At 70.3% G+C, this 115,343-nt stretch carries 76 protein-coding genes, 2 tRNA genes, 3 rRNA genes and 2 pseudogenes (2 of these 83 only partly in view); 43 read left to right on the top strand and 40 right to left on the bottom strand.

All coding sequences use genetic code 11. The annotated features are described in order from the left end of the window. Positions 1-434, bottom strand: the 5' portion of a protein-coding gene (locus H6726_21020) for a TlpA family protein disulfide reductase (GenBank protein MCB9660139.1). It extends 115 nt beyond the left edge of the window; 434 of the gene's 549 nt are visible here — the first part of the coding sequence; its start codon is at positions 432-434; the stop codon falls past the left edge of the window. 82 nt (positions 435-516) lie between these two features. Between H6726_21020 and gshB the strand changes: the two genes are divergently transcribed. The 3 genes from gshB (at position 517) to H6726_21005 (ending at position 4,193) form a co-directional block, all read left to right on the top strand. Further along, positions 517-1,458: a glutathione synthase gene (gshB, locus tag H6726_21015; GenBank protein ID MCB9660138.1), complete on the top strand. Its 942-nt coding sequence runs from the start codon at positions 517-519 to the stop codon at positions 1,456-1,458. Positions 1,459-1,580: 122 nt separating this feature from the next. Beyond that, a complete protein-coding gene (locus H6726_21010; GenBank protein MCB9660137.1) occupies positions 1,581-3,653 on the top strand; it encodes a hypothetical protein in 2,073 nt (690 codons plus the stop codon). Between the two features lie 69 nt (positions 3,654-3,722). Beyond that, entirely contained in the window at positions 3,723-4,193 is a 471-nt protein-coding gene (locus tag H6726_21005) for a Csp1 family four helix bundle copper storage protein (GenBank protein ID MCB9660136.1), read from the top strand. Positions 4,194-4,213: 20 nt separating this feature from the next. On the opposite strand, the gene H6726_21000 is transcribed toward H6726_21005, so the two are convergent. Together H6726_21000 and H6726_20995 are read right to left on the bottom strand one after the other, a co-directional pair. After that, a complete protein-coding gene (locus H6726_21000) occupies positions 4,214-4,693 on the bottom strand; it encodes a hypothetical protein (protein MCB9660135.1) in 480 nt (159 codons plus the stop codon). Positions 4,694-4,811: 118 nt separating this feature from the next. Beyond that, on the bottom strand, positions 4,812-5,420 hold the full coding sequence (locus H6726_20995) for a bifunctional (p)ppGpp synthetase/guanosine-3',5'-bis(diphosphate) 3'-pyrophosphohydrolase (protein MCB9660134.1): 609 nt from the start codon (positions 5,418-5,420) through the stop codon (positions 4,812-4,814). Between the two features lie 48 nt (positions 5,421-5,468). Between H6726_20995 and H6726_20990 the strand changes: the two genes are divergently transcribed. After that, positions 5,469-5,906, top strand: coding sequence for an SRPBCC domain-containing protein (locus H6726_20990; protein ID MCB9660133.1), 438 nt, complete (start codon positions 5,469-5,471; stop codon positions 5,904-5,906). A gap of 112 nt (positions 5,907-6,018) precedes the next feature. Here H6726_20990 and H6726_20985 read toward each other — a convergent pair whose 3' ends face one another. The 4 genes from H6726_20985 to H6726_20970 form a co-directional block, all read right to left on the bottom strand. Further along, a complete protein-coding gene (locus H6726_20985) occupies positions 6,019-6,483 on the bottom strand; it encodes a hypothetical protein (GenBank protein ID MCB9660132.1) in 465 nt (154 codons plus the stop codon). 35 nt (positions 6,484-6,518) lie between these two features. Beyond that, positions 6,519-7,511 (bottom strand): PEGA domain-containing protein, encoded by a 993-nt coding sequence (locus H6726_20980; GenBank protein ID MCB9660131.1) that lies wholly within the window; start codon positions 7,509-7,511, stop codon positions 6,519-6,521. Positions 7,512-7,672: 161 nt separating this feature from the next. Continuing rightward, on the bottom strand, positions 7,673-8,590 hold the full coding sequence (locus H6726_20975; GenBank protein ID MCB9660130.1) for a hypothetical protein: 918 nt from the start codon (positions 8,588-8,590) through the stop codon (positions 7,673-7,675). Between the two features lie 62 nt (positions 8,591-8,652). Further along, positions 8,653-10,929, bottom strand: coding sequence for a YgiQ family radical SAM protein (locus H6726_20970; protein MCB9660129.1), 2,277 nt, complete (start codon positions 10,927-10,929; stop codon positions 8,653-8,655). Between the two features lie 15 nt (positions 10,930-10,944). On the opposite strand from H6726_20970, the gene H6726_20965 reads away from it, so the two are divergent. Next, a complete protein-coding gene (locus H6726_20965; protein MCB9660128.1) occupies positions 10,945-12,282 on the top strand; it encodes a class I SAM-dependent RNA methyltransferase in 1,338 nt (445 codons plus the stop codon). Beyond that, on the top strand, positions 12,279-12,809 hold the full coding sequence (locus H6726_20960; protein MCB9660127.1) for a DUF4258 domain-containing protein: 531 nt from the start codon (positions 12,279-12,281) through the stop codon (positions 12,807-12,809). The genes H6726_20965 and H6726_20960 overlap by 4 nt, the downstream gene beginning before the upstream one ends. Positions 12,810-12,851: 42 nt before the next feature. Here the strand turns inward: H6726_20960 and H6726_20955 are convergent, their stop codons facing one another. Together H6726_20955 and H6726_20950 are read right to left on the bottom strand one after the other, a co-directional pair. After that, the gene (locus H6726_20955; protein MCB9660126.1) at positions 12,852-13,940 is read right to left on the bottom strand and encodes a TIGR04552 family protein; all 1,089 of its coding nucleotides are present in this window, start codon (positions 13,938-13,940) and stop codon (positions 12,852-12,854) included. 126 nt (positions 13,941-14,066) lie between these two features. Next, a complete protein-coding gene (locus H6726_20950; GenBank protein MCB9660125.1) occupies positions 14,067-14,297 on the bottom strand; it encodes a hypothetical protein in 231 nt (76 codons plus the stop codon). Between the two features lie 276 nt (positions 14,298-14,573). Between H6726_20950 and lon the strand changes: the two genes are divergently transcribed. Together lon and H6726_20940 are read left to right on the top strand one after the other, a co-directional pair. Beyond that, a complete protein-coding gene (gene lon, locus H6726_20945) occupies positions 14,574-16,943 on the top strand; it encodes an endopeptidase La (GenBank protein ID MCB9660124.1) in 2,370 nt (789 codons plus the stop codon). Then, positions 16,940-19,255, top strand: a complete 2,316-nt coding sequence (locus tag H6726_20940) for a hypothetical protein (protein ID MCB9660123.1) — start codon at positions 16,940-16,942, stop codon at positions 19,253-19,255. Before lon ends, H6726_20940 begins: the two co-directional genes overlap by 4 nt. On the opposite strand, the gene H6726_20935 is transcribed toward H6726_20940, so the two are convergent. Next, the gene (locus tag H6726_20935) at positions 19,237-19,827 is read right to left on the bottom strand and encodes a hypothetical protein (protein MCB9660122.1); all 591 of its coding nucleotides are present in this window, start codon (positions 19,825-19,827) and stop codon (positions 19,237-19,239) included. The two genes, H6726_20940 and H6726_20935, sit on opposite strands and share 19 nt — an antisense overlap. A 212-nt stretch (positions 19,828-20,039) precedes the next feature. On the opposite strand from H6726_20935, the gene H6726_20930 reads away from it, so the two are divergent. After that, the gene (locus tag H6726_20930; protein ID MCB9660121.1) at positions 20,040-20,807 is read left to right on the top strand and encodes a hypothetical protein; all 768 of its coding nucleotides are present in this window, start codon (positions 20,040-20,042) and stop codon (positions 20,805-20,807) included. A gap of 45 nt (positions 20,808-20,852) precedes the next feature. Here H6726_20930 and H6726_20925 read toward each other — a convergent pair whose 3' ends face one another. Together H6726_20925 and H6726_20920 are read right to left on the bottom strand one after the other, a co-directional pair. After that, complete coding sequence (locus H6726_20925) at positions 20,853-24,095, bottom strand: cyclic nucleotide-binding domain-containing protein (GenBank protein MCB9660120.1); 3,243 nt, start codon at positions 24,093-24,095, stop codon at positions 20,853-20,855. Between the two features lies 1 nt (position 24,096). Next, complete coding sequence (locus H6726_20920) at positions 24,097-25,695, bottom strand: c-type cytochrome (GenBank protein ID MCB9660119.1); 1,599 nt, start codon at positions 25,693-25,695, stop codon at positions 24,097-24,099. A gap of 179 nt (positions 25,696-25,874) precedes the next feature. On the opposite strand from H6726_20920, the gene H6726_20915 reads away from it, so the two are divergent. Beyond that, positions 25,875-26,933 (top strand): 3-deoxy-7-phosphoheptulonate synthase, encoded by a 1,059-nt coding sequence (locus H6726_20915; GenBank protein MCB9660118.1) that lies wholly within the window; start codon positions 25,875-25,877, stop codon positions 26,931-26,933. Positions 26,934-27,016: 83 nt separating this feature from the next. Here H6726_20915 and H6726_20910 read toward each other — a convergent pair whose 3' ends face one another. Then, positions 27,017-28,030, bottom strand: a complete 1,014-nt coding sequence (locus tag H6726_20910) for a hypothetical protein (protein ID MCB9660117.1) — start codon at positions 28,028-28,030, stop codon at positions 27,017-27,019. 195 nt (positions 28,031-28,225) lie between these two features. Between H6726_20910 and H6726_20905 the strand changes: the two genes are divergently transcribed. Genes H6726_20905 through H6726_20890 form a run of 4 tightly spaced genes read left to right on the top strand, consistent with a single transcriptional unit; the run spans position 28,226 to position 33,134 of the window. Next, positions 28,226-29,389 (top strand): hypothetical protein, encoded by a 1,164-nt coding sequence (locus H6726_20905; protein ID MCB9660116.1) that lies wholly within the window; start codon positions 28,226-28,228, stop codon positions 29,387-29,389. A gap of 47 nt (positions 29,390-29,436) precedes the next feature. Then, positions 29,437-30,441 (top strand): LLM class flavin-dependent oxidoreductase, encoded by a 1,005-nt coding sequence (locus tag H6726_20900; protein MCB9660115.1) that lies wholly within the window; start codon positions 29,437-29,439, stop codon positions 30,439-30,441. Positions 30,442-30,444: 3 nt separating this feature from the next. Then, positions 30,445-31,407, top strand: coding sequence for an alpha/beta hydrolase (locus tag H6726_20895; protein MCB9660114.1), 963 nt, complete (start codon positions 30,445-30,447; stop codon positions 31,405-31,407). Beyond that, positions 31,404-33,134 (top strand): alkaline phosphatase family protein, encoded by a 1,731-nt coding sequence (locus H6726_20890; GenBank protein MCB9660113.1) that lies wholly within the window; start codon positions 31,404-31,406, stop codon positions 33,132-33,134. Before H6726_20895 ends, H6726_20890 begins: the two co-directional genes overlap by 4 nt. 73 nt (positions 33,135-33,207) lie before the next feature. Here the strand turns inward: H6726_20890 and H6726_20885 are convergent, their stop codons facing one another. After that, positions 33,208-34,569, bottom strand: a complete 1,362-nt coding sequence (locus H6726_20885) for a sigma-54-dependent Fis family transcriptional regulator (protein ID MCB9660112.1) — start codon at positions 34,567-34,569, stop codon at positions 33,208-33,210. 28 nt (positions 34,570-34,597) lie between these two features. Between H6726_20885 and H6726_20880 the strand changes: the two genes are divergently transcribed. From H6726_20880 to trpS, 5 genes are all read left to right on the top strand, one after another. Continuing rightward, on the top strand, positions 34,598-35,386 hold the full coding sequence (locus H6726_20880) for a hypothetical protein (protein ID MCB9660111.1): 789 nt from the start codon (positions 34,598-34,600) through the stop codon (positions 35,384-35,386). A 93-nt stretch (positions 35,387-35,479) separates the two neighbouring features. Continuing rightward, positions 35,480-35,947, top strand: coding sequence for a hypothetical protein (locus H6726_20875; protein MCB9660110.1), 468 nt, complete (start codon positions 35,480-35,482; stop codon positions 35,945-35,947). Between the two features lies 1 nt (position 35,948). Further along, positions 35,949-36,812 carry a methyltransferase domain-containing protein gene (locus tag H6726_20870; GenBank protein MCB9660109.1) on the top strand — a complete coding sequence of 288 codons (864 nt, stop codon included), beginning with the start codon at positions 35,949-35,951 and terminating at the stop codon, positions 36,810-36,812. Between the two features lie 69 nt (positions 36,813-36,881). Then, positions 36,882-37,391 (top strand): hypothetical protein, encoded by a 510-nt coding sequence (locus H6726_20865; GenBank protein ID MCB9660108.1) that lies wholly within the window; start codon positions 36,882-36,884, stop codon positions 37,389-37,391. 71 nt (positions 37,392-37,462) lie between these two features. Further along, on the top strand, positions 37,463-38,464 hold the full coding sequence (gene trpS, locus H6726_20860; GenBank protein ID MCB9660107.1) for a tryptophan--tRNA ligase: 1,002 nt from the start codon (positions 37,463-37,465) through the stop codon (positions 38,462-38,464). Between the two features lie 143 nt (positions 38,465-38,607). Here trpS and H6726_20855 read toward each other — a convergent pair whose 3' ends face one another. Together H6726_20855 and H6726_20850 are read right to left on the bottom strand one after the other, a co-directional pair. Continuing rightward, the gene (locus H6726_20855; protein ID MCB9660106.1) at positions 38,608-41,436 is read right to left on the bottom strand and encodes a protein kinase; all 2,829 of its coding nucleotides are present in this window, start codon (positions 41,434-41,436) and stop codon (positions 38,608-38,610) included. Positions 41,437-41,511: 75 nt separating this feature from the next. Continuing rightward, entirely contained in the window at positions 41,512-43,047 is a 1,536-nt protein-coding gene (locus tag H6726_20850) for a hypothetical protein (GenBank protein ID MCB9660105.1), read from the bottom strand. A 155-nt stretch (positions 43,048-43,202) separates the two neighbouring features. On the opposite strand from H6726_20850, the gene H6726_20845 reads away from it, so the two are divergent. Genes H6726_20845 through H6726_20835 form a run of 3 tightly spaced genes read left to right on the top strand, consistent with a single transcriptional unit; the run spans position 43,203 to position 46,494 of the window. Next, a complete protein-coding gene (locus H6726_20845) occupies positions 43,203-44,738 on the top strand; it encodes a purine-nucleoside phosphorylase (GenBank protein MCB9660104.1) in 1,536 nt (511 codons plus the stop codon). Further along, the gene (cdd, locus tag H6726_20840; GenBank protein ID MCB9660103.1) at positions 44,735-45,148 is read left to right on the top strand and encodes a cytidine deaminase; all 414 of its coding nucleotides are present in this window, start codon (positions 44,735-44,737) and stop codon (positions 45,146-45,148) included. Before H6726_20845 ends, cdd begins: the two co-directional genes overlap by 4 nt. 5 nt (positions 45,149-45,153) lie before the next feature. Continuing rightward, the gene (locus H6726_20835) at positions 45,154-46,494 is read left to right on the top strand and encodes an amidohydrolase family protein (protein MCB9660102.1); all 1,341 of its coding nucleotides are present in this window, start codon (positions 45,154-45,156) and stop codon (positions 46,492-46,494) included. A gap of 71 nt (positions 46,495-46,565) precedes the next feature. On the opposite strand, the gene H6726_20830 is transcribed toward H6726_20835, so the two are convergent. Together H6726_20830 and H6726_20825 are read right to left on the bottom strand one after the other, a co-directional pair. Then, positions 46,566-49,844, bottom strand: a complete 3,279-nt coding sequence (locus H6726_20830; protein MCB9660101.1) for a tetratricopeptide repeat protein — start codon at positions 49,842-49,844, stop codon at positions 46,566-46,568. Positions 49,845-50,274: 430 nt separating this feature from the next. Next, complete coding sequence (locus H6726_20825; GenBank protein ID MCB9660100.1) at positions 50,275-50,676, bottom strand: zinc-ribbon domain-containing protein; 402 nt, start codon at positions 50,674-50,676, stop codon at positions 50,275-50,277. Between the two features lie 229 nt (positions 50,677-50,905). On the opposite strand from H6726_20825, the gene H6726_20820 reads away from it, so the two are divergent. From H6726_20820 to uvrC, 3 genes and pseudogenes are all read left to right on the top strand, one after another. Further along, the gene (locus H6726_20820; GenBank protein MCB9660099.1) at positions 50,906-51,277 is read left to right on the top strand and encodes a cell division protein ZapA; all 372 of its coding nucleotides are present in this window, start codon (positions 50,906-50,908) and stop codon (positions 51,275-51,277) included. Further along, positions 51,267-51,902 carry a 5-formyltetrahydrofolate cyclo-ligase gene (locus H6726_20815; GenBank protein MCB9660098.1) on the top strand — a complete coding sequence of 212 codons (636 nt, stop codon included), beginning with the start codon at positions 51,267-51,269 and terminating at the stop codon, positions 51,900-51,902. Before H6726_20820 ends, H6726_20815 begins: the two co-directional genes overlap by 11 nt. Next, positions 51,899-53,566, top strand: a pseudogene (gene uvrC / locus H6726_20810) (excinuclease ABC subunit UvrC). The gene H6726_20815 and the pseudogene uvrC overlap by 4 nt, the downstream one beginning before the upstream one ends. A gap of 365 nt (positions 53,567-53,931) precedes the next feature. Here uvrC and H6726_20805 read toward each other — a convergent pair. Then, a pseudogene (locus H6726_20805) lies at positions 53,932-54,609 on the bottom strand (single-stranded DNA-binding protein). Between the two features lie 360 nt (positions 54,610-54,969). On the opposite strand from H6726_20805, the gene H6726_20800 reads away from it, so the two are divergent. From H6726_20800 to H6726_20790, 3 genes are read left to right on the top strand one after another with little or no spacing between them, the layout of a single operon-like run. Then, a complete protein-coding gene (locus H6726_20800; GenBank protein MCB9660097.1) occupies positions 54,970-55,314 on the top strand; it encodes a glutathione S-transferase family protein in 345 nt (114 codons plus the stop codon). Next, a complete protein-coding gene (locus H6726_20795) occupies positions 55,311-56,006 on the top strand; it encodes a TetR/AcrR family transcriptional regulator (GenBank protein ID MCB9660096.1) in 696 nt (231 codons plus the stop codon). Before H6726_20800 ends, H6726_20795 begins: the two co-directional genes overlap by 4 nt. 1 nt (position 56,007) lies before the next feature. Next, positions 56,008-56,430 carry an HIT family protein gene (locus H6726_20790; GenBank protein ID MCB9660095.1) on the top strand — a complete coding sequence of 141 codons (423 nt, stop codon included), beginning with the start codon at positions 56,008-56,010 and terminating at the stop codon, positions 56,428-56,430. A 44-nt stretch (positions 56,431-56,474) separates the two neighbouring features. On the opposite strand, the gene H6726_20785 is transcribed toward H6726_20790, so the two are convergent. Further along, positions 56,475-57,440: an NAD-dependent epimerase/dehydratase family protein gene (locus H6726_20785; GenBank protein ID MCB9660094.1), complete on the bottom strand. Its 966-nt coding sequence runs from the start codon at positions 57,438-57,440 to the stop codon at positions 56,475-56,477. 7 nt (positions 57,441-57,447) lie between these two features. Next, positions 57,448-58,020 carry a hypothetical protein gene (locus tag H6726_20780; protein ID MCB9660093.1) on the bottom strand — a complete coding sequence of 191 codons (573 nt, stop codon included), beginning with the start codon at positions 58,018-58,020 and terminating at the stop codon, positions 57,448-57,450. A gap of 113 nt (positions 58,021-58,133) precedes the next feature. Between H6726_20780 and H6726_20775 the strand changes: the two genes are divergently transcribed. From H6726_20775 to H6726_20745, 7 genes are all read left to right on the top strand, one after another. Next, a complete protein-coding gene (locus tag H6726_20775) occupies positions 58,134-58,877 on the top strand; it encodes an HAD family hydrolase (GenBank protein MCB9660092.1) in 744 nt (247 codons plus the stop codon). Between the two features lie 73 nt (positions 58,878-58,950). Then, positions 58,951-59,406, top strand: coding sequence for a response regulator (locus H6726_20770; GenBank protein ID MCB9660091.1), 456 nt, complete (start codon positions 58,951-58,953; stop codon positions 59,404-59,406). 181 nt (positions 59,407-59,587) lie between these two features. After that, positions 59,588-61,528: a hypothetical protein gene (locus H6726_20765; protein ID MCB9660090.1), complete on the top strand. Its 1,941-nt coding sequence runs from the start codon at positions 59,588-59,590 to the stop codon at positions 61,526-61,528. Positions 61,529-61,635: 107 nt separating this feature from the next. Further along, positions 61,636-63,552, top strand: a complete 1,917-nt coding sequence (locus tag H6726_20760; GenBank protein MCB9660089.1) for a hypothetical protein — start codon at positions 61,636-61,638, stop codon at positions 63,550-63,552. Between the two features lie 221 nt (positions 63,553-63,773). After that, a complete protein-coding gene (locus tag H6726_20755; GenBank protein ID MCB9660088.1) occupies positions 63,774-64,631 on the top strand; it encodes a hypothetical protein in 858 nt (285 codons plus the stop codon). 206 nt (positions 64,632-64,837) lie between these two features. Continuing rightward, entirely contained in the window at positions 64,838-65,731 is an 894-nt protein-coding gene (locus tag H6726_20750) for a hypothetical protein (GenBank protein ID MCB9660087.1), read from the top strand. Positions 65,732-65,836: 105 nt separating this feature from the next. Continuing rightward, on the top strand, positions 65,837-67,684 hold the full coding sequence (locus H6726_20745; GenBank protein ID MCB9660086.1) for a protein kinase: 1,848 nt from the start codon (positions 65,837-65,839) through the stop codon (positions 67,682-67,684). 198 nt (positions 67,685-67,882) lie between these two features. Here the strand turns inward: H6726_20745 and rrf are convergent. The 8 genes from rrf to H6726_20705 form a co-directional block, all read right to left on the bottom strand. After that, a 5S ribosomal RNA gene (gene rrf, locus H6726_20740) occupies positions 67,883-67,999 on the bottom strand. A gap of 125 nt (positions 68,000-68,124) precedes the next feature. After that, positions 68,125-71,135: ribosomal RNA gene (locus H6726_20735) — 23S ribosomal RNA — on the bottom strand. Positions 71,136-71,399: 264 nt separating this feature from the next. Then, a tRNA-Ala gene (locus H6726_20730) sits at positions 71,400-71,475 on the bottom strand. Between the two features lie 51 nt (positions 71,476-71,526). Then, positions 71,527-71,600: transfer RNA gene (locus H6726_20725), tRNA-Ile, on the bottom strand. A 331-nt stretch (positions 71,601-71,931) separates the two neighbouring features. Next, positions 71,932-73,493 (bottom strand): 16S ribosomal RNA (locus H6726_20720). The 16S, 23S and 5S rRNA genes sit together here with 2 tRNA genes alongside, the layout of an rRNA operon. 377 nt (positions 73,494-73,870) lie before the next feature. Beyond that, a complete protein-coding gene (locus tag H6726_20715; GenBank protein MCB9660085.1) occupies positions 73,871-81,586 on the bottom strand; it encodes a 1-acyl-sn-glycerol-3-phosphate acyltransferase in 7,716 nt (2,571 codons plus the stop codon). A 41-nt stretch (positions 81,587-81,627) separates the two neighbouring features. Further along, positions 81,628-88,410, bottom strand: coding sequence for an SDR family oxidoreductase (locus H6726_20710; protein MCB9660084.1), 6,783 nt, complete (start codon positions 88,408-88,410; stop codon positions 81,628-81,630). A 5-nt stretch (positions 88,411-88,415) separates the two neighbouring features. After that, positions 88,416-90,035 carry a PfaD family polyunsaturated fatty acid/polyketide biosynthesis protein gene (locus tag H6726_20705; GenBank protein ID MCB9660083.1) on the bottom strand — a complete coding sequence of 540 codons (1,620 nt, stop codon included), beginning with the start codon at positions 90,033-90,035 and terminating at the stop codon, positions 88,416-88,418. Between the two features lie 255 nt (positions 90,036-90,290). Here H6726_20705 and H6726_20700 point away from each other — a divergent pair, with 255 nt between their 5' ends. Further along, positions 90,291-90,956, top strand: a complete 666-nt coding sequence (locus H6726_20700; GenBank protein MCB9660082.1) for a TetR/AcrR family transcriptional regulator — start codon at positions 90,291-90,293, stop codon at positions 90,954-90,956. Continuing rightward, entirely contained in the window at positions 90,956-91,903 is a 948-nt protein-coding gene (locus H6726_20695; GenBank protein ID MCB9660081.1) for a sterol desaturase family protein, read from the top strand. Before H6726_20700 ends, H6726_20695 begins: the two co-directional genes overlap by 1 nt. A gap of 85 nt (positions 91,904-91,988) precedes the next feature. On the opposite strand, the gene H6726_20690 is transcribed toward H6726_20695, so the two are convergent. The 3 genes from H6726_20690 to H6726_20680 all read right to left on the bottom strand — a co-directional run bounded on the left by H6726_20690 (position 91,989) and on the right by H6726_20680 (position 94,884). Then, positions 91,989-92,465 carry a flavin reductase family protein gene (locus tag H6726_20690; protein MCB9660080.1) on the bottom strand — a complete coding sequence of 159 codons (477 nt, stop codon included), beginning with the start codon at positions 92,463-92,465 and terminating at the stop codon, positions 91,989-91,991. Between the two features lie 59 nt (positions 92,466-92,524). Beyond that, on the bottom strand, positions 92,525-93,418 hold the full coding sequence (locus H6726_20685; GenBank protein MCB9660079.1) for an alpha/beta hydrolase: 894 nt from the start codon (positions 93,416-93,418) through the stop codon (positions 92,525-92,527). 98 nt (positions 93,419-93,516) lie between these two features. Then, entirely contained in the window at positions 93,517-94,884 is a 1,368-nt protein-coding gene (locus tag H6726_20680) for a TonB family protein (GenBank protein ID MCB9660078.1), read from the bottom strand. 96 nt (positions 94,885-94,980) lie between these two features. Here H6726_20680 and H6726_20675 point away from each other — a divergent pair, with 96 nt between their 5' ends. Together H6726_20675 and H6726_20670 are read left to right on the top strand one after the other, a co-directional pair. Continuing rightward, a complete protein-coding gene (locus H6726_20675; protein MCB9660077.1) occupies positions 94,981-96,201 on the top strand; it encodes a response regulator transcription factor in 1,221 nt (406 codons plus the stop codon). Positions 96,202-96,219: 18 nt separating this feature from the next. Further along, on the top strand, positions 96,220-97,584 hold the full coding sequence (locus tag H6726_20670) for a hypothetical protein (protein ID MCB9660076.1): 1,365 nt from the start codon (positions 96,220-96,222) through the stop codon (positions 97,582-97,584). 37 nt (positions 97,585-97,621) lie between these two features. On the opposite strand, the gene H6726_20665 is transcribed toward H6726_20670, so the two are convergent. Continuing rightward, complete coding sequence (locus tag H6726_20665; protein MCB9660075.1) at positions 97,622-100,096, bottom strand: hypothetical protein; 2,475 nt, start codon at positions 100,094-100,096, stop codon at positions 97,622-97,624. Positions 100,097-100,179: 83 nt separating this feature from the next. Further along, complete coding sequence (locus tag H6726_20660; protein MCB9660074.1) at positions 100,180-101,535, bottom strand: hypothetical protein; 1,356 nt, start codon at positions 101,533-101,535, stop codon at positions 100,180-100,182. Positions 101,536-101,791: 256 nt separating this feature from the next. Here H6726_20660 and H6726_20655 point away from each other — a divergent pair, with 256 nt between their 5' ends. Further along, on the top strand, positions 101,792-103,378 hold the full coding sequence (locus H6726_20655; protein MCB9660073.1) for a hypothetical protein: 1,587 nt from the start codon (positions 101,792-101,794) through the stop codon (positions 103,376-103,378). A 138-nt stretch (positions 103,379-103,516) separates the two neighbouring features. Further along, entirely contained in the window at positions 103,517-103,753 is a 237-nt protein-coding gene (locus H6726_20650; protein MCB9660072.1) for a YheU family protein, read from the top strand. Positions 103,754-103,973: 220 nt separating this feature from the next. Here the strand turns inward: H6726_20650 and H6726_20645 are convergent, their stop codons facing one another. The 4 genes from H6726_20645 to H6726_20630 all read right to left on the bottom strand — a co-directional run bounded on the left by H6726_20645 (position 103,974) and on the right by H6726_20630 (position 110,660). Beyond that, positions 103,974-104,558, bottom strand: a complete 585-nt coding sequence (locus H6726_20645; protein MCB9660071.1) for a RecX family transcriptional regulator — start codon at positions 104,556-104,558, stop codon at positions 103,974-103,976. After that, on the bottom strand, positions 104,555-108,322 hold the full coding sequence (locus tag H6726_20640) for a DEAD/DEAH box helicase (protein ID MCB9660070.1): 3,768 nt from the start codon (positions 108,320-108,322) through the stop codon (positions 104,555-104,557). Before H6726_20640 ends, H6726_20645 begins: the two co-directional genes overlap by 4 nt. A 129-nt stretch (positions 108,323-108,451) precedes the next feature. Next, positions 108,452-109,480 (bottom strand): LLM class F420-dependent oxidoreductase, encoded by a 1,029-nt coding sequence (locus H6726_20635; GenBank protein ID MCB9660069.1) that lies wholly within the window; start codon positions 109,478-109,480, stop codon positions 108,452-108,454. An 898-nt stretch (positions 109,481-110,378) separates the two neighbouring features. Continuing rightward, positions 110,379-110,660: a hypothetical protein gene (locus tag H6726_20630; GenBank protein ID MCB9660068.1), complete on the bottom strand. Its 282-nt coding sequence runs from the start codon at positions 110,658-110,660 to the stop codon at positions 110,379-110,381. Positions 110,661-110,754: 94 nt separating this feature from the next. On the opposite strand from H6726_20630, the gene H6726_20625 reads away from it, so the two are divergent. After that, positions 110,755-112,554, top strand: coding sequence for an ATP-binding cassette domain-containing protein (locus tag H6726_20625; GenBank protein ID MCB9660067.1), 1,800 nt, complete (start codon positions 110,755-110,757; stop codon positions 112,552-112,554). 47 nt (positions 112,555-112,601) lie between these two features. On the opposite strand, the gene H6726_20620 is transcribed toward H6726_20625, so the two are convergent. Next, on the bottom strand, positions 112,602-112,961 hold the full coding sequence (locus H6726_20620) for a hypothetical protein (protein MCB9660066.1): 360 nt from the start codon (positions 112,959-112,961) through the stop codon (positions 112,602-112,604). Between the two features lie 274 nt (positions 112,962-113,235). Here H6726_20620 and H6726_20615 point away from each other — a divergent pair, with 274 nt between their 5' ends. Next, the gene (locus H6726_20615; protein ID MCB9660065.1) at positions 113,236-114,024 is read left to right on the top strand and encodes a 5,10-methylenetetrahydrofolate reductase; all 789 of its coding nucleotides are present in this window, start codon (positions 113,236-113,238) and stop codon (positions 114,022-114,024) included. A gap of 82 nt (positions 114,025-114,106) precedes the next feature. Here H6726_20615 and H6726_20610 read toward each other — a convergent pair whose 3' ends face one another. Then, positions 114,107-115,343, bottom strand: the 3' portion of a protein-coding gene (locus H6726_20610) for a hypothetical protein (protein MCB9660064.1). The gene runs 290 nt beyond the window's last position; only the last 1,237 of its 1,527 coding nucleotides appear in the window; the start codon falls outside the window, past its right edge; the stop codon is at positions 114,107-114,109.

Raw genomic sequence — 115,343 nt, 5'->3', positions numbered from 1 at the left:
ACGCGGAAGTCGCGTGTGGCGGCGCGGTTGGCCAGCCCCACGGGGAAGAGCATGCCCAACGACTGGGCCGCGCGTGAGAGCGAGGCGCGTCCGCCCGGCGTGTCCGGCTGCTCGTCGACCGACAGCCCGACGACCTTGCCGCCGCGCGAGACGAGGCGCTGGTGGGCGCGGCTGAGCACGGGCGCCTCCTGACGACATGGGCCGCACCACGTGGCCCAGAAGTTGAGCACCACGACATGGCCGCGCTCCTGGCTCAGGTCGAAGGCGCGACCGTCCGCCAGCGTGGCCTGTACGTTCGGCGCAGGCGTACCCGCCGCCAAGGCCGACGGTCCGAAGGCGCCGCTGCCCAGCGCCACCAGGATTCCGAGCGCGAGCCCCCAGGGAGCGAACATGCGGAACACGCGGCGCGGGGTACTACGGCTGGGACGGGACATCTGTCGCAGGATACGTCATGTCGGCCCGGGTGTTACCCCATCGCTGCTTTTCAAAGCGTGCGGGAGGGGTTACCACGCAGCCATGCGCTGCGTCATCGTCATGGACCCCGTCTCCACCGTACTCGTCAACGAGGACACCACCTTCGCGCTGATGCTGGAGCTCGAGGCGCGCGGACACCGAGTGGACCACTGCCTCGTGCAAGACGTCCACATGCGCGACGGTCGGGTCCACGCCGCCGTGCGCAGGGCGCGCTCGTCACGCGAGGCGCAGCCCCCCGTGCAGCTCGGAGCGGCCGAGCTGGTGTGCCTCGACGACGTGGACCTGGTCTTCATCCGCAAGGACCCGCCCTTTGACGAGCACTACCTCTGGCTCACGCTGCTGCTCGAGCACCTGCGCGGCAAGACCGCCGTGGTGAACGACCCGCGAGGATTGCGCGACGCCAACGAGAAGCTGTACGCCCTGCACTTCTCGGAGGTCATGCCCACCACCACCGTCGACAGCGACAAGGCGCGCATCAAGGCGTTCGTGGAGAGCGTCGGCGGCCAGGCGGTGATCAAGCCCGTGGATGGCCACGGCGGGGAGGGGGTGTTCGCGATCGCCCTGGACGACAAGAACATCAACGGGCTGATCGAGCTCGTGACGCGCGGAGGCACGCGCGTGGCGATGGTGCAGGCGTTCATTCCCCAGGTGCGCGAGGGAGACAAGCGCATCCTATTGGTGGACGGCGAGCCCCTCGGAGCCATCCTGCGAGTCCCGCGCGGGGACGACGTGCGCAGCAACATCCACGTCGGTGGCTCCGTGGTGCAGGCGTCGCTCACGGAGGCGGACCAGCGCATCGTGCAAGCGGTCGCGCCGAAGCTGCGCGCTGACGGGCTCGTGTTCGTGGGCCTGGACGTCATCGGTGGGAAGCTCACCGAGGTGAACGTGACGAGCCCCACCGGCATCCAGCAAATGATGCGACTGGACGGCGTGAACTACGCCGCCCGCGTCATCGACGCGTTCGAAGCCCGAGTGGTGCGTTGAACGCGTCACGCCGGGTGGGGTCGTCCGACCTCCGACGTGACGGCGGGGCCCGCGCTTACAGCGCATCCGTCGACGCCCGCGGCGGACGCGGTCGGACGTGGCTTCCGAAGACGCTGCTGACGTTGTTGACCCCGCTGGCGCTCGGCGCGGTTGGCTGCGGCAGGGCCGACGTGCGTGAACCGCGCCGCGCGACCCTGGGCGCCCAGGAGGTCCACGTCACAGTGCTCGACGATCTGTCGCGAGCGCGGGACGTCTTCCGCGATGCGCGCGAGGTGTACAGCAGCACGGACCGGGGACTCTACGTGTACCCCGTCAGCGGCCCACCGCGGCCCACCCGACTGGGGGTCTCCGCAGGCCTGCCCAGCGACGACGTGCTGGCGGCGCGGCGGCTGCCCGACGGCACGTTGGCCGTCCTGAGCGCACGGGGACTGGTGGGCATCGACACGGACGCCGTGAACGGGGCGCCCACGCGCGAGATCCCGGCCCCCCCCTTGGGCGAGCTGACGGATATCGAAGTCCACGACGACTCGCTCTACGCCTGCGGTGCACACGGCGTGGCTCGCCTCGCGACACCCTCTTGGGAGTGGGACGCGCTCAGCGACGTGCCGCCCGCTGACACGCCCTGCGCAGCCCTGGTGCCCGGGCGTGACGACACGCTGTGGGTCTTGGGCGAGACGACCATCACGCAGTGGGTGGGCGACGAGCTGCGCGAGCACCGCCCGCCGGCCTTCCCCCGGGGACGCCCACGCGCGCTCGGTGAGGACGAGGCTGGCCACGTCTATGTGCTGCTCGAGCGCGACGACCGGGCGCTCCTCGCGCGCTACGATGGCGCAGCGTGGTGGACCTACGCGCTGCGCGACCTCCTGACGGGCGACGACGAGCGCGTGGTCGGGCTGGTGGCGCAGGCGGGTGTGCCGTTGTTGCTGACGGACGGCGCGGCGTACGCGGTGAGTGCGCGGGCGCGCGGCGCGACGGAGCTGCCCGCCGTGGAGGAGCACCGCGGGCGGCCCCTGCGCTATCGCGCGACCCCCCGCGCCCCCCGCGGCACCGCCCCCCCGAGCGTCAGCGCGCGCCACCCGCGGTCCACCGCGCTCGAGCCCGCCACGAGCGGCTCGGAGCCCATCGAGGCCGCGCCGCGCCTCTTCGCCCGCCGTCTGCCGAGCCCCGGGGGCGTCGTCGAAGCGGGATTCGTGACGCACGGCGTGGTGTACCTCGCGTTGCGCGGGCAGGGGTTGTTGGAGGTCAGCGAGACACGCCGGCCGCTGAGCGCGGGAGACTTCCGCGAGCTACGCCCGCTGGCGCTGGCCATCGACGCCCGTGGCGGTACGTGGCTGCGGGCCGACGACGGTTCGCTCGTTCGCCTCGAAGGGGACGTCGCGCGCACGTTCCCGCACGGGCGCGTTTCGGCTTTGCTCGAGAGCCAGGACGCTTCTGGCGCCGCCTGGGCCGCGGAGCCGTGGGCGGCGCTGATGGACGCTCGTGGTGAAGCGCTGTTGGTTTCACCTACGCCAGCCGGATGGGTGGAGCGCGCGCGACTGTCGGCAGACGCAGCGTTGAGCGACGTGCGCTTGGGCGTGAGGACGCAGGGCGACCACCTCTGGCTCTTTGCGCACGGCACGAGGGCCGAGTGGTCGCGCGGTTCCGGGCTGGTCTACCGTGGGCCCACGGGCGCATGGGTGTTCGTGGACGTCCCTCTCGAGCCGCGGGGCGCGCTCGAGGCCGTCACCCACTTGGTGATCGCTGACGCGGTGGCCTACGTCGCGGGGCCCGCGGGGCTCGCGCGCGTGGAGGCGAGCGGGGCGGCCGAGGTCCTGTATGCGGAGCCAGTCACCGACCTCGAGCGGCGCGGGGGGCGGGTTCTGTTCGTATCACACGGCAACCTCTACGGGCTCGATGCGGGCGACCCCTCCGGAACGCGCCCCCGCGTCTTGCGCTTCGAGGAGCAGGGGGCCGAAGCCTTGCACCGCGTGAGCGCCACTGGGCTCGCGCTCGGCGAGATGGCCGCGTGCGTCGTGGGTGAGGGAGGGCTCGCCTGTGTCCGCCTCGGGGACGACGAGGCGCAACCTCCTCCCATGCGACCGTGGGATCTCCTCAGCGGCGCGGTGACCCTGCACGCGCACGACGTCGAACCCATGCAGCCGGGCGCGTGGCTGGCGCGCCGCGAGGGAGCGCTGTTCCTGGTGACACCACGCTGACGAGCGACGTGCCCCTCACGCGGGAGAGGCCATGGACGTCCCCATGGAAACGGAGGTAGGTTCCCCGCCATGAATCGACGCGAGATGTTGAAGGTCGGAGCCGCCACGGCGGTGGCACATGGGGTCGTCACAGTGCTCGGCTGCGCCGCCCAGGCAGGAGAGCAGGGACACGAAGGCCACTCGGGAGGAGAGAGTGCTGCGCCCTCGGACGCACGGCAGGCGTTCGCGCGGGCTGCCGGGGAGTGCGTCACGGCAGGCGAAGCCTGCCTGAGCCACTGCCTGCGCTCTCTACAGGCGGGAGACACCTCGATGGCAGAGTGCTCGCGCAAGGTGCACGCCATGCTGGCCATCTGCCGCGCCGTCCCCGCGCTGGCGACGTCTGGCTCTGGGCACCTCGGCCGGTTGGCCGCGCTGTGCCGCGACGTGTGCCAGGAGTGCCACGACGCGTGCGCTCCCCACGCGGCACATCACGCCGAGTGCCGCGCGTGCATGGAGGCTTGCGCAGCGACCTTGCGCCACGCCGCAGCGTTCGCGGCGTAGCGCAGGGCCCTCCGGACGGGTCACTCTGCGGGTTCGTCGTAGCGTACCTGCAGCGCGATCCGCATGCAGGGCTGGAGGGCGACGCATGCCTCGGACCCGAGCGGTGCGGTGCGCACCTCGAGCGGCTCCGAACACACGTCGACCGCGTCGAGGGCCGCAGCACACCGCGAGTAGTCGGCGCCCACGGCGGCACACTCGTCTTGGCCCGCGACACCACGCAGCATGCCGAGACACCCGTGCATCGAGTGCGTGCGGACCATGCCGTCCTCGCCGCAGTCCGTCTCGCCCGGCGGGCGAAGCCCCTCGAGGTGCTCACACGCGGCCTCCCACTCGCTCTCGGGGATCGCGTTGAGCGCGGCGCCGTCGTAGCCCGTTGCGTTTGCGCTCTCGGTCTCCTGGCCCGACGTCTGCTCGAGCTCTGCTGCGGACTCGCCGCTGCCTCCGCCGCCACACGCCGTCATCACCGCACACACCAAGGCCACCATCACGAATCGCTTCATCGGACTCTCCTTCGCGGCCGTGCTGCCGACCGCTGGCGGAGGAGAGCACGTCGCAGCCACGGGGTCAGCCGCAAAAATTACGAGTCGGTGCCGGCGCCCCGAGTGCGCGCTTGGCGGGTCAGCGTGGCTCGCGTGCCACCTGAGCGAGCTGATGCATGCGGTCCACCTGGACGTCCAGCTCGTCGAGCAGGGCGTGCCGCCACCCATCCCCCAAGGCGTCTACTACCGCGCGGTAGTACCAGAGGGTCTGCTCCTTGTCGGCGCTGAAGCGCTCGAACACCTGATCCCCCATGAGGCGCTGGTCGCGAACGATGCTCGTGGCGTTGTGCAGCTTGTCCGCAGCGCTGATGAGCTTCAGCTCTGCGGGCTCCTCCCGGAGCTGCGCCACGTAGCGCTGCTTGCGCTCCTGCCACGGAGGCTTGGGGTGCGTGGTGGAGTCGCTGAGTGCCGCGACCAGCCGGGACACGCGCTTGCCGAAGCGGGTCTCGAGGTCTTCGACACGCGCGCCGCGAACGTCCTCGAGGTAGTCGTGCAGCACCGCCGCGACCATCTGCTCTTCGTCGCCGCCGTGCTCGCCGACGGTGCAGCACACCTGCAGCAGGTGAGTCACATACGGCACGCCAGACCCCTTGCGCACACGGAAGCGAAACTGCTCGGCCGCGAAGCGCAGCGCCTCGTCCAAGCGCTCGCTGTACAGAGGACCCGGAGCTTCAGAGCGGCGCGCCATGGCGGCGACCATAGCAGGTCGGCGGGCGACTGCTATAGTCCGGCCACCATGCCGCAGATCGTTCATGCCATCGACATCGACGCTCCCGTGGAGCGCGTCTGGGGAGTCCTCACGGACAGCGACCAGTACCCGGAGTGGAACCCGCTCATCAAGGGCATCAAGGGGCGCCTCGCGCGCGGCGAGCGCGTGACGTGCGCGTTCTCGGCCGAGGGCAAGACCTTCAAGGTCCAGGTCGAGATCAGCCAGTGCGACGGGCACAAGCTGGTGTGGGTCGGGCCACCGCAGCGCTTCCTGCACAAGGTGGCGCGTGGAGAGCACTACTTCGAGCTCGTCGCGCTCGAGGGCGGCCGTACCCGGATCTTCCATGGCGAGCGCTTCACGGGGCTGGCCTTCGAGATCCCTTGGTCCAAGCTGGAGCCCATCGTGAACCCTGCCTACAAGGCGTTCAACGACGCGCTGAAGAAGCGCGTCGAGTCGATGAACTGACGCGCTGAAGAAGCGCGTCGAGTCGATGAACTGACGCGCTGAAGAAGCGCGTCGAGTCGATGAACTGACGCGCGCGCGGCCGCTTCCACCACGGGGAGCAACCGCGCGGCGGTCAGGGCAGGATGACCCCGCCGACCGTGACCTGCTCGATGTACCAGTACTCGCCTTGCTTGGAGCACTGGAACACGATCTGTTGGGCGCCCTGAGGCGTGGTCAGCGTGCCGCTCACGGTGCCGGTCGCGTTGTTGATCTGGATGTTGTTCATCGTGCGGTCGGTGAACTGCGTCAGCGCTGGCATGGTCGCCACGGCAGCCGAGAAGGTGCTCACGTCGTGTGTGGCTTGGTACTGGCCGCCCATCCGCTGGAAGGCCTGGGCGTGGTTGCCCGCGCGCAGCTCGTCGAGGAACGCATCCGTGGAACCCTTGGGACCACCGGCGAGCGCCGCACCGATGCCAGCGCCACCGAGCGCGAAGAACCCGCCCGTGCAGCAGCACGACAGCAACAGGAGCACCCCACAAGTGATCCCAACGATCTTCAGCGTGTTGTTGCCGCCTGGTTGTGACATTCCCTGGTTCATGCTTGCTCCATCCTGCTCGAGTCGGCGCGAGCGTATCAGAACGTCAGGCGAACGGATGCATTCGTCGGCGCGACGCTGACGGAGACCTCCCGGCCACCCCGCCGACGGGAGCCCAGGGCGAGGGCAACGCCCGTGGACACGGCGACGGCCCCGAGCACGCCCACGACGACGGCGGGCCCACGCTGCAGCTCGCTGCGCTCCACGCACTCCCCTCCAGCATTGCGAGCGCTGCAGCCACTCTGCGCGGCCTGCACGGCCACCCACGCCACGGTCCCTGCGCCCACGACGCTCAGGCCGACCCCGGTGGCGAGCCATGCCGGGTTGGTGGTCCTCTCGCCGTCCTCGACGTCGTCCTCGGCCTCGACGGCCCCTGCAGCGCCCACCTCCTCGGCCCCCACGCGCAGCAGGATGGGCTGACCGCCCTGCTCCACGGTGACCTCACGGGTCAGGACGACGCGGCCGTTGGACACGACGCGGATGCGATGCGTGCCAGACACCAGCGTGCCGCGGTAGGGCAGCGCGCCAGCAGGGCGCCCGTCGACGAGCACGGCTGCGCCGTCGATGCCCGTGATCTCGAGCGCGACGCGTGCGCGCGCGCCGAAGCGCTCGAAGGCTCCCCGCGCGGCCTGCACAGCCGCGAGCACCTCGTCGGCGGCGAAGTCTTCCTCCGCGCCAACGGTGTCCCCTGCCACGTCGGTCAGCGCCACCTCTACGCGCCCCTCCGCGCGGAACGACGTGGGTTGCCACACCAGCACCGTGACCGCCATGAGCGAGCCCGCCTGCGTCGCCGCAGCAGCACGGCACTGCGGCGTCTCGCACGCGAGGCTCAGGCCGCGTGGAGGCGTGACGAACACGACGCCTTGGTGCTCCAGCGTGGCGCGCACCTCCGCCACGGCGTTGGCGCGCATGTCGTCGGGGGCGTCACCGAGCGGAGCCATCATCAGAGCGCGCGGCGCGTCCGCGTGCGCCACGGACGGCAGACAGACCCCGAGCACGACCCCCAAGAACCACATGCTGCGCAGCTGCATCGACGTCGGGTAGCATGGCCGATGTGCGTGCGCACGCACCCGTACGCACACACGGGCGCCGCGAGGGGCGGGCATGGGTGTCGCTTGCGTCGCGCCGCCGCTGCTCCGCCTCGTGCCACGCCGGTCGGCCTCGCGGGCCTCCGACTGAGCGAGGCGAGCGCTCAAGGCGCCGCCAGGTGCAACAGATCGTAGACCGGCGCGCCGGCGTGACGCTTGACGCTGGCGCTCGCCATGAGCGAGCGCGCGTCCCCGAGTCGCAGCAGGACCACGTCGCGTGCAGCGAGCTGGGCCGGCGCGAAGGCGACGTCACGCAAGGGCTCCGCCTGCGGCTCCGCGGGCACCGGGTCGCCCACGCCCGTGGCCTGCGAGGTGAGCCAGGCGGCGCGCTCGGCGGCGTCGAGGAGCAGTCCGCGCCCAGGCACCAGCATCGTGGCGTCGGGCGCCAAGCAAGCCTCGAGTCCCCGCGGGTCCACCGTGTGCAGCGCGCGCAGGAGACGCCCCCGCAGGACGAGCACGTCGTCCAGGTCGATGCTCTCTGGGCGCGGCGATGGATCGCGATGGAGACGCGGCGCGAGCTCCGCGATGTTGCAGGGGCGATAGCGGATGTCGAGCTGGTGGACGAGCACCTCGTCCCAGGCATCGCGGCAGGCACCGTTGCTGCCCGGGAGGGCGAAGATGGGCATCCCCCGGCACACGCCGGCGGTCGCGCGCGACTGCAGCGTGGAGAGGCCGATCGAGCGCATGGAGATGGCGCGGAACACCTCGCCGAAGCCGGGGATGAGCTTGTCGCACACCGCGTGGACGGCGTCGGGTGTGATGTCTCGCTCGGTCAGGCCCGTGCCGCCCGTCGTGAGCGTGACGTCGATGTCGCCTTGCTCTGCCCACGCGAGCAGCTGGCGCTCCACGAGGTCGCGCAGGTCGGGCACCACTCGTCGTAGCACCACCTCGTGCCCCGCGGCCCGGGCACGCTCCTCGAGGATGGCCCCCGACGTGTCGGTCGCAAGCGTGCGCGTGTCCGAAACCGTGAGAATGGCGATCCGCAGAGGGACGAAGGGGCGGGAGCTGTCGACGCCGGGCATGCGGGGAGTACAGCCGTCGGCGCGCGTCGCGTCAACGCGCTTCCGCGCGTCGACGACGTTCGTCAGTGCTCGCGTCGCTTGCTCGGACCCTTGCGCCCACCGGGAGCTGCGTGCTTCCCCCCCGCGCGCCGGCCGCTCGTGTGGCTCGCGCCCTCCGTCGGTCGCCCGCTCGACGCCTTGGCGGTGCCTCCTGCGTCAGCGCGCCCACGGGGCGCGTCACCGCTGGCGCGTCCAATCGATGCACTGCCCGCCCCTGCCTTCGCCCCTCCGGCGCCCCCGCCTGCCGGCCGTGTCCCGTTTCCACGCTTGCCCAGGCGCCCCTGCGCCGCCTCTCGCCCCGCCTCGCGCTTGCGCCGCTCGTGGATGCTGAGCGCACCGCGCCCCGTGGCGGGAGGCACCAGGTGGTGCTCACGGCTGCCGATCAGGTCGCCGCGCTTCGCCAAGATGAGCGCCTCGCGCGCGAGGTCGTGCTGGCTCACGTCCCAATACTGCAGCAGCGCCTTCTGCATGCGCTTCTCGCGAAGGCTCTTGGCCGTGTAGACGGGCTGCTGCGTCTGCGGGTCGAGCCCGGTCAGGTACATGCTGGTCGCCATCGACATGGGCGTCGGGATGAAGTCCTGCACCTGCCGCGGCCGCAGCCCGCGCTGCTTCAGGTAGAGCGCCAGCTGGATCATGCTGGCCAACGTCGACCCCGGGTGCCCCGAGATGTAGTAGGGCACCAGGTGCTGGTCCTTGCCGGCGTCCTCCGTGGCGCACGCGAACATCTCCGCGAAGCGCTCGTAGCTCTCGGCCCCGGGCTTCTTCATCTTGTCCAGCACGTCGTCGTCCACGTGCTCGGGCGCCACGGACAGCTGCCCACCCGTGTGGTGCTCGGCCAGCTCGCGCACGAACTCGGGCGAGCGCTCGGCCAGGTCGTAGCGCACCCCCGACGCGATGAAGACCTTCTTCACTCCGTCTTCCTCGCGCACCTTGCGCAGCAGCTGCACCAGCGGCTCGTGGTCGGTCACGAGGTTCTCGCACACCTTGGGGTGCACGCAGCTCAGGCGCCGGCACGCGCGCTCGATGGTCTCGGCGCGGCACTTCATCTGGTACATGTTGGCGGTGGGGCCGCCCACGTCGCTGATCACGCCGCGGTAGTCACCCATGCGGCGCAGCGCCCGCACCTCGCGCAGCACGCTCTCGGCGCTGCGGCTCTGGATCACGCGCCCCTCGTGCTCCGTGATGCTGCAGAACGAGCAGCCCCCGAAGCAGCCACGCATCGTCACGATGGAGTGCTTGACCGTCTCGAACGCCGGGATCTTCTCCGTGTAGCCGAAGTGCGGTGCCCGCTGGAACGGCATGTCGTAGAGCTCGTCCATGAGCGCCGTGTCGAGCGGCTCGGCGGGCGGGTTGAAGTACAGCGCCTGGTCGCCGTGCGGCTGCAGCAGCACGCGGCCGTTGCCCGGGTTGGTCTCCTTCTGGAAGTGCCCGCTCATCTCGGAGAAGGCGCGCATGTCCACGCTCACCTCTTCGTAGCTGGGCAGCCAGAGGGGCTTCCCGTCGCGCACGCGAGCGCTCTTCGGGAGCTGCTCCCACTCCCCCTTGGGCAGCACGAAGGCCGTGCCGCGCACGTCGCGGATGGCGCCGATGGGCTCGCCCGCGCGCAGCCGCTCGGCCACCTCCCACACAGGGCGCTCGGCCATGCCGAAGATGAGCATGTCGGCCTTGGCGTCCAGCAGGATGCCGCGCCGCACCTGGTCGCTCCAGTAGTCGTAGTGCGCGATGCGCCGCAGCGAAGCCTCGATGCCACCGAGCACGATGGGCACGCCGTGCTTCCCGAACGCGGCCCGCGCCAGGTTGCCGTACACGATGCTGGCGCGGTTGGGGCGCGACCCGGTGCGGCCGCCGGGCGAGTATTGATCGTCCGAGCGCACCTTCTTCTGGGCGGTCAGCTTGTTCAGCATGCTGTCCAGGTTGCCGGCCGTGATGCCGACCATCACGCGCGGCACGCCCAGGCGCAGCAGCGCGCTGGGGTCGTTCCAGTCGGGCTGCGCGATCATCCCGACGCGGAAGCCGCGCGCCTCGAGGAAGCGGCCGATCAGCGCGCCGCCGAACGCTGGGTGATCGACGTACGCGTCCCCGTTGATGATGAGGACGTCGATGGCGTCCCAGCCGCGCGCGTCGAGCTCTTCCTGCGTCGTGGGCAGGAAGTCGGTCAGGGGGCTGCGCGCGGGCGCGCCCCGGTCAGCGCCACCGTTCCGTCGACGCGACTTGCCACTCAGCTGGACCAACTCGTTCACGCGGCCAACGTACTCCGCTTTCGGCGCGCACGCTTCCCGACTTGCGGTTGGCAGCGACATGGCGACAATGCCGTCATGCGCAAGGGCGACATCCTACGGCTAGACGTGGTCGCTCTCGACGACGCGGGGGATGGCGTCGCGTTGCTCGGCGACCACACCGTACACATCGCCGCGGCGTTCCCCGGCGAGCGTGTCTCGGCGCGCGTGGACTACGTCTCGAAGCGCGCGCCCATGTCGCACGCGCACCTGGTCGAGCTGCTCGCGCCGCACGAGCGCCGTCGGAGCGCGCCGTGTCCGCAGCACCCTTCGCGCGGTGGTCGCTGCACGGGCTGCGCGCTGATGCCACTGCAGGTGGACGCGCAGCGCAGCGCCCTCACTCAGCACCTACGCGACGACCTGAACCTGCCCGTGGCCTACGCGCCCGACGCGCAGTCCGAGTCCGAACGCACCCGCGGCTACCGCTACGCCAGCAAGCGCGTGGCCTTCGGAGGTCCCGGCCGCGTGCGCCTCGGCAGCTACATCCGGGGCACACACCGCGTGGCGCACATGGACGGCTGTGTGGTGGAGCACGACACCATCCAGCAGGCGGTCCGGGCGGTCGAGCAGGCGGTGCAGGCCGCCAACGTCGGGGCATACGACGAGCGCACTGGGGTCGGGCTGCTGCGCTACGTGTGGTTCAAGACCGATGGAGAACGCGTGCTCCTGACGCTCATCATGAGCAGCGAAGACCTCGAGGCGGCGCGGCGCATCGCCGAACACCTCGACCCGCACGTCATCGCCGGCGTCGCGTTGAGCGTCCAGGACGGGCAGGGCAACGGCATGCGTGGCACGGCGGCGCTCCCGGTGCGCGGGCGGAGCGAGCTCACGCTGCGCGTCGCAGGCGTGCCGGTCGCGGTGGGGCCGCTCGGCTTCCTGCAACCCAACCCAGAGGTCGCGGGCGCGTGCTATCGCTCCTTGGTCCACGACACGGCCGGCGCCCTCGCGTTCGACCTGTACGCGGGGGCGGGCATCACCACGACGCTCCTGCGCGAGCGCTTCGCGCAGGTGGTGCCGGTGGAGGCCTATCCGGAGAGCGCGGCGTCGCTCGGGGTAGCTCCCGTGAGCGTGGAGCGCTTCCTGGCCGAGTACGCTGGCGACACACCGGACCTGGTGGTCGCGAACCCTCCCCGCAAGGGGCTGCGCACGGAGGTGTGCGCTGCGCTGCGACGCCTCGGACCGCCCGAGCTGCGCATCATGAGCTGCGGACCCAAGGGGCTGCGACGCGACCTCGACCAGCTCTGCGCGTCCGAGGGCGAAGGCGCGCGCTACGAGCTCGCGCGACTCGACGGCTTCGACACACTGCCGAACACCCCGCACATCGAGCTGGTCGCCGTGTTGCGCCGCACGGACGCGCACAGCACGCCTCACGCATGAGCCCCGCGGTCCGCGCGCTCCTGGCCTCCCTCGCGCTCTCGTCAGCCGTCGCGGTGCTGCCGTCGGGGGGCTGCCTCGAGCCGAGCGCTGCCACCGAAGCAGAGGGCGGGCCAGACCCGTCCGTGGCGGTCGCCCCCTTCGTTCCTCCGAGCGCCCCGCCTGCCAGGACGCCACCCATCGCGACACCCGGAGACGCACGAGCCAACAACACACCACACGACGCGCCCACCGGAAGCGCGGATCCGTTGCTGCGACGACTGGCGCAGAAGCCGCTCCGCTACACGCGTCACGGGCGCTGCCGCATGACCTGCAGGCATATCAGCGAAGCGGAGGTGCGGGCCCTCCTCGACGAAGGCCACGTGGTCCCGGAGCGCACCCGCAGCGATGGTCAGTGCACCTCATACGCCGTGGAGGGCCAGACCGCGGACGCGCAGGACGTCCGCATCGTGTACGCCGACTGCGCGCGCGAGACACGCGTCGTCACCACCATCGACCTCGGGCGCGACTGGCCCTGCCACTGCGACTGACACCAGGCGGCGTGCATCCAGCGCATCCACGGACGGATCGCGTCAGTCGTCGCGCTTGGGTTCGCTCGGCACCACGAGGCCCGGCTTGCCCAGCTTGAGGCGGCGCATCACCGCCGTGCGCTGCCGCACCTTGTAGGCCGAGTGGCTGGCGTCGCCAATCTCGTTGTGCGCGTCGGTCTCGGTGTCGATCACCTGGAACTCCGCCATCACGAAGATGATGCGCCCCAGCGTCCACGCGGCCGGCGGGGCCGCGGCCAACCGGGCGTCCGACAAGCGTATGGGCATGTCCGCCACGAAGTGCACCACGCGGTAGGTGGGCGCGGTGAACTCGTTGTCCACCAGGCTCTCGCGCTCGCGCTCCACGTCGGGCTCCTCGAAGGACTGCATCCGCGCGCGCAGGGCCCGCAGCTCGGGTTGCGACGCGCAGTGCGTGTCGAAAGGCAAGAGGGTGTTGGTGCTCTGCTCGGGGATGACGTAGTTGAACGGCAGGATCTCGCGTTGAAGCATGCGCAGCACGCCGAAGATCTCGTCGGTGGAGCGGGTCACCACACGGAAGCGGAGCTTGTCGTAGATCTGCGCGGCGGTGGCCTCGGACTTGCTCAGCAGCTTCGTGTACAGCGAGTCCTTGTTCTTGCGCCCGCCGATGAACTCGACGATCGGCGCGCCATCCGCCAGCGCACGCCCTATGACGCGGTAGACCTTCTGCTCCACCAGGTGGAAGACCTCCTCGTTCGAGACGGGCAGCTGGAACAGCAGCTCGCGCGCCTCGAGGTGGTGGATGGTGTGCATGACCTTGAGCACCGTGCAGGCACACAGCTGCCGGTGTCCCTTGCCGCTCGCCATCATCAGCAGCGTCACCAGGTCCGCGTTCGCGACGGGCGCGGGCACCGGGAAGTCGAAGTGCCGCCGAAGATACTTCACCGCCTCGTTGCGCACGGAGTCGATGCGCGTGACGTCCGCGGGGTCCGACAGGTCCAGCTCGTTCGCGGCGACGAAAGCGACCGCCTCGGCCTCGGACTCGAACATCAGCTTGCGCCAGTCGATGACCGAGCCGCCAGACAGGAGGTTTCGGATGGCCTCGAGGTCGGCGACCGTGAAGGCTTGATCGAGGCTAGGAGGGGTGGTGACCATCGCGCAGGGGCGCACCCGAGAGTTGGTCTCCCGCGAGCGTTCGCCGGAGAGTGTACATCGTCAGGGCGTCGCCCGGCACGGGCTTAGCTGCCAGCGAGAGGGAAGGGATGACTCGAAAACGGGCGGCTAGGCGTCTTGGATGGGGCGTGTGGAGCGTGAGGCGTCGGCTGCCGAGCTGTCGGCGCTGGTGGGCGCGGACTTGCGGCCGAGGGAGAGCGTCCCGAAGAAGATGGCAACCGTGACGCCGAGCACGAAGAAGTTGCCGAGGAACGCGCCGTTGCAGCCCGCGAGCGCGAGCGGCAGGGCGAGCGTGGCGGTCAGGGGGAGGGTCGGCTTGGTGAGTCTCATTGCGGTCATGGGACCTCTCGATTCGCGCAGCCTCGTGAGAGGCGGGGGGAGGCGCAGGGGGGGTCGACACAGAGTTACAACGCCCTACGTGTCGGTGACTGTCCTACATGGGGTCGCGCGTGGTCAAGTCTCTAACAGAAATCGGGGGGGTGGTCTACGACCACGAAGCGGGTGACGTGGGGTCAGGACTCGGGGGAGGCCACCCTCCCGCCGGGCAGAGTGCCTATCTGCTCAAAACTTCACTGGATTACCAGCGCCGGCGCCGATATCGTGACTCGCACGCCAATGGCCGACTCACTCTTCCCAGACGGCAGCGAGAGCGTCCTGCCGATCCTCCCCCTGCGAAACTCGGTGCTGTTCCCGGTATCGGTGGTGCCCGTCAACGTCGGGCGCCACCGCTCCGTGCGCCTGATCGAAACGGCCTGCGGCGGGGAGCGGCCGGTGATCGCGGTGGTCGCGCAGAAGCGTCCCGAGACGGAGGATCCCACCTTCGACGAAGTGCACTGGGTGGGCACCGTCGCGCGCGTGCTGAAGGTCATCCGGCTGGGAACCGGGCAGTACAGCGTGGTGCTGCAAGGGGTCAGCCGCATGCGCATCCTCGAGCCGCTCGGTCGCCAGCCGTGCCTCAGCGCGCGCGTGGAGCGCATCCACGAGCCGCCCGCGGTGGACGCCGAGCTGGACGCCCTGACGCTTCGACTACGCGAGTCCACGCGCTCGCTGTACGAACACCTCCCGAGCCAGCCTCGTGAGGCGGCGCGCATCCTGGACAACGTCGTCGAGCCGGGCGCGCTGGCGGACCTGGTGACGGCCAACGTGTCGGTCTCGAACGACGTCAAGCAGGCTGTCCTGGAGATGCTGGACGTGTCCATGCGGCTCGGCATGGTGATCGACTTGGTGGAGCGACAGCGCGAAGTGTTCCGTGTGAAGCGGGAGATCTCGACGCTGGTGCAGGAGGAGATGTCCCGCTCGCAGCGCGAGCTGCTGCTGCGGCAGCAGCTCAAGCGCATCAAGCAGGAGCTGGGCGAGCCCACCGACGACGAGGACGACCTCGAGACCCTCAGCGAGCGCGTGGCCATGGCGGACATGCCCCTCGAGGCCGACAAGGCCGCACGGCAACAGCTCCGGCGCATGCGCCTGATGAACTCCGCCAGCTCCGAGTACCACGTGGCGCGCGCCTACGTGGAGTGGCTGGCCGACCTGCCCTGGAGCAAGTCCACCCCCGACCGCCTGCACGTGGGTGAAGCCCGCCGCGTGCTCGACGAGGACCACCACGGGCTCGAGCGCCCCAAGCGCCGCATCGTGGAGTACGTCGCGGTCCGCCGACTGCGCCGTGACGGGCGGGCGCCCATCCTGTGCTTCGTGGGACCGCCAGGCGTGGGCAAGACGTCCCTCGCGCGCTCCATCGCGCATGCGGCCGGACGCGAATTCGTGCGCGTGTCGCTGGGCGGCGTGTCGGACGAGGCCGAGATCCGTGGCCACCGGCGCACCTACGTGGGCGCCTTCCCTGGGCGCATCGTGGCCGGGCTCAAGAAGGCCAAGTCACGCAACCCGGTCATCGTGCTGGACGAGATCGACAAGCTGGGGCGCGACCAGCGCGGCGACCCCGGCAGCGCGCTGCTGGAGGTGCTCGACCCGGAGCAGAACCACGCGTTCGTCGACCACTACTTGGAGGTCCCGGTCGACCTCAGCTCCGTGATGTTCATCGCCACGGCCAACCGCATGGACACCATCCCGGGGCCGCTCTTGGACCGCATGGAGGTGATCGAGCTGCCCGGCTACACGCTGGACGAGAAGCGCCACATCGCCGCGAAGTTCATCATGCCGCGTCAGCTCAGCGACCACGGGCTCACGCCCGAGCGGCTGGAGCTGCGTGACGACGCGCTGGACAGCGTGATCGAGGACTACACCGACGAAGCAGGTGTGCGGCGGCTGGAGCAACACATCGCCGCCCTGTGCCGCGCGGTGGCCGTGCGGCTCGCTGGTGGCGAGGACGTGCAGCTCAACGCCACGCCCGCCGACGTGCGCCAGATCCTCGGCGGCCCCCGTGGTGGGCGCACGAAGGCTCCGCGCGTGCCCGCGCCGGGGCACGCCACGTCGCTGGCCTACAGCGCGTCGGGCGGGCGGCTGGTGCTGGTGGAGGCCACCCGCATGGCAGGTACCGGCAAGCTGCACCAGACCGGCAAGATGGGCGACGTCATGCGCGAGTCGGTGGCCGCCGCGCTGACCTACGTGCGCTCGCGCACGGCGACGCTCGGGGTGCCGGACGACTTCCTGTCCAAGATCGACGTGCACGTGCACCTCCCGGAGGGCGCCGTCTCCAAGGAGGGCGCCAGCGCAGGCATCGCGCTGTACGCCGCGCTCGCGACCATGCTGACGCGCCAGAAGGTGCGCACGGACGTCGGCATGGCGGGCGAGATCACGCTGCGCGGCACCGTGCTGCGCATCACGGGCGTGAAGGAGCGCTGCCTGATCGCACACCGCGAGGGGCTGACGCGCGTGGTGCTCCCGGCGCGCAACGCCCCAGACCTCGAAGAGGTGCCCCGCGAGGTGCTGGACGCGCTCGACGTGCGGCTGGTGAACCACGTGGACGAGGTGCTGGCGCTGGTCTGTGAACCCGCGCCAGAGGTGTCCCTCGAAGCCGCCCTACCCGCGTGAGCGGCCTCGCGCGCGGGAGCGGTGGGCGCGCCTTCGCGGGGGCCCTGGCCTACGCGACATGCGTCGGCCTCGGCCTGTCTGCCTCGCGGCTGACCGCCGTCCACGGGGTCGAGAGCGCGCTCGGCGTGGGTCTCCTGCTGCCGCCCGCGGTGGCGGCCTGCTCGGCCTTGGACGCGCTGCGGTGGCGGGCGTGCGACACGCGTGAGGTGCTCCACGTCGTGCTCCAACGCGCCGTCGCCCTGTGGGCTGCGCCCACGCTGGTGCTCGCCGTTGGCAGCCTGCGCGTTCGTCAGTGCACGCCGCTCGAGGGGCTCACGTTCATGCTCTTGGGCCCGCTCGTCGGTGTGCTCCTGGCGGCCGCGACCGGCGTGTGGGTGGCATCGCTCGCGCTGGGGCGGGTGACGTGGCGCGAAGCACGGCGACGCCGCGTCGCGTCCTCGCTCGCCGCGCTCCTCCCCATCGGGGCGCTGGCGGTGGGCGTTCTGCGCTTCTGGGCGACGCCCACCATCAGCATCTACGGCGCCTACGCTGGCTGGTTCCCGGGCACCATCTACGACGAGGACGTCGCGCTCACGGCGACCTACGTCTCGCAGCGTGCCATCACCGGAGCGCTGACGTTCGGCCTGCTCGGGGGGTGGGTCGCGGCGCGCGACGCGACCACGGGCGCGGTTCGGGTGGGGCTGGCGCTGCGTCAACGTGGACTCGCGCTCGCCTCCGCGTTGGCGGTGGCCGGGTTCGGGCTGGCCGTGTTCTACGCGCCCGAGCTGGGCCACGCCTCGACGCGGACGTACATCGACGAGCAGCTGGGGCGGGTGCTGCCCGGCCACGCGTGTGTCCTGCACACGCCACGCGAGCTGCCGGTCGAGAGCGCGCAGCGGCTGCTGGACGACTGCGAGTTCAGCGTGGCCCAGGCCGAGGCCGGACTGGGTGTGCACGCGACGCGCCCGGTGCACGCGTTCTTCTACCGCAACGCCGAGGAGAAGCGCCGCCTCATGGGCGCCGGCGCCACCTTCATCGCGAAGCCGTGGCGCGACGAGGTGCACCTGCAGCTCGGCGGCTGGCCGCACCCAGTGCTCGCGCACGAGGTGGTGCACGCCATCGCGGCCTACGCCTCGCGCGGGCCGTTCGCCGTGTCCGCCACCCTCGCAGGCTGGTTCCCGAACCCGGGCTTGATCGAGGGCGTCGCCGTCGCCGTGGCCTGGGACGAGCGCGACGGGCTCACACCCGACGAGTGGTCCGCTGGGCTGCTCGCCCATGACGCGCTGCCGGCTGCGAGGGACTTCCTCGGGCTCGGCTTCGGGCAGCTCGAGCCCCGCCGAGCCTACTCGGCCGCGGGCTCGTTCGTGCGGTACCTGCGGGCGCGCGAAGGCGTCGACACGCTGCGCGCGGTGCACCGCCTAGGGCGCGTCGAGGGGGTGACGCGCGCCTCCCTGAGCGAGCTCGAGGCCGGCTGGCACGCGCACCTGCGCGCGATCGTGCTGCCGGACGGGGCGCTCGACCTGGTCGCGCTGCGGCTGACGCGGGGGAGCGTGTTCGAGACGGTCTGCCCACACCGCGTGGCACGCCTCCGCGCGACGCTGGCTGGCGACCTGGGCGCGGCCGACTTCGAGAGCGCGCGCGGGACCTGTCGGGAGCTACTCGCGATCGATCCGAACGATCTCAGCACGCGCGCGTACGCCGTGGGCGTCGAGGCGCGCAGCGGACGCTTCGCACGAGCGGAGGAGGGCCTCACGTGGCTGCGAGAGCACGACGCCCCCAAAGCTTTCGAGGCCTACGCCGCAGCCGCCCTGGCTGACGCGCTCTTGGCGCGCGACGCGTTCGAGGAGGCCGCGGCGGCATACGTCGCCCTGCTACCGCTGCAGCCCGACGAAGCGAGCCGACGCCAGATCGAGGTCAAGCTGCTGGCGCTGCAGTCATCCCGCGAGCAGGCACGCATCCTCCGGTCGCTGCTGCTGGGCGACCATGGGCGTGCCGTAGGGCCCGCGCGGGCGATGCAGCTCACCCAAGCCCTCGAGGCCGTACGCGGCGACGGGCTCGCGCCCTACTTGGCAGCCCGGCAGCTGATGGGCGAAGGCGAGTACGCTGCGGCGCTGCGTCCCCTCCATCAAGCGGCGCGACGGGGGTTGCCGCTTCCGTCACTGACCCGGGAGCACCACCGCATGCTCGCGATGACGCTCTACGCCCTCGGGCGCTGGGACGAGCTGGACGCACACCTACGGGGCCCCATGGCTGATGACCCGGCGCTCACCACCCTCACCGCGTACTGGCGTGCCCGCGCGGCGTTCCGACGCCCTCAGGCCGCGCGACGCTGACGGTCGATGTACCACTTCATGGTGAGGGGCACCTTGAGCAGCCACTCCTGCAGCGTGGGACGCATGCCCGCGCTGACGACGCCGCTGTCGATGCCGACCATGGCGCCGAAGCTCACCAGGGTGCGATCCGCGCCGCGCGCGGCAAGGCGGATGAAGCCCCAGCCCGCCCGGATGTCGTGATGCCGCGTCTCGTCGAGCGTGAAGAGCACCGTGTGCGTCCCGCGCTCGAACAGAAAGTTCATGACGTAGGTGATGTCGACGGGGCCGCGCTGGTGGCGGAGCGCCACGGCGCGGCTCTGGCCCGTCTGGCCCACCTGCCTGGCGCTGCGCACCTGGGGCAGCATGTCTGGGTAGCGCCGGGTATCGCTCAAGGCGCGCCAGACCTCGGCGAGCGGGGCCTGGATGATCTGGTAGCTGGTGCCACCGAACGTCACCTGTCCGCCGACGCGGCGATGCGCGGGTCGGGTGACCAGCTCACCGCGTCGGAGCCGCTCCCGCTCGGCGGAGGTGAGGTCGTTCTGGGCAGCCGCCGCGGATGGTACGGAGGCGAGGAGCGCGAACCCGCAGAGCAAGGCGGCGACGGCAGAACAGTGCCGACGGAATGAGGCTGGGGTATTCGTGAGGGGGAACACAGTCATCCTATCTCTCGAAGTGTGCGGACATTGCACCGACGCGCAAGTGGGCGCCATGCTTCACTACCCCCAAAGTGGGACATGGGCGCAACGGCGTGCGTCGCGCACACTGTCGCGGTCTCACCCCGGATGGCGGGCGAACACGGAGAGCCATGATGAAGTCGAGCGCAGCGAAGTGGGCGGTGGTGGTCGGTGTGTTGGCGTGCGTGATGGGCTCGCTCTCCGTCGCGGCGCCGCGAGCCAGGGCGGGCGCGTGCGCCACCTTGCGGCACTACAGCGTCGGGTTCGCAGCCGCCGCGGACAGCGCGCTGCCGGCCGACGGGGGTGTGCTGTTCGTGCCGACGCTGGCGAACGGCCGGGGTGAGGGCAACGTCTTTGCGCCCCACGGCGCGGCCCCCCTCGAGTCACTGCGCCGCGGGAGCCGGGCGCTGCGGAGCACGCGCGAGGAGCTCGCCCCGGGGTGGGTGCTGCTGCGCCCGGCCACCCCGCACCGCGGCCGCCTGACGGCTCACGCTGGCAGCGCGCAACGCGCCTTCTCGATGGCACGCGAAGACGGCCCGTCACTGGCGGCACCCGCGAGCCCGAGCCTGCGCTACTACCCCTCGCAGACGGTCCAGACGCGACGCGGGCGCAGCACGGCGAGCGCCTACAACTCGCTCAGCTTGGCGCAGCCTCCTCCAGCCGGCGCGTACGCGGTGATCGTGCGCCACGCGGCCGCCGCTGGTCAGGCGCCGCGCGGGGACGGCTTCGGTGTCGCCATCGAGTCCCCGGAACAGAGGACGTTCACGTTCAGCGGGGACGGTGGACGGTGCCAGCCACGCGCCCCAGGGGAAGTGGTCTCGGCGGGTTCGGACGTGACCGTGTTCTTCGTGAGCGCCAACGGCCAGCGCTCCCCTGACGCCAACGTGCGCGTCCGCTGAGTTGACCACGGCCAGACGCACATGGAGGGCGCGAGCGCGGGACGCTCAACTCTGCATGCGGCGCCCGGTCTCGCGCAGCCGCTTGACGAGCACGCGCACGATCTCGCGCGTCGCGGCAGGTCGGTTCGTCATCAGCTCGTCGAGGTCCGCACCACGCAGGCGAATGAGGCGCGTCGGCGAGAGACAGCGCGCGTCGGCGCTGCGGGGCTGGGAGTCCAAGAGCGCCAGCTCGCCGAAGAACTCCCGCTCGCCCATGCGCGCGAGCTCGACGTCGCCGTGCATCATCGCGACGCTACCCTCGAGCACCACATACAAGGCGTCGCCGGGGTCGCCCGTCTCGAACACGACGTGCCCCGCTTCGAACTGCACGGTGTCCACCATCTCGGCCAGGCGCCGCAGGTCCTCCCCCGCGAGCTCCTGGAAGAGCGGCACGCTGCGCAGGAAGCGCATCTTCTCGAACAAGGGCACCATGCTGTCGTCCACCGCGTCCGCGAAACGTGCGAGGAAGCGGTCTCCGTAGCAGAGGCGCGCGACGCCGGTGAGGAGATCATCCCCCAGCGCGACGATCGCGTAAAGCGGGTCGTCCACCGCGTCTTCGTTCAAAGCGCCGAGCGCGCGCGCCGCCGCAACGCGCTCGCGCAGCGAGAGGCGCTCGAACAGCGGCACCACCCAAGGGGTCAGCACGGGGTCCAGGTCCATCTCGAGCAGCTCGGCCACCTGCGCGTCGCGGTTGGCCGAAGGACGCCGGCGGGCGACGCTCACCGCCGACACCAGCCGGCGCTTCCCGCGGAGCAGGAGCAGCGCGAGCACGTCCTGGCGCGCACGCTCGATGCCCAGCTCCAGCTCGTGCACGAGCGGGGCGAAGACCTCCTCCACCTCCCAGTCGACCTTGCCATCGTCACGCGCGAGGCCTGCGAGGATGCTGAAGCGTGCGAATGCGGGCGTGGCGTCGCGCTCGACCAGGGGGAGCACCGACGCCGCCGCCAACGCGGGGTGACGACCATCACGCACGCTCTGGCCGAGGGCCTGCGTGGCGCTGCGCCGGATGTCCACGTCGGTATGGGACAGCAGCCGCAGCACGAGCGCCTCCGCGGGTGGCGCCACGCTGTCGCGCGCCATGCGGCTGGCGATGCGGCTGAGACTGGCGGCCAGCGTGTCGGGCCCCGACGCGCTCGCCGGGGTACCGTCGACCAGTGTCAGGTCCACCAGGGCGCGCGCGACGGGAGGCGCCGTACGCGGGTCCTTCAGCAACCGCACCACGTCCGGGAGCAGGCTGAGCGTGCCCGTGCGGATGACGGCGAACGCAGCCGTCATGCGCGCCTCGGGGTCGCCGCGCTCGAGGATGAAGCTGAGCGTCGTCTGGACCCCGCGCGCCTCGATGCTGTCGGCGTCCAGCGCGTCCAGGGCCTCGCGCAGCCGGGCGCTCGCGCGGAGCGTGTCCCCCGAAGCCAGCGTCTCGCCCGTCACCGACACGGTCGCGCTCGCGGTCGCCCCCGCCGCCGGGCCGCCCGTGAGGAGCGGCAGGAGCGCCTGCCCGAGCTCGTCACCTTCGAGCCTGCAGACCAGCACCCCCACCTGGGCGGCCGCGCTGACCTCCGGATCCTCGTCGTTCATCAGCCCCTCGAGGGCCGTGACGGTCTGCTCGTCCGGCTCGAGGTTGGCGCGCAGCGCGCGCACGCACGCGAGGCGCACGATGGCCTCTGGCTCTTGCGCCACGTGCGCGGCCACGGTGGCCGTCACGAAGCCCGTGGTGCGCGTCAGGCCACGCGCCACGGTCAGGCGCACGTCGCTGCTGCGGTGACGCAGCCCCACGCTCAGCACCTCCGCGCTCTTGCGCCCGTCGGTGCCCGAGAGGATCTCGGCCGCCAGCGCCGCGCGCTCGGGGTCGTCGCCCAGCAGCTCCTCGCGGAACGCGCTGTACGTGTCGGCGTCCAGCTCGGCGCTCTTCCGCGCACGCGGGCTGCCGATCTCCCAGCGCCGCTGGTCCACGGCTTGGTGCAGGGCTTGCGTATACGTGCGACGCGCATAGATGGCGATCAGCCACGCCATCGTCGCGGCCGTGAGCAGCGCCAGCGTCGCCACGATGCGCGGGTCAGCGGAGCTCGGCAGCGCCGCCAGCAAGAGCGCCGACACCGCGTAGCCGCCTGGCGCGATGACCCCCCGGATGGCGCTGCGCGCCTGACCGCGGCGCACGCCCGAGAGGGGAGTGTGCAGCTGCTCGGTGGAGTTGGACCAGATGGACTGCTTCAGCACGCGCGCGCAGCCGCGCAGCAGCACGGCCGTGGTGAGCCCAGGGAGAAGGATCGCGACCAGCGCGAGCCCGACGATGAGACACGGAAACAGCAGCAGCGAGCGCGTGGCGCCGAGCGATCCGAGCATGCGCCCCGCGGGGCCAGCCAGGAGCGCGAGGCTGATGAGGCTGGTCACCGCGAAGTACGTGCCGAAGAACGACGAGATGGCGTCCGCGTCCTGGTACGTGGTGCGCGCCAGGCTCATCAGGTGGAAGTCCATGAACTGCTCGATGATCAGGGACAGCACCGCCAGCGCGGTCAGCAGGCGCATGAGCGGCTGGGAGCCCACGAAGCGGAACCCGTCGCGGAAGCTCTCGAGCAGGGACACACGCGCGCGCTGACTGTCTCGCCCGTCCGCGATGTCGTGCTTTGTCATGGCACGGATCAGCGCGATGCACAGCGCGAGCAGCAGCGGGGCGATCAAGAGGAGCCCTTCGCTCCCCACCCACGCGCTGAGCGGACGCACCAACAGCCCGAACACCGTCCACGCCAAGCCCGCGCCGATGCCGGCGATGGGCATGAGCTTGCGCGCGCTGCGGGCGTCGGTGGCGGCGGACGCGACGGACCACACCTGAATCACCAGCACGCCGCTGGCCGCCTCGATCACCACGTAGAGCAGGAAGTGCACGACGGCCGCGTCGAGCCAGATGAGCGCGTACAGCGCCACCAGCGCCGCCGCGCTGCCCGCGACGGTTGCGCGTGCGAGCCGGACCGTGCCCATGCGGGGGGCCAACACGACCAAGAGCGAGCTGGCCAGCGCGAGCGTGACGGCGCTCGCCGCGAACGCCCACGGGATGGCGGTGCGCGGGAAGGCCGCCAGGAACAGCCCTGACTGCGCGGCCTTCATGAGCACGAGCGCGCCGCTCATGCTGAAGATCAAGGTGAGCATGCGCAGCGCCCGGGCCCCGCTGCCCTCGGGGATGGAGAGGGCGCTGGCCACGCCCCGCGCGACGCGGTCGACCCAGGGGCTCTGCCCGGCCGCCACCGTCGCGCTCATGTCAGTGTGCCCAGGTCGGAGGGGGCTGGGTGGACCAGCTGGGACGCGCCTGCGCGGGCTCGCGCTGGCCACAGCCGTGGTTCACCGTAATGGGTCCGTCCGGCACCAGGAAGCCGTCGTCGATGCCGGGCATGCCCGTGATCTCCGTCGGCCCTGGACACCCCTGCTCGATCCACGCGCGGAGCAGCGCGAGCTCGGCGTCGGGGATGCTGGGGAGGCCCATGGGCATGCCCAGGCTCTCGGTGCCGTGGTCGGGCGGCAGCTCGTAGTCCGCGAACGCCTCCACACGGTCGCGGCGCTCCTCGACGCGGCGGCGCAGCATGGCCTCGAGCAGCAGCGGCATCCCAGCCGGGTCGCGCGGCGTGAGCACCGACACCCGCGTGCCCTCGGTGTGACTCGCCCCGCGCTCGAACTGGCCGCTCACCAGCGTCTCGTACGTGCGCATGCGCAGCCCCACCCCGGGCCAGCCGTAGCCCCCCTGGTTGCCCGGGCCGTTGTCGCGCTCGTGGTCGTTCATGTGGCAGTGCACGCAGATACGCCCGAGCGTGCTCTCCTTCACCTCGGCCCAGGTGACGGGGCGCGTGACGGCGGGCGGCAGGACGAGCTCGGGCACGGGCGGCGTGGGGCCCAGGCGGGGGTCCACCGCGAAGAGGAAGTCACGCACGGCCTCGGCCTCGGCGGGGGTCAGGTTGGCCTGCGGCATGACGGTGTCCGGGTGGAAGCGCTGCGGGTCGAGGATCCAGGCCGCCGTGAGCTCGGGCCGCATACGCTCGCGTGCGAAGCGCAGGTTGGGCGCGAGCTTGGCGACCGCGCCCATGCGGATCAGGTCGGCGCGCGTCTTGCCCGTGTCCACGTTGCCCACGGTGTGGCACAGGGTGCAGCCGCGCCGCATGAAGACGCCGCGCCCCTCCTCGATGCGCTCGGCGCTGGCGCGCACCGGCGCCTGGGCGGGTGGTGCCGGGGTGTGCTCGCCGTAGGGGTCGTGCGTCTCCGCGACGGCCGCGAAGTAGCGCGCGATGGTGCGCGCGTCGGCCTCGCTGACCTGGCTGCGCACCATGGTCTCTTCCATCATGGGCCGCAGGTCGTGTGGGTTCTGGATGTACGTGGCGATCCAGTCCGGCCGCAGGCGCGCCCCGACGCGCGTCAGGTCTGGGACGCCCAGGTAGTGCACGATGTTGCGCTGGTAGCGCTCCATGACGTGCGCGCCATAGCGCCCCGCCAGCTTGGTGTAGGTGGGGTCGCTGGGCTCGAGCCCGTCCAGCCACTGGTGACAGCTGACGCAGTGGGTCGGCCGCGACGAGGGCTCGATGTCGTCGATGGTGTGGCAGCGGTTGCACTGCAGGCGCTCGATGGCGGCGCGGCCCTCTGTGATGGCCGTGGTGCGCGCCGCGGCGGGCCAGCTGGCGTGGTTCTGGGCGAGCGCCTGGTCGACGAACGCCGCGCGTGCGGCGGCCAGGTCACCTGGCCCGGGCGTCGCGGGCGGGTGCGGCTGGGGCTCGGGCTCTCCACCGGAGCAGGCGAGCACGGCGCACGCGAGCGCGCTGAGGGTGACCAAGAGGGTGACCTGGGCCACGCGCTGCCGGGGACCGAGTGCGAGCATCGCGCTGGAGCATACAAGACGCGGCCCCCGAACACAGCGCCGACGGTGCGGGCCGCATGTGTGTCCGTTCCACCCGCATCACGCCGCGACGTCGCCCCTCGGCGCGAGTCGAGGCCCGCTCGCCCGCCGTCCATGGCCAAAACGTGACGTTCGCGCCGGTGGGCCTTATATGTGCGCCTATGTTCAGCAGGACCGACGACGTGCGCATCGAAAACCTCCGGCCCCTCATCCCGCCGGCCATCCTCATGGAAGAGCTCGCCGTGAGCGAGGCGGGTCAAGAGCGCGTGGCGCAAGCGCGCAGGGCCGCCGCGGACATCCTCCATCATCGCGACGACCGGCTCATCGTGGTGGTGGGCCCGTGCTCCATCCACGACCCGGCCGCCGGGCTCGAGTACGCGTCGCGCCTGCAGCCGCTCGCCGAGCGCCTGTCGGACGACCTGCTGGTCATCATGCGCACCTACTTCGAGAAGCCGCGCACCACCGTGGGCTGGAAGGGTCTCATCAACGACCCGGACTTGGACGGCAGCTTCAACATCAACCGCGGCCTGCGCGTGGCGCGGGGCTTCTTGCGTGACGTGGTGGAGCTGGGCCTCCCCACCGGCACCGAGTTCCTGGACCCCATCTCGCCGCAGTACGTGGCCGACCTTGTCAGCTGGGGCGCCATCGGCGCGCGCACCACGGAGAGCCAGGTGCACCGCGAGCTCGCCTCGGGCCTCAGCATGCCGGTGGGCTTCAAGAACGGCACCCGCGGCACGGTGCAGATCGCGGTCGACGCGGTCGGCTCGGCCGTACACCCGCACCACTTCCTCTCGGTCACGAAGCAGGGCATCAGCGCCATCGTCGCCACCAAGGGCAACGAGGACTGTCACATCATCCTGCGCGGCGGGTCGCTCGGCCCCAACTACGACGCCGAGTCCGTGGCGGCCGCTCAGGCGCTGCTCGACAAGGCCAAGATCAAGACCCGCATCATGGTGGACGTGAGCCACGCCAACAGCGGCAAGAAGCACGAGAACCAGCCTGCCGTCACCGAGGACATCGCGCAGCAGCTCGCCGCTGGCAGCCAGAGCATCGGCGGCGTCATGCTGGAGAGCTTCTTGGTCCCCGGCCGTCAGGATCAGGTGGACGGCCAGCCACTCACCTACGGACAGAGCATCACGGACGCGTGCATGGGCTGGGAGGCGAGCGAAGCCGCGCTCGTGAGGCTGGCCGACGCGGTCAGGGCGCGCCGGACGGCGTAGAACAAAGACCCCGTGTGGCGACGTTCGGTTCGAAGGCCGCCAAGGAGTGCCGGACTGGGCTCACTCCTACATCACGAGTTGAGTTACGGACACGGGTCTACACCGATGGCGCAGGCGTCCGGAAGCGGTGGGTTGGTCCCGCTCCGAGTGGGCTCGCCCGAGGTGCGAGGAAAACTCGCGCGGGTGCCGCGGAAGGGGATGCCGAGGCTCAGCGCGTCACACTCCGTTGCGGGGTTCGGGGGAAGCGCCGCGTTCGCCATGACGTCGAGGATGCGCCGGAACTGCGTCTCCACCAGTGGTGCCGTCCCCTCGCAGATGCCAATCGACGTGCCCGCGTCGAGCAGGGCATCAAGCGGAAAGCGCCCCGAAAGCTCACCGCTCTCGATCGAGTCGAGACTCTCGCTCATCTGCACCAGCATCAACCCGTCGGTGACGGCGATGATGAGGCTACCGAAGCCTGCGTTGAGGGGAATCTCACCGCGATCCGGCAGCGAATACACAATCATGCCATCCGCGATGTAGGCAGAAGTGTCTCGCAACTTGGGAATGGGACTGGAGCCGCCAGAGAAGCTGTCCGGACGCAAGTAGTAGTTGTCCGTGGGGTCGCCGCTGGGTGGAGGGGCATCCATGGTATCGTCACTGGTCAGCACCAGGCGGTGTGTGGTGCTGTTCCACATCACGTCGCTGGCGGGCAGTGACGTAGCGTCCGCCGCGACCACCAACGACACCACGACGTTGCTGTCGTTGGGGCCACCGTTCCAGTTCTGGACCCACAGCATCAGTGTACCCTCACCGGCCAAGTGCGACTCTGCTAGCCGACTCTCGAGGCACTCCAACTGGAACTCGATGATCCCCAGGAATGGTCCCATGGCGTTGTCGATGCCCCCGGGGCCGTCCGCGGGAGCAGCCTGCATCATTGGCGGCGAGCATTGCCGCCCCTGATTGTCCGCCGTGGTGACGAAACCGTCCAAGTTCCTCCCCACGTTCCGCCAGTCCACCTCCCCGTTCAGCTGGACGTCGCCGAGGCGGAAAATCAGCTCACCCGTCTCGTTCGGATCATCCGCGATGTCTGGACGCGGTGGTCCACGATCGGGCATGTTCGAATCGGGCCCTGGCAGCAGGCCGGCATCGTACACGCTGCATCCGCTCCCTAGTGCTGACGCCATCAGGACGACGAGGAATCGCGCGCGAGTGTGTTCCATGTTGTGACCGATAAGAGTGTCGCTCAGTATATGCTCCGAACGCAAGAGTTGTTAGGCTCCGGCGTCCTTCGCCCCCCTCGGACCCACACCATGACAGACCTGCGCGCAATCCATCCCTTCCTCACCCCCGCGAACCCCTTCCTCAGGAGCCTCGGCTTGGTCGCAACGGTCGTCGTCGCAGCTGGCTGCGGAGGAGACGGCAACGCTGACCTCGGCGTCGACGCGAGCACAGACATGCCACAAGCTGGCACCGACCCCACCGGCACACCCTGCGTGGACGGGACGACCTGCGCAGGCGGGGTATGTCTCTTGGGCTTCGAGCGTCTTGGCGCAGAGGAGTTCGACGGTTCGCTGTTCCCGGACGGATACTGCTCCGCCGTCGAGTGCGCCACGGACGGAGACTGCGGCGCGGACGGCGGTTGCCTCGCGCGCCCCGGCGGTCAGACCAGCGTCTGCCTCACCACCTGCACGCAAGCGAGCGATTGCCGCGATGGATACACCTGCGCCTCTGCACCAGGAAACACCGACTCTCGCATGTTCTGCCAGTTCGAGGAGCTCGAGCGCTGCACCCACAACGCGGCCTGGGAGCAGGCCGACACGTGTATCCTGCGTTATCAAATCGCCGCCGGCGACGCGCAGTTCCAGATCACGGGCACCAACCTCATGCTGGGTGACGCGACCTTCGACGTCGGTCCCGGCGAGGTCGTGATCCGCACGACCGCGGCCGACGGCAACCCGACGACGGGTGTCGCGGGCGTGCTTTGTCATGACATCCGGCAAAACTTCCGCAACGAACAGGGTGTCATCACGTACACGCGCGGGTCGGCGGTATCCACCACTAGCGCGACGCTTGCGTCGGGCACACTCGATACCAGCACGAATGTGCTCACGTGGGACGCGTGCACCTACTCGGACACCTACGGCGTCGATGTCAACAGCTGGACCCCCGCGGACACGGCGTCCGGCCCAGGCTGCCTCGCTCAGTACCGCAGCCAAGGAGACGTGAACTGCGCGGCGGGTTCGTTCATCTGTGGCGTTGGCAACCTTCAGGAGGGCCACAACATCCAGGACGGCATGTGGACCCAACCTCTCAACGGGTACGAGTTTGGTGCGGACCTGGCCACGTTGACTATGGGTGGCCTGAACCAGCCCGCCGAGGCATCGGTGGACGACAAGGTCGAGATTCCGAACGAGGCGCCGAGCAGGACTTACCTGGGCTTTACGGCTACGCTGGTCGACACCACCTGTTACTGACTCACCAGCCGGTTAGCTACGGCTAGCTGGCATCGACCGGACGGAACATGACCGAACGTACTGGCGTCCTCGCCTTCTGGAAGAACTACGACCGCAAGCTGTACCTCAAGGCCGCGATCCTGGCCGACGAGCTGGGCTACGACTCCTTCTGGATCCCGGAGGCCTGGGGCTACGAGATCTTCTCGCTGCTCACCGAGATGGCGATCCACACCAAGCGCATCAAGCTGGGCACGGGCATCGTCAACGTGTTCAGCCGCTCGCCTGGCCTCATCGCCATGAACGCGGCCACGGTGGACGAGATCAGCGAGGGACGCTTGATCCTCGGCATCGGCACCAGCGGCAAGCGGGTCATCGAGGGCTTCCACGGGCGGGCCTTCCAGAAGCCGCTCTCCCAGTGGCGCGACGTGGTGAAGGTCACGCGCACACTGCTCAGCGGCCGCAAGCTCACGGAGGCGGACGCCAAGCTTGTGGAGTACCGCCCCTTCGCGCTCGAGATGCAGCCCGTACGCGCGGACGTGCCCATCTACGTCGCGGCGCTCAAGGAGAAGAGCATCGAGACCATCGGCGAGGTGGCCGACGGATGGATGCCCACCTTCTGGCCGTACGAGGACCTGAAGCGTGGACAGGAGTGGATCGCGCGCGGCGCGGCCAAGGTCGGGCGCGATCCCTCGGACATCGTCACGGCGCCCTTCACCACGGTGCTCCCCATGCCCGGCGACTTCGGCAAGCAGAAGGCCAAGGAGATCGTCGCGTTCTACATCGGCGGCATGGGCGACTACTACAAGGAGCTGCTGACCGACCTGGGCTATGGCGAGGACGCCGAGCGCGTGGACATCGCCTACAAGGTGAAGGAGACGCGCAAGGAGGCGTGGAAGACCGTCCCGGACGACCTCATGAACGCGCTCATGATCGCCGGCGACCCCGCCTACTGCATCGAGGAGCTGCGCCGCCGCCGCGAGTTCGGCATTGGGCTGCCCATCCTGAACCTGCCGAACGACGTCCCGTGGGCGGTGCTGGAGCAGTTCCTGCGCGCCATGGCGCCGGGGCAGTAGCCCATGGCGGCCACCCGGCTCCGCAAGCGCGCCGAAGGGCTGGCCATGCACGGTCTGCTCAGCGGGCTGTCGCTCGCGGGTCGGGTGCTGAAAGAGGCCGACCTCGAGGCACAGGGCATCGAGCTGCTGCGTGACGTGCCGTACGTGCCCGGCGCCGACGCCGCGCGCACGCTGGACGTGTACCGGCCCCAGGGGCGCGGCCCGTTCCCGACGGTGCTCTACATCCACGGTGGGGGCTTCCGCATCCTCTCGAAGGACACTCACTGGATGATGGGCGCCATGCTCGCGCGCGCCGGGTACCTGGTGTTCAACGTGAACTACCGCCTGGCGCCGCAGCACCGCTTCCCCGCGGCGCTGGAGGACGTGTGCGACGCCTACACGTTCATCGCCGCGCGGGGCGCCTCGTTCGGCGCCGACCTCGGCCGCCTGGCCATCGCGGGCGAGTCCGCGGGTGCGAACCTGGCCACGGCGCTCACCCTCGCGCTGGTGCAGGAGCGCGACGAGCCCTTTGCGCGCAAGGCGTTCGCGACGGGCCTGGTACCGCGCGCCGTCGTGCCCTACTGCGGCGTCTTCCAGGTCACGGACCCCGGTCGGTTTCGACGCCGCAAGCCGCAGATCTCGCGCCTGGTGCAGGACCGCATCCACATCATCTCGGAGGGCTACGCGCCCAAGGGTCACGATCTCGGCGCACCCGGAGGGCTGCTGGACCCTGTGGTCGAGCTGGAGCGCGGGCCCAGCCTCGCGCGACCGCTGCCCCCCTTCCTCATTCCCGTGGGCACCAAGGATCCGCTCATCGACGACAGCCGGCGACTCGAGCGCGCGCTCGTCGCGCTGGGCGGTGACGCGCGCCTGCGCTACTACCCAGACGAGATCCACGCGTTCCACGCGTTCGTGTGGCGCGCACAGGCCCGAGCATGCTGGGACGATACGTACGCCTTCTTGGAAGAGACCCTGAGCGCCGCGTGAACGGCACCTCCCGCGTGGCCCGCCTCGCGCGCGCGGCATGTCTGTGCGGCACGCTGGCTGGTGTCGTGAGCGGATGCGGTGGTTCGGGGGACGAGCAGAATCCCGCCGAAGCGACGCCAGCACTCGAGCCCACGGAGGCCCCCGCGACCAACGGATGGGCCAGCGAGCGCTCTCCGCAGCTGGTGCTCTCGGTCGTGGTCGAGGCGCTCGACAGCGAGACGCTGACGCGGCTCTTGCCCGCCTTGCCCGAGCACGGCTTCATCCGACGCGCCATCCGCGAGGGGGCGCACTACCCGCACGCCGAGCTGCCCTTCGCCGCCACCTACAGCGCCGCCGCACACGCCACGCTCTACACGGGCGCGACGCCGCGGTTGACGGGCATCGTCGCGGACGCGCTGCGCGACCCAGAGCCCCCCGGCCCACCGCGCGTGCGCACCGTCGCGGACGCGCTGCGGGAAGCCACCGCCAGCACGGGCAAGGTGGTGTCGCTCGCGCTCGATCCGGGGCGCGCGTGGAGCGGGGTGGGACATCGCGCGCGCGGAGGTTGGGCCCACCACGTCGAGCGCGGGCGCTACGTGCCGCTCGGGCCGGCGTGGGACAACCCAGAGGAGTCTCGCCGAGTCCGCGGCGCACGGGACACCCACCTGGACACGGCGCGCTACCTCGATCGCTGGCTGCCGCGCGACGAGTCCTTCCTGGCCCAGTTCGCGGGGACGGACCACGTCGAGGGAGAACTCGATTGGCAGGGGCTCGGCACGGCTTTCCCACGTGACCCGCGCCGCTCGCCGCTCCCTTCGCTCGCCCTGCACGCCACGCCACGCAGCACCGAGTCGCTGCTCGCCCTCGCGGCGCGCCGCATCCAGGAGGACGGGCTCGGCCAGGACGACATCCCGGACCTCCTGAGCGTGACCATCGGCGCCACCGGGGTCGCGGCGCGTGCCTACGGCGTGCACTCGTGGGAGTACCTCGACAACCTCGTCGCGGCCGACCTGCTGCTGGCCGAGCTCGTGACCATGCTGACGGAGCGCGGTCCCGTGGCGGTCCTGCTCACCAGCGACTGCGGCGTAGTGGACCTGCCGGAGCGGCACCGGGAGCACCACCGCGTAGACCCCGAGGAGCTGCGTAACGCGCTCGACGACGGGCTGGACGTGCTGCTCGAGCGCCGCATCGCATGGGTGGACACCATCATCCCACCGTATGTGTATCTCACGCGCGGCGCCCCGTTCCGCGTGGACGAGGCCGTCACGGCGGCCATTCGCTTCCTCGAGGGTCGCCCCGAAGTGCTGCGCGCCTACGCCGTGGACGCGGTCCCGAGCGCACGCGACGGTGGAGACGAAACGGACGCGCTGTTGCGCGAGAGCGTGACGCAAGGCCTGGGCGGTGAGATCTACGTCGTGCCCCGCGAAGGCTATGTGTTCGACACGCAGCCCGCGCGCGGCGGCGGCACGGGGTCGGGGGGCATCACGGCGCGTGAACGCGAGGTGCCCATCCTGCTGGTGGGCGCCGGCATCGTCTCGGGTGAGACCGAGGCGCGCGTGGACATCCGCCGCTACGCCCCGACGCTCAGCGCGCTGCTGGGTGTCCCGCGGCCCCCCGCGTCGCGCCTGCCCCCGCTGCGTGCGGCGCGACCCAGCCCCCTCAGCGCCCTCCCCGGTCGGGTCGAGGCCGCCGAGGACGCCGCCGAGGAGGCCGCGCGCGACCAGTCGAGCGATGCCCGCGTTCCGTAGCTTGCGAGACGCGCTTCAGCGTCGATGTAGTTGCAAGACGCGCTTCAGCGTCGATGTAGATGCAAGACGCGCTTCAGCGCTTGATGTCGAGCGCCTTCATCTTCTTGTAGAGGTGACTGCGCTCCAGGCCGAGCCCCGCCGCGGTGTTGGTGATGTGCCCGTCGTGGTGCTCGAGCGCGCGCAGCACCAGGTCGCGCTCCACGTCCTCGATCATCTCGCGCAGCGTCCTGTCCGGGTGGAAGTAGCTGCCCGCCGCCGGGCCCCCATCGCCGATGGGCAGGAGCGCGCGCGCGTCCGACTCGCGGATGTCGTCGCTGGGCGTGAGGATCACCAGCCGCTCCACCAGGTTGCGCAGCTCGCGCACGTTGCCAGGGTAGTCGTACTGCTCGAGCAGGCCCAGCGCGCCAGCTGAGATGGACTTGCCGGAGCGGTCGTTCGCCGTCGCGCTCTGGTGCAGGAAGTGCGTGACCAGCGCGGGGATGTCGGCGCGGCGCTCGCGCAGCGGCGGGACGCGCAGGGGCACGACGTTCAAGCGATCGAACAGGTCTGCGCGGAAACGCCCCTCTTCGATCTCGCTCTGCAGCGACTTGTTCGTGGCCGCCACGACGCGCACGTCGATCTGCAGCAGCTCGCTGCCCCCGACCCGCTCGAGCTCGCCCTCCTGCAAGACACGCAGCAGCTTGGCCTGCATGGGCGCGGGCATGTCCCCCACCTCGTCCAGGAAGAGCGTGCCGCGGTGGGCGCGCTCGAACTTGCCGCGGCGCTGCTTGGTGGCGCCGGTGAACGCCCCCGCCTCGTGCCCGAACAGCTCGCTCTCGATCAGCTCCTTGGGCACGGCGGCGCAGTTGAGCTTCTCGAGCGTCATGCCTGCCCGCTTGCTGCCCGCGTGAATGGCGCGCGCCACCAGCTCCTTACCCGTGCCCCGCTCCCCCGTCACCAGCACGGGCGCGTTGGCGCTGGCCGCGAGGGTGATGCGTTCCCGCAGGGCTTGCATGGCGGGGCTGTCGCCGAGCAGCCCGGCGCCGGCGTCCACCTTGGCCAGCAGCGCCTTGTTCTCGTTGGCGAGCCGCTGGTAGTCGAGGCAACGCGCGAGCGAGAGCAGCAGTCGGTCGGTGCTGATGGGCTTCTCGAGGTAGTCGTGGGCCCCCGCGCGCGTCGCCGCCACCGCCGTGTCGATGTTGCCGTGCCCGCTCATCACGATGACCGGCACCGAGTTCCCGTCGGCGCGCAGCTTGTCGAGCATGGCGATGCCGTCCATGCCCGGCATGTTCACGTCCACCAACAGCACGTCGTAGGCCTTGGTCGCCACCTTCTCGATGGCGATGGTGGCGTTCCCCGCGACGTCGACGTCGAAGTCCTCGATGCGGAGCGCGCGCGAGAGGGTGGACAGGATGTTCTTCTCGTCGTCGACGACGAGCACGCTCGCGTTGGCCATGGCGCACTCTACCAGTGTAGAGTGGGGCATGTCCCTCCCGCGCCTGCAGCTCTTCGAGTTCAATGACCGCGCGGCGACGCCAGAGTCGCTGCGTGACACGGTCATCGAGACGCTGAGCGGCGTGCTGGACGAGGGCGGTGTGGTGCGGGCCACCATCCCCGTGATCGAGAGCTTTCTGGACACGTGCGGGCACGACAGGCTGCTCGACCTGTGCGCGGGCGCGGGCGGCCCGGCCGAGATCCTGTGCCGCGAGATGCTGGCCGATGGAAAGACCCCGCCGCACATCCTCGAGACCGACCTCTTCCCGCGAGTCGAGGCCTGGCAGGCCGCGCGTGCATCGAACCCGGACTACATCGACTTCGTGGCCTCGCCCGTGGACGCCACGCGCATCCCGCGAGACCTCTCCGAGGGGCGCGCCCGCATCATCTTCAACGCGTTTCATCACTTCCCGCCCGAGCTGGGCACCCGCATCCTGCGCGCCGCCGTCGAAGACCGCGCGCCCATCATGATCCTCGAAGGTTTCGAGCGTGACCCGCGTGGCATCCTGCCGTTCGCGCGCGCGGGGATGCGGGTGATGCTCCGTTTGCCGCTGCGCTCGCCCAAGCAGCGCGCGCAGAAGGTCTTCTGGACCTGGCTCACGCCCGTAGGGCTCGCCGTCGGCGCGTGGGATGGTCTCGTCAGCACGTTGCGCGTGTACAACGAGCGCGAGCTGTTCGCGATGGTGGCGCCCTTTGGCGCGGGCTACGTGTGGGACTACGGCACCTACGACTTCCCGGAGGGGGGGCGTGGGATGTACTTCCAGGGCGTACCGCGGTGAACCCCGCGCGCGCGACGTGCTCGTCGGCTTGGGGGGTTCCCCACCGCGCCCCGGCCGCTCGCGCGCCCGCAACGCGGCTGCTATGAGGTTCGTGTGACCCAGGCGTCGCGCAAGCCCAAGCCCAAGGACGCGCCCCCGGCGCCGCCAGGTGTCGCGGGCAACGCAGCCAACGAACGCAGCGACGACGTCGTGCTGGTCCACGGCGCAACCGACGACGGCGGCTACCGCGTGCTGCGCAAGCGCGGCGAGCAGCTGCTGCTGGGCGAGATGCGCGCCGTGGAGGAGGGCAAGCCGCTCACCCCGGGTGGTGAAGTGGTGGCGTTGCGCCCGCGTGAGGGGAGCCCCCTGTTCGATGCGGAGACGCTCTTCCGCGTACCGGGGGACGCGTCTGGCGAGGAGACCACCCAGACACGCAAAGCACTCCCACGGGGCGAAGGCGCCGACGTACCCACGACGGTGGGTGGGGGCCCCGCGCAGGTGTCCACCCCCGCCTATCGCGAAGGCTGGGGCGCCATCTTCGGTGGGCGCGCGCGCCGCGGCGGTCCTCACACGCTCAACTGAGATGCTGACCCCCGGAGCCACGGCCTATCGCGGCGTCAGCATGCGCTACGCCCTCGACGCCCACCGCCTGGGCCCGGCTCTGGCCGCGAAGGCGGTGTGGCTCGACGCCGATCCATCGACGCGCGCGTGGATCGATCACGCCCTCGCGAACCCCCACAGCGGGTGGGCGGTGGCCGCGCGTGGTGCCCTCGCGAAGGTGATGAGCGACTACGACGCCAACGGCATCCTGGGCACACACGACATGCGCGTGCTCGGGCAGGCGCAGTGGCGCACGCTGCTGGGCGAACGGCTGCGCGGGCGCGTGCTGGACGTGGGCGCGGGCGACGGTCACGTCACGGCCGAGCTCGTGGCCCCCGGACCCGCGGGCACGACCGTGACCGACGTAGTGACGACCGAGCTGTCACCCAAGATGGCCGCGCGCCTGCGTGAGCGCGGCTACCGGTGCCACGAGCTGGACCTGGCGAGCGCGCCGCTGCCCGAGCCGGGGCGCTTCGACGTCATCGCGATGCTGAACGTGCTGGACCGCAGCGCGCGGCCGCTCTCACTGCTGGAACGGCTGCGCGATCTCCTCCTCCCCGGGGGCCGGCTGCTGCTGGCCGTCCCGCTGCCGTTGTCACCACACGTCCACGTGGGGCCGGTCACCCTCGAGCCCGACGAGCGCCTGCCGCTCGACGACCGCTCCTTCGAGCACGCAGCGCGCACGCTGACCGAGCTGGCCTTCGAGCCTCTTGGCCTCGAGGTGTGCTCGCTCTCCCGCGTCCCCTACTTGTGCCGGGGCTCCGCCAAGCGCCCCGTGGTGGTCCTCGACGACTCCGTGTTCGTGCTGTGCCGCCGCGGGGAGTCCACGCTCCACAGCCCCGGCTGACCCCACGCCCTTCGTTGGCGGCCCTGTCGAATTGTTGCCCCCGACCGGCCGCTTCCCTAGCGTCCAGGCATGCGCCGCCTCCTCCGCCCCCTCCCCTTGCTCGCGTTCGTGCTGGCCTCAGGCTGCATTTTCCAGAACGTGGGGTCCGAAGAGAAGCTGCGCGACGCGGTCATGGGCTACAACGACGAGACCCGCTGGAACCGCATGGATCTGGCGCAGCAACGGGTGGTGCCCACGCGGCGTGGCGAATTCCGGCTGCGGCACCATCGCTGGGGCCGCGAGTTCCAGATCGCGGACATGGACATCCTGGACGTCCAGGTGAGCGGCGAGGACCAGGAGAACGCCATCTCGATCGTGCAGATCCGTTGGTATGACCAACGCACCATGCTCATCGCCGACACGATCGTGGCGCAGGAGTGGGAGCGCGTGACCGGCGGCTACATCCTCGTCGACGAGCAGGTGCGCGACGGCAACCCCACGCTGCTCGAGATCCCGGAGAACCTCCGCCCGGGCCCGGACGCCGAAGACGAGGCCGAGGGCGAGTCGGCGGCCGACACCGAGATCGAAGCTGACGCCTGACCGACCGCAGTGCTGCGTCAAGGGGCTCGCGCGCCGCCTCTGCCGCGCGTGAGACCTCGTCGCTTGTGCGCATGCACTCGGGCCCTATACTCGGGCGCGTGAAGACCTCGCTCACGGGCATCAAGCCGACCAACACGCCGCACCTCGGCAATTACCTGGGCGCCATCCGCCCGGCGCTCGAGCTCGCGCGAGACTATCGGTCGCTGTACTTCATCGCGGACTACCACGCGGTCACCACCGTGACCGACCCGCGGGCCCTTCAGACGTACATCTACGACGTGGCCGCCACGTGGCTCGCGGCTGGGCTGGACCCGAACGAGACCATCTTGTTTCGACAGTCGGCGGTGCCCGAGGTGTTCGAGCTGGCCTGGGTGCTCAGCTGCTTGCTCGGCACGGGGCAGCTGGAGCGCGGGCACGCCTACAAAGACGCGCTGGAGAAGACGGGTGAGAAGCCCAACGCGGGCGTGTTCTACTATCCGGTGCTGATGGCGGCCGACATCCTGCTCTACGACACGGACGTCGTCCCAGTGGGCAAGGATCAGAAGCAACACCTCGAGCTGTGCCGCGATGTCGCGCTGCGCGTGAACCACGTCTATGGTGAGGGCACGCTGGTGGTGCCGGAGCCCGTCATCGCGGAGGGCCCGCTGGTGCCTGGCACGGACGGCGAGAAGATGAGCAAGAGCCGCGGCAACACGCTGCCGCTCTTCGCGTCCGAGAAGGCGCTGCGCAAGATGGTCATGAAGATCAAGACCAGCTCCGAGTCGCTCGAAGAGCCCAAGCCCTCCGCAGGAACCACCGTGTACGAGCTGCTGCTGCAGGTGTCGCCTGCGGCGGCGCCCGACTTGGCCAAGAAGCTCGCCGCGGGCGGCTTCGGCTGGGGCGACGCCAAGCAGGTGCTGTTCGAGGCCATCGAGGCCGAGCTCGGGGGCAAGCGCGACCACTACGAGGCGCTGCGCGCCGACGAGTCGGGGCTCGACGCGGTGCTCGCGGCCGGCGCCGAGCGCGCCCAGCAGCGCGCGCGCGAGACCATGCGACGGGTCCGCTCGGCCATCGGCATCGCACCGCCGACCTGACCTACCACCACGGAGCGCGCCGTCGTGCGCCCTGGCACCAGCGCACGGGCTGACTGGCGGACGCGTCGCGCCCAAGCACACTGCGTCGCGCCCGAGCGCGCGGGGTCACACACAGTCGGTCGCGCGTGTGCGACCCGAAGCGCCTACTGACCCAGGCCGCGACGCGCCGCAGCGTTGTTGGGGTCCAGCCGCAGGGCCTGCTGGAAGGCCGCGCGCGAGCCGCCCGAGTCGCCCGCGTTGCGTCGCGCCGTTCCGAGCGTGGCCCAGTAGTTCGCGTTGCGTGGGGAGAGCTGCGTGGCCCGCTCCAGAGCCGCTGCCGCGCCGCGACCATTGCGCTGACGCATGCGCGAGGTGCCGAGGGAGTACCACGCACCGGCGCTCGAGGGGGTCATGCGCGTGAGCTGCTCGTAGAGGCGGGTGGCCTCGGCGTGGTTGCCCGCCGACGTCGCGGCGCGCGCCTGCTCCTGAACGCGACTGGCCGCGCTCGCGTTGCCGCCTCCGCTGGGGCGCATGCTGGCCGCCGCCGCGCGTCGAAGCGCGAGCCAACGTGCGCGCTCGGCGCGACCCCGTGGACGCGGGCCGTTCATGAACGCCTCGTCGTCCATGACTCCCGTGTCGGGCGGTCCCAGGTCCGGCGGCCCCAGGTCCGGCGGCCCCAGGTCTGGTGGCCCCAGCGCGAGCACTCCGGCGTCTGGGACGACGGCAGGCGCGGTGAGCACCGTGCCGTCCGTGGTGGTCGCGGCTGGAGGTGCGGCGGCGGTGGGTCCGTCACCGTCCTGTGTGAAGAACCAGATCCCGAAGCCGCACGCGCTCAGCAGCACCAAGAGTCCCAAGATGCCAGCGGGCACCACCCAGCGCCGCGTCGGGCGCTCCTCGGGGATGGGGTGCGCCAGCTGGGGCTCCGCGGACGGTGCGGCCGACATGCCACCATGCGCAGGCTGCGGAGCGACAGCCGGCACGGGCCCCGCAGCGCCTGGGCTTGGCAACGGACCCGCTGGGGGTGCTCCGACTCCGTCTGTGGCAGCGGGGGGCACACCAGGGGGCTGCGCCAGCAGCGCAGCCGGAGGCGCAAGCACCGCGGGGGCAGCGGCTCCTGTCGGTGGAGTCGCGGAGAGCGCAGCGGAGGACGGCGGCGGCGCGGCCACCTGTGCTGCACCCGTGGACACCGGCGGTGGGGCACTGACGCGCGGTGGCGGAGTGAGCGGCATCGCGCCCAGCGGCGCGGTCGCAGGCTCGGCGGAGGTGAGCGAGGGCGCGATGATGGGGGCCGCCAGACCCGAGGGCTCTGCAGGGCTCGCAGCGTCAAGGTCCGACGACGCGAACATGCTGGTCGGCTCGTCCTCGTCGAAGCTCCCGGCCCCGTCGCGGGCCGGAGGCAGGGCCATCTCCACCGTCGGCGGCTCGTCCTCGGCGTGCCCCTCGAACATGCGCGTAGGCTCGTCGTCCTCGAAGCCGGTCGCGACAGGAGCAGGTGCAGGCGCAGGAGCCGCGGGCGCGGGCACAGCCGCGGAGGGCGGCGCCGCGTGGGCGGCCTCGAGCTGCGCCCCGTCGAACATCGTCGTGGGCTCGTCCTCTTCGAAGCCAGGAGCGATCGGGGGCGGCGCCGGCATCCCCGACACCGTACGCTCGAAGCCCGAAGGGACGGGGGGCGGCAGACGGCTCTCTCGCACCTCGACGATCTGTTCGAGGCCCACCTGCTGCGTCGCGTCCGCGCGTGAGGCAGACGTACTGGTGCCAAGCGGAGGCGGAGCCGACGCACGCGTCCGCACCTCGCGGGCCTCGACGATCTGGTCCAGCTGGACCTGCTGGGTGGCGTCGTCACGGAACTTGCCGGGGGGCGCGGTGATGGGCGCGCTGAGCGCCGGCATACCCATCATCGTGCGCTTGGCCGAGCGCGCCGGCGCGCCAGGGGGCACGGGCGGCGGGATGCTGGGCTGCCGTGCTTCGGTGGGCGCGGCTGGCGCAACGGGCGCTGCCGGCGGAGCGCCGCCGGCCACCACAGCGGGAGCAGCGGGCGGAGGCACGGGGCCGCTCATCCCCAGCATGGTCGCCTTGGCCTTGAGCGGCGGGGCCGCCGGACGCGGGGGGGCGGGCGCGGGCGCTGGCCGCGGGGCGGCGACGACGGGGGCACGCGCACCAGGCGCACTGGGCCGCGCATCGCTCGGACGCAGCGGCTCGGGGACGTAGTCCTGGAGGGTCCGTGCGACCTTCTGTGCGGAGAAAGGCCTGCGGCGAGGCTCCTTGTCGAGCAGCTGGTCGAGGAGGGCGCGCACGTCGGCGCTCAGCCCCGCCTCCAACGCCGGAGGCGCGGTCTGCAGGTGCGCCTCGAGCACGTCGGGGATGTTCCCTTCGAACGGAGGTTCCCCAGCGATCGCCGCATAGAGCATGATGCCCAGCGCATAGAGGTCACTGCGGAAGCTGGTCGGCTTGCCCTCGACCTCTTCTGGGGAGACGAAGGGTGCCGTGCCAAACACCTTGTCGTACTCGGGTCCGAGCGGCGCTGCGACGGTGGCGTCGATCAGCACGGCTCGCCCATCCGGCTGGAGCACCACGCGTTCCGAGCACAGGTCACGATGCAGCAGACCCGCCCGGTGGAGCGCGTGCAGCGCGTCCGCCACCTGCCCGCCGATGCTGAGGGCCTCCGGCAGCGGGAGCGGCCCCTGCGCGAGGCGCTCGGCCAGCGTCACGCCGCTGACGTAGGGCCGCAGGTACCAGAGCTGCCCGCCATCCTCCCCGTGCTCGATGGGCACCACCAGGCTGGGGTGGGACACCGTCATGAGTTTTTCGAGCCCACGGGAGAGGCGCATCCGATCCGTCGCCGCGCGTGACAGCTCGGGATCCAAGACGCGCAGCACCCCCTCCGCGCCGGCCCCTGAGCGAGCACGATAGGCCAAGCCCATACGGCCGCGGTGCAGCAGCGACTCCGCGGTCATGCGGATGGCGATTCCAGGGGGCAACGAGAGGTCGGTCACGCGGGGTCCTGTCTCGGGCGCCACGGCGGCGCCCGCGATATCTGCGGCAAATTTACGGGAGCGCGCGCGAAGGCGTCAACGTTCGTGCAAGCGCGGGCGACGACGCACGCGCACGTGCTGAACCAGCTCGACGACGATCAGCGCCCACACGTACACGTGCAGGGCGGCCGGCGCGGCGGGGTCGACGTGCCAGACGCGACCCTCGAGCCACGCATCGTGCGGCGCATAGGCGACGTACGCCGCAGCCGCGAAGCCCAGGCCCGCGGCGCGCATGGTGACGAACTCCAGCGGCACGAGGAGCGCGAGGTACCACGGGTGCAGCTGGGGAGCGAGCAACAGGGCCGCGAGCACCAGTCGACGCAGCGCCAACGCGGGCGGGGCACGGAACGTGAGCGAACTCAAGGCCAAGATCAGACCCAACAGGGCGACCGTGGCGCGCGCCAGGGGTCGCGCGAGCACTCGTGGCTCGAGGAGTTCACGGGGCGGCGGCTCCTTCTTCGGCCCCACCAGACCCTCGCGGACGTCGACACCGAGCCGCTCGAGGACGACGAGCGCGGATGGCGGCGGGTCGAGATCGAGCTTCCCCCAGCGCAGCCCGTAGTGCTCGACCAGCCGGCCGGCGATGGCGGTCTCGAGCGCCCCATAGAGACCATCGTTGCCCTGCCAACGGCGGGCGTAGTGGCTCAAGCCGCTGTGGCCATCGCGGTCGGCGTGCCCCGCGTGGGCGACGGGCACCAGCAACAGCGCGCCCGTCGCAGCCACGGCGAGGGCGAGCCGCACGTTGCGCGCGCGGCTCGCGAGGATCACGGGCACGAGCAACAATCCCACCAGCTTGAGGCCGGTCGCGAGCGACGCGAACAGCCAGACTCGGAGGGCGCGCCGGCGATCGAGCTCCAGCAGGTGGCGCCGCTGGGGGGCGCCCCGTGGTCTCTCGGCGAGCTCTCCGAGCGACGAGAGCGCAATGACGACACAGCCAGCCGCCAGCACGTCGACGTGGCCGTGCAGTGGCCCCTCCGCGAGCAAGAGCGGGTTCGTGGCCACCGCGAACGCGACGCGCTCCCGCTGCGCGGGCGGCACGAGCGTGGGCGCGGCGCGCACCAGGAGGACGAGGCCGAGGAGCGCCAGCAGCTTCGGGCCGAGGGGCCCCAGCCAGGCCACGCAAGCGAAGGCGAGCACCGCGACGGGAGGGTAGATCGTGGGCAGCTCGGCGTGGTTGATGAGCCAGAAGCACGCGTCGCGCAGGGGAGCGAGCGCCGCGGCCTCCGGCGCATGCGCGTACGGGTCCAACCCGGCGGCCAGCACGCGACCGTCCCAGACGTAGCGGTACAGATCATCGCTGAGGAGGGGAGGGAGGGTGAGCAGGACGACACCGAGCGCGCACGCCAGCCGCGCCGGCCTCCTCGCCCAGCGACCGAGCAGCGGGGGCAGACCCCCGGACGGCCCGGATTCCGCGACCGGGAAGCGATGGAGAAACCATGCGTACGGGACGAAGGCGAGCGCGACGCCGAGCGCCATGGTGGAAGGACGGCCTTGGAGCACGGCGCCGTATCCCACGCCCACCCAGCAGCCGAGATAGACCAGCGCGGTGCTCCACCACGCCCGGTGGCTCACGGCGCGTTCACCCGAAACCGGATTCCGTCGAAGCGTTCCTGGGGGCCGAGCAGCACGCGCAGCGTGCCCAGCCTACGTCCACCGACCGAGATCGAGACCAGCACGGTCACCGCCTCCTGCGTCTCCGTCGCGCGGTCCAGGCAGTCCCCCCAGCGATGCAGGAGGAGCTCGTACTCGCCCGCCGGTGCGCTGTCGAGCGGCCAGAAGACATTCTCGATGCGCGGATACTCGAGCGCCGAGTCGCACTGCCCGCGCCCGGCGTAGTCGAAGCGCCCGCCGCGCGCCGACCGGTCCCGCTGGTGGCTCAGCACGTCACCGTCGGGCTCGCGCACGAAGAGGTCGATGTCCGACCCGTTGTTCCAGGTCATGGTGATCTGGACGGCCCCTGCCTCGTAGGGACAAGCGTGCTCGTCGATGCGACCGTCGCAGTCTTCGTCGATGGCGTTGCACAGCTCGTTGCTGTTTGCGACGCACAGGGCCTCGACCTCGTCGAGAACGTGGACCCTCGTTGCCTGTTCCGGGTCGATGGCGAGCGCTCCACTCAACACGCGCGGGGCGACCTCGACCGGTGCCACCTCCGCGCCCGACGTGCTCTCCTGCTCTCCCCGTGCGCGGCGGCCGCAGCCTGGGGTCGACGCGATGCCGACCGACATCACGCCGAGCGCCAAGCCCGCGACGCCGACACGGACGCAGCGACGGACACAGCGGAGGGGAGAGTTCGCGCGCGAGGTCGTGGACACGGCGCCCACTCTACGACGGGAACCGCCCGGATTCATCCCGCGAACTGGTGGTTGACCACGTCGCCCACCTCAGCGTCTCCTTCTCGCGTGACAGACGCCATCGACGCCTCCCCAATCGGAACGGACGCCACGCCAACGCTGGCACCGTGCATCGCCCGCGTGCGCGCCGCCGCCCGCCACCTGGAGCCCGAGATCGCCCTCGTGCTGGGCTCGGGACTAGGGGGGCTCGCCGACGGGTTCTCGGAGGCCGTGGCCATCCCGTACGACGAGCTCCCGGGGATGCCGACCTCGACGGTCGTGGGACATCGTGGACGTCTCGTCCTGGGCCACTTCGAGGGCCGCGCCTGTGTGGCCATGCAAGGCCGCGTCCACCTCTACGAGGGGCACTCCCCCAGCACCGTGGCGCTCGGCGTGCGGTTGATGCGAGGGCTCGGCGCGCACACGCTGCTGGTGACCAACGCCGCGGGCGGCGTGCGCGAGGACCTGCGCCCCGGTGACCTGATGCTCATCACGGACCAGCTGAACCTGACCGCGCGGACACCGCTGCTCGGACGCAACGACGACGCGCTCGGTCCGCGGTTCCCGGACATGAGCGCAGCCTATGACCCCGCGCTGCGCGACCTGGCACGGCGCGCCGCCCAGGGCCTGGCGATCGGCTTGCCGGAGGGCATCTACGCGGGCGTGCTGGGGCCACAGTACGAGACGCCAGCCGAGGTGCGCATGCTCCGCGCGCTGGGAGGCGACGCCGTCGGCATGAGCACCGTGCTCGAGGTCATCGCCGCGCGGCACTGCGGGCTGCGCGTGCTGGGGCTCTCGTGCATCACGAACGCAGCCGCGGGCCTGGGGGAAGAGGCCCTCGACCACGCCGATGTCGAACGAGTCGCGCGCCGCGCCCACGCGAGCTTCGAGGCGCTCGTGCGCGCTATCGTGTCGGGCATGGAGGCGCCATGACAACGCTGGACACCGACATCCCATGGGCCGCGCTGCGCGAAGCCGCGCTGGCGGCACGCGCCCACGCCTACGCGCCCTACTCGCAGTACCTGGTGGGGGCCGCGCTGCTGGACGCCGACGGACACGTTCATCGAGGCGCCAACGTGGAGAACGCGAGCTATGGGCTGTGCCTGTGCGCCGAGCGGAGCGCGTTCGCGCGCGCCATCGCAGACGGGGTGCGCTCGTTCCGCGCGATCTTGGTCATGACGGATGGCGACCGCCCTGGGACCCCCTGTGGGATGTGCCGCCAGGTGCTGGCCGAGCTCGCGCCGAGCATCCCCGTGCGCTGCGAGACCGTCGGCGGTGCGCGCCTGGACAGCGACGTGCCCTCGCTGCTGCCCCTCGCCTTCGACGCCGAGCGGCTGCCGTGAGCGAGCTGGATACGGTCATCCGTGGCGGCACCGTGCTGACGCTCTGCCCGGTCCACGACACCCGCGAGGTGCGCGCCGATCTCCGCGTGCGCGGCGCGCGCATCATCGCGATGGGCCGCGCAGCGCGTCGCGGCCCACCGGCGCGGGTGCTCCCGGCCGAAGGTTGCGTCGTCATCCCAGGGTTCGTGCAGGCCCACGTCCACCTTTGCCAGACCCTCTTCCGTGGCACGGCGGACGGACTCCCTCTGCTCCCGTGGCTGCAGCGGCGCATCTGGCCGTTCGAGGCCGCGCACGACGCGCGCAGCACGCGGGCGAGCGCGCAGCTCGGGGCGGCCGAGTTGTTGCGCTCGGGGACCACGACGGTGCTCGACATGGGGAGCGTCCACCACCACGAGCAAGTCTTCGAGGCGCTCCTGGCGAGCGGCCTGCGGGCTTTCTCGGGCAAGGCGATGATGGACCGCGGGCGTGGTGTGCCCGCAGGGCTGCGCGAGACCCTGCGCGACAGCCTGCGCGCGAGCGACGCGCTGCGCGACGCCTGGCATGGTGCGGCGGATGGACGCCTGCGGTACGCGTACGCCCCTCGCTTCGTGCTCTCGTGCTCGGAGGCGCTGCTACGTGGGGTGAGTGAGCGCGCCACGACGAGCGCCCCGTCGATGCCCACGCTCATGCACACGCACGCTGCGGAGCACGCCGAGGAGCGCGCGGAGGTACGCCGACGACTCGGGAGGGACGACATCGACGCGCTCGCGGCGCACGGCATCACCGGACCGCGGGCGCTCCTGGCGCATGGCGTCCAGCTGCGTCCCGTAGAGATCAAGCGGCTGGCACGCGCAGGCACCCGCGTGGTGCATTGCCCGAGCGCGAACATGAAGCTGGGGAGCGGCATCGCGCCACTCCGCGCGTTCCGAGAGCACGGGCTCGCCGTCGCGTTGGGAGCGGACGGTGCCCCCTGCAACAACCGCCTGGACGTCTTCACGGAGATGCGGCAAGCCGCGTTGCTGTCGTGCGCACGCGAGCGGGACGCGCTCGCGACCTCTGCGGCCGATGCACTACGGCTCGCCACGATCGACGGCGCGCGGGCGCTCGGCCTCGACGGCGACGTGGGCACGCTCGAGATCGGCAAGCGCGCCGACATCACGGTGGTGCACATCAGCGCCCTGCACCACGAACCTGGCGGTGACGCGCTCTCACGACTGGTCTACGCGGCGCAGGCGAGCGACGTGCGACACGTGATGGTCGACGGTCGTGTGCTGGTGGAGCGCGGTGAGCTGCGCTCTCTGGACGAAGCGACGGTGCTGACCGACGCGCGCCGTGAGCTGCGCAAGCTCATGAGCCGCGCGAGCTGAACACGCCAGACCGACCGCCGCTGGACTGTTGGGTGGAGTGCTCGCGCGCGTCCACGCCACGCGGCGGGCTGCTAAGGCGCAGCCCCGAGATCCAGCAGCGCGCGCTCGATCTCGCGGCGGTCGGGGGCCCCGTTGGGCATGAGGTCCAGGTAGCGACGGAAGCTCTGCACGGCGGGTCCGCGCTCGCCGAGAGCGCGGTGCGCCTCGGCCCGCGTGCGCCAAGCTGCCGGGAGCCACGTGGGCAGCGGGGTGGTCTCATCACCGATGACGGTCGCGCGCGCGAGCGAGGTGGCACCGGCCCGCCTGTCGCCGTGGTCGATCTGGAGGCGGCCCAGGCGATACCACCACTCCCCCTGACGCGGGCGCCCTTCCACGGCGCGCTGGTAGGCGATGATGGCCTGGCGTGCGTCCCCCAGCTCGTCGTAGCCGTGACCCATCGAGGCCCACGCGTCCAACATGTCCGGGTCGGCCGTGACAGCGGCGATGAGGTCGACCAACCCCTCGCGCGCGCGGCCCGTCCGCACGCGCAGGTCGCCCCGCAGCCAGAGCGCCAAGGGCAACGTAGCCTCGCGCGCGAGGGCCGCGTCCGCCGACTGGCTGGCCGTGGCGAGCTCGTTTTGCAGCAGCGCCGCCCAACCGCGGTAGGCATGGAACACCGCGATCGAGGGGTCGTTGGTGACCGCCTGCCCAAACAGCTGCGAAGCCTCTTCCAGGCGGCCGCGAGCGAACTCGACGCGCCCCAGGAAGTGGAGCGTCTCGGCCGAGAGAGGGCGCTCGGCCAGCACCTCCCGTAGGATCGTCTCGGCCTCGTCGAGCTGGCCCGCCGCGGCGCGCGCGGCCCCCAGCCGCAGCTTCAGATCCAGGTCGTCGGGCGACTCCTCGAGCGCGCGCGCGTAGCTGGCGACCGCACGCTCGGGCATGTGGCGATCCTCGAACACGCGTCCCCGCTCGAGCGCGAGACCCGAGTAGCTCGAGTCGCGCTGCGCGACCCCTTCGAACGCCGCATCGGCTGCGGCGAGGCGGCCGAGGCGACGCAGCGTGATGCCGAGCTGGAACCTCGAGTCGAGGTCGTGCTCGTCCAGCGCGATAGCCGCCTCGAACTCCTCGACGGCCTGGGTGAGGTTCCCGAGGCGCACCTGGGAGCTGCCACGCAGACGGCGCACGTCCGCCGTCATGGGGACGTGCTCGGAGGCGTTCGCCAACACCGCCGCCGCGTCGTCCGCCCGGTCCATGTCGAAGTAGAGCTGCGCGAGCGCCATGTAGCCGTCGTAGCGCTCGGGGGCCAAACGCACGACCTCGCGGAAGCGCTCGATCGCCTCGTCGCGACCCGAGGTCGCCAGCGCCACGCGGCCCAACCAGAGCAAGACCTCGGGGTCTTCCGGGGCTTCTGCGAGCAGGCCCATCAAGTGACCCCGCGCGTCCTGCGGTCGCTCCACGGCCAGGAGCGCCTGGGCCGCGCCGAGGTGCGCCTGGTCCATGTAGGGGCGCGCGCCGTCGGGCGGGGTGGGGATCTCCTCTGCTGGGATGGACGCGTCGAGCAGCGTCTGGTAGCGGGTCAGGGCGTCGCGAGCGCGCCCCTCCTGCAACAGGCAGTTGCCTGCGCCGACGAGTGCCTCGACGTCGTCCGGCGACGCCGCGATGGCAAACTCGAACATCTCCCGCCCCTTCGAACGCTGCCCACGCGCGAGGTGCAGGCGACCGAGCAGCGTGAGCGCGTTGGCCCGGATGCGGGCCGGTGCCACGAGACGCGTACCGTCGATGGGCACGAGCCCGGCTGCTTCTCGCGCGAGGGCGACCGCACCCTCCCAGTCGTCGTGGGCGGCGAGGTGCCGCGCACGCGCGATGCGTGCTTCCACGTGACGCGGGCTGAGCGCCAGCGTGGCGCTGACGGCGTCTGCGGCCGCTGGGTCTCCGGCCGCGAGCAGCGCGCGCGCCAAGCCCCACTGAGCCCGCGCCCCGCCGCTCTTTTCGAGCGCGCGGCGGAACGCCGCGGCTGCTTCGGCGGCGTCGTCCTGCATCAACGCGGCCTCACCTGCGACGAGCTCGGGGTACGGATCCGCCGGATTCACCTGCGCCGCGTTCGCCGCGCGCTCGCGGGCAGCCGAGAAGGCACCGTTGCGGAGCTGATTCGCCGCGAGCGCCAGCTCGATGCCTGGTGCGTCGTTGCCACGCTGCTCCAGGCGGGTAGCGATGGAGTTGGCGCGCGACGCCGCGTTCCCGATGTTGCCGTACCGTACGACGAACAGCGCCTCGTGCAGCAAGCTGCGGGTCATGAGCTCACGGTTCAGGCCTGCCGTGCGGCGATACGCGCCCAGAGTACGCAAGGACGCGCGCGCGCCGCTGTAGGTGTCGTCGGCGGCCTGCCGCTCCGCCTCTTGGATCGTCTCCCGAACGCGGGCCGGATCGCCAGCCTCGGGCAGGTAGGCCTCGATGGCGTAGATGCCGAAGAGACCATACTTCGTCTGCGAGAGCGCCGCGCCGACGCCAGCGATCAGCACCAAGAGGACGGCCAGACCGGCCAGGATCTTGTAGCCACGCTTGGACGGGGGCGCCTCGGCCGCAGGCTCGGCCTGTTGAGCGCGCTTGCGTTCGCGGGCCGCGGCGATCAGCGCATCGCGCGCCGCGCCCGACTCACCCTCGAAGCCCTCCTCGTCCAGCGCGAGCCCGTCGAACTCGAGCCCTGCCCCATCGTCGTCACCGCCCAGGTCGACGTCACCGTAGCCCAGCCCGCCGACGCTGGCCTCCGCGCCCGGGGCGGAGCCACGGCTCCTCGGGGACGGCAGGGCGAGCTCGTCGAGGTCGTCCATGTCGTCCATGTCGTCGCGCGCCTGCGCGCGCCCCGCTGGAGCGGACTCGTCCACGCCGAAGTTGAGCGCCGCTGGGACGCGCGGCGCCGGAGGCGGACCGAGGTCCAGGTCGCCCATGCCATAGCCGCCTGGGTCGGCGGCGGTCGCCGGCGGCGCGCTGTCGAAGCCCGCAGAGGCTGCCCCCAGGTCGAGCTCGCCAAAGTCGGGCATGGCCGCCGCCGCCGCGACGTTGGGACGCGGGAGCTCACCAGGGGCGGGGTCCGAATCGAAGGTGTCGAACGGTGTCTTGCGCTGCGGCCTGCGCGGTGCGGGCAGGTCCCCTGCGGGCGCAGGCAGGTCCGCATGGGGTGCGCGCGGCGCCGGTAGGTCGGCGTTCGGCGAGCGCGGCGCCGGCAGGTCCAGATCCAGCCCGCCACCACCCTTCGCGCGCGGCGCAGGCAGGTCCAGATCCAGCCCGCCACCACCCTGCGCGCGAGGCGCGGGCAGGTCCAGATCCAGCCCGCCACCACCCTTCGCACGTGGCGCCGGCAGATCCAGGTCCAACCCTCCACCCTTCGCTCGTGGCGCCGGCAGGTCCAGATCCAAACCTCCACTGCCACTCTTCGGGGCCGGGAGGTCGAGGCCCGCATCGGCCGACGCCGAACCTCTCGGCGCGGGCAGATCCAGGCCCAGCTCGTCTCCAACAGGCGACGCGGCCGTCTTTGGCGCCGGCGCAGGTCAACCCGAGTCGTCGGCCGCGGCACTCGCACGCTTCAGCGCCGGCAGGTCCAACCCGAGGTCGTCGGCCGCGGCACTCGCACGCTTCGGCGCCGGCAGGTCAACCCGAGTCGTCGGCTGCGGCGCTTCGCCCGCTTCGGCGCAGGCAGGTCAACCAGCGTCGCCGCTACAGGGAGCCCTCAGGGCCGGCAGGTCAGCCAGCTCGTCTCCGGCCAGCAGCGCCCCACCGCGCTTCAGAGCCGGCAGGTCAACCGGGTCACCGGCCGCGGCATGCTTTTGGCGCGGGCAGGTCGAGGCCCAAGTCGTCCATCGGACTTGCCGCTGGCGCCGGACGCTTGGGCGCTGGCAAGTCGAGGCCCAGGTCGTCACCAGCAGGGGCACGCTTCGGCGCAGGCAGGTCGGCGGCGTCGAACGCGGGCGCGATACGTGGACGCGGTGCGGGTGGGGGCGGTGGCTTGACGGGCGGGGGCGCCACCGGCGGCGGCTTCACGGGGGACGGCGGGGGCTTTGCGGCGGCCCCCGCTGCCGAGGCACCGTCCTTGCTGACGCGGAAGGACTCGCCACACTTCGGGCAACGCATGTTCATCCCGCCTGCGGGTAAGCGACGCTCGTCGAGCTCATAGGGAGCCGAACAAGAGGGGCATTCAACGTTGATCATGGCACTCGCGCGGGTCGATGGAAGTCACTGCTCGAAGGGCGCGAGTCTATCACGTCGCGCCCGATCGGAACATTTTGGAGTCAGCAGCCGGGCACACACGACGCGACAGTCGCGGACCCGACGGCCAGCGGTCTGGACGCACATCCGCGGGGAGGAGCGACGCCGGCTGCGCGAGGTCCGACAAGCTAGGGCTTGCACGGATTCTGGTTCGTGCTCTAGCTTCAGCGCCGTGAAGCGCACCGTCACACTCGACATCGCCGGGGCACGCTATCGCCTCAGCACCGACGCAGACGAGGGGCACTTGAAGGGCCTCGCGAGCATCGTGAACGAGCGCATCGCCCAGCTGGGCCCAAAGGCGCAGCGTTCTGCCGCCCCCGCGCAGCTGCTCGCGGTCGTGGCGCTGGGCCTGGTCGAGGACCTGCAAGAGGCCGAGCGCCGGCGCAACGAGGTGGAGAGCGTGGCACGCGAGACCATCACCCGCGCGATCGAGCGCATCGACCTGCGGCTCAGCGAGGACGCCGAGCTGGCGCGACGAGCGACGAAGGCCGGCGAACAGCGCGCGCTCGAGGCGGACGACGACGACGCCGGCGATGCCCCCTGAGCCCCCCAGCGCGGAGGACTCGCGCGCTGCGTTCGAAGACCACGTGCGGGAGCAGGCCAAGGCCGCGCTGCGGCAGAAGATGCGCGCCCTGCGCGCGTCCGTGCCCGCCGACAAACGCCGTGAGCGCTCCGAGTCGTTGTGCGCCCGCGTGCTCGAGCTCGTCGAGGTGCAGCGAGCGCAGACCGTCCTGACGTTCCAGCCCATCAAGGGCGAGCCGGTGCTGGACACCCTGCACGAAGCGCTCCGAGCACGCGGGGTCACGCTCGCCCTGACGCGCATCGATCCCGCGACGGATACACTCGAGGTCGCGCAGTTCGAGCAAGATCGGCCGCTCGTCCTCGGCCCCTTCGGCCTCCACGAGCCAGGACCAGACGCTCGCGCAGTCGCCCTCGAAGACATCGACGTCGTCTTGGTCCCCGGGCTGGTGATGGACCTGCGCGGGCACCGCGTCGGCTATGGGCGGGGCTACTTCGACCGCCTGCTGCCGCGGCTCCCGACAGCTTTTCGCTGTGGCCTCTGCTACGACTTCCAGCTCGTGGGCGAGGCACCGAGCCTGCCGCACGACGTCCCGCTGCACGCCGTCGTGACCGACGCGCAGCTCGTCCGACCCGACCCATCGCCATGAGCCTGTCCGACCTCGTACTGCGCAAGCTGGAGACCCTCCCCACCCAGCCTGGCGTGTACGTGTTCTACGGCCAGAAGCGCGTGGTCCTGTACGTGGGCAAGGCCCGCTCCCTGCGCAGCCGCGTGCGCAGCTACTTCCAGCCAGGCACCAGCGACGGGCGCGCCTTCATCGCACGCCTGCACGACGAGCTGATCGACCTCGAGACCTTCGTCACGGGGACGGAGAAGGAAGCGGCGCTGCTGGAGAACCAGCTCATCAAGGCGCACCAGCCCCGCTACAACGTCAAGCTCAAGGACGACAAGGAGTTCCTCTCCTTGCGGATCAACCCGAGCGCGCCCTGGCCGCGCATCGACGTAGTGCGCAAGCCGCGCAAGGACGGCGCCTCGTACTACGGCCCGTACCACTCGGCCACGGCCGCGCGCCAGACGCTGCGGTTGGTCAACCGGCACTTCCAGCTGCGCACCTGCACCGACGCGGAGCTGGCGCGACGCGTGCGCCCGTGCCTGCAGTACCAGATCAAGCGCTGCCCGGCGCCGTGCGTGCTGGACATCCCGCGCGAGAGCTACCTGGAGCAGGTGCGCGACGTGGGGCTGTTCCTCTCGGGGCGCCACGACGAGCTGGTGAAGCACCTCGAGCAGCGCATGGCGGAGTCCTCCCGCGCGCTCGACTTCGAGCAGGCTGCCGTGTTCCGCGACCAGCTGCGCGCCGTGTCGCGCATCCAGGAGGAGCAGCGCGTCGCCAGCGTCAGCGGCGCGGATCAGGACGTGGTGGGCCTGCACCGTGTGGCGGACCAGGCCGAGGTGGCGCTCTTGCGCATCCGCGAAGGAAAGCTGGTCAACGTGCGCACCTTCGGGCTGCGCGACGTGGGACTCCCGGACGACGAGCTGGTCGCGTCGTTCGTGAGCGAGTTCTACGCGCGTGAGGGCAGCGAGTTTCCGGACGAGCTGCTGCTACCCAACGCCGTGGAGGCCATGGACGGCCTCGCGGAGCTGCTGAGCGAGCGGCGCCAGGCGCGCGTGAAGGTGCTGCACCCGCAGCGCGGCCCACGGGTGCGCCTGCTCCAAATGGCGCGCGAGAACGCGGCGCACGCTTTCCAAGAGAAGCAGCGCGCGGACCAAGACGTCGAGAAGCGGCTGCTGGCCGTACAGGACAAGCTGCGCCTGCCGACTCTTCCGCGCCGCATCGAGTGCATCGACATCTCGCACAGCGGCGGACAGGACACGGTCGCTGCCGTGGTGTCGCTGCTGGACGGGCAGCCCGAGCGCGCGCGCTATCGCAGCTTCCACCTGCAGACGGTCACGGGCGGCGATGACTACGGCGCCATCTACGAGGTCCTGTCGCGGCGCTTCAAGCGCGCGCTCACGGGCGACGAGAGCTGGGAGCTGCCCGACCTGCTCGTCGTGGACGGCGGACGCGGGCAGCTGCGCATGGCGCTCGAGGCGCTGCGCGACCTGGGCATGGAGGGCCTGCCGCTGGTCGGGCTCGCGAAAGAGAACGTCAAGGGCGGAAGCTGGTCGACCGCGTGTACCTGCCGCGAAGAACCCCATCCTCGGCTGCACGCCGCGCTACAGATGCTGGCGCTGGCCCGCGACAAGCGCACCGCTCCGAGCAACCGCATCCGCGAGCAGAAGGGCACGCAGCGACGCCTGAAGGCGCAGCTGGAGCATCCCCGGCGTAGGCGCTGGGACGCGCAAGCGCTGCGCGCGCGCTGGGCGCGTGGACGCCGTGCTGCGCGCCAGCGACGAAGCTGCTCGCGGCCGGGGCCAACCGGCGGCAAATCGCCGCGCGCGCGCCGCAGCCACCGTGGCGCGTGTCGTTCCGAGAAGCGGACAGGAAGACGGGGGCAGCACCGCCAGCGGTCGACGTCACCGCGGCGCGCCGGAGCGCAGCACCGCCAGCGGTCGACGTCGCCGCGCGGCGCGCCGAGCAGACCCCGTCGGCTTCCGCAGGAACCGCTGACACCTCGGAGCCATGAGCGTCGGCCCTCGGGCGCGTCGGACGCACGCCCCCTCACGGCTCGACCAGCGCGTCAGTCGAGCACGCCCAGCTCCCGCAGCTGTGCCTCGGCTTGCGCCGCAGCCGCAGGATGGCTGCGGGGCTCGCCGGCGACAGGTGCAGCACCTGACCGACACGCACCGTGACGCCATGCTCGCTGAGCGCGCGCTCGGCGGACAGGCGCGCCCACTGACCCACCCCGATCACCAGCTCGGGCTTCAGCACCTTCACCATGCCGGCCAGCGCGCGGTCGCACAGCGCCTCGAGGCGCGCTTCCGCCACGGGAGCTGTCCGGGCGTACGGTTGCAGCCACCCTCCTCCAAGAACATCAGCGGGCAATAGTTCACCACGAAGAACTGCGCGAAGAAGCGTTCCGGCGTGCCGAAGCGCTCCGCCGCCCAGCCCCACAGGCGGGTGCCGCTCACCTCGCTGCGGGCGCACGCGAAGCCCTCCACCGGACGCGTTCGGGTGCCGGGTCGGGGCTCCCCACCCCTCGATTCCAGGAAGTCGCACCATGGACACGTCGCCGAACGGCACGCCCGTCTGACCCATGCCGGAACGGCCGGGGTTCACTCCCCCAGCACCACCTTTGAGGCCCTTGCCGTAGCGCGTCAGGTAACGTCGTGCGGTGCCCACGCGTACGTCAGGGGTTGCAGATGCGCCACGGTGGCGCGAACGTCAGGGCGTCGAGGCTCGCGCGCGACTCCGTCATGATCGACTTGAGCGTGGGGCATCCGTGGTCCTCTTTCGCGTTCCTACCACAGACGGGCTCCCTGCGAGCCGCCGAGACCGCCATGCCCGCTCTCCAGCCACCCGCGCGCTCAGCATCTGTACTCAACGCGTCCATATCGCCCTGCTCGAGAAGGGCGTCGTGGGAACGTCGAGCAGGTCGACATGGGCAAGCAGCACCGCTCGCCCGAGTACCTCGCCATCAACCCCTACGGCGCGTCCCGCGTGGTCGACAGCGCCCTCAAGCTCGTCGAGTCGAAGCGCCATCCTGGACTACCTCGAGGCCACGCACCCCACACCGCCGCTGCTCCCCGAGAGCGCCGAGGGCCGCGCCGAGGTGCACATGCACGTGAAGCTGTGCGATCTGCAGTTCGCGGGGCACGTCGGAGTGCTGATCTTTCCGAAGCGTTTTCTCCCCGAGGACCGCTGGCAGCGCGACCTGATGGCGCAAGCCAGCAAGCAGATCGCACGCCACTTCGCCATCCTCGACGCCCACCTGGCGCAGCGCGAGTGGCTCGTCGGCGGCGCCTTCTCCATCGCGGACATCGCGTACGCGCCGTTCCTGCAGTTCTTGGACATGGTCGAGGTCGACGCGCCGCCCCACGTACGCGACTACGCCGAGCGGCTGCTCGCGCGCCCGTCCGTGGTGGCCACACGTCCCGCCGACGCTCCCTCTCGCGCGTCATGACGGCTCAGCCCAAGTCCACGACACACAAGCCCAAGGACCTCGGCGACCAAGAGCGGAGCCAGCGCCTGTGGGCCAAGGACCGCCGTCAGCAGCTCATCTTCGTCAGCGCCGCGCTGATCGTACGCGACGGCGTCGATGGCGTGCGCATCCCCGAGGTGGCCGCGGCCGCGGGCGTGACCCGCCCCGTCGTCTACAAGTTCTTTCCGAACCGACACGCCCTCCTCGTCGCCGTCCTCGAAGACTTCACCGACGCGCTCCGCAGCCAGCTGCGCGCCCGCCTGGTCGCCACCCCGCCGGCGGGTCCGGACCGCAACGCCGAGGACTTCCAGAAGACCGTGCGCGCCTTCGTCGAGGTGGTGTTCGACCTGATCGACGAGAAGGGGGCCGGCGGCTGGTACCTGTTCGGCGCGGTCGCGCCCTTCCCCGAGCTGGAGCAGACCATCACCGAGGTCCGGCAGCGCATGGTGCGGCCGTGGCATCGCACCATCGCCGAGGTCACGGGCTGCACGCCCGCCATGGCCACCGTCCTGGCGCAGATGTTGGTGGCCATCTCACGCGCCACCGTGCAGCAGTGGATCGACGGCGCCATCGATCGCGCCGGCGCGCTCGACGCGCTGATGCGGGGCACGACGGCCATCATCGCCGAGTTCACCGTGCCGCCCGACGGCACGCGACGCAGGGAGACCCACTGACATGTCCGAGACCATCTTCAGCAAGATCCTGCGCGGGGAGATCCCCTGTCACCGTGTGTACGAAGACGACCTGGTCTTCGCGTTCCTCGACATCGGGCCGCTCTCCGAGGGGCATACCCTCGTCATCCCCAAGGAGCCGGCGGCCACGCTGGACGCGCTCTCGGACGAATCCGCTGCGGCCATCGGGCGCGTCCTGCCGCGCCTGTGCCGAGCGGTCATGGCCGTGACGGGCGCGTCCGAGTACAACGTGTTGCAGAACAACGGACCGGGCGCGCACCAGGCGGTGTTCCACGTCCACTTTCACATCATCCCCAAGCCCGACAGCGACCGCGGCCTGGGCGTGGGTTGGCCTGCCGGCAAGCTCGACGGTCAGGCGGGGGCTGCGCTGGCGGCCAAGCTACGCGACGCGCTCGCGGCGCTCTGACGAGCCCGCTGAGACCATGTCGCTGCGCGGGGGGGCGTGCCCGATCAGCGCGTCAGCCACCCGGCGTCTCGATACGCCTCCGCCGTAACGCGCGCCCCTTCATCGAAGCGCAATGTGGGCGCCCAGCCGAGCTCGGCGCGGATGAACGCCGCGTCGCACGTCTGGTGCGGCACACGGATGTCCGCCACCTTGTCGCGGCTCAGCACGACGCTGCGCTCACGCAAGCGGCCCACTGCCTCGTTGAGCGCACCAGCCACCACGACCGCTGCCGTGGGCACGGGCACCACGCGCACGCTGCGCCCCACCGCTGCACCGATCAGCCGAGCGAACTCGCGCCGCGCGTAGGGCTCACCGTCGGACACGTAGTACACGCGACCACTCGGCACGTCCGCCTCGAGCGCCAGGACGAGCGCGCGCGCGCAGTCCGTGCCGTACACGAGTGACAGGCTGCCGTTGGGCTCGACCATGGGCAGCACCCCCCGCGCAGCCGCCGAGAACAGCGGCACCATGCGCGTATCCCCGGGACCGTACACCGCCGGAGGCCGCACGACGACGACCCGCATGCGCTCACGCCGGTCCAGCGCATGACGCTCGGCCAGCAGCTTGCTCTTGCCATAGTGAGACGCGGGCCGCGGCGCGTCGCGCTCCGTGCGTGGCCGAGGCCCACCGCCACCCGCCGCGAGCGACGACACCAGCGCGAAGCGCGTGACCCCGGCGCGCTCGGCCGCGTCCAGCACGGTCGCCGTGCTCTCGGCGTTGTCGCGGTAGACCTCCGCGATGCGCAGCACCTTGCCGCCGCCTGCGGCGTGGAGCACCGCGTCGCAGCCCGCCATGGCTACCGCCAGCGCGTCCCCATCGTGCAACGAACCACGTCGCACCTCGACGTCGCCCAGGCCCGACACGTCCGACGACGCTCGCGCCCACACGCGCACGTCGTGCCCGGCCGAGCGCAACGCGGTCAGCAGGTGCGCCCCGAGGAAGCCCGTGGCCCCGGTGAGGAAGACCCGCAGCGGCGCCTCAGTCCTGGATGCCGCTCACGACGCCGTCCACGAAGTGGACCACGAAGCGGCTGTGCGAGTTGCGCCAGTACGACCACTGATCGCTGTCGAGGGACGGCGTCGCGTGCTCGGGCGGATAGCCGATGGCGATGATGACCCCCTGCTTGCTCATCCCTTGGAACACCTGCCCCTGCTGGATGCCCGCCCGATCGGCGTCGCTCAGCGCCGTGAGGTCTGGGCAGTTCGGCCCGAAGTAGCGCCCCATGTGCATGTCGATCGCGTCGCGCAGGTGCCGCGTGAAGAGATAGCGGTACTGACGGCCGCTGGCGGTCACCGTGAAGTGCAGCTCACGCTGGTCGACGCTGTCGACGTTCACCGGTGTGCAGACGGGGATGAGGCCGTCTTGCTGATAGTTCAAGGAGTAGGCCACGCCACGTCGCTCGTCCGGGTGCAGGTTCGTCAGCGTGAACACCTGCGTGTCGCCCTCGATCACATAGCGGGTGGGACGGCTACACCCCGCCACCGCGCCCGCCAAGGCGAGCATGGAGACGAGCATGAACGAGGACCGGGAACACACAGAAGAGGAAGTCATCGGGGCGAGGATATCAGCCGCCCCGAGCGAGCGCCAAGGCGGGGTCGGGGCCCAGACGCGGACCGCCGCCGTTCCGTTGCGTCCTTCGCAACACCTTTGATACGCTCGCGCTCGTGCTGCCACCACCCCTGCCCCACCAGATTCAACTGCTCCAACAGGTGCTCGACCGGGTCAACGTGCGGGCGGCGGACGGTGGGCTCCCGCCCGTGGTCGTGTTCGGTCTCGACGGGACGCTGTTCGAGACGCGACCCCGCACGCTCCAGATCCTGCTCGAGTACGCCGACAGCGTGGAGGGCTCCGCCCCCAACGTGGCGGAGGCCCTGAGGCAACTCGATCAAGGCATGGTGCGCCGGCTGCTGCGCGACACGCTGCGCGAGGTCGGTCTGAGTCAGCCCGGCGTCATCAAGGACATCACCAACTTCTGGTACACGCGCTTCCACGACTCGGCCTACGTCGCCTACGACACCCCGGAGCCAGGGGCGGCCGAGTTCGTGTCCCGGCTGCACGGCGCGGGCGGCTCGGTCGCTTACCTGAGCGCCAGGGACATCCCCAGCATGCTGGTGGGCACCGTCACGGCGCTGCGTGACCACGGCTTCCCCATCGCCGAGCCGGGTGTTCAGCTGGCGTTCAAGCCCGACGCGACGGCCTCCGACGAAGCTCACAAGCGCGACATGCTGCCGGAGCTCGCGCGGGGTGGCGAGGTCGTCGCCGTGTTCGACTCGGACCCCGCCGTGTGCGCGATGGCGCTCAGCTACTTCCCCGAAGCGCTGGTGGGGCTCATGGACACCTGGGAGCTCGAACCCCCCCCGCCCGAGTCGGGCCTCTCGCACGTGCGAGACTTCCGCCTTGGAAGCTGAACTCTTCAATATTACAGCGAAAGGGTTCGGCCGTTGCATCGCGTGGGGTGCCGCCCTATGATGGACCTCGCTCATGCCCAAGCTGGTCCCACAGGAACGCATCACCTTGGCCGAGGCAGCGCGGCGGGTGGCGCTCACGAAGCGCGCGTGCGGCATCCTCGTGGTGGAGAGCGATCCCGATCAACAGGCCCGCGCGGCCCGCATGCTGACGCTCGAGGGGCATCGGGTGGTCGGCAGCGGCTCTGGCGAAGGCGCCCTCGCGCTCCTCTCGCAGTGGACGGTGGACTTGGTGCTGGTCAGCGAGCGCCTTCCTGGGATGGACGGCATCGAGCTAGCGCAGGAGATCGCGGAGCTGATGCCCGAGGTCCCGGTCGTCTTGGTCGTGGAAGCCGGAGCCAAGGAGCACCCGGCGGCGTCCCTCGTCGGTGCGGTCGCGTGCCTCACCAAGCCCTTCCGGCTGGAGGCCGTGCGGGAGCTGCTGCGCAGCCTCGACCTCGAGCCTCGGGCGTCGGTCGTCCCCGCCGAGTGAGCGCCTTCGGTCTGTGCGCTCCGAACCGATTCCACGCGGTCGTATCAGCTCAGGTGGAAGTTCACGCCCCGACTGCGCGTTACATCCGAGCGATGCGCGCCCTCACCGTCTCGACCCTGGCCAGTCGGCCACTCCACCGGCGTCCAGCTCCTGGGGCCGCCTGTCCCTTGGAGCATCTCGCATGACGCTCAGCCCATGTCCTCTCCGCACGCCCAGCGACGCCTCCGCTCCGCCAGTGCGCCGCCCCGCGCGTCGCCGTCCCCGTGGGCAGGTGCTGATCGGCGTCCTCGGGCTGCTCGCCGCGGTGGGAGCCACCGTGGGCCTCGCGCAGACCGGACCGCGCACCATCGGCGTCGACGAGATCCATCCCGGGATGCGTGGCTACGGCCTGAGCGTGCTCTCGGGTACCGAACCCGAGCGCTTCGACGTCGAGGTCATCGACGTGCTCCACAACTTCCGGCCGGACCAGGATCTGATCTTGGTGCGCACGCCCCACCCGCTCCTCAACCGCGCTCGGGCGGTGGGCGGCATGAGCGGTAGCCCAGTCTATCTCGACGGACGCCTCGCAGGGGCGTACGCGTACGGCTGGCCCTACGGCACCGACCCCGTCATCGGCGTAACCCCGATCGCCAGCATGTTGGCCGAGCTGAACCGCCCCGTGCGTGCCAGCAGCTTCCCAGGCGCCGAGGTGTTCCCGACGGCCCCGGGCGCCGGCCGCGCCACCAGCCGGAGGCCGCGCGCCGGGGGCGGACGCGCGGCAGCCCTACCCCCAACGGACGCAGACGCGCTGACGGGCATCCGCGGCGACATCGCGCGTGTGGCACAGGCCCGCGTCAACGGCCCTGTGGGGCTACAGCCGGCGCAGACCCCCATGATGCTGGGAGGCTTCACGGACGACGTGGCGCAGCTCCTCTCGCGGCAGCTGAGCGCGCTCGGCCTCGATCCGGTGCAGGCTGGCGGGTCTGGCGCCGCCGCGCCGCAGCCCAACGCTCGGTACGTCGACGGCGGCTCGATCGGCGTACAGCTCGTGCGAGGCGACATGAACACCACCGGTATTGGCACGGTCACCCATGTGGGTGGGCAGCGAGTCGTCGCGTTCGGTCACCCGATGCTGAACGGGGGTGAGACGGGGCTGCCCACGACGACCGCGCGCGTGCTCCACGTCCTGGTGAGCGAGGCCCGCTCATTCAAGATCGCCGAGGCCATCACGCCGCTCGGGACCCTGGTGCACGACCGGCAGAGCGCCATCGTCATCGACACGCGCTTCCAGGCAGCCACGATCCCGCTGCGGGTGCGCCTGCACGGCGTGGAGGGTGCGCCGCGCACCGAGTGGAACATGGAGCTGGCGCATCACCGCTCGTTCTCGCCGATGCTCGCGTATGCCAGCGTCCTCAACGCGCTCAAGGCGGCGGCCGCGGACTCGACCGACGTCGTGTACCGCGCCCGGACGCGCCTGCGCCTCGAGGGGCGTGACGCGCTCGAGTTCGAGGAGCGCGGCTACATGGACGACGGCCCGGCCGAGGCAGGCACGCTGGCCCAGCTGCGTGTGTTCGCGGCGATGCTCGCGGCGTTCGACAACCCGTTCGGGCCGGCCCGAGTGCTCGGGGTCGAGGTCGACCTCGAGGTGGACTATCGCCGCGACGTGCTGCAGTTGGTCTCCGCCACGACACTCGAGGAAGAGGTCGAGGCAGGGTCCACGGTGCCAGTCTACCTGCGGCTGCGCCGCTGGGGTCAACCGGACACGACGCGGGTGGTCCAGGTGCGCGTGCCCCGCCACGCCGCGGGCGAGTCGCTGCAGCTGACCATCGCGCCGGGGCCTTCGCAGACGCGCGAGCACGGCCGGCCGCGCGACCTCGACGAGTACCTGCGCGACCTCGGCGACCGCTACGCCGCGACGTCGCTGGTGGCCGCCATCGCCCTGCCGACGCGCGGCCTACGCTTCGACGGCCACGCCGTGAGCGGCCTCCCCGGATCCGCGCTCGACGCGCTGCACCCCACCAACGGCACGCTCGTGTCGGCCCCCTTCGAGACGCGCGAGCGACAGGAGCTCCCCATGGGAGACGTCGTGTTCGGCAGCGCCCGACTCACCCTTCGCGTTCGCCCTGCGAGAGCCAACCCATGACCACGTCTCGTCCACGCATCGCCTCGTCATCCGTCCTCCGTCGCGCGTCGTGTGGGCGCGCCACACGTCCCGTCGGGGCGCTCGCCTGTGCCCTCGGTGTCACCAGCATGCTCGCGTCGCATGCCGGCGCCGTAGGCACGCGCAGCTTCGAGGTGGACTCTGCCGCAAGCTTCGCCGCTGGAGAGCTGGAGGGCACCACGGTCCTGTCGCAGGGCACCCTGGCGGTAGGACGCGAGGTGCGGCGCATCGCCATCGATGAAGCCCCGCTCGTGTACAGCATGGCGCGGGCGGCGGACGGCAGCGTCTACCTGGGCACGGGCAACGACGGGAAGATCCTGAGGCTGCGCGGCGACCGCGTAGAGGAGGTCGCCCGCACGGGGCAGCTGCTCGTCGCGTCGCTCGCGCTCGACACGGACGGCACGCTGTACGCGGGTACGCTGCCCGAAGGGCGCGTCTTCGCGGTCGCTCCCGACGGGGCCATGCGCGAGCTGGTGCGCCTCGAAGAGACGGAGCACGTGTGGGCCCTCGTGGTGAACGGCAACACGCTGCTGGCGGCCACCGGCCCGCATGGGCGCGTGTACAGCATCGACCGCCGGGGCCACGCCGAGGTCTACTACCAGAGCAACGCCAGCCACGTGATGAGCCTGGCGCGTGACGCGGATGGCACCGTCTACGCGGGCACGAGCGACGAGGCGTTGGTGCTGAAGCTGCTCGGGCCGGGGCGCGCCGAGGTGGTGCACGACTTCCCGGGCAACGAGATCACCGCGCTCGCCGTTCGGAGCGGTACCTTGGCGGTCGTCGCCAACGAGTTCCCTTCGCCGCCGCGTGTGGGCGCCGCGACGGATGGCGTGCCCAACCGGCCGAACACGGGCAAGGGGCGGCTCTTCGTGGTGAGCCCCGAGGGGCGCACGGAGCGGGTGTACGCACAGGACGATGGGCACTTCACGTGCGTCCAGCTCGACACCGACGGCACCGTGTACGCCGGCGTGGGCAAGGACGGTCGTGTGTTGCGCGTCGCCGCGGACCGCACCAGCTCGGTCCTGATCGACGTCGAGGAGCGGCAGGTGCTCACCATCGACATGCTGGGCGGCGAGCCCGTGCTGGCGACGGGCGACAGCGGGGCCGTGTATCGCGTCACCGACCGCCCCGCCGCGACACCCGTATGGACGAGCCGCGTCCTGGACGCGTCCTTCAACGCGCGGTTCGGACAGCTCGACTGGCGCGGCCAGGGGGCGGTGCGCTTCATGACGCGGACGGGCAACAGCGGCACGGCGGACGAGACCTGGAGCGCCTGGTCGGCGCCCATGACGGCGCCTGGTCCCGTGCGCAGCCCGGGCGCCCGCTACATCCAGGTGCGGGCCGAGCTCACCACCCCCGCGAGCGCGGTCAACGCCATCACGCTGCACTACCTCCAGCAGAACCAGCGCCCGGTCGTGCTCGAGGTCGGGCTCAAGGCACGGCCCGCGTCGCGTGGCGCGTCGACGCGCTACGAGCTCGAGTGGCAGGTCGACAACCCGGACAACGACAGCCTGCGCTACCGCCTGCGCTTCCGCGCCGAGGGGCAGAGCGTGTGGCGCGACATGTTCCGGGAGGACGTCGTGCACACCGACGCGAACTACACGTGGGACACCGCGTCCCTCCCCGACGGGTACTACGTCGTCGAGGTGGAGGCCTCGGACGAGCCCGCCAACCCGCGTGAGCTGCGTCTGACGTCGCGTGCCGTGTCGGAGCCCATCCGCGTGGACAACCACGCCCCCGTGATCGAGCAGCTCCAGCTGCAGGGCGCGCGCGTCAGCGGACGGGCGGTGGACACCCTGGGTCCCGTCGCGCGGCTCGAGCTGGCGGTGGACGGCGGGCCGTTCCGCGACATCTTCCCTGTGGACCACCTGCTGGACACGGCGGTGGAGCGCTTCGAGGTCGACCTCCCGGATCTCGCGCCGGGTCCGCACGTCGTGGCGGTCCGTGCCACCGACGCCAGCGGCAACACGGTCACCGCCGAGGTCGAGCACAGCCCGCGGCGTTGAGCGCGGGTTCGCGCGAAATTCTCTCTCGAGGCCTCGACGCTGCAGGTCGGGTCCGGCAAGCTGTAGGCACCTGAGGGGAGCGCGCCGCGTTCCGGCGCCCCACTGTACATGCTGCGCGGAGCTCGATCGGCACTCGAGCGCGCACGTGTCCCTCGGGGTGTCGGTCCGTGGGGTGGGTCCCCTCTTCCGTTTCTTACAGCTTGAACCACGGAGAGAGACCCATGACCCATTCGTTCACACGCCGCGCCCTCGGCGCGACACTGCTGCTACCAGCCTTGTGGGCTGGCTGCGACGACACCACGGAGCCCCCCATCGTCGACATGGGGACGCACCACGTCGACCAAGACCTTCCTCCCCTCGAGTGCGAAGCGACCGGTGCGGAGGTGCGCTACCGCATCACCACGCTCCACATTCCGACGCCAGACGAGGCCGACGGGGGCGCCACGGTCGGGCAAAACGTCGACGACGCGGACAGCGTGTGCGGCGTGCCGGACTACCCAGGCGGCGTCGACAACTCGCTGATCGACCTGAACGCCGCGCTCCCAGCCCTGGCGCCCGATGATCCCATCGACCTGCAGGCGGAGATCGACAACGCGCTCGGGTGTCCGAGCGACGCCTCGCCCGCGGAGTGCACGCGCCTCGACCTGGTCGTGGGCGTCACACCAGGTTCGGCGTGCGCCAACGTGCAGGTCCGGAATGGAGCCGGCGAGGCCTTGGCCGCTCCATTCGTCGCCCACGCGACCAACGGAACACTCCGTGGTCGCGTGCCCCAGCTCGCGTTGTCCATCCCGTACCAAGCCGAGACCATGGCCGTGGACATCGACTTGAGCGTGACCAACGTTGTCCTGAGCGCCGAGATCAGCGAGGGCGCGCTGACGAACATTGTGATTGGCGGGAGCCTGGCCCAGGTGGCGTTCGAGGACACCATCCGCGATCTGTTGCCCCTCCTCGGAGGTGAGATCTCGTTCGAAGACATCCGCGGCATCCTCTCGAATCTGTACGACGTCCAGCTGGGTGGGACCTGCGCGGCGCTCTCGGTCGGGCTCACTGGCTCGGCGACCGCGGTGGGGGAGCCGTGATGCCGCACGAGCCGTCGTCACCCGGCGCCGCGAACGTTCACGAAGTTGTGGACGATAGTCACATCGTCAGGCATTCTACGTGCGACTCGGGGTCGGCAGACCCTTGCACTCGTCGAATTGAACGTGTTACCAAGTTACGCCGCTCGCACAGGCGACCGGTGGCAAGACCCGTCGCCCCCAGGGGCGGGCTTAAAGGAGAAATCGGGATGGATCTGAAGAAACTAGCTTTTGGCCTTACTCTGAGCGCTTCCCTCTTCGCCGGTTGCGGCGACGACAGCGGTAGCACCACCAGCACGACCAGCACCACTGGCACCACCAGCACGACCAGCACCACTGGCACCACCACCAGCACCACGAACATCACGCAGCCGGACTTCGGCATGTGCGGTGACGCGGGCACGGCCGTGCTGTACCGCATCAACCAGCTCACCATTCCGACCCCGGAGGACGCCGAGAACGGCCTGACCGTCGGTCAGAACGTGGACCAGGCGGACAGCGCCTGCCGCGTGCCCGACTATCCGGGTGGAGTCGACAACTCCCTCATCGACCTGGTAGCCGCGCTCCCCGGGCTCGCGCCGGATGATCCCATCAACCTGCAGGCCGAGATCGACACCGCGCTCTCCTGCGCACCGGACGCCACGGACTGCTCGCGCCTCGACCTGATCGTCAGCGTCCAGACCGGCACCAACTGCGTCGTCGTCGAGGTCCTCGACGGAACCGGCGCGGACGCCGAGAGCCTGGCCGGTCCCTTCGTGGGCAGCCTGGACGGCAGCGGCAACATGCAGGGTGCGGTCCCGAGCCTCGCGCTCGCCATCCCCTACACCACGGACAACGGCGCTGTGGACATCAACCTGAACGTCAGCAACGTCCTCATCACCGGCACCCTGTCGGAGACGGCCGTGACCAACATCGTGCTCGGCGGCGCGCTCGAGAAGACCGCGTTCGAGACGACCATCATGAACCTCCTCCCCCTGCTCGGTGGCGACGTCGAGTTCTCGGACATCAGCGGCATCCTGTCGAACCTGTACGACGTGCAGCTCAACGGCACCTGCTCGGCGCTCTCGGTGGGCCTGGTCGCCAGCGCGGCCGTCGTTCCCTGAACGAGATGACCCCAACGACGACGGGATCGGCGGTCACGCCGGTCCCGTTTTCGTTTGTGGAGCGTTACCCTTGCGCCAGCGACGGACGTCCGCGACCATCGGCGCGTGACGTCTCCCGGCACTTCGCGCGCTCCACGTGCGATCCCTTTCGGAAAGTACCTGCTCCTCGAGCGCCTCCACAGCGGGGTCGACGCGGAGGTGTTCCTAGCCAAGACGTTCGGGGTGGAGGGGTTCCAGCGCTTCGTGGCGCTCAAGCGCATGAAGAGCCACCTGGTGCACGATGAGGCCGCGACCCAGCGCTTCATCGACGAGGCGAAGCTGCTCGGGACCTTGAGCCACGCCCACATCGCGCCCATCTACGAGCTGGGGAAGGTGGGCGCGACCCACTACACCGTCATGGAGCACGTGTGGGGTCAGAGCCTCACCGCCATCATCGAGCGGCGCGTCGTCCGAGGCGAGGCGCCCGTGGGGATGGCCGCCTTCATTGGTGCCCGCATCTGCGACGCGCTGCACCATGCGCACAGTCGCCGGACGGATGGGGTGGCCACGCCGGTGTACCACGGCAATCTCGAACCCGGGAACGTGCTGGTCAGCTACGAGGGGACGGTCAAGCTCGTGGACTTCGGACTGCCGGGCGACGACAACGACGACGCCAACGCGTTGCTGGACGGGCGCTTTGCGTACCGAAGCCCTGAGCAGCTGGCGGGAGCGCCACTCGACCCACGCGCAGAGGTCTTCTCGGTCGCGGCGTGTGTGCATCAGCTGCTCACCGGCAGGCGCCCCGACGACGAGGCGCCCACTCAGGCACCGAAGCGACCAAGCGAAGCGTACCGCGAGCTCGCGACGCTGCTGACCAACTGCATGTCGCGAGATCGGCGCAATCGCCCGGAGTCCACAGCGGAGCTACAGGCCGGGTTTCTGCGCTGTTTGAGTGTCGGTGGGCAACCCTTCACCACCTCGCGCGCCGCCGAATGGATGCGCACCGAATTCGACGAGACGCTCGAGCGCAGCAAGAGGCGACTCAACCTCTATGCGGCACTACGTCGCCCCGAGGACATCGAGTCCATTCGGCCACCGGCGAGCATGGACGACGACCCGTTCGCGAACGAGCCCACGGTCATCACCGAGACGACGTTCGAGGCAGAGAGCGCGAGCTCATGGGACGACGCGCCGACACAGATCTACTTCTCGTCCGACGCGCTCACATCCAGCGCGCCCAGGTCGTTCGAGATCACGGCGACGCTCTCCAGCTCCGTCAAGCTCGCGCCGGACGCGCTCACCCCCGAGCCCGAGGAGGTACGGCGAGCACGGGCGCGAGACCGGGCCCGACGCGCGACGAAGGAGAGGCAGAAGGACAAGGCCAAGCCAGCGATGGATGAGCGCCACCGAGCGCCTCCGCCCGCAGCGGCGGGGGGCGTTTCCACTCTCTGGTACGCAGCAGGCGCCCTGGCCCTTGTCGCGATCGGGCTTGTGGGTTGGATGGCGACACAGCAGGGTGGGGAGGGCCAGATCGAGATCAGAGAGCGCGGGGGACTCCCTGCGGAGGCTTGGGTCGACGGCGTCATGCGGGGTCAGACACCTTTGCGGCTGGAGCACGTCGGCATCGGAACGCGGCACGTGGAGCTGCGCTCCGCGGGAAACCCGCCCGTGTCGACGGAGGTCACCGTTCGCCCAACGGTCACTGCCCTGGTCGAGCTGAGCACGGTACCCAACCAGGCGGCGGCCCCGCCCGACCCCAACCGTCCGGGCCTCCTGGTGCTGACCACCGTCCCGTGGGCCCACGTCCACCTCGACGGACGGCCCACCGGAAGGAGGACACCCATCCCAGACCTCCAGGTATCTCCGGGCCGGCATTTGCTGCGACTCGTGGCAGACGACGGGCGCTCCATTGAAGAGGAGATCTTCGTGCGGCCGGGCGAGTCACTGCGCATCGTGCGTCGCTTCGAGCAGTAACGCGACTTCGTGGCGGCGTTCCCGTCCGGTCGCACGACGGGCCCCGGACCAAGCGCGACCGACCGAACACAACCGCGTCTCGACCAACCGAACGCGGCCAGATCTCGGCCGACCAAACGCGAACGCTCTCGCGGGCGCTCGAGGAGTGGGTGGTTAAAAGGGCGAAGCCCCTCGTCGTGAGACGAGGGGCTTCGATAAATCCGGCGGCGTCCTACTCTCCCACAGCGCTTCCGCTGCAGTACCATTGGCTCTGAAAGGCTTGACTACCGAGTTCGGGATGGGATCGGGTATGACCCTTTCGACATCGCCACCGAAAGAGATGGAGAGCAACAGCTCTGGAAGTTGATTAGACGTCTCCAGGTTGGCAGGTCCGCGCGGCGCTTGGCCTGCGGGACTCATGTCTCCAACCCTGAACTCGAACTGACACGACTCGTACCTTAGAGATAGGTCAAGCCGCACGGCCGATTAGTACTGGTCAGCTCCATGTGTTGCCACACTTCCACACCCAGCCTATCACCTTGTAGTCTACAAGGGGCCTTCAGGGACCCGAAGGTCCGGGATACCTCATCTTGAGGCCGGCTTCCCGCTTAGATGCTTTCAGCGGTTATCCGTTCCGTACATAGCTACCCGGCTATGCCCCTGGCGGGACAACCGGAACACTAGAGGTACGTTCAACCAGGTCCTCTCGTACTATGGTCAAATCCTCTCAAGTATCCTGCGCCCACGGCAGATAGGGACCGAACTGTCTCACGACGTTCTGAACCCAGCTCGCGTACCGCTTTAATTGGCGAACAGCCAAACCCTTGGGACCTGCTCCAGCCCCAGGATGCGATGAGCCGACATCGAGGTGCCAAACCGCGCCGCCGATATGAACTCTCAGGCGCGATCAGCCTGTTATCCCCGGAGTACCTTTTATCCGTTGAGCGATGACCCTTCCATTCGGAGCCACCGGATCACTAAGACCTGCTTTCGCACCTGCTCGACCTGTCGGTCTCACAGTCAAGCTCCCTTATGCCTTTGCACTCTACGGCTGGTTTCCAATCAGCCTGAGGGAACCGTCGCGCGCCTCCGTTACTTTTTGGGAGGCGACCGCCCCAGTCAAACTGCCCACCAGACAGTGTCCCCGCACCGGATGACGGTGCTGGGTTAGAAGCCCAGAACATTCAGGGTGGTATTTCAAGGTTGACTCCACCGAAGCCGGAACCCCGGTTTCAAAGTCTCCCACCTATCCTACGCAGAATGTCCCGAGCTTCACTGCCAAGTTGCAGTAAAGGTTCACGGGGTCTTTCCGTCTTGCCGCGGGTAGAGGGTATCTTCACCCCCAATACAATTTCGCTGGGTCACTGGCCGAGACAGTAGGGATGTCGTTACGCCATTCGTGCAGGTCGGAACTTACCCGACAAGGAATTTCGCTACCTTAGGACCGTTATAGTTACGGCCGCCGTTTACTGGGGCTTCGGTTCGAAGCTTCGCCCGAAGACTAACATCTCCCCTTAACCTTCCAGCACCGGGCAGGCGTCAGACCCTATACGTCCTCTTACGAGTTCGCAGAGTCCTGTGTTTTTGGTAAACAGTCGCAACCCTCATTTCTCTGCAACCCCCTTCCGCTCCAGCCGCAGGGCCTTCACGTAACGGGGGCACACCTTCTCCCGAAGTTACGGTGTCAATTTGCCGAGTTCCTTAGCCAGTGTTCTCCCACGCGCCTTGGGATATTCACCCCGCCCACCTGAGTCGGTTTGCGGTACGGTCACCGAATGCACTCACTGCGCAGCTTTTCTTGGAAGCATGGGATCACCGAGTTCTGGAGCCGGAGCTCCACCTCATCACGTCTCGGCGTTGCCCCCGCGTTTGTCCCTATTGGGTCCTACGGGAACCGCCTACGCGCTTGAACCAGCACAACCAAACGGCTGGCTCGGCCTACCCTTCTCCGTCCCTGCTCAGGTCAACGTACAGTCAGTGGTGCAGGAATATTAACCTGCTTGCCATCACCTACCCCTTTCGGGCTCAGCTTAGGGACCGACTAACCCATGGGAGGATTATCCTTCCCCAGGAAACCTTGGGCTTACGGCGACAGGACTTCTCATCCTGTTTATCGCTACTCATGCCTGCATTTGCTCTTCTCAGGTCCGACACCACTCCTTACGGTATGGCTTGTATCTACCTGACAATACTCCGCTACCGCTCTACTTGCGTAGAACCCTAAGCTTCGGTACCAGACTTTAGCCCCGTTACATTTTCGGCGCAGGCTCGCTCGACCAGTGAGCTATTACGCTTTCTTTAAAGGGTGGCTGCTTCTAAGCCAACCTCCTGGCTGTCTGAGCGCTCCCACATCCTTCGACACTTAGACTGGATTTGGGGACCTTAGCTGTAGATCTGGGCTCTTTCCCTCTCGACTACGGACCTTATCACCCGCAGTCTGCCTCCCGGATACTTGTCACCGGCATTCGGAGTTTGATTGGGTTTGGTAGTCTGGTAAGACCCCTAGCCCATTCAGTGCTCTACCTCCGGTGCAATTCGTCCGAGGCTATACCTCAATATATTTCGCGGAGAACCAGCTATTTCCGAGCTTGATTAGCCTTTCACTCCGATCCACAGGTCATCCCCCGAATTTTCAACTTCGGTGGGTTCGGTCCTCCACGTGGTTTTACCCACGCTTCAACCTGCCCATGGATAGATCGCTCGGGTTCGGGTCTACGCCATGCCACTCAATCGCCCTATTTGGACTCGGTTTCCCTTCGGCTACACCTCACGGCTTAACCTTGCGACATAGCGTAACTCGCAGGCCCATGATGCAAAAGGTACGCTGTCGCACTGTCCGAAGACATAGTGCTTCAACTGCTTGTAGACACACGGTTTCAGGTACTATTTCACTCCCCTTGCCGGGGTGCTTTTCACCTTTCCCTCACGGTACTTGTTCACTATCGGTCGCCGAGGAGTACTTAGCCTTGGAAGATGGTCCTCCCAGATTCACGCCGGGTTCCACGTGCCCTGCGCTACTCGGGTGCCAATGCAGAGGTGTATCGTTTTCGTGTACGGGGCTGTCACCCTGTATCGCCAGCCGTTCCAAGCTGTTCCACTAACCATACACTTGATAACTCTGTGAGAGGCTGGTGCACTCTCTCACTGGACCCACAACACCCATTCAGCAACGCCACCAGGCTTACACTGATTGGGTTTAGGCTGGTCCCCGTTCGCTCGCCGCTACTAGGGGAGTCTCTTTTGATGTCCTTTCCACCAGGTACTTAGATGTTTCAGTTCCCTGGGTTGGCCGCACCGGACCTATGTATTCAGTCCGGCACTAGTGCGTATGACCGCACTCGGTTGCCCGATTCGGAGATCTCCGGATCAACGCTTGTTCGCAGCTTCCCGGAGCTTTTCGCAGCTATCCACGTCCTTCTTCGCCTCTCGTCGCCTAGGCATCCACCGTGTGCCCTTTCTAGCTTGACCGTATCCCTAAGGCACGTTTCGTATCTTCGTCGTTCGAGTCCAGGGTTCGAGTCACGAGCTTCGCTCCGACGCTCCCTGGACACTCACTTCTCGAGGCAGCTTCGCTGCCTTCTAGAAAGGAATTTCTAATCATGAGCTCTCTTTCCACTTTCGTGAAATGAGTTCTCTCCATCCTATTCTGTTGTCAAAGATACACGCGAGAGAGCGGACTCTCTCGATTCTGAGCACCTTCGCAAAGGTGCGCAGAAGCAAACGAATCCAGAAACCGTGGTGGAGCTGATCGGGTTCGAACCGATGACCCCCGGCTTGCAAAGCCGGTGCTCTCCCAACTGAGCTACAACCCCTGCTGGGTCTGATGTACTTCTCGCCGCCTCGCTCTCGAGGGAGGGAAGTAGTGGGGCACGCTAGACTCGAACTAGCGACCTCACCCTTATCAGGGGTGCGCTCTAACCACCTGAGCTAGTGCCCCGGGGAAACCGGTGAGACGGGCGCCATAGCGGCTTACGTCCTCGGTCGCTCCCTGCGAGGTAGCTCCGCTACCTCTCAGTCGCTCCCTGTGGGCGCGCTCGCTCTGGCATCCCGTCTCACCGGTTTCCCGGCAACGTGATGGTTCAGAGAGCAAACGCCCGGACGGGCTACCTGGGATGCCACCTCGTGGTGGTTTCAGGATTCTCTCGCGTGTTGTCAACGAGCGGAGCGTTCGGCTTGCGCGGAACGCTGTCGGTCGCTGAAAACTGAAACGGAAACTACTCTTTGCGCGGGTTTGACCGAGCTGACTTCCGAAGAAGTCGATGCTCCTTAGAAAGGAGGTGATCCAGCCGCAGGTTCCCCTACGGCTACCTTGTTACGACTTCACCCCAGTTACCAAGCACTCCTTGGGGACCTGCCTCCCTTGCGGGTTAGCGCAGCCACTTCTGGAGCACTCGACTCCCATGGTGTGACGGGCGGTGTGTACAAGGCCCGGGAACGTATTCACCGTCGCCTGCTGATCGACGATTACTAGCGATTCCGCCTTCATGCAGTCGAGTTGCAGACTGCAATCCGTACTGAGGCCGGCTTTTTGCGATTCGCTCCCCCTCGCGGGCTCGCTGCGCTTTGTACCGACCATTGTAGCACGTGTGTAGCCCCAGACATAAGGGCCATGAGGACTTGACGTCATCCCCACCTTCCTCCGGGTTAACCCCGGCAGTCTCATTAGAGTGCTCGGCCGAACCGTTAGCAACTAATGACAAGGGTTGCGCTCGTTGCGGGACTTAACCCAACATCTCACGACACGAGCTGACGACAGCCATGCAGCACCTGGATTAGAGCTCCCCGAAGGGCACCCCCGTATTTCTACAGGGTTCTCTACTTTTCTAGCCTGGGTAAGGTTCTGCGCGTTGCGTCGAATTAAACCACATGCTCCACCGCTTGTGCGGGCCCCCGTCAATTCCTTTGAGTTTTAGCCTTGCGGCCGTACTCCCCAGGCGGTGTGCTTAACGCGTTAGCTACGGCACCGCAGAAGTCAAATCCCGCGACACCTAGCACACATCGTTTACAGCGTGGACTACCAGGGTATCTAATCCTGTTTGCTCCCCACGCTTTCGCGTCTCAGCGTCAGTAAGTGTCCAGAAAGCCGCCTTCGCCACTGGTATTCCTCCCGATATCTACGAATTTCACCTCTACACCGGGAATTCTACTTTCCTCTCCACTACTCTAGACATGGAGTTTCGAACGCAGTTCCTGGGTTGAGCCCAGGGATTTCACGTCCGACTTTCATGCCCGCCTACACGCGCTTTACGCCCAGTAAATCCGAGCAACGTTTGCACCCTCTGTATTACCGCGGCTGCTGGCACAGAGTTAGCCGGTGCTTGCTAAAGAGGTACCGTCAAGCCTGGAGCCTATTCGAAACCAGGGTTTTCGTCCCTCTCCACAGAGCTTTACGACCCGAGGGCCTTCATCACTCACGCGGCGTGGCTGGGTCAGGCTTTCGCCCATTGCCCAATATTCCTCACTGCTGCCTCCCGTAGGAGTCTGGCCCGTGTTCCAGTGCCAGTGTGGCTGATCATTCTCTCAAACCAGCTACCCGTCTTCGCCTTGGTAGGCCATTACCCTACCAACTAGCTGATGGGACGCAGGCTCATCCTCCGGTGGTAGCTTTCAAGAAGAGGCCACCTTTTCCCACTGCCCCCGAAGAGGCCGTGGTCTTATGCGGTATTAGCGCTCCTTTCGGAACGTTATCCCCCGCCAAAGGGTAGATTACCTACGTGTTACTCACCCGTGCGCCACTCTACTCAGTCCGAAGACCTTTCGCGTTCGACTTGCATGTGTTAGGCCCGCCGCTAACGTTCGCTCTGAGCCAGGATCAAACTCTCCAGTTAAAACTGTTGAGCATCCTGTCGGGACACCTCAAAGATGTGCCCCTTGGTTGCTGCTTTGCAACAACCCTCTCGGATACGGTTCTTATTACCTTGTCGACTCTCGCCGACTTGGGACCCGCGCAAATTTGCGAGTAGTTCCGATTCAGTTTTCAACGACCGACTTGGTTGGCCCGCTCCTTGGAGCGAACCGGGGGACGGATGTTTTAGTCTCCGTTGCGAGGAAGGTCAAGGACTTTCCTTGCTGAGCCGTTCCGGGCTCACCCGCTCGGCCCCGTGGGGCCCGATTGGGAGGCGCAACTTAGCGTGCTGGGGGGGGGAGTCAAGCTCGGTGTGAGGATTTCTCACCGATAGCCCTAAGTTGCGGCGATTGCGGGTGTTTTTAGCCCGCTCTCCCGTACAGCAAGCGGGCGAGACCGAGCAGGAATGGCCCCTCGGCGCCCCCAACACGCGCCGCGTCGTCGAACGTCGCCGCGGCGCACATCGCGCGCAGCGGCGAATTCGCGGGGGCGAACTGCGCGACGGCGTTCATGAGGGTCTGGTAGGGGGCCACGACGCCGTCGCGCACGGGACCCTCGAGCGGCTCTGGCCGCGACGGTTCCTCGCTCTCGAGGGCGGGCCCCAGCGTATTGATGGCGGACAGGATGCGCTCCGTGCGCGCCTTGTAGGTCAGGCTGCGGAGCTCGTCCGGCGCGATGGGTGCGCCCATGTGGTAGGCCTGTCTGCCGAGCCCCACCGGGAACTCGAGCCGCTCGGGGGCGGCATCGAGTGGCAAGCCGTGGGCGAAGCGGACCGGCACGACAGGCACGTTCGCGGCCAACGCGAGGTCGACGAAGACCCCGCTCATGGTCGCGACGGGGTGGCGAGCCTGCAGCGCACGTGTGCCTTCCACATGGACCATCAGGCTCTTGCGCTCGCCTTGGATGCCGTCGCGCAGCCCCGCCACGATGCGGGGGAGCGACGCCGGGTCGTCCCGCTGGAAGTGCGCGATCACCCCGGGGTCGCGCGCGCCGGGGTAGGTGAAGCAGTGCGCGATGAGCCGGCCCAGCCACGACTCCCGATGCTCCACCTTGGCCAGCGTCAGGCTGGGCACGCCCTGGAGAGCACCCGCGAGGATGGAGAAGATCAGCGACTCGATGCCGGTCTGGTGGTTGGCCAGGTACAGCACCGGCTGGCCGTGGTGCGCGGCGTGAGCGGCAGGGTCCTCGACGCTCACCGACGAAACAAAGCGCTCCAGCAGGGCGAAGTAGAGGTGCTCCACGGACCAGTCGGCGAGCCCGAACCAGCTGCGCCAGAAGCTGCGCACGGGTGTGAAGTCGAGCGCGGGCGGCCCCGCGTCCGAGACGGCAAAGGAGCCCTGCTCAGCGCGCACGGAGAGCGGGTAGCGCGTGACGGGCGCCGTGGCCGCGAAGCCTGCGTCTCCCACGAGCGTGACACGACAAGGGTGGTCGCCTGCGAGGCGAGCCACGTGGTCCTTGCTGGCGATCTCACGCGCGCCCTGCCCTGCCGTCAGCGCGTACACGGACGCGACGGTACCCGGCAGCCAGTCGGAGCCGCGCACGTCCTCCTCGTGGCAGCGAGTGACTCCGTCCACCGTGCGGCTCAGGCCGAGCCCCCCCTGGTAGAGCCGGTCGCGCAGGAAGCGGCGACGGGTCTCCCCATCCACCGAACCCAGCGGCCCCTTGGGGAGCAGGATCTCACGCAGGATCGCGTCCACCAACACGGCGCCGGACTCGTCGAACGCCATGATGAGCGTCCGCGGGAAGCGCTTCGGAGCATCGTCCGCTGCGAAGTCGAGCGCGCGCACCTCGACGCGGACAGGGCCGCTCGGCAGCGCAGCGTGGAGCCGGAAGTGCTCGAGCCCGTAGGGGTATGCGACGGCGTCCGTGGGCACGCTCGGGTGCCAGTGGAACAGCGCGTCGTGCGGGATGCCGTGTGTGAGCGCGTCCAGCAGACCCTGGTTCGTCGCGCCCGGAGGCACCGTCCCGCGAGCAGCGTCCAGCCACGTCGTGGCGCCGTTGGAGCCGAGGTCCCACGAGAGCAGGTACTGGAACGCGGGGCCATGGAAGAGCGTGCCCGTGGCGTACGGGTCCGGCATGCGCCGCGCGTCGCGCAGCGGGGCCAGCTCGGGGAGCGGCGGGGCGCTCTCGTGTGACGCGGGGACATGCGCGCTGGCGACGGGCTCGAAGCGCGAGAGGCGCGCGTCACGGGCCTCGCGGAACATCGCGAGTCGCACCCTGTCGCCTTCGCGCTCGACACGTACCCGGGGCGGCGCGCTCTCGGGCGTGGGCAGCCAGCGGTGCACCTGCACGTCGGTGAGGAGCAGCGCGCCGGTGGCGCCGACCAGGCGGTCCACCATGGACATCATCGGGAGCGCCGGAACGGTGAACGTGGGCTGGTGATCCCCCAGCCAGCTAAGCGCTTTTGGGTCGAGGGTTTCCTCGGGGCTCGAATCCTTGCCGGGCGTGGGCTGCTGTGCGCTACCCGCCGGGACGATGCGCATGCCGATGCTGGGCGCCTCGTAGATGCGCTTTCCGTCCACCCAGAGCGAGGCTTTCGCGATGGCGAAGGGCGCGCCGTCGGGGTCGGTGCCGACCTCGGTGATCTCCATGGTGCTGCCGATGACCTTGTTGGTCGGCACCACCTGGCCGCGGTACTTCCAGCTGTGCTGGTGCCCGATGGCGATGGGCTCGAAGCGCGGGTTCTCGACAGAACGCCCCATGTCCTGCTCGAGCATGTGGAACTGCAGCAGCTGCAGCATGGCCTCGATGCCGAGAGAGCCTGGCTGGACGGGGTCCTGGAAAAAGTGGGCCTTGAAGAACCACTCGTCGGGGTCGACGTACTTCTCGGCGCGCAGCGTGCCGAGGCCCGCCTTGCCGCCCTGCGGGTCGTAGTGCGTCACGCGGTCCAGCATGAGCAGCATCGGGTTCGCGAGCCGGAGCGCGCCGCTGCCGCAGCGGCTGCGGTCCTGCGTGAAGTCGACGTCGACGTTGCTCGGCGCGTCCATCAACGCGCGGTGCTCGGGGGTGATGGGCAGGCCCACCTGGTTCACGAACGCGGCCTTCGGGAAGAAGCCGAAGACCGTCTCGAGCTCGTAGCACTCGACGTCTCCGATGAAGCAGCGCACCGAGAAGGACTCGATGATCATCCCCGCGGACTGCGAGATGTTGGTGATCTTCACGACCGTGCGGAACGTGCCCGAGCCGGGCAGCACCTCGGCCTTGATGGTGGCCTTGCCGTCCAAGTTGCGGAACAGCAGGTCTTCCTCGGTGGTGAGCGCGCTACCGACGAAGCTCGCGAGCCAGCCGCAGGGCTGCAGCGCCGCCTCGAGGAACACGCAGAACGGCATGGTGGGCGCGCCGTTCTCGCGGAAGTACCACTCGTCGTCCGGGAAGTCGTACTCGATCTCGATCACCGCGCCGGCCTTCACCACGCCGATGTCGCCGTCCACGCGCGTGACGCGGGTCATGAAGTGGTACGGAGGGCCGGGCAGGCGCGCGACGCGGCGCGTACCGTCGAACACGCGGTACATCTCGCCGAACGCGTCGGAGGGCTTGCCCCAAGCGCACGCGAGGAGGGACGCGTAGTCGAACGAGAAGCCATTGGCGCTGGCGACGGGCTTGGCCTCGACGTAGTCGCGCAACAGCTCGGGCATGCTGGTGATGGGCCAGTCCGGAACCAAGCGCAGGCCCATGCGTCGGGCGTGGAACGCGCCCAGGCCGTCGATGGTGCAGAGCAGATCGGCGTAGAGCGTGGGGGCCGGGCCATCGTGCACCTCCTCGACGAAGATCTCGTACACGAGCTCCTTCGAGCTGGGCAGCACCTGGCCGCGGCAGAGCAGCTTGAAGGCCTCTTCCGGGACGGGCTCGAAGCGCCATCCGTCGCGGTCCACCGTGTAGCCCATCGCGGCCAGGTAGAAGCCCATCATCTGCAGGCAGCCCTCGAACATGAGCGTGCCCGGCATGCACGGGTCGTTCTTGAAGTGGCCGTCGAAGAACCAGTCGGTCGGCGCGATGGCCTGCGTGGCGCGCAGGTAGCCGCGCTTCCACGGGCCACCCTGCGGATCGAAGTGCGTGACCTCGTCCAGGAAGAGCATGTCGCCCGCCTGGACCTTCGGCGTGCGGTTGTGCGTGAGCAGGCGCTCGTAGCCCTGGCCGAAGCAGGCGTAGGCGTTGCCCTCGCTGAACGCGCGGACCTGCTCGCCGCTGAACGAACGTGCCGGGCTCGGGACCTCGGGGGCGTCGACGCGCGCCTTGTCGGCGGGGACGATCTTCTGCTCGTGGGGCTTCCACAGGATGCCTGCGGAGTCGGCGAGCTCCTGGGTGGTGAAGAAGCCGGCCTGGCCCTGGCGCACGCTCAGCGCGGGGCGCTCGTTGCCCTGTGCGTCGCGCAGCACGCAGTCGTAGTGGAAGAAGAAGAGGCGGACGTCGCCCTGGTTGGCGTGTCCGTCGACGTCGATCTCGTAGCGCAGCGTCTCACCCGGCTTGGGGAGCGAGCCGTGGTAGGTGAGCTCGCAGCCGAGTAGGCGGTAGGCGCGCTCGCCGCGGTTGAGGAAGTCGACGCCGAGGTAGCTGATGAGGAAGAGGTCGGCCTGACCCGACTCGATCATGATGCCGGCGGGCATGTAGCCCTGGTTCAGCCACCACGAGTCCTCACGGACGTCGGTCTCGGTCCAGACGGTGCCCTTCTTCATGCTGCCGGGCTCTGCGTCGATGCCCGTCACGCGGTCGGCGAGCAGGAGCGGCGGTTCGGGCATGCGCACCTGCACGCTGTGCACGTCCTGCTGGGCAAAGAGCGGGCCGAAGATCTCGGAGATGCGCCCCCCGGCGTGCACCTCGAGGGCCGCACGATCGAACGAGGGACCGGTGGGCGTGCGCAGCAGCGAGACTCCGCGTGCGGGCTCCGCCGCACGTGCGGGGGTGGCGGCAGGCTTGGCGGCACTGGCGCCGTTCGCCTGAGGCGTGCGCGGAGCCGGAGCGGAGTTCGGGGGTGCATGCGGGGCCGCTGGCGCGGGACGTGCCGCGGACGCAGACGCGACGGGCACTGGAGCGTGCACCGAGGCCGACGCGGGCGCGGGCGGTACAACGGGCTGCGATGCGGCAGGGACTGATGCGGGCGCCGCAGCGGGCGCTGCGTACGCGGGGGTCTGCGCGGGTGCGGGCGCGGCGGCCTGCGAGACCGGATGAGCGAGAGCCGGACTGGCGACCGGCGCGGGCGGCCAGGCTTGCACGGGTGCCTGTGCGCCTGGGACGAAGCCCGCCTGCACGAGCCCGACCAGCGCGTGCTGCCGAAGCGCGAGGAACTGCTGATGCAGCGCGGCCTGCTGCGCGACGAACTGCTGGTGGATGGCGGCCACGTGCTGCGGGTGCGCCGCGAACAAGCCGACCTGCGAAGCGCCAGGCTGGGCGAACGCCGCGGGCGCGGGCTGCGACGCGAAGACCTGCGCGACGGGGCTCGGAGGCACGTGAGCGGCCGGGACGGGAACGGAGGCCGCGTGACTCGAGACCACGGCGCTCGGAGCCGCATGACCGGGTCCCGCATGCGTCGGAACCACGGTCACCGGCGCGGCCGGAACGGGAGCTGGGGCGGGACTCGCGGCCACAGGAGCCTGGGCCACGGGGGCGACGCTGAGCGGTCGCGGAGCCGGCGCGGAGACGCTGGGCAAGGGAGGCGCTTTGGACATGTTCTGCATGGCGGAGTCCTTCGCTCGCGAGGGGGCGGCGGGGTCGGGGAGCAGCCGAGGAATGCTCGGGAGGTGAGCGCGCAGCGTGAGCTGAGGGCCGGAGACGGGCGGAGGGACGAGGGCCGCGGCGGTGGCGTCGGCGGCGTCTCCCGGAGCGACGTGAACGCGCGCGGAGGCTCCCAGGAGCGCGGTGAGGGAGACGTCACCGGCGCGACCGGTGGCGCGCGCGTGCAGCGCTGCGACGGCGACGTCGAGCAACCCCTGCGCGGCGTGCGCGTGCCCGAAGAGCGGGTGAGCGCGCGGGGCGTCGAGCTCCGCGACGGGAGATGCGGTGTGCACGTCGAGCCGCGCGACGATGGGCAGCCCGGCAGCGCGAGCGTCAGCCTCTCGCATCAGCGCCACGACGACGGCCGCGTCACCCGCCGCGTGCGCCTGTCCGCTCACCGCAGCGAGCGCAGCTTCGTGCACGGGCTCGTGGCTGAGGTCCACCGCGCCCACGAGGGCCAGGTCCAGCTCGCCGGCTCGCAGCATGCGAGCGCCCACCTCGAGGGCTCGGATGCCCGAGAGTTCCTCGGCGCTGAGGGCGAAGCCGGGACCGCGGGCGTCGAGCTGTCCGCTCAGGCGGTTGGCTGGGATGTTGGGCATGGTGCCGAGCACGCCGGCAGCCTCGAGCACCGGCGTGATGGACTCTTGCGCAGCGTGCACGCGCTCGGCCGACCAGCCGAGGGCAGCGCCCCACTCCGCCATGCGCCAACGCGCCCCATAGCGCGCGACCTCGGCGTCGCACTGGCAGCCGATCAGCACGCCCACCCGGGTGGCGTCGGACACGTGCGCTTCGACGTGCGACCAGGCCTCGCGTGCCGCCGCGAGCAGCAGGGTCTGCTGGGCGAGCGTGGCTTCGAGATCCCGGGGGGGCGTGCGCAGGCCCGCGAGCCCGATGCAGACTTCCTCGGCACGGGAACGACGAGGTCGGCGCGCTTCGACGTCGGAGGCCAGGTCGGCCGCGGACGTTCCGTCACCGACGCGCGCTCCCAACGCGACCAGTGCGAGTGGGTCACGAGAAGGCGCGGGACGCACCACCTGCCGGAGCAGCGCCTGCGCCTCGGCGGGGCGGAACTCCTCGACGATGACGTGCGCGTTGTTGCCCCCGAAGCCGAACGCGCTCACGCCAGCGAGGCGCGGCCCGTTGGCGTGCCACGGCTCCCGGCGCGCGAGCACGGCGAAGGGCGTGCCCCCCAGCGCCGGGTGCGGCTCGTCCACGTGGGGCGTAGGCGGGAGCTCGCCGCGCCGCATGGCCTCGACCACCTTGATGACGCCGGCGACGCCCGCGACCGTGATGAGGTGCCCGGTGTTGGCCTTGAGCGAGCCGATGCCCACGCGCGCAGCGCCCGCGAAGATCTCGGACATGCTCGCGATCTCGGTCGCGTCACCCACCTTGGTGCCGGTGGCGTGGCACTCGACGTACTGCACCTGCCGCGGGTCGATACCCGCGCCCTCGTAGGCCGTCCGCATGGCGCGCACTTGCCCTTCGGAGCTGGGCGCCAGCATGCCGCGCCCGCGCCCGTCGTTGGACAGGCCTGCGCCACGGATGATGCCGAGGATGGGACGGCCGTGCGCGAGCGCGTCCTCGAGGCGCTCGAGCACGACGAACGCCGCGCCCTCGCCCGGCACGAGCCCATCGGCCTGCGCATGGAAGGGGCGGCTCTGGCCGGTGGGGCTCTGCGCGCCCAGCGCCGTGAAGCCCACGTGGATGAAGAGGTCGTCGGCGCGGTTGACGGCGCCCGCCAACATGCGGTCGGCGCGACCGTCGTGCAGCGCGTCACAGGCCAGCTTGATGGCGTAGAGCGACGAGGCGCAGGCAGCGTCGAGCGCAAACGCCTCCACGCCCAGCCCGAGCGCCTGCGCCAAGAGGTGCGCCGGCAGACCGCTCATGAAGCGGTTGCGTGCGTCTACGGGTGCGCGCCCGACCGCGGCCGTGAGCTCCGGGAAGTGCTGCTGCTCGACGAAGCGCGACATGGCGTCGCTCGGGAACGAGAGGTTGCCGAAGATGGCGCCCGTGCGCGCCTGAGACTCGCCCGCCACCTGGGCGCTACGGAGTGCTTCCCGCGCCGTGTGCAGCACCCACAGGTAGAGCGGGTCGAGCCCCTGCAGCGCTTGCGGTGACAGCGCGAATCCCGTCGGGTCGAAGCGCTGCTCGAAGCCGCTCACGTAGCCGCCGCGATCCGAATACGCTCGGTCCGCCGTGGAGCCACCAGGCACGACCAGCGCGCGCTCGGGGGCCAGCTCCCAGCGCCCCGCGGGTGCGCGCGAGAGGAGGTCGCGCCCTTCCAGCACGGCCTCGATCAGGCTGTTCGGGTCGAGCGCGCCGGGCAGTACGCAGGACTGCCCGACGATGGCGATGGGAGAGAACGGCATGGAGCCTTGACCTCGTGGGTGAGACGGGCGCACCGCGCCGCTCAGGGGAGCACGTGCGTCTCGACGCCCTCGAGGGAGGCGACCAGCTCGCCCCCCGCGTCGACGAACGAGACGTCGGTCACCGCGCGGGCGTCCGTCGCCGAGCGCGCGTGCAGCGTGGCCCGCAGCTCACCCGCGGGGGCGCCGGGCTTGTAGACGTGGAGCGCGCCGAGGCCGGTCGGGAGCGAGGCACGCCCGAGGGCGTGCTCCGTCCACAGCAGCGCGAGCTGCAGGCCGCCGTCGAGCAGCGCCGGGTCGGTCTGCCACGCGTCGGGGCGCCAGGCCTTCTCGTGCGTGCCCACGAGGGACGCGGAGAGACCGTCGGTGCCGACCTGGACGTCGCGCACCACGCGGAAGTCCTCGCCGTGGAAGAGCACGCCGCTGCCGTCCTCCGAGTAGACGCTGGCGCGGATGGGGCCGAGACCCTGCGGGGGCGCCTTGAGCGGCGTGGGCGTGGGGCGCTGCGGCTCAAGCACCGCCGTGGCGCTGTAGTGGCGCGTCCCCAAAGCCGAGCGCAGCTCGAGCGCGTAGAGCGCACCCGCGCCGTTGCTGAGCTTGCGCGCGTGCACCTCGAAGCGGTCGCCCGGGCCGTCGAAGCCCGGCAGCGTGATGCCCTTCAGCACCTTCACGTCGCGGCAACCCGCGAACACGAGCTCTGGACAGACCGCACGCGCAGCCCGCGCGAACCACTCCAGCACGAGCACCACGGGGACCACCGCGTTGCCCTTCACGCGGTGGTGGTCGAGGTAGGCGTGGGTCGAGCGGTGGACCCGCAGGTCGAACACGCGATCCTGCTCGGAGCTACCCGGCTCGAGCAGCGACTCGGGCCGCGGCTGACCGCCGAGGACGATCTCGACGTTGTCGGTGGGGGTGCTGAGGCGCAGCTCGTCCACCAGCATGGCGGCACCGACCTCGAGCGGGATGAGCGGCACGCCGAGCGCGTCGAAGTGGGCCTTGAGCTCGGGCGTGACCATGCCGCCCTCCCACGGGCCCCAGTTGAGCGACTTCACGCTCAGCGCGTCGCCGCGGCGGAGCTTCTCGAGCGCGGCCACCTTGTTGAGCGTCTCGTTGGCCATGGCGTAGTCGCACTGCCCCTGGTTGCCGCAGCGGCCGGCCACCGACGAGAACATCACGAGCGCCTTGAGCGGGTCGCGGCGGGTGGCGCTCAGGAGCACGCGCAGGCCGTCCACCTTGGTGCGGAAGACACGCTCGAACTGCTCGACCGTCTTGTCTTCGATGCGCTTGTCGGCGAGCAGACCCGCGCCGTGGACGACCGCCGTGACGGGGCCCCAGTCGGCGCGAACGGCCTCGAGGGCCTGGGCGATGCCGGCCTCGTCCAGGACGTCGACCGGGACGTAGCGGGCAAGGCCGCCGGCGGCCTCGATGTCGGCCAGGGTCTGCTGCACCTCGCGCGCGCCGCGGATGGCGGACACGCGCTGGCCGAGCGCCTGGGGGGTGATGGCCTCACCGCGCGCCTTCGCGTCGCCGAGCAGGGCGCGCTTGAGCTCTGCGTCGGCCGTGAGGCCGTGCACGCAGGCGGGCTCGGGGTCGAGGGGACTGCGCCCGAGCAGCACGAAGCGCGCGCAGGTCTTCTGCGCCAGCGCGACCAGCGTGCGTGCCGTGACGCCGCGTGCGCCGCCCGACGCGAGCACCACGTCGGTGGGCCCGAGACGCGGTGCGGGGTCGGCGTCGCGCGCGAGTTCCTCGCGGTAGCTCTCGAGCGTGCGACGACGCTCGCTGCCGGCGGGGCTGAGCGCCACCTCCAACTCGAGGCCACCGCTCAGCAGCTCGTCGCTCAGGAGCGACGCGAGCTGGGGCACGTCGAGGTCGCCCCGGTCCACGTCGATCGCGCGGGCGCCGACCTGCGGCCACTCGAGCGCGGCCGTCTTCACGAGGCCGGGCAGGCCCCCGAGCCAGGCGCGGGTCGAGCCCGCGAGGCCAAAGTCGCCGCCCGTGTCCTGGACGGTCACGAACACGACCGGCCCCTGGTTGGCGCGGGGCGCGAGCTGCTTGGCCGCCAGGAACGCCTCGCGCTGCACACGGAGCGCGGCGTCGATGTCGGTCACGTCCGCGAGCCCGCCGAGGAACACCACACCGTCCACGTCCGGTCCGAGGGCGCTCACGTCAGCCACCGCATGAGCGCGGACCCCTTGCGCGCCGAGCGACGCCGCGAGGGCCTCGGCGAGACCCGTTCCATCGGAGGTGATGGCGAGCGACTGCACGCGATGGAGCCCCGGAAGCGCGAAGCCGAGGGCCGGCGCGCTCACCAGGCGGAGCGGAAAGCGACCCACCTGGGACGCCGTCGACGCCGTGGGGGTCGGCGCCGTGGGCGCTGCGGTCGGGGCCGCGCTGGGGCCGCTGGTGTTTCCGCCGTTCATGTACGCGACGATCTCGCCCAGCGTGCGCAGCTTCGCCATCTCGCCCGCGTCCACGTCGGGCAGGCCGGGCTCGCGCTCGCGCATGGTGCTCAGGATCTCGACCCGCTTGATCGAGTCGACGCCCAGGTCCGCCTCGAGATCCATCTCGAGCCCGAGCATCTCCGTCGGGTAGCCCGTCTTCTCCGCCACCACCTGCAGCATCAGCGCGTGCAGGTCGCGACCCGGAGCCGCAGGCGCGGTCGGCGCGGCCGCCACAGGCGTCGCAGCAGCCGGCGCAACAGGCAGGCTGGCGCCCATGTACGCGACGATCTCGCCCAGCGTGCGCAGCTTCGCCATCTCACCGGCGTCCACGTCGGGCAGACCCGGCTCACGCTCGCGCATCGTGCTCAGGATCTCGACCCGCTTGATCGAGTCCACCCCGAGGTCCGCTTCGAGGTCCATCTCGAGCCCCAACATCTCCGTTGGGTAGCCCGTCTTGTCCGCCACCACCTGCAGCATCAACGCCTGCAAGTCGCGGCCGGGCGCTGCAGCCGCAACCGCAGCCACCGGGGACGGCGCGGAGGCTGCCGCTGGCGCGCCGGCGGCCGGGAGCGTTGCGCCCATGTACGCGACGATCTCGCCCAGCGTACGCAGCTTCGCCATCTCGCCGGCGTCCACGTCCGGCAGACCCGGCTCACGCTCGCGCATGGTGCTGAGGATCTCGACCCGCTTGATCGAGTCGACACCGAGATCGGCCTCGAGATCCATCTCGAGCCCCAGCATCTCTTCGGGGTACCCAGTCTTGTCCGCGACCACCTGCAGCATGAGGGCGTGCAGATTGGGACCCGTCTTGGCCGGGGCCTTGGCGGCCGCCGGCGCGGTCGGGGCCGCAACGGGCGCGCTGGGCGCCGGAGCTGCCGGCTTCGCCACGGGGGTGGGCGCGGCGACGACGGGTGCCGCGGGTTGGGCCGCGACGGGCGCAGGAGCCGCCGGGGGTACGTGCGCCGGGGCGGGCGCTGCAACCACAGTGGGCGCAGGCGTGGGGGCGGGCACCGCCGTGGGCACGGTCGCAGGCGCGTAAGCAACGGGCGTCGCAGGCGTCACGTGCATCGCCGGCGCGACGGAGGCAGCGACGGGCACGCTGGCCAGCGTGGTCATCCCGAACACGGAGCTCTGCGCCGACTGGAGGAACGCCGCGTGCGACTGCGACATGGCCGTCGCGAACGCGGCGTGCGCCTCGGCGGTCTGCTGCTGGATGGCCGCGTAGGCGGCGAGCCAATCCGTGTTCGGTGCAGCGGGCGCGAACACCGGCTGTGCGGGGCTCGCGGGCAGGGCCGCGGGCGCGGCGACGACGGGCGCCGGCGCGGAGACGACGGGAGCCGGCGCGGCGACGACGGGAGCCGGCTGGGCAGGTGCCGGGGCTGGAGCGGGCGCAGCCGCGCGCACTGGCGCCTGGGTGCTCACGGCGGGCGTCACGCTGGGCGTCGTCACGCTGGGAGCTGGGCGCGCGGCCGCAGGGACCGCCGCGACGGGCGCTGGGCGGCTCACCACGAGCGCGACCTCGGGGTTGGGCTTGGGCAGCGCCGCTGCGCCGCCCGGGGGCGGGTACGGCTTGTCGTAGTTCGAGCCGTTGAGCTTGAGCGCCATCTTGGGCTTGGTGCGCGCACGCGGGTCCTCGCTGACACGCAGGCCCAGGGACAGCGGTGCGAGCGACAGCGACACGCCCGCCGCGACGAGCTTCGCGAGGCCCACGAAGAGCGCCTCTTCGCCGTCCTTGCCCTTGCGGTCCAGCGCGAACGCGGCGTGCGGCACGTCGCCGAGGATGCGGCCCACGAGGCCGGTCAACACCGAGCCCGGGCCGACCTCGACGAAGGTGCGGCAGCCCGCGGCGTGCATGGCGCGCACCTGCTCGACGAAGCGCACGGGCTCCGCGATCTGCTGCCCGAGGATGGCGCGCGCGGCGCCCGCCTCGGCGGGGTAGGGGGCGGCCTCGGAGTTGGCGTACACGGGAACGCTTGGCGCACCGAACGCCACGTCCGCGAGGAACGCCTTGAACGGCACGGTGGAGGCCGACACGACCTTGCTGTGGAAGGCCGTGGCGACGCTCAGACGCGTGGCGCGCAGTCCGTCCGCCTTGAGCTTCGCCTCGACCGCGTCCACCGCGGCCGTCGGACCGGAGAGCACCACCTGCTCGGGCGCGTTGTGGTTGGCCACGACGACGTCTTCGCCGTACGCGGCGAGCTTCTCGCGCAGCACCTCGACCGTCGCCGTGACAGCCAGCATGGACCCCGGCGTCTGCGCCGCGTCACGCATGAGCTCGCCACGCTTGCGGGCGACGCGCAGCGCGTCCTCGTCGGAGATGGCCCCGGCCGCCGCCAGCGCCATGACCTCACCGAAGCTGTGGCCGCCCACCGCCGCGGGCGTCACGCCGAGCGCACGGAGCAGGCGCAGGAGACCCAGGCTGTGCGTGCCGATCGCGGGCTGGGCCCACTCGGTGGCGGTCAGCTTTGCGGCCGCAGCCTGTTGCTCGTCCGCCGTGAACTGCGTGCGCGGGAAGACCACGTGGTGCAGCGCCTCGTTCGCCAGCGAGAGCGACGCGGCGGTGTCCCACGCACTGCGTACCTCGTCGAACGCGAGGGCCTGCTCGCGGCCCATCTCGATGTACTGGCTGCCCTGACCGGGGAACAAGAACGCGACGTCACCCTGATGCGCCCCGACGCCGAACGACACGCCGCCCGGCAGGTCCGCTGGCGCGCCCTTGTCGGCCAGGTCCGCGGCCTTGGTGAGCTTGGCGGCGAGGTCTGCCTCGCTCTTGGCCACGACCGCGACGCGCGCGCCGCTGGCCGCCTGCGCGGCGTCGAACGCCTGCTGCGACGCCTGCGCCAAGAACGGCAACAGCCCGGGGTCCGTGCACGCCGCGACCTCGGCCGCGAGCGCGCGGCACTTCGCGGCCACGTCGGCTGCGCTCGCGCCCGTCACGACCACCAGCTCGCTCCCGAACGCGCGCGTGCGATCCTGACGCGCGCTGGGCCCGGTGTACTCCTCCATCGCAACGTGGAAGTTGCTACCGCCGAAGCCGAAGGAGCTGACCGACGCGCGCCGCGGGTGGTCGCTGCCGCGCACCCAGGGCCGCGCCTTGGTGGGCAGGTAGAAGGCGCTCTCCTCGAGCTTCAGCTTGGGGTTGGGCGCGTCCACCTTGGTGGTGGGGGGCAGCACCTTGTGGTGCAGCGCCAGCACGGCCTTGACCAGCCCCGCCGCGCCCGCCGCCGCCTTGGTGTGACCGATCTGCGACTTCACCGAGCCGAGCGCGCACCACTGCCGGTCCTCGCGGCCCGACTCGTTCCAGACGATGTCGAGGCCGCCGAACTCGGCCGCGTCACCCGCCTTGGTGCCCGTGCCGTGCGCCTCCACCAGCTCGACTGTCTCGGGGCCGTAGCCCGCCAGCTCGTACGCGCGACGCAGCGCGCGGGCCTGCCCCTCGGGGACGGGCGCGTAGACGCTCTTGCTGCGGCCGTCGCTGGACGTGCCCACGCCCGTGATCACGGCGTACACGCGGTCGCCATCACGCTCGGCGTCGGACAGGCGCTTGAGCGCCACCATCGCGATGCCCTCGCCCAGCATGGTGCCGTCGGCCTGGTCCGAGAACGGGCGACAGTCTCCCGACGGGCTCAGCGCGGGGGTCTTGCTGAAGCACATGTACATGAAGATGTCGTTCATCGTGTCGGCGCCGCCCGCGATGGCGAGGTCGCTGTCGCCGAGGCGCAGCTCGTTGACCGCCATCGAGAGCGCCGAGAACGTGCTGGCGCAGGCCGCGTCGGTGACGCAGTTGGTGCCGTGCAGGTCCAAGCGGTTCGCGATGCGCCCCGCCACGACGTTGCCCAACACGCCCGGGAAGGTGCTCTCCTGCCACGGCGTGTACTCCGCCGAGATGCGCGCGCACACGTCGTCGACCTTGCTCTCGGGCAGGCCCGCCTCGCGCAGCGCCTTGACCCACACAGGCCGCTGCAAGCGGCTGACCATCGAGCCGAGCAGCTCCTGCGCCGAGGTGACGCCGAGCATGATGCTCATCTTCTCGCGGTCCATGTCCTGGAACTGCCCGCGGGCGGCATCCTCCAGCACCTGCTTGGCCACGATGAGCGCCAGCAGCTGGTTGGTGTCCGTGGCCGGCACGATGTTGGGCGGCACACCCCACGCCATCGGGTCGAAGTCGACGTCCGGGAGGAACGCGCCGCGCTTGGCGTAGGTCTTGTCCGGCTTGCTGGGGTCGGGATCGTAGTAGTCCTCGATCAGCCAGTGCGACGCGGGCACGTCGGTGATGAGGTCCTTCCCCGAGAGGATGTCACGCCAGAAGCCGTCGGCGCTGATGGAACCGGGCATCAGCGAGCTGACGCCGACGATCGCGATGGGACACGAGTTGTTCTTGGTCATGGGGATCACGCGAGGGGTCGGGGAGAGAAATCGAAGGCGGCCGCGGGCATCGGTACGCCGTAGGTACGGAGCTGCTGGGCGCGCGTGATGACGGCGGCGCCCTCGAGGAGGTTGAAAGCGATCTGCACGGCGTCGCGCGCCTCGGGCGGCTCGAGGAAGCTGCCGCGCACCCAGTCGTTGAATGCCCCCTGCGCGGGGCCACACCAGATCTGGTAGTCCATGCGCCGCGCCTCGTCGCCCGCGATCGCCCACTTGGACGAGAGGCCGAGGTACCAGCGGAAGACGAGCGCCATCTTGTGCTTGGGCTCGCGCTCGGCGCGCTCCACCTCGGCCGGGTTGCGCGTGAGGAAGAAGTCGCGCGTGCCGGCCCACACGTCCTGCCAGGGCTGCCCGAGGATCTGCTTCTCGAGCGGACCGCGCACGCTGTCGGGCAGCGACTCGAGGCTGTCGTGGCGCGTGTAGATCTCGTAGAGCTTCAGCGCGCGCGGCCCGAAGAGCGTGCCGCGCTTGAGGACCTGCACCTTCACGCCCAGCTCGAACATGTCCGCCGCCGGCGCCATGATGACGTCGCCCATGGAGGCCTGGGCCAGCAGCTGCTTGCCGTACGTGCACAGCCCGCCCTGCAGCGCCCCTTGGTTGACGGAGCCCGTCAGCACGTAGGCCGCGCCCAACGAGAAGGCTGCGGCGATGGCCGACGGAGTGCCGAGACCGCCCGCCGCGCCCACGCGGATGGGGCGCGTGTAGCCGTGCTCGCGCGTGAGGTCGTCGCGCAGGCGCATGATCACGGGGAACACCGCCGTGAGCGTCTGGTTGTCGGTGTGGCCGCCCGAGTCGGCCTCCATGGTGATGTCCTCGGCGACGGGCACGAGCGCGGCGAGCTCGGCCTCTTCGCGCGTGAGCTGCCCCTTGCTGACCAGCGCCTCGAGGATGGCGGCGGGCGCGGGGGTGAGGAAGCGCCGCGCGGTCTCGGGGCGGCTGATCTTCGCGAAGACGAAATTCTGCCGCTCGATGCGGCCGTCCGCGCCGCGCCGCAGCCCCGTGCACGCGTAGCGCACGATGGGCTCGGTCAGCCCCATGTAGGCCGAGGCCGAGACGCGCCGCACACCACGGCGAATGTACAGGTCCGCGATGGACTCCTCGAGGTCCGGCTCGTTGGGCGAGTGGATCAGGTTCATGCCCCAAGGCAGCCGGTCGCCCAGCCGCGCGGTGAGCGTGTCGAGCGCCTGCTCCACCCGCGGACGCGTGAGCCCGGCCGAGCCGAAGAAGCCGAGCATGCCGTTCTCGGCCATCGCGATGACGAGGTCGGTGGTGGCGATGCCGTTCGCCATCGCACCGGCGATGTACGCGAAGCGCGTGCCGTGCACCTCGTTGAAGCCGCGGTCCCCGAGCCACTCGGGGTACAGCGCAGGCAGCGAGCCGAGCAGCGGGTACGTGGGGTGTCCGTTCAGCTCGCGCGTCGAGAGCGCGTCGCCTTCGAGCGAGACGCCGACCATGCCGGTGACCGGGTCGCGCAGGATGAAGCAGGGGCGACGGACCGCGTGCGCAGCCGCAACGAGCGCGGGGGCCTCGAACGCCGGGGGGGTGGACGTCCGAACGGCCCCGAGGGGGATCAAATCGACGGTCATGGAGCTCCGGAGCGTGGCGCACAGCGCACCACACAAGCGGATCTGGGCTTAGCCCGGGCGGCCAAACGCTTTTGTCACGGTTCGGTCATTTAGGGTCTCCGGTCCGTAAATCGTTACGGAATTCGCTGATATGGACCCAGCCGCGGACACCTTCGACCCGTGGCCCAGGCGCCCGAACCGCCGGTCTACGGAAAATTCGTCAGCTGGAAAAGAAAGTGACTTGTCACTTTCTTTCTTGCCGGCTATCGTGGGCCCATGAGCGCGTCGACGAACCCTCCCACCCAAGCCCGCAGCATCGCCACCCGCGCGCGCCTGCTCTCGGCCGCCGTGGACGCGCTCGTCGCCGAGGGCTACGCGGGCGCGTCCACCACCAACATCGCCAAGCGCGCCAAGGTGAGCCAGGGCGCGCTCTTCAAGCACTTCCCCAGCAAGCACGCCCTGCTGGGAGACGCGCTGCAACAGCTGTTCACCGAGCTGGTCGAAGACTTCCGTGGACGCCTCGTGCGCGACCAGCGCGCCGACCGCCTGGGCGCGGCCATCCGCATCCTGTGGGACATCTTCTGCTCGCCCACGCTGCAGGCCGCGTTCGAGCTGTACCTCGCGGCGCGCACCGACCGTGAGTTGGCCAGCATCGTCACGCCCGTGCTCGCCGCGCATCGGCAGAACTTGCTGGCCGAGGCGCGCGCCCTGTTCCCGGACGCCGCGCGCCAGAACCCCGACTTCGACGCGATGATCCTCAGCATCATGAACATGATGCAGGGAGCCGCGCTGGCCGCGAGCGTGATCCCGACGGAGGACGACAGCGACCGCGAGCTCGCGCTGATCGAGCGCATCGCGCGCCAAGAGCTCTTGCGCGGCCTGGTGGCTGGCGCTGGCACGCGCAGCACCGCCGTCACGGACCCCACGAAAGGAAGCGTGTGATGCAGCCCATCTTCTACGTCATCCCGTTCTTCATCGTCTCCATGCTGGTGGAGTGGCGCCTGTTGGTGCATCGCCAACGCGAGCAGGGCGAGCTGATCGGCTACACGCCGAAGGACACGGCGGCTTCACTCTCCATGGGCCTCGGCATGCTGGCCGTGAACGCCGTCGCGAAGCTGGCGGCGCTGGCGCTCTACCTGTGGCTCTTCGAGTTCCGTTTGTTCGACATCCCCTTCACCTGGTGGAGCGTCGTGCTGCTGATCGTGGCCGAGGACTTCTGTTACTACGGGTTCCACCGCAGCCACCACGAGGTGCGCGCGCTGTGGGCTGCGCACGTGAACCACCACTCGTCGACGCACTACAACCTCTCGACCGCGCTGCGTCAGTCGTGGACCACGCCCATCACGGGGCCGCTGTTCTGGGTGCCGCTGCCGCTGCTGGGCTTCAGCGTGGAGATGATCCTGCTCGCCCAGACCATCAGCCTGGTCTACCAGTACTGGATCCACACCGAGCTGATCGGCGGGATGGGCTGGTTCGAGAAGGTGTTCAACTCCCCCTCGCACCACCGCGTGCATCATGGCCGCAACGCCCTCTACCTGGACCGCAACCACGGCGGCATCTTGATCATCTGGGACAAGCTCTTCGGCACGTTCCAGGCCGAGCTACCGGACGAGAAGGTGGACTACGGGCTCACCACGAACATCGAGACCTACAACCCCGTGCGCATCGCGTTCCACGAGTGGGCCGCCATCGTGCGCGACGTGCGTCACGCGGCGACGCTGCGGGGCAAGCTGGGCGCCGTGTTCATGCCGCCGGGCTGGCGCGAGGACGGCACGGGGCGCACCGCCAAGGTGATGCGCGACGAGGCCCAGGCGGCGCGCCAGCTGACCAGCGCCACGTCTTCTGCACCCGTGAACGTCGGGGGTGCACCCGGCCTGGCCGTCCCCTGAAGGGCGCTTCCGCGCTAGGCGCGCTGCCCGTGAAGGGCGCTTCCGCGCTAGGCGCGCTGCCCGAGACCGGCGTGGCCAAAACGCGTCAGCCGACGTCGCGATAGCCGCCGTCGTAGTACAGCAGCGGGCGCTTGTCCTGAACGTGCGCGACCTCGACGTAGCCGATGTAGATGGTGTGGCTGCCGTGGTCGTAGCTGGACTCGACGCGGCACTCGAGGTTCACCAACGCGCCGTCGATCACGGGCACCCCGCCCTCGCCCGGATGCCACGCGACGTGGTCGAAGCGCGAGTCCTCGAGCTTGGACGACGCGAAAACGCCGCTGACGTCCTGCTGGTCGGACGCGAGCACGTTGACCGTGAAGCGGCCGCCCTCGCTGATGACGCCGTTCGTGCGCGACGAGCGGTTGGCGCAGATGAGCACCAGCGGGGGGTCGGCTGAGACGCTGGAGAAGGCCGAGACCGTCATGCCGTGCTGCCGATCGCCGCTCTTGGCCGTGACCACCGTCACGCCGCTCGCCCAGCGCCGGAGCCCTTGCTTGAAGACTTCCGCATCGACCGCCATGTCCGTCACTCCAACTCGAACGCCGCGGGGCGCAGCGCACCGCAACAGTAGAACATGTTCTACTTATGGCGCAGACGGCGCACGAAGTCGAGCACCACGTCCCCGAAAGCGTCGTTCTTGTCGCCGGCCACCATGTGCGCGGCGCCCTCGAGGTCCACGTACTCGGCGTGTGGACAACACGCGAGGAACTCCTGCGCGCTCTCCTCGCTGACCACGTCGCTCATCCGACCGCGCACGAGCAGCGCCGGCACGCTCAGGCGGCGCGCCCCCTCCAGACGCTGCTCGATCAGCTCCTGGGCCTCACTGTCCGAGTAGCGACCTGGCTTCCAAGCGTCGAGCACGCACGGGTCCCAGTGCCAGCGGTAGCGCCCGTCCTCGCCCCGGCGCAGGTTCTTCTCGAGGCCCGCCGTGCTCTTGGGACGCGGACGATGCGGCAAGAACGACGCGACGTACTCGCTCACCTCGTCGAGGGAGGCGAAGCCGTCCTTGCGCGCCATCATGAACTCGATGATGCGCATGACCCCCTCGCGCTCGAGGCGGGGCGTGACGTCCACCAGCACGATGCCGTCCGTGACTCCGGGCTGACGCGCCTCGACCGCCATGGCGCTGAGACCGCCGAGGGACGCCCCCACCACGATGGGCTTCGCGCCCAGCAGCGGGAGCAAGGCCTCGAGGTCGTCCGCGAAGCGCGGGAAGAGGTAGTCACCGTCTCTGGCCCAGGAGCTGTCCCCGTGGCCCCGGTGATCGATGCTCAGCGCTGGGAAGCCCTCTTCGGCCAGCCGCTCGGCCGCGCCGCCCCACGCGTGTCGGGTCTGGCCACCGCCGTGCAAGAAGAGCACGAGGGGTGTGTCGTGCAGCGGGGTCTCCGGGCCCACGCCCTGTGCCTGGATGTAGAGATCGCCCGCGAGGGTGATGCCGGTGGAGAGGGGGAAGCGTCGCGAGATGGGGGTCAAGGCTGGAGTCCGTGCGAGGCCGCCGCGGCGCTGCGCGGCAGGCGGGTGTGCGTCAACCCTGTCCCGCTTGCCCCACGGACGCCACTCCCGCGCCTGCCTCAGCGCGAGAACGGGAGGTTCATGGTGACGCTCTCGCCGCCCGGGGGCGGAGACAGGCGCCACTGGCGGATCTCGTTCTGCAAGCACGTGCCGAGCGACGCGTTTCCCGTGCTGTTGCGCACGACGCGCGCGCTGGATACCGCGCCATCACTGCCGATGGTCATGCCCATGGTAACCGTGCCGCTGATGGAGGGGTCCTCGCGCGTGGCGCGGTCGAAGCAGGTGGCGGCGCGCGCGGCGTAGTAGCGGCTGATCAAGAAACGCACGCGTCCGGCGTACATGTCCATCTCGATGTCGCGCTCCGCAGGCGCATCGCCCCCGCCCGCAGGGGCGTCGCCACCGCCGGAACCCGACCCGGTCCCCGAGCCGCTCCCGCTCTCGGACCCGCTCGCGCTCCCGCTGTTCGAGCCCGAGCCAGCGCCGCCACTGCCACCGCTGCCAGATCCCGCACTGCCAGAGCCACTGCCCGCGCCCGTCCCGCTGCTGGTCCCCGTACCGCTGCTGGTCCCCGTACCGCTGTGGCCCGAGCCGCTGGCTGCCGAGCCGCTGCCCGAGCTCGAGCCGCTGCCCGAGCTCGCGCTCGCCGACCCGCCTCCCGCACCGCTGGAACCGCTCGACGCGCTACCGCGACCGCTCGTCCCTCCGGCACCGCCGCCGCTGCCAGACGTCCCGCGGCCCGTCTGTGCGGTGGCGCCGTGCGAGCCACCACCCGACGTGCCACTGCCGCCGCTCGGTGCAGTGCCCCCACTGGGCGTAGCCGGGGCCCCGCCGCCGGGCTCGTTGGTGCCCGTCACGAAGTCCACGCCGGGCGCCGCCTCGCCTTCGGGAACGGGCGTGCCGATGACGAAGGGGTCGTCCGGATCGGCGCCGCCACTGGCCACTTGGGTAGGGCCCGTGCTGCACCGCATGCCCAGCGCGCCCAGCGCGACGAGGCCAACCGAGGCGAGCGCGATCACCGCCCACGTACGGCGACTGGAGCGCACCCCGATGGCCTCGAGGGAGACGCTCATGGTGTTGTTCATGGCCGACGGCAGGTACCCGGAGGGCCCCTCCAGCTCCATCGTGTGCGGCCCGAAGTGTGCTGGCGCCTTTGCCTGAGCCGTAGCCTGTGGCGCCGCAGCCTGTGGCAGCGCGGCCTGCGGCGCGGGGTGCCCAGGGGCGCCCACCAGCGTCCCTTGAACGGTGGCCGCGTGAGCCAAGGGCACGTTAATGCCCTTCGGGTCGGGTCCCGCCGCTGCCCCGAGCCCCACCTGGGTGGGCGCCGCGATGGGTCCACCGGGGGCACCCGCGGCCGCGATGCTGGAACCACACATGTTGCAGAACCGAGCGTCCTCGGTGTTCTTGGCGCCGCAGGCTTGGCAGTACATCGGTCCGAGGATGACACGTCCCAGCGCGAATGGACCACTTTGGCCCACGCCGAGGAATGCCGCCGCCGGCGCGCGCCATCGGATACAATCCAGCGTGTGACGAGCCCCACACCGAGCGCGGCGTTGATCTTGGTGGACCCGGTTCACACGACCTGCTCTTTCGTGGCGAAGGCGCTGCGACGTGCGGGTCACCACGTGGCAGAGACGGACAGCGCCGCTGGATGCCTCGCGGTGTTCCACGCGCAGCCGGGGGCGCGCCTGGTGGTGGTGGACGCGGAGATCCTGCAACGCGCCGACCTCGCCGCCGAGCTCCGCGCGGCGGGCCGCGCCGTGTACATCATCGCGATGACCCGCCACGGCACGCGCGACGAGACGCTGGACGCGCTCGACGCGGGGGCCGACGACACGGTGCATCGCCCCGTGGACCACATGGAGCTGGTGGGGCGGCTGAAGACAGGCTTGCGAACGCTGGAGCAGCACGCTCCGCGGCGCGTGTTCGACGCGCTTTCGGAGGTCTTGGACGGTGGCCAGACGGGCGAGCTCACGCTGCGCGCGGGTGGCGTCTTCGGCCGCGCGCATGTCGTCCGCGGACGACTCGCGTGGGTGCAGCTCTCGTCCAACCCGGTTTCGCTGCCGGAACTGGTGGGGCCCAGCGTGCCCTCCGAAGACCTGCGCGCCGTGCTCGAGGACTGCCGCACCACCGGACGCAACTTCGCGACGGTGCTGGTGGAGTGGGGCTTGGCCGATCAGGACGCGCTGCGGCAACAGATCGCACGCTGGCTGAGGGCGCGCGTCGAAAACCTGGACGAGATGCGCAACGCCGAGGCCGTCTTCGTCCCCGGATCACAGCGCTACCCAGAGGAGTTCACGTACACCCTGGCCGAGCTGGGCTTCGAGGCCCACCACTCGAGCAGCCGGCCGCCCGTGACCGACACCGACTTCGACGTGTCGCTGGACGGCATCACCGGCGCCTGGTCCACGCCGGACTGGCTGAGCGGGCTGGGCGACCTGGTGGAGCGCGCGCTCGCGGTCGCGGGCATCAGCGGCGCCGCGATCCTGCACGCACCCACCGGACAAACGCTGGCTCGGGAAGGAGAGCTGCTGGAGCGCGACGTGCTGGGCACGCTGCTGCGCACGTGGGGTGCGTCGGCCGACGGCGACCCGCTGGACTGGCTGACGGCGCGCGGTGTGACGGCGACACACCACTTGCTCGCGCTGCCACGGCATCCCGCGTGCCTATTGGCGGTGCGCGTGGTCCGCGCGGAGGCGCAGGGAGACGTCACCGACGCGCTCGACGCGCTGCGGCAGCACGGCTGAGGCGCTACACAGGCCGTGATGCGCTTTGAAGGAAATCACGTCGGCGGACGTCCCTGGCCCGTGCTCCGCCACGCGTCCGTCTCCGTCCCCGCGCCCAGCGGACCCCCTTGCGTCCGCTCCGCCGCTCGCGCGCTGTGGGTCGTCACGGGGCTCCTGATGGCTCTCGCAGCGCAGACCACCGAGAGGGCGCGCGCGCAGCCGCCTCCGCCCAACGCGGTCGGGGCAGACATGGCGCGGCTGCGAGCGCTCTTGCCCGCGGAGCGCGAGCTGCTGATGCCGCACCTCGACGACGGGCCCGTGATGCTCACCGAGTTCAGCAACGAGCAGACCGAGCTGCCCGCCGTCACGCTGATGGCTCGCGTACACGCGCCAGCCGCGGTGGTCGCCGAGGTGGTCAGCCACCCAGAGAACTACGGCGCGTTCATGCCCGCCCTCGACGAGGTGGAGGTGCACACGCGCCAGGGCCTCCAGGTGGCCTACAGCTGGCACTGGACCGTCGCCATCTTCACGCTGCGCGGCGACAACGTGATGACGGTCTATCCGGGCCACCCCACACGAGGGCACCTGATCGAGGTCACCAGCACCAACGGGGACCTGGGCGTCGGTCGCTTCCTGTTCCGCATCTACCCCGAGACGCCGGACTCGTGTGTGCTCGTGTTCGCGACGCGCATCGACATGCGGGACGCCAACTATCTGAGCCAGCAGATGGCCTCGGGCGGCAACAGCGTGAACCGCACCATCAACATCGCGCTGGCCATGACGATGCTGCTGGCCACCATCGACGAGGCGCAGCGGCAGGTGGGCTACACCGCCCCCCCTGCCACCCCACGCCCGCTGGTCCGGCCGAGCTTCGAGGTCGACCGCTACGCGGACCTTCTCGGTCGCGGCGACCTCGTGTTCCTGCACCTCGAGGGCAACGACCTGCACGGCGTGTCCTCCTTGGCGCGCAGCGGCACGTCCGTGGAGCGAATGCGGCGCATCATGGTCTCGCCGGAGGAGTTCGGGGAGTCGCTGATGGAGGGCAGCCGCTCACACACCATCGAGGTCACGGAGCAGGGCACGCGCTTCGGCTGGATCATCCCGGTCCCCCTCGTGTCGGTCGGGGGCGAGATGATGCTCCGCGAGACCGAGCCCGGTGGCGCCATCGAAGTGGACGGACTGAGCGGCAGCCTCTCTTCCGCGCTCTTCCGCTTCGACACCCACGCCTTCCCGTGGCGCGAGGCGGCCATCGTCGGCTGGTCGCGCTTCGACCCGGGCGAGACCACCCGCCTGGTGCGCCGCGTCATCGACGGCAACGCCTACTTCAGCCACGGGCTGGTCGCGGCGGTGCAGGTGATGATCATCCGGTCGCTGCGCACGCGGTCGCAGCGCATGCCGTACTGAAGCGTGGGGCAAGCCGCGTCCGCGGCAGCGTGCGCCGTCAGCGACGGCGGCGACGCACGATGGCGATCCCTAGGAGGACGATGGCCCACACGCCCGAGTTCCCCGCAGCCCCCCGAGGGGCGGCGACGCAGCCGCCGTGTCCGCGGCTCACGCCCGCGTCGACGAAGCAGCCCGCGACACAGCGGGTCGGATCGATGAGGTCGCCCTCGCCCGGATCACAGACCTCGCCCGTGTCGACGATTCCGTCGCCACAGAACGCGCGCTGGCACGTGGGCCGACAGGCGTCCACCAGCGTGGGTGAATTCGCTTCGCCCTCGTCGCAGTCCTCGCCGCTGTCTACCACGCCGTCGCCACAGAATGCGGGCTGGCACACCATGCGGCAGGCATCCGGCGCGGTGTCGCTGTTGGCCTCACCTTCGTCGCAGACCTCGGCCGGATAGTCGATGAGCCCATCGCCGCAGTGGTTGGTGCACACGCTGGGGCTGCTCGCGGGCTCGTAGCACGCCCAGCCTGTCTCCACTCGGCAGCGCTCGTCGCAGCCGTCGCCTGGGTCGGTGTTCGCGTCGTCGCAGCCCTCGCCCAGGCCGCGCACACCGTCCCCGCAGGCGCGCGTGCAGAGCCCGTCCACGCGGGTGAAGCCCGGCTCGCAGACGCACTGCGGGGCGTCACCCAGCTGGTTGATGCACAGCTCGTTGTCGCCGCAGGGATTGTCCACGACGCACTCGTCCACGTCGATACAGCTGGTGCCCGTGCCCTGGAAGCCATCGCGGCAGGTACACGAGAAGCTGCCCGCCGTGTTGGCGCACTCGGCGAAGGGCGAGCAGTCGTGGGTGCCGCGGCTGCACTCGTCGACGTCGGTACACACCTCGCCGTTCCCCTCGAAGCCCTCGTTGCACGCACAGGTGAACGACCCCTGCGTGTCCGTGCAGGTGGCGTCCGAGGCGCAGTTGTCCTCGTCGTTGTCACACTCGTTGATGTTCGTGCAGCGCGAACCCGAGGCGCGTCCGTCGCCCGTGTAGCCCGCCGCGCACGTGCACTCGTAGTCGTTCACCGCGGGCGTCGGGTCGCTGCAGCTGGCGAGCGAGACGCAGTCGGCCAGGCGCGCGGCGCACTCGTCCTGCAGGACGCACGTGGTCCCGTTGTTGGTGTAGCCGGACCGACACGCGCACGTGTAGCCCGGCTCCTCCCAGTCGCGCCCGAGGGGGATCTGGGTGCACGTGCCACCTGGACCGCAGGGCTGCGGCGCGCACTCGTTGATGTTGGCGCAGGTGGTCCCGTTGCCCGTCGTGCCCTCGCTGCACGTGCACGTGAACGACCCCGGTGTGTCGGCGCAGCTGGCCAGCGCGTGGCAGTTGTGCATGCCGCTCGTGCACTCGTTGATGTTCGTGCAGCCGGTGCCGTTGACCCGCCCATTGCCGGTGTAGCCCGCGATGCACGTGCACTGGACGTCACCGTTGTTCATGCTCGGCGTCGGATCGTTGCAGGTCGTCAACCCTGCCACGCACGGGGCCGGGACGGCCGTGCACTCGTTGGTGAGCACGCACGTGGTGCCGTTGAAGCCGTAGTTCGCGGCGCAGGTGCACGAGTAGCCCGGCGCCGACCAGGAGCCGATGGGTGTCTGCGTGCAACTCACGCCGTTCGGGCCGCAGGGGTTGCCAGCACACTCGTTGATGTCGGTGCAGCCCGTGTTGCCGATGCCCGTGCGGCCGTTGCCGCTGTAGCCGGGCGGGCAGGTGCAGGTGTAGTTCCCCGTCGCGCTGCTGGGGTCGTAGCAGGTGGCGAGGGCGTGGCAGTTGTCCACGTTGGCGGTGCACTCGTTGATGAGCAAGCACGCCGTCCCGGTGCCGTTCAGCGCATAGCCCGCGGGGCAGCCGGTGCAGTAGTAGCCCGGCGAGGTCCAGCTGTTGCCGATGGCCGTCTGGTTGCACGTGCCTGGCGAGCAAGGGTTGCCCAAGCACTCGTTCGTGTCGCTGCAGCCCCAGTTGTGCGAGGAGGTCCCGGCGGTGCCCGTGGTCCCCAGCTCGCAGCGGAAGTTGAAGTAGTAGCGCTGAGAGGACGTGTGGTACGCGCGGCACTCCACGTTCTGCCCGCAGTTGACGTAGCTGCCGTACACCGAGTTGCTCCCCGCCGCGACGGCGTAGGCGCAGGCCTCCATGCTGCAACCGACCTCGGTGGCCCCCTCTGGCCAGCCGGGCATGGGAGAAGAGCCTCCGCCCGTGTTGATCTCGTAGCTGTTGGTCCAGCTGTCGCCGTCCTGGTTCTCGCCCGTGGTCGCGACGTATCCGGCGGAGTAGTAGCGCGCGCCGTACGGGTTCAGGCAGGGCGCGCGGCCGTTGCCTTGGCACTCCGTCCCACCCCCCGAGGCCACGTGGCAGGTCTGGCACACATAGGGGCGGGCGCCGTAGTCACCGACGCCGTACGTGGGGAGCGCTGCGGCCTCGGCGGGGACGAACCACGCTCCCAGCAACATCCCGACGACCAACCACCCACTTCGCATCTCGAGCTTCGACATCCACGCAACCTCGACCCACTATGAAGCACTTTTTCTGGCGCTCGGAAAGGGTCCGACGTGTGGATCGTGACCGTTCGGTCCGCTCAAGGGACGCGGATCAGGCAGTCGCTCGGCAACGTGGGGGGGACGTCGGCAGCGTACGGGTTGGGCTCGCCGAAGCGCTGCGACACGAGGAATTCGAGGGCGAAGTCGATGATGTGCGCTGGAACGCTGTGGCCTTCACCGTGGTCGCACGCGACCACGGTGTCCCCGTCCGACACGAGGTGGTCGACCAGGGCCATGCTGCCGTGCGCGAAGTCGATCGTGAAACCCGGGAGGAACGCCAACTGGTCCGACGCGCCCCCCCAAGCGACCATGGTGGGCGTGGGCGCCGCCGGTGTGACGTAGGCCGTGTTGAGGATGCGGTGGGCCTCGTCCGTACCGCCGCTCAGGATGGCCACGCCCGCGAGCACGTCCGCCCGGTCGAGCAAGAGGCGCGTGCTGAAGAGCGCGCCCGCGCTGGCCCCGGCGGCGTAGAGGCGCGTGCGGTCCACCCCGTGTTCCTCGTCCAAGCAGCCCAGGATGTCGTCGAACAGCTGCAGGTCGGGCCCGGGCGGGGACGCGTCGAGGAAGCGCCACATGGGCACGGAGATGGCGCCCAGCGTGAACTGATACGACATCTCGGGGATGGCGATGATGACGTCGAGCGCGCTGGCCAACGCGGACGCGTTGGTGATGCTGGCGAAGCCGCTCGCGCTGCCCCCGAGCTGGTGCCACAGGACGGCGACGGGCTTGCCACTCGGAGCCGGGGGGAGGAACAGCAGGAACTCGCGCGCCTCGCCAGCCACCATGATGGTGATGCGCCCGTTGCTGCTGACGTCCGGGCAGCTGTTCGGCACGCTCAGCGTGGGCGGTACGATGGGGCAAGCGCCTCCGTCGAACTGTCCCGCCACGAGGCACTCGGATGGGATCTCGCACGCACTCACCTCCCACGCCCCTTCGACGCAGGTGGTCGTGCGCGAACCTCGCAGGTTCTCGCCGCACATGCGCGTCGACGAGGTGTCGTCCAGGCACACGTCGGGGTCCGCGCACGACAGCGCGTTCACGCGGTACGTTCCTGCGACGCAGGTCTGCAGCCGACGGCCACGCCCGTTCAGGCCGCACACTTCGTCGCTGAGGCCCTCCTCGGTGTCGGTGCAGGCGTCGGGGTCCTGACAGCGCGTCACGAACTGCCCTGCCACGCACTGTTCGTGCTCGACGCCACGGTCGTTGAGTCCGCAGACCCCGCCCGAACCCATCCGCCACGCGCCATCGACGCACGCGTCGGGGTCGTCGCAGTAGGTCGCCACCTGAGAGCCCTCGCACACATGCACCTCGGTCCCACGCCCGTTCAGCCCGCACGTCCCGTTGGGTAGGGGCGCAACGTCGCAGGACGGCACCTGCTCATGACAACCAGCCATCAGCGCCAACGTGGGGACCAGAGCGCACCGAGCGACGAAAGAGACACGGGTGAGGTACGACAGCCCGGGGAGCGGCAGCGTGGGATGCATCGACGACACGGTATCAGCGCGGAGACCCCCCGCCAACGCGCGCCTGGCGGCCCGTGCGCTGTGCGAACCGGATGTCCCGCCTCGAGCCGGCGCGCCACACTCGCCGACGACGCGTAGCGCGCGGACCTGGCACCCGACCGCGCCGCGGACTGCTACGCTCTCGGCGGTGAAGCCGTTCCACGTCGCGCTCGCGCTCGCGCTCCTCGGGAGCGGGTGTGCCTCCCTGCCCTCCCCCGTCACGGCGACCCTCGACCCCACGCCGGTGCCGCGGCCCATCGCCGGGCGCGTGCTGTATGCCGCACGTCACGCGACGGTCACGGGCGCGTCGCGGGAGCAGACGCTGCGGCCGGCGCGGCGGGTGGGGGTGGACGCGGTGCTGCCCTCGGGCGAGGTGCTGGTCTCGGGCATGACCGACGATGACGGCGTCTTCGCGCTGCGCATCCCGGACTCACGCGCCGTGCTGCGCGTGCGCGCCGCCATCGTCGCGGATGGCTTTGACCTCGCGGTCACGCGCGATCCGTTCGGCGCGCAGGAGCATGCGTTGGACGTCCCGCTGCCGACCGACCCCGAGGCGCAGGCGATCGAGATCAGCATCGGCGACGAGAGCGAGATGGCCGGCGCGCTACACCTGTTGGACACCGTGCTGACGGGCGCGCGGGCCGTGCATGCGTGGACCGGCGAGTACGTGCCGCCCTTCTACGCATACTGGGGACGCGGGGTGACCACCGAGTGGAGCTACTACCGCGCGGAGCGCGTGGCCGGCAGCGGGCGCTACAGCGTGGAGCTGCTGGGCGGCGAGCCGGGGCGGCAGACCACGACCGACACCGACGAACACGACGAGGCCATCATCCTGCACGAATTCGGGCACTTCGTGATGGACGTGATGACCACCGACTCGTCCCACGGGGGTACGCACCCAGGTGGCGTGTTGATCGATCCCGGACTCGCCTGGGAGGAGGGGCGCGCCAGCTGGTTCGCGTGCGCCGTACTGCGTCAGCCGCTGTACGTGGACACCATCGGCATCGAGCCCAGCGGATCCTTGCGGGTGGCGGCCAACCTCGAGACACAGTCCGCAGAGGGCCCACGCGGCATGGGCTCCGAGGCGGGGGTGGAAGAGATCCTGTGGGACCTCTCGGACGGCGGACCTCCCGATGCGCCCTTCACGCTGCCCGACACCGACAACGACGGCGTCGCGCTGGGGCCGGCCGCGGTGTTCGCGGCCATGCGCGGCATCGCCCGCGAGCCAGGCGCCTACCCGGACATCACGAGCTTCCTGCGCTACCTGGTGCGCACCCAGGTCGCGGACGGGCTGGCCATCAAGCAGCTGCTGCTCGCGGGAGGGCACCCCGAGGCCATGCTGCCGCTCGACGATACCCCGCTGTGGCCGCTCGACATCACGCTGGGCGCCACCGTGGGCGGCAAGATCGACAGCATCACGGACCCCTCACCCAGCGGTGGGCCGCCGCGGCCGGGAAACGGGCGCGACGCGGTGCAGGCCTATCGGGTGCACGTCCCGACGGCGATGTGGCTGACCGTGCGGCTGACCATCTTCGGCAGTGGGGGTCAGTCGGACCGGACGGACGTGGACCTCGAGCTGCGGGACCTGCGGGCCAACCCGCTGGGGGCGAGCCGCGGCGAGGGGCCCTCCGAGCAGATCGTGCAGCACGTGCAGCCGGGCTGGTACGTCATCTACGTGCGCGACGGGGGCTCACCCAACCGGGCCGGCTACGAGCTGAGCGTCACGGGCCGCTGACCGCTCCAGCGCCAACATGGCGCGCGAGGCTTCTCCAGCGCGAGCGTTGCCACGCCAGGACGCTCCCGCGAGCGACGTCTCCGCCGCCGCACGCGCCGCCGTGCGCAACCGAGCCGCCGTGAGCACGATACGATCACCATGGACGACCACGACGACCTGCACGACCCCATCGTCATCCCCTACCAGCGCCTGAGCGAGGAGGCGCTGATGGGCGTGGTGGAGGAGTTCATCACCCGTGAGGGCACGGACTACGGGCACACCGAGGTGAGCTTCGACGACAAGCGCCGCGCCGTGCTGCAGCAGCTGCGCAGCGGGCGGGCCTACATCGAGTTCGACCCGGGCAGCGAGACGTGCACCCTGCGGGCGCGGCGCTAGGCCGGGTCAGCGGGCGTCCCGAGGCGCGGCCTGCTGACCCAAGAAACGGCATGAAAAAAGCCGCCCGCGGGTGCGGGCGGCAGAATTATGATCGGGCCTTCGCGACAGCAGCACCATCCCCCCAGACCGTGCAGGCGTCGTCACGAAAGCCCGTCTCGTCAGTATGACCAAAGCCGGTCAGATGCCAAGCACTTTCTTACAAATTTGAAATGGCGCCCTATCAAAATTCCGCCGATGAAACTATTTCATCTGTAATTTCGGCGTTTTCACAGTCCACGACGCGGATTGCAATTTCGTAAGAAAACCCAGCCCGCCCCAGCTTGGCCAGCTCCTTCTGGCGCAGCTCCCTGTCACGGGGCTGCTCACCCTCCCGTCGGTAGGGTCCCAGCCGCCGACTACGGGCAAAGCGGCAGGCGGCCACGAGGTCCGGTGAGGGCGCGTCCGGGCTCGTGAGCTCGGCCAGCGCGGCCGCCACCAGCGGGGCGGGGACACCCTTCTCCGCGAGCTTGGCGCGGATCTTCCGGCTACCGTTGCCCGCGCGCGCCAGGCTGCGTGCACGTTGAGCGGCGTAGACGGCGTCGTCCAGCAACCGAAGCCGCACCAGCTCGTCGAGCAGCGCGTCGACCCAGCCGAGCTGCTCCTCGCGATCACCCCCGTGCTCCTGCAGGCTGCGCTCCACACGCCGGACCAGCAGGCGCCGCAGGTTCGCGCGGCTCGAGCTGCGGGTCTCGAGGTAGTGCAGCGCAGCGTTCTTCAGGTAGCTCGGCGTGGCCCGGCGCGGCGCCTTCTTGCGGCGCTCGCTCACGTGCGGGACTGCCCTGCGATCAGCTCGTGCAGCTCCGTGGTGCTGAGCTTGCCCGCCACGTTCGCCCCCTCGAGCAGGCTGTCGGCCAGGTCGCGCTTGCGCGCGTGAAGCGAGAGCACGCTCTCCTCGATGGTGTCCTGCGAGACCAGGCGCACCACGGTCACGGGGCGCTCCTGCCCAATGCGGTGCGCGCGGTCGCTGGCCTGGTCTTCGGCCGCGGGGTTCCACCACGGGTCCAGATGGATGACGTAGTCGGCGGCCGTGAGGTTGAGCCCCGTCCCACCCGCCTTGAGCGAGATGAGGAAGAAGGGCACGCGCCCCTGTTGGTAGTCGTCCACCAGGCGAGCGCGCTCGGGCTGCGGCGTGGACCCGTCCAGGTACAGCGAGGGGATGCGCGCCAGCTCGAGGGCCTCGCGCACGATGGCCAGGTGCGAGGTGAACTGACTGAACACCAGCGCGCGGTGGTCCTCCTCGCGCAGCTCGCGCGCGAGGCGCATGAACGCGGCGAGCTTGGAGCCGGGTACCGCGGAGTCCGGGTGCACCAGGCGCGGGTGGCACGCCAGACGCCGCAGGCGGGTGAGCGCGGCCAGCAGCTCGAAGCGCTGGCCCTCGTCGTCAGCCAGGTGCGTCAACGCGTCGCTACGCTCGGCCTCGTACAGGGCGCGCTCCTCGGGCGAGAGCTCCACGCTGTGGATGACCTCGGTGCGCGGCGGCAGCTCGGGCGCCACGGCGCGCTTGGTGCGGCGCAGGATGAAGGGGCGCAGGGTCTCGCGCAGCTGCTCCCGCTGGCGCGCGTCGTCGTCGCGCTCGATGGGCAGCGCGTAGCGCTCGCGGAAGTGCGCCCACGTGCCCAAGAGGCCGGGGTTCACGACGCGCATCAGGCTGTAGAGCTCGCCCAGGTGGTTCTCGACGGGTGTGCCGGTCAACGCAACGCGCAAGTGGGCGTGCACCGCGCGCACCGACTTGGCGCGTTGCGTGCGGGCGTTCTTGATGGCCTGGGCCTCGTCCACCACCAGCACGCCGAAGCGCGTGCCCTGCAGCTGCTCCACGTCGCGCGCCAGCGTGTCGTAGCTGGTAATGAAGACCTGCTTGGGGTCCACGTCGTCCAGCAGCTTCGCGCGTCGCGCGCCGCGGTACATGACCGGCGTGAGCGAGGGCGCGAAGCGCAGCAGCTCCGCCTCCCAGTTGCTGGTCACCGAGGTGGGCGCGACCACCAGCGCAGGACCGTCCGCCGCGCGCGCGAGCAAGAGCGCGATGGTCTGCACCGTCTTGCCGAGGCCCATCTCGTCCGCGAGCACTCCACCGACGCCCCACGCGGCGAGGCGGGACATCCACGCATAGCCCTCGGCCTGGTAGTCGCGCAGCGACGCCTGCAGCTCGCTCGGGACGGTGGGCTCGAAGTCCTTCGCGACGCGCCCCGCCTGGATGAGCGTGAGCGCCGCGTCGTCCGCGTCGAAGGCGTCGTCATCGAGCGCGTCCGCCAAGCGCGTGAGCGCGGCCGCGCCCACGGCCAGCTGGTGGCGGTCTTGGAAGACGGTCGCGTCGATGTCCTCGAGCTGGGCGCGCAGCTGCGCCTCGATGCGGGCAAAGCGCTTGCCCGACACCCGCACGAACCGGCGACCCGCTCGGATGGCGTCGAGCAGAGCCTGTAGCGGCACGGTCTCGCCGTCCACGGTGACGTCGCCGCCTACGGCGAACCACTCCTCGGCGCGTTGCACCCGCACGTGCAGCGACGCAGCGGTGGCGCCACCCCGCAGCTCCCAGGGCATGGCCTCCTTGGGCCACTCCACGTCCACCACGTCGCTGGCGTCGCGCAGCCGCGAGAGCAGGTCCAGGGCCTCGTCCAGGCGGTCGAGGCGGAAGGTGTACTCCGCGTCCGCCCGCGCATGCTCCAGCTTGAAGCGCTCGCGCGCGGCGTCCGCGGCCTGGCGCTCCGCGTCGAGGTCGCGCCGCACGTGCAGCCGGCCCTCATCGTCCGAGCCGATGCTGAAGGCGGGGCCGCGCCCTGGTGCGAACGCGGGACCGCCCGGCGCGGGGCGGCACAGGAAGGTGACGCGGAGTGATTCGTCGCCGGTGGGCTCCAGCCGAGCCACGAGCCGCGCATCGGCCGGCACGGCGCGCCCGCGCATCTTCTCGGGCAGGCGCACGTCCAGCGCATCGCTTTGCAGGCGCAGCAGCACCGCGATGACGCGGTCGAAGGCCTCCTCGGGAATGACCGCGGGGTGCGCCGCCGCGGCTAGCACGATCTCGCGCAGGCTCGGGGGCACCTCGGCCACGGCCACGCGCCGCTGCGCGACGTCGTCGTGGGAGAGCACGGCGGGCACGCGCGTGCTGGGCTCGACGTTCTTGGTGCCGACGCGGATGGCCACGCGTGCGCCCGCGGGCACCATCTCGAGCGCGATGGTGAGCGGCACGGCGACCACGTCCACCCGCTGCTCGGGGTCGTCGGCACGATAGACGCGCGGGTGCCCGGCCAGCAGGGGGAGCACGGCATGCGTGTCCAGCGGGTGGGTGGAGCGGCGGCTCTCCAGCTCGTACTCGCGCACGGCGGCGACGGCAGCGCGGTCCTCCGGAGCCACCGCCTCGGGCGACTGCTCGAGCAGCTTCTCGGCGCTCACGCGACGCCCCGCGGAGTAGCCACGCTTGCCCCGCTTCTGGAGCGCCAGGGTGACGGACTCACGCTCGTCCGGGGCCACGCGGAACACCACACGCTCGAGGCTGGGGCCGGCCAGCAAGGCCGGGACGTGCGACTCGAGGCGCGTCAGCAGGCGCGTCCAGCTGGGAACCGCGATCAAGCGCCCCAGCGCGGGGCGCAGCAGAGAGCGCGGGTCGTGCACGATGTCGAGCGCGTAGTCGATGACGTGCAGGGCGTGCTCGCATGGTGGCGCGCCCGGACCCATGCAGCGGCACTCCACGCGCAGGGGCGAGTCCTCGAAGTCGATGAAGAGCACCCGCGTCACGCGCTGCGCGAAGGCGTTGCCGCGCGGCTCCATGCGCAGCGCGGGCGGCTCCTCCTCGAACTCCAGGGTCACGTCGCGTGGGGGCAGCCCCACCTTGCCCGGCAGCTGCCGCAGCACCTCGCGGCGCAGGTCCTTCAGGCGCGCGCCGAGGATGCGCAGGCGCGCTTCTTCTGGACGCTGCTCCCAGAGCTCCTCGCGCCACGCGCGCAGCCGCTTGGCCTCCACCGCCTCGCGCAGCCAGTCGATGGCGGCCGACTGCAGCACGGCCAGCTCGTCGATGCGGAAGCGTCGGTCGGTGGGGCGCATGCTGCGCAGCTCGCGCAGCGTGATGGACGACGCGCTGGCCAGGTTGCTCTTGAGTGAAGTGGACCCGACCACGCGATCCACCAGCACGGTGAGCGTGTTGTCGAGCAGGCGGTCGAGGTCGTGCTCGGCGATCCACGCCGTGACCGAGTCGGCGTCGGCCGCGGGGCGCGCGACGGCGACCTCGGGCGGCAAGCCAGCGTCGAGGCGCGTGATGTGCAGCTCGGGGGCCTCGCCGAGCTCGTTCAGCGCGCTGAGCAGCCTGCGCGCGTCGATGTCCCCCGGGTCACGCCCGAACGCCTCGGCGATGCGCGGGTGCGCGAAGAACGACGCCATGTCCGTGAGGTCCAGCCGGCGCGCCATGAAGCCCAGCGCGCTGGACAGCTGTGGGGTGCCGAGCATGGGCGCCACCACCTCCACCGGCAGCCCGAGACGCGCTCGGTTGCTGGGGCGCTTCCAGAGGGCAGCGACCTCCTTCAGGCTCGGCGTGGACTGCGACATGGGGGGCGCATGGTACGGCCTCCGGCGCCCGCTGCCACTATTGTTTCTGCTCCGGCGCGTGCACACACCGGCGTACGGGCGGCGAAAGAAGGGACCTTCGTTCGTCTCCTTCGCCGACCCGTCAGCGGTTCACGCAGTCCAGGTCTTGAGCTTCTCGATGATCTGGACGGCGTCCGGCGTGACGAAGCCCACGTTCAGGATCGTGACGCCCGACTCGCGGTAGGCGGCGATGCGCTCCTTCACGTAGCTCTCGGGACCCACCAGGTTGGTCTGCTCGAGCATCTCCAGCGGGACCAGCGCCTCGGCCTCGGCCTTCTTGCCGGAGAGGTAGAGGTCCTGGATCTGCTTGGCCTGCTCTTCGTAGCCGTAGTGACACGCGACGTCGTAGTAGAAGTTCTTGCCGCGCGCGCCCATGCCGCCGATGTAGAGGGCCAGCTGCGGGCGCGCGAGCTCGAGGTACTTCTTCACGTCGTCACCGATCACCACCATGCCGCCGGCGACGATGTCGAGCGGCCCGAGCGCGTCGCTGCGCTTCGCCTTGCCGGCGGCGAGCGCGTCACCCCACACGGCCTTGGCCTTCTCGGGACTGTAGAAGATGGGGATCCACCCGTCGGCGTTCGCGGCGGTGGACTCGACGCTCTTGTCGGCAAGCGCAGCCACGAAGCAGGGCACCGCGGGACGCACGGGGTGCGTCAGCAGCTTGAGCGGCTTGGCGAGGCCGGTACCCTGGCCCGCGGGGAGCGGGAGCTTCACGATGCCGTCGCTGGTGAGCACCTCGCGCTTGAGCGCACGACGCACCAGGTCGATGACCTCCTTGGTGCGCGCGATGGGCTTCGCATACGGGATACCGTGGAAGCCCTCGATGACCTGCGGACCCGACGCGCCGAGGCCGAGGATGGCGCGACCCCCCGTGACGAAGTCGAGGCCCGCAGCGGTTTGCGCGATGCAGCTCGGCGTACGCGAGTAGACGTTCATGATGGCCGAGCCGAGCTCGATGCGGCTCGTCTTCGCGGCCAGGTAGCCGAGGGTGGTCGGCGCGTCGAAGCCGTAGGCCTCCGGCACCCAGTAGATGTCGAGGCCCGCTTGCTCGTACGCGACCACCTGGTCGAGGGCTTCGCGCTGGTTGCTGGCGTAGACGACGGTCGTGGCGATCTTCATGAAACAAACCTTTCAGAAATGTACCAAGACGGCGTTCTTGCAGAACTGGGCGCGCCCGCAAGCGAAGCGCTCATACACGGACGTTGGAGTTGCCGCGACGGCAGCGGCGCCCTGACGTCATGCGGCGCGCGCCGCGTGGGCACTAACAGGGCCGCAAGAGCACCGAAGCCGGAGCAAGCGGAGATGGCGCACCTCGCGGACCCGGGACTGACGTCGAGCGCGGTCCGCATGCTACGTTATGCCAGTGCGCAAGGGACTGATCGCGGCAGGCATGACGATGGCTGTTTCACTCTGTGCTTGCACCGTGGAGGCACAGATCATCGTCATCGGGGACCGCAACGACCTCGATTCGCCCCTGACGCTGGGCCATACGATGGCGTTTCTCGTACTCCACCCGGAGGCCGTGCTCGAGTTGTCGGACCCCGAGGTACTCAGCGTTGGCTTAGCGGCCGGTATGCCGACGGGACCTACGCGACGATGTTCGCCTCGGCGTCGTGGTCTCTGCCTGGTCCACACCTCCAGGTACTCGGACAGGACGACATCACCGTGGCCTTCGTCACGGAGAACCTGCTGGACGGAAACGCGATCGTGCGCCTGGTGCTCACACGCGCCGACGGGAGCGTGTTCCAAGGCGGGCGAGTCTCCACCCCAACCGGATTTGGGCTTCCCATCGCCGAGACGAGCCCGCCCGGCTACTACTTTCGTCCTGACCCCGGAGCGTCCACGACATTCACCTTCCTGGTCGGCAACGTCGAGCACTCCGTAGAAGTCGCTGGCCATCCGTTGATCCTCAGTGAAGGTCCGCCCGGGGGATGGCGTGGTGACGGAGAGAGGGGTGTTGCTGGCTGCGCTGCTGTGGCTGGCACGCCCACCGTCCGCTCCCACTGGACGTCGATCATCATGGCCGTCGTCGTGCTCGCCTCTCTCGTCCGTCGGCACGCACGTCGAACACGCTGAACACGAAGAGCGCGGTCTCGTCGAGCGCCATGGGGTTCTTCTGGATACGCGGTCCGCAGACCTCCGACTGGACGGCCAAGTGCCGCGGCAGGCGCTCCTCGAAGCGGTACGCGTCGGCCGGGCGCCACAGCGGGTTGTCCCCACGCGCGAGCGCCCAGTTGCGAGAACACACGCGCAGACCGTCCTCGGTGAGCATGCCTGCGGCGGGGCGCGGAGACGTCACGCGCGCGAGTCGGATGTAACGTTGCGACGCGTCCGCGCGACATGCATGCTCGCCCTCGACCGCCCGCTCGTGGGCCCGCCGGACCTCGCCCACGTTGACCACCGACGCGTCATCCCCCGACCCCGCACAGGCCCCGCCGGCCGCGCCACGCGTGCGTGGGCTGCGCCGCATCGGGCGCCTCCTGACGTTGCTGCGGCCCCACCAGGGGCGCTTCGCGGTGGCGACGCTGGCGCTGCTGCTCGGCGCTGGGATCGGACTCGTCTACCCGCAGGCCGTGCGCTTCGCCATCGACGAAGGCGTGCGCGACGGCTCGCGGGCTGTGATGCACCAGGTGGGCATCGGCCTCTTGCTGCTGTTCTTCCTGCAGGCCGGCATGACCTGGTTCCGGCACTACATGATGAGCTGGCTCGGCGAGCGCGCGGTGGCGGACATGCGGCGCAAGGTGTTCGACAGCCTGCTGCTGCAGGACGCGACCTTCTTCCACACGCGCCGCACGGGAGAGCTGGTGGGGCGCCTGGCGGGGGACGTGGCCATCATCGAGGGCGTGGTGGGCTCGGAGCTGAGCATGGCCATGCGCCACTCGGTGCAGCTGCTGGGCGGCTTGGTGCTGCTGTTCGTGGAGAACGCGAAGCTGGCGCTGGTGATGTTGACCGTGATCCCCCCGCTCACCGTCGCGGTGGTGCTCTTCGGGCGCCGCATCCGCGTGATGAGCCGCGCCGTGCAGGACCGCCTGGCAGAGACCAACGCGCGCGTGCAGGAGTCCCTCGGCGCCATCACCACGGTGCAGGCCTTCGGTCGTGAAGCCCACGAGAGCGAGGCCTACGGCGACACGGTCGAGCACGCGTTCGCCGACTCGCTGCGGCTGGCCCGCTGGCGCGCGTCGTTCATGTCGGTGGCCACGCTGTCCGGCTTCGTCGCGATCGGGCTGATCGTCTGGCTCGGCGGCCTGATGGTGGCCGACGGGGAGCTCAGCCCGGGCAGCCTGACCGCCTTCATGCTCTACACCGGCGTGGTGGCCGTGGCGCTCGGCAGCTTGGTGGGCATCTGGGCGGCGCTGCAGCGTGCGGCGGGAGCGACGGAGCGCTTGTTCGCGCTGATCGACCTGGTGCCGCGGGTGCGCGAGCCCGAGCGCCCCGAGACGCTCCCCAGCAGCCACGCCGCGCGCGGGGCCGTGAGCTTCGAGGGCGTGTCGTACCGCTATCCGTCGCGCCCGGACCAGCCCGTGCTGGTGGACGTGAGCCTCAGCGTGGCACCCGGCACGAGCGTGGCGCTGGTGGGCCCGAGCGGCGCCGGCAAGACCACACTCACGGCGCTGGTGCCCCGCTTCTACGACGTGGACGCTGGCGCGGTGCGCGTGGGCGGCGTGGACGTGCGCGCGCTCCCACTGCACGCGCTGCGCGACCTGATCGCCATCGTGCCGCAGGAGCCCGTGCTGTTCTCGGGGACCATCGCGGAGAACATCGCGTACGGGCGCGAGGGCGTGACGCAGACGCAGGTGGAGGCTGCGGCGCGCGACGCCAACGCGCACGACTTCATCCTCGGCTTCCCGGACGGCTACGCGACGGTCGTGGGCGAGCGCGGCGTGCAGCTCTCGGGAGGGCAGCGACAGCGCGTGGCCATCGCGCGCGCCATCGCGAAGGACCCACGCATCCTGATCTTGGACGAGGCCACCAGCAGCCTGGACGCCGAGAGCGAGAAGCTGGTGCAGGCCGCACTGGAGCGCCTGATGAAGGGGCGCACCACGCTGGTCATCGCACACCGGCTGAGCACGGTACGCAACGCCGACCGCATCTGCGTGCTGGAGGCGGGCACGCTGGTGGAGGACGGCACGCACGACGAGCTGATGGCGCACGGCGGGGTCTACAGTCGGCTGGTGCTACACCAGCTCAGCTGAGCGGAGCGACCGCCGGAACCGCGTCGACGCCGGCTGGCGACCGTCCCTCAGCGCCGAAAGCCGCCGACTGCGCGGAAGTAGGTCGGGGCGAACCCCGTGAGCGCGCTTCGCAGCTCGGCGCTGGCGTCGCCGTACACCCGAACCGTCGGCGCGCGCTCGAAGCACTCCATGAGCGGCTCGAGCTTGGGACCCATCGTCCGTAGATGCACCAAGGCCGCTTCCGAGTCGGAGTAGCGCTCCATGGCGAGGAGCGTCCTTTGGTCCTCGCTCACGAAGAACTCGTACGCGAGCGTGGTGGGCTCACTGCCCTCCACGGTCTCGATCGCGCCAGCGAGCAGCCCCACGAGTGTGTCGAGCTTGCCGTCCTTGATGTCGGCGTCGAGAGTCCAGGTCACCGGGTCGCTCATCGTCTTGTTTCCTCCGAAGGGTCGGCGACGCTACCACGCACCCCGCGAGCGGATCCACCGCGGTGGCGCGACGCGAGCCGACGCGGCCGACCTCGCCTCGCTTCGCAGTGCCTCCCCCCGTCCTTCGTCGTAGGGTCCGCCCATGACCCTGCGCGAACGCATCCAGGCACGCGAGGCCGGCCTCGCCTTCTACGGCATCGCGCCGCCGAAGCAGTCCACGGACCCGCAGACGCTCGCGCGCATCGTCGCGCAGCAGAGCACGCGCCTGCGAGACCTGTCCCCGGACGCGCTGATCGTCTACGACATCCAGCCGGAGACCGAGCGCACGGACGCCCCGCGCCCCTTCCCGTTCCTCCCCACGCTCGACCCGGAGCGCTACGCGGCGGACGCGCTGGCCAGCGTGGACGTGCCCAAGATCGTGTACCGCTGTGTCCCCAAGGGCTCACGCGCAGACTTCATGGCCTACCTCGACGAGGTGCGCACCGCAGACGCACCTCGTCACGCCGTGCTCGTCGGCGCACCGGGGCGCGATGCCTATCCGACCGGGCTGCCGCTGTCCGAGGCCTACCGGCTGACGGCGCGGCACGCACCAGAACTGATGCTGGGCGGCATCGCCATCGCTGAGCGTCACGCGCACGGCGCGACCGAGCACCTGCGCATGCTGGAAAAGACCCAGCGGGGGTGCCGCTTCTTCGTGACCCAGGCGGTCTACGACGTGTCGGGCACCAAGTCGCTGCTGTCCGACTACGCGCTCGCCCTGGCGGAGCGCGGCGAGCAGCCCGTGCCGGTGATCGTCACGCTCTCGCCGTGCGGGTCCGAAAAGACCCTCGCGTTCATGAAGTGGCTCGGCATCTCGTTCCCGCGCTGGCTGGAGAACGAGCTGCTGCACTCGTCGGACGTGCTGGGCCAGTCGCTGGCCCTGTGCGAGCAGATCCACACGGAGCTCTCGTCCTTCGCAGCTGCCAAGGGCATCCCGCTGGGCGTGAACATCGAGAGCGTGTCCATCCGGCGCGCCGAGATCGACGCATCGGTCGAGCTCTTCCGACGCCTGCGCGGGAAGTGAGCAGCGCGGAGGTGAGCAGCGCGGGAGGTGAACGGCCCCTGCAGGCGCTGTACGTAGGGGACCTCGGCTGGAGGGCGTGATGTCAGGCCCCGACCAGCATGCCGAGCGCGACCATCCCGATGGCCACCGCGGCCGCACCTCCCACGAGGAGCACGGCACGCCCCAGGCGCCCTTCCCCGCCGAGCGGTGGATACGGAGGCGCGACCCCCAGCTCGGTCGCCGCGGCCTCCACGTCCGCGTCGAGCTGCGCCAGGCGACCGCGGTCGTGCAGCCAACGGCGCACGGCGCGGATGGGCACGAGCGGAGAGAGAAGCAAGAGCAGCACGAGGTAGCTGGCGCCGTTCGCGGCCAGGAAGTTCATGCTCGACCCGTCGAGGCGATAGGTGACCTCTTCCAGCTGCTCGTCGCTCATGGCGGCGATGCCGTTCGCGTCCGACGGACAAAAGTACTCGGCGCCGTTGCTGGAGTACTCGCCCGGCCCGGTCTGGTGCCACACCGTCACCACGCGCGCGGGCCCGTGGCAGCCCTCACAGACCTTTGCGCACAGCGCATAGCCGTACACACCGAGCAGCGGGTCGGCGTCGAACGTGCAGCGCGTGGCCGTGATGGGGATCATCAGCGCGGCGGCCATCACGGGCAGCATGGCGAGCGCGGGCCCCAGCGCCTGAAGCGGCGTCCGCACGAGACCCGCGCGCGAGTTGCTGATGCTCTCGAGGCGCGCCATCCCGCGACGCCGTGTGAGCCGCTTGGCCGACTCGGGCGCCAGCCGCTGCTTCTCGAGCGTCTTCACCACGCCCAGCGGCGAGAAGGTGTAGCCGATGTTGTCGAGCACCGCGTCCGCTTCGTTCTGCTGCCCGGTCAGCTCGAGGCCGTGCACGCGCAGCAAGATGGCGATGGGCTCCACCTCGGCGGCGAGCGGGATGTCCCCGGCGCGCGTCCCGACCTCGCGCAGCACGCCCGCGCCGTCGCGCTTGCGGGCACACAGCCGCGCGCGCGCCTCGCGCAGCGCGCTGTCCAGCTGCAGCACCTCGGGCGCGGGGTCGCACTCGTCGAGCCACCCTGCGGCCGACCCGAGGTCCCCCTGTTCGATGGCCGCGACGGCCAGGCGGCAACGCACCAGCTGCCGATGCCCCTCGTCCGGCAGCTCGTCCAGCGCGGTCTCCAGCACGGCGCGCGCCTCGAGGGGCTTGGCCCGCACCTGATAGCCCTCGGAGACGGCCAGCGCGAGCCAGCAACGGTCCCGCTGGGCCTCGGGGGAGCTGTGGTCCGCGCTGCCGCGCCCCTCCTGGAATGACCGCACGGCGCGCTCGAAGCCCTGC

Source organism: Sandaracinaceae bacterium, assembly GCA_020633055.1.
Classification (GTDB): Bacteria; Myxococcota_A; Polyangia; order Polyangiales; family Houyiibacteriaceae; genus JADJJE01.
The sequence above is the reverse complement of the archived record's forward strand: the minus strand, read 5'-3'. Positions and strand labels throughout refer to the sequence as shown.

What these genes read in the sequence shown, in the direction of transcription:
- gshB (MCB9660138.1), top strand. Translation starts at nt 517, where the DNA reads ATGCGCTGCGTCATCGTCATGGACCCCGTCTCCACCGTACTCGTCAAC.
- H6726_21005 (MCB9660136.1), top strand. Translation starts at nt 3,723, where the DNA reads ATGAATCGACGCGAGATGTTGAAGGTCGGAGCCGCCACGGCGGTGGCA.
- H6726_21000 (MCB9660135.1), bottom strand. Translation starts at nt 4,693, where the DNA reads ATGAAGCGATTCGTGATGGTGGCCTTGGTGTGTGCGGTGATGACGGCG.
- H6726_20995 (MCB9660134.1), bottom strand. Translation starts at nt 5,420, where the DNA reads ATGGCGCGCCGCTCTGAAGCTCCGGGTCCTCTGTACAGCGAGCGCTTG.
- H6726_20990 (MCB9660133.1), top strand. Translation starts at nt 5,469, where the DNA reads ATGCCGCAGATCGTTCATGCCATCGACATCGACGCTCCCGTGGAGCGC.
- H6726_20985 (MCB9660132.1), bottom strand. Translation starts at nt 6,483, where the DNA reads ATGAACCAGGGAATGTCACAACCAGGCGGCAACAACACGCTGAAGATC.
- H6726_20980 (MCB9660131.1), bottom strand. Translation starts at nt 7,511, where the DNA reads ATGCAGCTGCGCAGCATGTGGTTCTTGGGGGTCGTGCTCGGGGTCTGT.
- H6726_20975 (MCB9660130.1), bottom strand. Translation starts at nt 8,590, where the DNA reads ATGCCCGGCGTCGACAGCTCCCGCCCCTTCGTCCCTCTGCGGATCGCC.
- H6726_20970 (MCB9660129.1), bottom strand. Translation starts at nt 10,929, where the DNA reads ATGTCGCTGCCAACCGCAAGTCGGGAAGCGTGCGCGCCGAAAGCGGAG.
- H6726_20965 (MCB9660128.1), top strand. Translation starts at nt 10,945, where the DNA reads ATGCGCAAGGGCGACATCCTACGGCTAGACGTGGTCGCTCTCGACGAC.
- H6726_20960 (MCB9660127.1), top strand. Translation starts at nt 12,279, where the DNA reads ATGAGCCCCGCGGTCCGCGCGCTCCTGGCCTCCCTCGCGCTCTCGTCA.
- H6726_20955 (MCB9660126.1), bottom strand. Translation starts at nt 13,940, where the DNA reads ATGGTCACCACCCCTCCTAGCCTCGATCAAGCCTTCACGGTCGCCGAC.
- H6726_20950 (MCB9660125.1), bottom strand. Translation starts at nt 14,297, where the DNA reads ATGACCGCAATGAGACTCACCAAGCCGACCCTCCCCCTGACCGCCACG.
- lon (MCB9660124.1), top strand. Translation starts at nt 14,574, where the DNA reads ATGGCCGACTCACTCTTCCCAGACGGCAGCGAGAGCGTCCTGCCGATC.
- H6726_20930 (MCB9660121.1), top strand. Translation starts at nt 20,040, where the DNA reads ATGATGAAGTCGAGCGCAGCGAAGTGGGCGGTGGTGGTCGGTGTGTTG.
- H6726_20925 (MCB9660120.1), bottom strand. Translation starts at nt 24,095, where the DNA reads ATGAGCGCGACGGTGGCGGCCGGGCAGAGCCCCTGGGTCGACCGCGTC.
- H6726_20920 (MCB9660119.1), bottom strand. Translation starts at nt 25,695, where the DNA reads ATGCTCGCACTCGGTCCCCGGCAGCGCGTGGCCCAGGTCACCCTCTTG.
- H6726_20915 (MCB9660118.1), top strand. Translation starts at nt 25,875, where the DNA reads ATGTTCAGCAGGACCGACGACGTGCGCATCGAAAACCTCCGGCCCCTC.
- H6726_20910 (MCB9660117.1), bottom strand. Translation starts at nt 28,030, where the DNA reads ATGCCCGATCGTGGACCACCGCGTCCAGACATCGCGGATGATCCGAAC.
- H6726_20905 (MCB9660116.1), top strand. Translation starts at nt 28,226, where the DNA reads ATGACAGACCTGCGCGCAATCCATCCCTTCCTCACCCCCGCGAACCCC.
- H6726_20900 (MCB9660115.1), top strand. Translation starts at nt 29,437, where the DNA reads ATGACCGAACGTACTGGCGTCCTCGCCTTCTGGAAGAACTACGACCGC.
- H6726_20895 (MCB9660114.1), top strand. Translation starts at nt 30,445, where the DNA reads ATGGCGGCCACCCGGCTCCGCAAGCGCGCCGAAGGGCTGGCCATGCAC.
- H6726_20885 (MCB9660112.1), bottom strand. Translation starts at nt 34,569, where the DNA reads ATGGCCAACGCGAGCGTGCTCGTCGTCGACGACGAGAAGAACATCCTG.
- H6726_20880 (MCB9660111.1), top strand. Translation starts at nt 34,598, where the DNA reads ATGTCCCTCCCGCGCCTGCAGCTCTTCGAGTTCAATGACCGCGCGGCG.
- H6726_20870 (MCB9660109.1), top strand. Translation starts at nt 35,949, where the DNA reads ATGCTGACCCCCGGAGCCACGGCCTATCGCGGCGTCAGCATGCGCTAC.
- H6726_20865 (MCB9660108.1), top strand. Translation starts at nt 36,882, where the DNA reads ATGCGCCGCCTCCTCCGCCCCCTCCCCTTGCTCGCGTTCGTGCTGGCC.
- trpS (MCB9660107.1), top strand. Translation starts at nt 37,463, where the DNA reads ATGCACTCGGGCCCTATACTCGGGCGCGTGAAGACCTCGCTCACGGGC.
- H6726_20845 (MCB9660104.1), top strand. Translation starts at nt 43,203, where the DNA reads ATGCAGGAGGAGCTCGTACTCGCCCGCCGGTGCGCTGTCGAGCGGCCA.
- cdd (MCB9660103.1), top strand. Translation starts at nt 44,735, where the DNA reads ATGACAACGCTGGACACCGACATCCCATGGGCCGCGCTGCGCGAAGCC.
- H6726_20825 (MCB9660100.1), bottom strand. Translation starts at nt 50,676, where the DNA reads ATGATCAACGTTGAATGCCCCTCTTGTTCGGCTCCCTATGAGCTCGAC.
- H6726_20815 (MCB9660098.1), top strand. Translation starts at nt 51,267, where the DNA reads ATGCCCCCTGAGCCCCCCAGCGCGGAGGACTCGCGCGCTGCGTTCGAA.
- H6726_20800 (MCB9660097.1), top strand. Translation starts at nt 54,970, where the DNA reads ATGCACGTGAAGCTGTGCGATCTGCAGTTCGCGGGGCACGTCGGAGTG.
- H6726_20795 (MCB9660096.1), top strand. Translation starts at nt 55,311, where the DNA reads ATGACGGCTCAGCCCAAGTCCACGACACACAAGCCCAAGGACCTCGGC.
- H6726_20790 (MCB9660095.1), top strand. Translation starts at nt 56,008, where the DNA reads ATGTCCGAGACCATCTTCAGCAAGATCCTGCGCGGGGAGATCCCCTGT.
- H6726_20780 (MCB9660093.1), bottom strand. Translation starts at nt 58,020, where the DNA reads ATGACTTCCTCTTCTGTGTGTTCCCGGTCCTCGTTCATGCTCGTCTCC.
- H6726_20770 (MCB9660091.1), top strand. Translation starts at nt 58,951, where the DNA reads ATGCCCAAGCTGGTCCCACAGGAACGCATCACCTTGGCCGAGGCAGCG.
- H6726_20765 (MCB9660090.1), top strand. Translation starts at nt 59,588, where the DNA reads ATGACGCTCAGCCCATGTCCTCTCCGCACGCCCAGCGACGCCTCCGCT.
- H6726_20760 (MCB9660089.1), top strand. Translation starts at nt 61,636, where the DNA reads ATGCTCGCGTCGCATGCCGGCGCCGTAGGCACGCGCAGCTTCGAGGTG.
- H6726_20755 (MCB9660088.1), top strand. Translation starts at nt 63,774, where the DNA reads ATGACCCATTCGTTCACACGCCGCGCCCTCGGCGCGACACTGCTGCTA.
- H6726_20750 (MCB9660087.1), top strand. Translation starts at nt 64,838, where the DNA reads ATGGATCTGAAGAAACTAGCTTTTGGCCTTACTCTGAGCGCTTCCCTC.
- H6726_20715 (MCB9660085.1), bottom strand. Translation starts at nt 81,586, where the DNA reads ATGCCGTTCTCTCCCATCGCCATCGTCGGGCAGTCCTGCGTACTGCCC.
- H6726_20710 (MCB9660084.1), bottom strand. Translation starts at nt 88,410, where the DNA reads ATGACCAAGAACAACTCGTGTCCCATCGCGATCGTCGGCGTCAGCTCG.
- H6726_20705 (MCB9660083.1), bottom strand. Translation starts at nt 90,035, where the DNA reads ATGACCGTCGATTTGATCCCCCTCGGGGCCGTTCGGACGTCCACCCCC.
- H6726_20700 (MCB9660082.1), top strand. Translation starts at nt 90,291, where the DNA reads ATGAGCGCGTCGACGAACCCTCCCACCCAAGCCCGCAGCATCGCCACC.
- H6726_20695 (MCB9660081.1), top strand. Translation starts at nt 90,956, where the DNA reads ATGCAGCCCATCTTCTACGTCATCCCGTTCTTCATCGTCTCCATGCTG.
- H6726_20690 (MCB9660080.1), bottom strand. Translation starts at nt 92,465, where the DNA reads ATGGCGGTCGATGCGGAAGTCTTCAAGCAAGGGCTCCGGCGCTGGGCG.
- H6726_20680 (MCB9660078.1), bottom strand. Translation starts at nt 94,884, where the DNA reads ATGTACTGCCAAGCCTGCGGCGCCAAGAACACCGAGGACGCTCGGTTC.
- H6726_20670 (MCB9660076.1), top strand. Translation starts at nt 96,220, where the DNA reads ATGCGCTTTGAAGGAAATCACGTCGGCGGACGTCCCTGGCCCGTGCTC.
- H6726_20665 (MCB9660075.1), bottom strand. Translation starts at nt 100,096, where the DNA reads ATGTCGAAGCTCGAGATGCGAAGTGGGTGGTTGGTCGTCGGGATGTTG.
- H6726_20660 (MCB9660074.1), bottom strand. Translation starts at nt 101,535, where the DNA reads ATGGCTGGTTGTCATGAGCAGGTGCCGTCCTGCGACGTTGCGCCCCTA.
- H6726_20650 (MCB9660072.1), top strand. Translation starts at nt 103,517, where the DNA reads ATGGACGACCACGACGACCTGCACGACCCCATCGTCATCCCCTACCAG.
- H6726_20640 (MCB9660070.1), bottom strand. Translation starts at nt 108,322, where the DNA reads ATGTCGCAGTCCACGCCGAGCCTGAAGGAGGTCGCTGCCCTCTGGAAG.
- H6726_20635 (MCB9660069.1), bottom strand. Translation starts at nt 109,480, where the DNA reads ATGAAGATCGCCACGACCGTCGTCTACGCCAGCAACCAGCGCGAAGCC.
- H6726_20620 (MCB9660066.1), bottom strand. Translation starts at nt 112,961, where the DNA reads ATGAGCGACCCGGTGACCTGGACTCTCGACGCCGACATCAAGGACGGC.